72 protein-coding genes, 3 tRNA genes and 1 other RNA gene are annotated in these 83,285 nt (G+C 62.1%); 43 read left to right on the top strand and 33 right to left on the bottom strand.

What is annotated here, in order from left to right:
- Positions 1 to 200 precede the first annotated feature (200 nt).
- The 7 genes from QZ294_RS01390 (at position 201) to QZ294_RS01360 (ending at position 9,539) form a co-directional block, all read left to right on the top strand.
- A complete protein-coding gene (locus tag QZ294_RS01390) occupies positions 201 to 680 on the top strand; it encodes a TRAP transporter small permease (protein WP_297045626.1) in 480 nt (159 codons plus the stop codon).
- A gap of 66 nt (positions 681 to 746) precedes the next feature.
- On the top strand, positions 747 to 2,045 hold the full coding sequence (locus QZ294_RS01385; protein WP_297045623.1) for a TRAP transporter large permease: 1,299 nt from the start codon (positions 747 to 749) through the stop codon (positions 2,043 to 2,045).
- 384 nt (positions 2,046 to 2,429) lie between these two features.
- A complete protein-coding gene (locus QZ294_RS01380) occupies positions 2,430 to 3,278 on the top strand; it encodes a tripartite tricarboxylate transporter substrate-binding protein (RefSeq protein WP_297045619.1) in 849 nt (282 codons plus the stop codon).
- A gap of 91 nt (positions 3,279 to 3,369) precedes the next feature.
- The gene (locus QZ294_RS01375; RefSeq protein ID WP_297045616.1) at positions 3,370 to 3,879 is read left to right on the top strand and encodes a tripartite tricarboxylate transporter TctB family protein; all 510 of its coding nucleotides are present in this window, start codon (positions 3,370 to 3,372) and stop codon (positions 3,877 to 3,879) included.
- A 21-nt stretch (positions 3,880 to 3,900) separates the two neighbouring features.
- Positions 3,901 to 5,391 carry a tripartite tricarboxylate transporter permease gene (locus QZ294_RS01370; RefSeq protein WP_297045613.1) on the top strand — a complete coding sequence of 497 codons (1,491 nt, stop codon included), beginning with the start codon at positions 3,901 to 3,903 and terminating at the stop codon, positions 5,389 to 5,391.
- 10 nt (positions 5,392 to 5,401) lie between these two features.
- Positions 5,402 to 7,900, top strand: coding sequence for a pyruvate formate lyase family protein (locus tag QZ294_RS01365; protein ID WP_297045610.1), 2,499 nt, complete (start codon positions 5,402 to 5,404; stop codon positions 7,898 to 7,900).
- 55 nt (positions 7,901 to 7,955) lie between these two features.
- Positions 7,956 to 9,539, top strand: coding sequence for a CoA-acylating methylmalonate-semialdehyde dehydrogenase (locus QZ294_RS01360; protein WP_297045608.1), 1,584 nt, complete (start codon positions 7,956 to 7,958; stop codon positions 9,537 to 9,539).
- 59 nt (positions 9,540 to 9,598) lie between these two features.
- Here the strand turns inward: QZ294_RS01360 and QZ294_RS01355 are convergent, their stop codons facing one another.
- The 4 genes from QZ294_RS01355 to QZ294_RS01340 all read right to left on the bottom strand — a co-directional run bounded on the left by QZ294_RS01355 (position 9,599) and on the right by QZ294_RS01340 (position 15,194).
- Positions 9,599 to 10,363, bottom strand: a complete 765-nt coding sequence (locus QZ294_RS01355) for a FadR/GntR family transcriptional regulator (RefSeq protein WP_297045605.1) — start codon at positions 10,361 to 10,363, stop codon at positions 9,599 to 9,601.
- A 461-nt stretch (positions 10,364 to 10,824) separates the two neighbouring features.
- Positions 10,825 to 12,294 carry a histidine kinase gene (locus tag QZ294_RS01350; protein WP_297045601.1) on the bottom strand — a complete coding sequence of 490 codons (1,470 nt, stop codon included), beginning with the start codon at positions 12,292 to 12,294 and terminating at the stop codon, positions 10,825 to 10,827.
- A 309-nt stretch (positions 12,295 to 12,603) separates the two neighbouring features.
- Positions 12,604 to 13,080 carry a chemotaxis protein CheW gene (locus QZ294_RS01345; RefSeq protein ID WP_297045598.1) on the bottom strand — a complete coding sequence of 159 codons (477 nt, stop codon included), beginning with the start codon at positions 13,078 to 13,080 and terminating at the stop codon, positions 12,604 to 12,606.
- A gap of 155 nt (positions 13,081 to 13,235) precedes the next feature.
- Entirely contained in the window at positions 13,236 to 15,194 is a 1,959-nt protein-coding gene (locus tag QZ294_RS01340) for a cytochrome c biogenesis protein CcdA (RefSeq protein WP_297045596.1), read from the bottom strand.
- 74 nt (positions 15,195 to 15,268) lie between these two features.
- Between QZ294_RS01340 and QZ294_RS01335 the strand changes: the two genes are divergently transcribed.
- Both QZ294_RS01335 and QZ294_RS01330 read left to right on the top strand, forming a co-directional pair.
- Positions 15,269 to 15,344, top strand: a tRNA-Lys gene (locus tag QZ294_RS01335).
- A gap of 949 nt (positions 15,345 to 16,293) precedes the next feature.
- Complete coding sequence (locus tag QZ294_RS01330; RefSeq protein ID WP_297045593.1) at positions 16,294 to 16,449, top strand: hypothetical protein; 156 nt, start codon at positions 16,294 to 16,296, stop codon at positions 16,447 to 16,449.
- Positions 16,450 to 16,675: 226 nt separating this feature from the next.
- On the opposite strand, the gene QZ294_RS01325 is transcribed toward QZ294_RS01330, so the two are convergent.
- From QZ294_RS01325 to QZ294_RS01280, 10 genes are all read right to left on the bottom strand, one after another.
- Positions 16,676 to 16,752 (bottom strand) — tRNA-Arg (locus QZ294_RS01325).
- Between the two features lie 58 nt (positions 16,753 to 16,810).
- Entirely contained in the window at positions 16,811 to 17,080 is a 270-nt protein-coding gene (rpsT, locus tag QZ294_RS01320) for a 30S ribosomal protein S20 (protein WP_297045590.1), read from the bottom strand.
- A gap of 164 nt (positions 17,081 to 17,244) precedes the next feature.
- Positions 17,245 to 19,329, bottom strand: a complete 2,085-nt coding sequence (gene glyS, locus QZ294_RS01315; protein ID WP_297045587.1) for a glycine--tRNA ligase subunit beta — start codon at positions 19,327 to 19,329, stop codon at positions 17,245 to 17,247.
- A 3-nt stretch (positions 19,330 to 19,332) separates the two neighbouring features.
- Positions 19,333 to 20,214, bottom strand: a complete 882-nt coding sequence (glyQ, locus tag QZ294_RS01310; protein ID WP_297045586.1) for a glycine--tRNA ligase subunit alpha — start codon at positions 20,212 to 20,214, stop codon at positions 19,333 to 19,335.
- Positions 20,215 to 20,286: 72 nt separating this feature from the next.
- Positions 20,287 to 21,033 carry a DNA repair protein RecO gene (locus tag QZ294_RS01305; protein ID WP_297045583.1) on the bottom strand — a complete coding sequence of 249 codons (747 nt, stop codon included), beginning with the start codon at positions 21,031 to 21,033 and terminating at the stop codon, positions 20,287 to 20,289.
- An 8-nt stretch (positions 21,034 to 21,041) separates the two neighbouring features.
- Positions 21,042 to 22,064 carry a RodZ domain-containing protein gene (locus QZ294_RS01300; RefSeq protein WP_297045578.1) on the bottom strand — a complete coding sequence of 341 codons (1,023 nt, stop codon included), beginning with the start codon at positions 22,062 to 22,064 and terminating at the stop codon, positions 21,042 to 21,044.
- A 69-nt stretch (positions 22,065 to 22,133) separates the two neighbouring features.
- The gene (locus QZ294_RS01295) at positions 22,134 to 23,099 is read right to left on the bottom strand and encodes a SurA N-terminal domain-containing protein (RefSeq protein WP_297045575.1); all 966 of its coding nucleotides are present in this window, start codon (positions 23,097 to 23,099) and stop codon (positions 22,134 to 22,136) included.
- A 182-nt stretch (positions 23,100 to 23,281) separates the two neighbouring features.
- Positions 23,282 to 24,394 (bottom strand): peptidylprolyl isomerase, encoded by a 1,113-nt coding sequence (locus tag QZ294_RS01290; RefSeq protein ID WP_297045572.1) that lies wholly within the window; start codon positions 24,392 to 24,394, stop codon positions 23,282 to 23,284.
- On the bottom strand, positions 24,388 to 27,888 hold the full coding sequence (mfd, locus tag QZ294_RS01285) for a transcription-repair coupling factor (protein ID WP_297045570.1): 3,501 nt from the start codon (positions 27,886 to 27,888) through the stop codon (positions 24,388 to 24,390). Before mfd ends, QZ294_RS01290 begins: the two co-directional genes overlap by 7 nt.
- Before the next feature lie 137 nt (positions 27,889 to 28,025).
- Complete coding sequence (locus QZ294_RS01280) at positions 28,026 to 28,349, bottom strand: IscA/HesB family protein (protein WP_297045567.1); 324 nt, start codon at positions 28,347 to 28,349, stop codon at positions 28,026 to 28,028.
- 197 nt (positions 28,350 to 28,546) lie between these two features.
- On the opposite strand from QZ294_RS01280, the gene QZ294_RS01275 reads away from it, so the two are divergent.
- From QZ294_RS01275 to QZ294_RS01265, 3 genes are all read left to right on the top strand, one after another.
- Entirely contained in the window at positions 28,547 to 29,572 is a 1,026-nt protein-coding gene (locus QZ294_RS01275) for a GNAT family N-acetyltransferase (protein ID WP_297045564.1), read from the top strand.
- 14 nt (positions 29,573 to 29,586) lie between these two features.
- Positions 29,587 to 29,997 (top strand): secondary thiamine-phosphate synthase enzyme YjbQ, encoded by a 411-nt coding sequence (locus tag QZ294_RS01270; RefSeq protein ID WP_297045561.1) that lies wholly within the window; start codon positions 29,587 to 29,589, stop codon positions 29,995 to 29,997.
- 90 nt (positions 29,998 to 30,087) lie between these two features.
- Positions 30,088 to 30,627: a methylated-DNA--[protein]-cysteine S-methyltransferase gene (locus QZ294_RS01265; RefSeq protein WP_297045558.1), complete on the top strand. Its 540-nt coding sequence runs from the start codon at positions 30,088 to 30,090 to the stop codon at positions 30,625 to 30,627.
- A 151-nt stretch (positions 30,628 to 30,778) separates the two neighbouring features.
- Here the strand turns inward: QZ294_RS01265 and QZ294_RS01260 are convergent, their stop codons facing one another.
- Together QZ294_RS01260 and QZ294_RS01255 are read right to left on the bottom strand one after the other, a co-directional pair.
- Positions 30,779 to 32,686, bottom strand: coding sequence for a 3-phosphoshikimate 1-carboxyvinyltransferase (locus tag QZ294_RS01260; protein WP_297045556.1), 1,908 nt, complete (start codon positions 32,684 to 32,686; stop codon positions 30,779 to 30,781).
- Positions 32,687 to 32,879: 193 nt separating this feature from the next.
- Positions 32,880 to 33,083 carry a hypothetical protein gene (locus tag QZ294_RS01255; protein WP_297045553.1) on the bottom strand — a complete coding sequence of 68 codons (204 nt, stop codon included), beginning with the start codon at positions 33,081 to 33,083 and terminating at the stop codon, positions 32,880 to 32,882.
- Between the two features lie 337 nt (positions 33,084 to 33,420).
- Here QZ294_RS01255 and rpmB point away from each other — a divergent pair, with 337 nt between their 5' ends.
- Both rpmB and QZ294_RS01245 read left to right on the top strand, forming a co-directional pair.
- A complete protein-coding gene (gene rpmB, locus QZ294_RS01250; protein WP_297045548.1) occupies positions 33,421 to 33,630 on the top strand; it encodes a 50S ribosomal protein L28 in 210 nt (69 codons plus the stop codon).
- Between the two features lie 67 nt (positions 33,631 to 33,697).
- Complete coding sequence (locus QZ294_RS01245; RefSeq protein ID WP_297045545.1) at positions 33,698 to 34,666, top strand: rhomboid family intramembrane serine protease; 969 nt, start codon at positions 33,698 to 33,700, stop codon at positions 34,664 to 34,666.
- A 32-nt stretch (positions 34,667 to 34,698) separates the two neighbouring features.
- Here QZ294_RS01245 and QZ294_RS01240 read toward each other — a convergent pair whose 3' ends face one another.
- Entirely contained in the window at positions 34,699 to 36,036 is a 1,338-nt protein-coding gene (locus tag QZ294_RS01240) for a UDP-glucose/GDP-mannose dehydrogenase family protein (RefSeq protein WP_297045543.1), read from the bottom strand.
- Between the two features lie 215 nt (positions 36,037 to 36,251).
- Between QZ294_RS01240 and acpS the strand changes: the two genes are divergently transcribed.
- The 5 genes from acpS to QZ294_RS01215 all read left to right on the top strand — a co-directional run bounded on the left by acpS (position 36,252) and on the right by QZ294_RS01215 (position 40,231).
- Positions 36,252 to 36,626 (top strand): holo-ACP synthase, encoded by a 375-nt coding sequence (acpS, locus tag QZ294_RS01235; protein ID WP_297045540.1) that lies wholly within the window; start codon positions 36,252 to 36,254, stop codon positions 36,624 to 36,626.
- The gene (locus QZ294_RS01230; RefSeq protein WP_297045537.1) at positions 36,626 to 38,323 is read left to right on the top strand and encodes an NAD(P)H-hydrate dehydratase; all 1,698 of its coding nucleotides are present in this window, start codon (positions 36,626 to 36,628) and stop codon (positions 38,321 to 38,323) included. Before acpS ends, QZ294_RS01230 begins: the two co-directional genes overlap by 1 nt.
- Positions 38,311 to 38,799: a tRNA (adenosine(37)-N6)-threonylcarbamoyltransferase complex ATPase subunit type 1 TsaE gene (gene tsaE, locus QZ294_RS01225; RefSeq protein ID WP_297045534.1), complete on the top strand. Its 489-nt coding sequence runs from the start codon at positions 38,311 to 38,313 to the stop codon at positions 38,797 to 38,799. Before QZ294_RS01230 ends, tsaE begins: the two co-directional genes overlap by 13 nt.
- 70 nt (positions 38,800 to 38,869) lie before the next feature.
- Positions 38,870 to 40,093 carry an aspartate kinase gene (locus tag QZ294_RS01220; protein WP_297045529.1) on the top strand — a complete coding sequence of 408 codons (1,224 nt, stop codon included), beginning with the start codon at positions 38,870 to 38,872 and terminating at the stop codon, positions 40,091 to 40,093.
- Positions 40,094 to 40,102: 9 nt separating this feature from the next.
- A complete protein-coding gene (locus QZ294_RS01215) occupies positions 40,103 to 40,231 on the top strand; it encodes a hypothetical protein (protein WP_297045527.1) in 129 nt (42 codons plus the stop codon).
- Between the two features lie 58 nt (positions 40,232 to 40,289).
- Here the strand turns inward: QZ294_RS01215 and QZ294_RS01210 are convergent, their stop codons facing one another.
- The 6 genes from QZ294_RS01210 to QZ294_RS01185 form a co-directional block, all read right to left on the bottom strand.
- Positions 40,290 to 42,038, bottom strand: a complete 1,749-nt coding sequence (locus QZ294_RS01210) for a long-chain fatty acid--CoA ligase (protein ID WP_297045523.1) — start codon at positions 42,036 to 42,038, stop codon at positions 40,290 to 40,292.
- Between the two features lie 41 nt (positions 42,039 to 42,079).
- Entirely contained in the window at positions 42,080 to 43,324 is a 1,245-nt protein-coding gene (gene ispD / locus QZ294_RS01205) for a 2-C-methyl-D-erythritol 4-phosphate cytidylyltransferase (protein ID WP_297045521.1), read from the bottom strand.
- Positions 43,325 to 43,330: 6 nt separating this feature from the next.
- Positions 43,331 to 43,702: RNase P RNA component class A (rnpB, locus tag QZ294_RS01200), an RNA gene on the bottom strand.
- A gap of 50 nt (positions 43,703 to 43,752) precedes the next feature.
- A complete protein-coding gene (locus QZ294_RS01195; RefSeq protein WP_297045518.1) occupies positions 43,753 to 44,553 on the bottom strand; it encodes a C4-type zinc ribbon domain-containing protein in 801 nt (266 codons plus the stop codon).
- A gap of 15 nt (positions 44,554 to 44,568) precedes the next feature.
- Positions 44,569 to 45,387: a Nif3-like dinuclear metal center hexameric protein gene (locus QZ294_RS01190; protein WP_297045515.1), complete on the bottom strand. Its 819-nt coding sequence runs from the start codon at positions 45,385 to 45,387 to the stop codon at positions 44,569 to 44,571.
- Between the two features lie 30 nt (positions 45,388 to 45,417).
- Entirely contained in the window at positions 45,418 to 46,224 is an 807-nt protein-coding gene (locus QZ294_RS01185; RefSeq protein WP_297045512.1) for a phosphoribosylformylglycinamidine synthase subunit PurQ, read from the bottom strand.
- A gap of 302 nt (positions 46,225 to 46,526) precedes the next feature.
- Between QZ294_RS01185 and QZ294_RS01180 the strand changes: the two genes are divergently transcribed.
- The 13 genes from QZ294_RS01180 to QZ294_RS01120 all read left to right on the top strand — a co-directional run bounded on the left by QZ294_RS01180 (position 46,527) and on the right by QZ294_RS01120 (position 61,424).
- Positions 46,527 to 46,817, top strand: a complete 291-nt coding sequence (locus QZ294_RS01180) for a hypothetical protein (protein ID WP_297045510.1) — start codon at positions 46,527 to 46,529, stop codon at positions 46,815 to 46,817.
- A 162-nt stretch (positions 46,818 to 46,979) separates the two neighbouring features.
- Positions 46,980 to 47,852, top strand: a complete 873-nt coding sequence (locus QZ294_RS01175) for a site-specific integrase (RefSeq protein ID WP_297045506.1) — start codon at positions 46,980 to 46,982, stop codon at positions 47,850 to 47,852.
- A 164-nt stretch (positions 47,853 to 48,016) separates the two neighbouring features.
- Entirely contained in the window at positions 48,017 to 49,114 is a 1,098-nt protein-coding gene (locus QZ294_RS01170; protein WP_297045502.1) for a glycosyltransferase family 2 protein, read from the top strand.
- An 11-nt stretch (positions 49,115 to 49,125) separates the two neighbouring features.
- Positions 49,126 to 50,193, top strand: coding sequence for a DegT/DnrJ/EryC1/StrS aminotransferase family protein (locus tag QZ294_RS01165; protein ID WP_297045499.1), 1,068 nt, complete (start codon positions 49,126 to 49,128; stop codon positions 50,191 to 50,193).
- 66 nt (positions 50,194 to 50,259) lie between these two features.
- Positions 50,260 to 50,988: a bifunctional 2-polyprenyl-6-hydroxyphenol methylase/3-demethylubiquinol 3-O-methyltransferase UbiG gene (locus QZ294_RS01160; RefSeq protein ID WP_297045496.1), complete on the top strand. Its 729-nt coding sequence runs from the start codon at positions 50,260 to 50,262 to the stop codon at positions 50,986 to 50,988.
- Positions 50,946 to 52,046: a radical SAM/SPASM domain-containing protein gene (locus QZ294_RS01155; RefSeq protein ID WP_297045493.1), complete on the top strand. Its 1,101-nt coding sequence runs from the start codon at positions 50,946 to 50,948 to the stop codon at positions 52,044 to 52,046. Before QZ294_RS01160 ends, QZ294_RS01155 begins: the two co-directional genes overlap by 43 nt.
- Before the next feature lie 51 nt (positions 52,047 to 52,097).
- Complete coding sequence (locus tag QZ294_RS01150) at positions 52,098 to 54,146, top strand: glycosyltransferase (protein WP_297045490.1); 2,049 nt, start codon at positions 52,098 to 52,100, stop codon at positions 54,144 to 54,146.
- 26 nt (positions 54,147 to 54,172) lie between these two features.
- Positions 54,173 to 55,447: an ATP-grasp domain-containing protein gene (locus QZ294_RS01145; protein ID WP_297045487.1), complete on the top strand. Its 1,275-nt coding sequence runs from the start codon at positions 54,173 to 54,175 to the stop codon at positions 55,445 to 55,447.
- A 15-nt stretch (positions 55,448 to 55,462) separates the two neighbouring features.
- The gene (locus QZ294_RS01140; RefSeq protein WP_297045484.1) at positions 55,463 to 56,167 is read left to right on the top strand and encodes a WbqC family protein; all 705 of its coding nucleotides are present in this window, start codon (positions 55,463 to 55,465) and stop codon (positions 56,165 to 56,167) included.
- 405 nt (positions 56,168 to 56,572) lie between these two features.
- Positions 56,573 to 57,664, top strand: coding sequence for a hypothetical protein (locus QZ294_RS01135; protein WP_297045481.1), 1,092 nt, complete (start codon positions 56,573 to 56,575; stop codon positions 57,662 to 57,664).
- 152 nt (positions 57,665 to 57,816) lie between these two features.
- A complete protein-coding gene (locus QZ294_RS01130) occupies positions 57,817 to 59,007 on the top strand; it encodes a hypothetical protein (protein WP_297045478.1) in 1,191 nt (396 codons plus the stop codon).
- 49 nt (positions 59,008 to 59,056) lie between these two features.
- Positions 59,057 to 60,907, top strand: a complete 1,851-nt coding sequence (locus QZ294_RS01125; protein ID WP_297045475.1) for an ABC transporter ATP-binding protein — start codon at positions 59,057 to 59,059, stop codon at positions 60,905 to 60,907.
- 355 nt (positions 60,908 to 61,262) lie between these two features.
- Positions 61,263 to 61,424, top strand: coding sequence for a hypothetical protein (locus QZ294_RS01120; RefSeq protein ID WP_297045472.1), 162 nt, complete (start codon positions 61,263 to 61,265; stop codon positions 61,422 to 61,424).
- 577 nt (positions 61,425 to 62,001) lie between these two features.
- Here the strand turns inward: QZ294_RS01120 and QZ294_RS01115 are convergent.
- Positions 62,002 to 62,190: an Arm DNA-binding domain-containing protein gene (locus QZ294_RS01115; protein ID WP_297045470.1), complete on the bottom strand. Its 189-nt coding sequence runs from the start codon at positions 62,188 to 62,190 to the stop codon at positions 62,002 to 62,004.
- Between the two features lie 172 nt (positions 62,191 to 62,362).
- Positions 62,363 to 62,447, bottom strand: a tRNA-Leu gene (locus QZ294_RS01110).
- 142 nt (positions 62,448 to 62,589) lie between these two features.
- Here QZ294_RS01110 and QZ294_RS01105 point away from each other — a divergent pair.
- Genes QZ294_RS01105 through QZ294_RS01090 form a run of 4 tightly spaced genes read left to right on the top strand, consistent with a single transcriptional unit; the run spans position 62,590 to position 66,382 of the window.
- A complete protein-coding gene (locus QZ294_RS01105) occupies positions 62,590 to 63,645 on the top strand; it encodes a DUF1786 family protein (protein ID WP_297045467.1) in 1,056 nt (351 codons plus the stop codon).
- Between the two features lie 44 nt (positions 63,646 to 63,689).
- Positions 63,690 to 64,988 (top strand): phenylacetate--CoA ligase family protein, encoded by a 1,299-nt coding sequence (locus QZ294_RS01100; RefSeq protein WP_297045464.1) that lies wholly within the window; start codon positions 63,690 to 63,692, stop codon positions 64,986 to 64,988.
- 12 nt (positions 64,989 to 65,000) lie between these two features.
- A complete protein-coding gene (locus tag QZ294_RS01095) occupies positions 65,001 to 65,609 on the top strand; it encodes a DUF456 domain-containing protein (RefSeq protein ID WP_297045461.1) in 609 nt (202 codons plus the stop codon).
- Between the two features lie 8 nt (positions 65,610 to 65,617).
- Complete coding sequence (locus tag QZ294_RS01090) at positions 65,618 to 66,382, top strand: RNA methyltransferase (protein WP_297045458.1); 765 nt, start codon at positions 65,618 to 65,620, stop codon at positions 66,380 to 66,382.
- 36 nt (positions 66,383 to 66,418) lie between these two features.
- Here the strand turns inward: QZ294_RS01090 and ychF are convergent, their stop codons facing one another.
- Positions 66,419 to 67,522: a redox-regulated ATPase YchF gene (gene ychF, locus QZ294_RS01085; protein ID WP_297045456.1), complete on the bottom strand. Its 1,104-nt coding sequence runs from the start codon at positions 67,520 to 67,522 to the stop codon at positions 66,419 to 66,421.
- A 194-nt stretch (positions 67,523 to 67,716) separates the two neighbouring features.
- Here ychF and QZ294_RS01080 point away from each other — a divergent pair, with 194 nt between their 5' ends.
- From QZ294_RS01080 to tilS, 4 genes are read left to right on the top strand one after another with little or no spacing between them, the layout of a single operon-like run.
- The gene (locus QZ294_RS01080) at positions 67,717 to 68,487 is read left to right on the top strand and encodes a bifunctional precorrin-2 dehydrogenase/sirohydrochlorin ferrochelatase (RefSeq protein WP_297045453.1); all 771 of its coding nucleotides are present in this window, start codon (positions 67,717 to 67,719) and stop codon (positions 68,485 to 68,487) included.
- Positions 68,474 to 69,316, top strand: a complete 843-nt coding sequence (ccsA, locus tag QZ294_RS01075) for a cytochrome c biogenesis protein CcsA (RefSeq protein WP_297045451.1) — start codon at positions 68,474 to 68,476, stop codon at positions 69,314 to 69,316. The genes QZ294_RS01080 and ccsA overlap by 14 nt, the downstream gene beginning before the upstream one ends.
- Positions 69,317 to 69,325: 9 nt before the next feature.
- Complete coding sequence (gene hemA, locus QZ294_RS01070) at positions 69,326 to 70,624, top strand: glutamyl-tRNA reductase (protein WP_297045448.1); 1,299 nt, start codon at positions 69,326 to 69,328, stop codon at positions 70,622 to 70,624.
- Between the two features lie 3 nt (positions 70,625 to 70,627).
- Positions 70,628 to 71,731 carry a tRNA lysidine(34) synthetase TilS gene (gene tilS / locus QZ294_RS01065; protein WP_297045445.1) on the top strand — a complete coding sequence of 368 codons (1,104 nt, stop codon included), beginning with the start codon at positions 70,628 to 70,630 and terminating at the stop codon, positions 71,729 to 71,731.
- A 480-nt stretch (positions 71,732 to 72,211) separates the two neighbouring features.
- Here tilS and dxs read toward each other — a convergent pair whose 3' ends face one another.
- The 7 genes from dxs to ispG are packed head-to-tail and all read right to left on the bottom strand — an operon-like array spanning position 72,212 to position 80,743.
- Positions 72,212 to 74,128 (bottom strand): 1-deoxy-D-xylulose-5-phosphate synthase, encoded by a 1,917-nt coding sequence (gene dxs, locus QZ294_RS01060; protein WP_297045443.1) that lies wholly within the window; start codon positions 74,126 to 74,128, stop codon positions 72,212 to 72,214.
- Position 74,129: 1 nt separating this feature from the next.
- Positions 74,130 to 75,020 (bottom strand): polyprenyl synthetase family protein, encoded by an 891-nt coding sequence (locus QZ294_RS01055; protein WP_297045944.1) that lies wholly within the window; start codon positions 75,018 to 75,020, stop codon positions 74,130 to 74,132.
- A 44-nt stretch (positions 75,021 to 75,064) separates the two neighbouring features.
- On the bottom strand, positions 75,065 to 75,325 hold the full coding sequence (gene xseB, locus QZ294_RS01050) for an exodeoxyribonuclease VII small subunit (RefSeq protein ID WP_297045440.1): 261 nt from the start codon (positions 75,323 to 75,325) through the stop codon (positions 75,065 to 75,067).
- On the bottom strand, positions 75,322 to 76,278 hold the full coding sequence (locus QZ294_RS01045; RefSeq protein ID WP_297045437.1) for a M23 family metallopeptidase: 957 nt from the start codon (positions 76,276 to 76,278) through the stop codon (positions 75,322 to 75,324). Before QZ294_RS01045 ends, xseB begins: the two co-directional genes overlap by 4 nt.
- Entirely contained in the window at positions 76,275 to 77,870 is a 1,596-nt protein-coding gene (gene xseA / locus QZ294_RS01040; protein ID WP_297045433.1) for an exodeoxyribonuclease VII large subunit, read from the bottom strand. Before xseA ends, QZ294_RS01045 begins: the two co-directional genes overlap by 4 nt.
- A complete protein-coding gene (locus tag QZ294_RS01035) occupies positions 77,867 to 79,594 on the bottom strand; it encodes a proline--tRNA ligase (RefSeq protein WP_297045430.1) in 1,728 nt (575 codons plus the stop codon). The genes xseA and QZ294_RS01035 overlap by 4 nt, the downstream gene beginning before the upstream one ends.
- Positions 79,595 to 79,648: 54 nt before the next feature.
- Entirely contained in the window at positions 79,649 to 80,743 is a 1,095-nt protein-coding gene (ispG, locus tag QZ294_RS01030; protein WP_297045427.1) for a flavodoxin-dependent (E)-4-hydroxy-3-methylbut-2-enyl-diphosphate synthase, read from the bottom strand.
- Positions 80,744 to 81,178: 435 nt separating this feature from the next.
- On the opposite strand from ispG, the gene QZ294_RS01025 reads away from it, so the two are divergent.
- Genes QZ294_RS01025 through QZ294_RS01015 form a run of 3 tightly spaced genes read left to right on the top strand, consistent with a single transcriptional unit; the run spans position 81,179 to position 82,790 of the window.
- Positions 81,179 to 81,868 (top strand): FlgO family outer membrane protein, encoded by a 690-nt coding sequence (locus QZ294_RS01025; RefSeq protein ID WP_297045424.1) that lies wholly within the window; start codon positions 81,179 to 81,181, stop codon positions 81,866 to 81,868.
- Positions 81,869 to 81,903: 35 nt separating this feature from the next.
- Positions 81,904 to 82,173, top strand: a complete 270-nt coding sequence (locus tag QZ294_RS01020; RefSeq protein WP_297045421.1) for a hypothetical protein — start codon at positions 81,904 to 81,906, stop codon at positions 82,171 to 82,173.
- Positions 82,174 to 82,181: 8 nt separating this feature from the next.
- Complete coding sequence (locus QZ294_RS01015; RefSeq protein WP_297045418.1) at positions 82,182 to 82,790, top strand: FlgO family outer membrane protein; 609 nt, start codon at positions 82,182 to 82,184, stop codon at positions 82,788 to 82,790.
- Positions 82,791 to 83,285: the final 495 nt, after the last annotated feature.

Raw genomic sequence — 83,285 nt, 5'->3', positions numbered from 1 at the left:
CCCCCCCCCCCCCCCCCCCCCGCGACAGCCTGCGGGAAACAGCGGGCGCGCTCTCGAAACCGTTGGCCGGCAGTGCCGGTAAGCCTGTGCCGCGTCCGTTCCGTCATTGCCGGCCATGCGGAGACCAGCGCCATGCCGGCGGCGGGGAAGCGCCCACGATCCCCCCTGCGGCAACATCCGGCAAGGAGATGAAGCACGTCATGTTCCGATCTCTCCGATTCCTGAACGCGCATTTTGAGGAAGTGCTCGGTTCGGTCCTGCTTGCCGTCATGGCCGCCGTGGCCTTCGTCAACGTCATCGTGCGCTATTGCACCTCGTTTTCCTTTGCCTGGAGCGAGGAATTGACCGTGAATTTTTTTGTCTGGGTCGTCCTGCTCGGCACGGCGCGCGCGTTCCGGCAGGGCACGCACCTGGGCATGAACATCGTGTACGAGGCGTTGCCCCGGCCGGCGCGCCGGCTCTGCTACTGGCTCGGCTGTCTCCTCTGCGTGGTCTTTTTCGGCGCGCTCTGCTGGACAGGGACCCTTGAAGTGCTTGACGAATACGAGCTGGATTCCATTTCCGAGTCCCTCGGCGTGCCGGTCTGGTGGTACACCATGGCGACGCCGCTGTTTTCCCTGCTCATCATCGCGCGCATGTGCCAGCGTTCCGTGGCGGATCTGCGCGCGGGCAACTTCTAGCGACGGCGCGGCCCGCTCACCGCGCCCGCGTTCCGGCCACGACCGCGACGCGCCCACGAATCTGCCATGGACACTACGCTTTTTCAGGACCCCGCATTCTGGCTGCTGACGCTTTTTCTCGTGCCGCTCCTCCTGCGTGTTCCCATTGCGCTGGCCCTGGGCTTTGCGGCGCTTGCGGTGGTCTGGAAATGGGACATGGGCCTGACCATGCTCTCCTACAACTTTTTCGCGGGCATCGCCAAGTTTCCGCTGCTGGCAATCCCCTTTTTCATCCTGGCGGGATATATCATGGAACGCGCCGGCATTGCCGCGCGCATCGTCACGCTGATGGAAGCCCTGACCGGCAGCATGACCGGCGGCCTTGCCGTCGCCACCGTGGCTGTTGCCACCTTCTGGGGCGCCGTGAGCGGCTCTGGCCCGGCGACGGTGGCGGCGCTGGGGCTGATCCTCATCCCCGGCATGACGCGCGTGGGCTATGACCGGGATTTCGCGGCGGCCACGGTTTCCGTGACATCGGGCCTTGCCATCGTCATCCCGCCCAGCATCGCCTTCATCGTCTATGGCGGCATCGCCAATGTCTCGGTCCCCGCGCTCTTCGCAGCGGGCTTTGTCCCCGGCATCCTTGTTGCCCTGTGCATCATGGCGGCGGTGGTCATCATTTCGCGCAAAAAGGGCTACCGGGGCAAACGCGGCACCATGCCGGCGGGCCGCGCCTTCCGGGAGGCGTTCTGGGGCGTGCTCACCCCGGCCGTCATCCTCGGCGGCATCTACGGCGGCATCTTCACCCCCACCGAGGCGGCGGCTGTAGCCGTTTTTTACGGGCTGTTCGTGGGCATCTTCATTTACCGCACCATCAACAGCGTAAAGATGCTCTTCGAGATCTTTTCCGCCAGCATGCAGGCCACGGCCGTGGTCATGATCGTCGTCACCTGCGCGGGCCTGTATTCGTGGGTGGCCTCCACTGTGGGCCTTGTGGAACGCGGCTCGGCCCTGCTGCTTTCGGTGTCGGACGATCCCTGGATCGTCCTGCTGATGATCAACATCATCCTGCTGCTGGCGGGCATGCTGCTGGATGCCATTTCCATCTATTACGTTTTCCTGCCCTTCATGCTGCCCATCATGAGCCACTTCCAGTGGGACCCCATCTGGTTCGGCATCATGATGACCGTCAATCTGGCCGTGGGGCAGGTCACGCCGCCCGTGGCCGTCAATCTCTACGTGGGCGCCAATATCAGCGGACTGACCATGGAAGAGATCAGCAAGGCCGCCCTGCCGCTCATCGGCGCGGCGATCCTGGCGCTGGTTCTTATCGTGCTCTTCCCGGGCCTTTCCACATTCATGCCGCGTTTGCTCGGGCTTTCGTAGCGCAGACCGGGCGCCCCATCTTTCCACCGCCAGGACACGCAACTCCAGGTGCCCCCTTCCGGCGTCCCCGCGCCGCGAGGCTGCCTGTCAGTTAAAAATCCCGTATAAGCTAATTATTACAATCTATTGCACTATATAATCCAAATATTCTAATATTTGTTGACACCGCCCGGCGACTTGGCTAGCCTTGACCGAAAGCTTGTGCCCAAGAGGGACAAAAAGGAGGTCAAGGTGAGCCGCATGATCAGATGTTGTGTCATTTGTGTTGCCGTGGTGTGCATGTTTTGCGGAAGTATGGTCCTGGGGGCCGAAAAACCCAAAGATTACCCGCGGCGTCCGGTTACGGTCATCGTTCCCTTCGGTGCCGGCGGCGGGGCGGACTCCATGGCCCGCACGTTTCTCCAGCAGGTCAGCAAAAATCTCGGTGTGCCGGTCATCGTGGTCAACAAGCCCGGCGGCAACGCCACGCTCGGCTTCAATGATTTCTGGACAGCGCCCGCTGACGGCTACACGCTCCTGCAATACAACGATGATGGCGTGACGCACTATGTCAGCGGCATCCTGAAGCAAAACCCCACCAAGGACTACATCCCCCTCGCCATCGGCCAGGTCGTCTACAGCCAAATCTACATCCGCAAGAATGACCCGCGCTTCCATGACTGGGAAAGCTTTGTGAAATACGCCAAGGCGCACCCGGGCGAGGTCACGCTCGGCAACATTGCCCAGCGCGGCAATCTGGAAGAGGTCCAGGCTGTCCAGCTGGAAAAGGCGGGGAACATCAAATTCAGGCAGATCAGTTTTGACAAGCCCAGCGAACGCTACGCGGCCCTTGTGGGCGGCCATGTGGACGCACTGCTGGAACAGCCCGGGGACGTGGCGCCATATCTCAAATCCGGCGACATGAAGCCTATCATCTCCTTCACCGACACGCGCCCGCAGGAATTCCAGGACATCCCGTGCCTGAAGGACCTCGACCCGTCGGTCAAGAATGTTTACAAGGTGCGCGGATTCTACATGAACCCGAAAATGTCCAGGGACAAGCAGGAATATCTTCTTGACGTGTTCAAGAAGGCCTATGAATCCAAGGAATTTCAGAACTATATCAACGACAAGTATCCCGCGGAAAAAAAATACAGGAATTATGACGAGATCATTGCCCTGCTCAATGACATGATCGGCACCTATACCCAGACCTACAAGGACCTCGGCTACACAGAACCCCAGAAGAAATAGCCCCCTCTCCCGCGGCGGCGGCAGCAGCGCGGCCGCCGCCGTGAGGGACAGGGTTCCTTGACTTACCGCACCACAACGCAAGGAGAAGGGAATGTCAGACAAATTTCGCGCCTTGCTGATGGAATTTCTCTGCTGGTTCAGCGTAGGTTTGGCCGCCTTTCTTCTCACGTTCACCTTTGATGATGAAATTCCCCTGTATCGCTATGGCGCAAACGTCTGGCCGGCGATCATCTCCCTCTGTCTGATGCTTTGCATCACGATTCTGTTTGTCTATAGCAGTGTTTCAAAAAAATTTCTTCAGGATGCAGATAATTCTACAACTCCGCTTACAATATTTACCATTTTTGGAACATTTTCCATCCCCGTTTTTTATGTCCTCCTCATACCATATATAGGTTTTTATGTTGGCACAATAATATTTATCCCTGTATATTCATATATAATGAGCAAGGCGAGCATCATAAAAATAATACTTGTATCTGTTCCCGCATCTTTCATAATCATTGTCATTTTTACAAAGTTTCTCTTTGTCCCGTTTCCTGTTGGTACAATCAATGCCTTCTATGTCATCAATTCAGAAATTGTTAATCTGCTTTATTAGCAACAGCAGAGGTAACGAATCATGGAATTTTTTATCAATGGATTGATTGGCCTCTTTTCCGACCCTGTAAATATCTTGTGGTTTTTTGCCGCCCTTTTCGGCGGCCTCATGTTCGGCGCAATACCCGGCATCAGCATCGTGACGCTCGGCGCCATTATCCTCCCTTTCACCGTCTGGCTCGATACGACACAAGCCCTGCTCATCTACGGTGTCATGTATTGCAGCGGCACCTTTGGCGGGGCCGTCATGGCTATCCTTTTCAATATCCCGGGTGCCCCGGAAAATGCCCCCACCGCATTTGACGGATACCCGCTCACTTTGCAGGGCCGCCCGGGCCTTGCCATCGGGGCGGCCGTGACCTGTTCCGCCCTGGGGGGCATCCTGTCCTGCCTTGGCATGATGTGGGGGACCGAGGTCATCGCCCGCTGGGCCGTCACGTCATTCGGCCCCCCGGAAGTCTTTGCGGTGATTTTCTGCGGTTGCGCCATCGCTTCCACAGTGGGCGCGTCCAGTATCCTCAAGGGCTGGATCTCCCTCTGTTTCGGGCTTCTGCTGGCTACCGTCGGGCAGGACCCCGTGGGCGGGATCTCACGCTACACCTTCGGCAGCGTCGGGCTATCTTCCGGCATCAGTTTTATTCCCCTCCTGCTGGGCTTTTTCTCCATCACCGAGGTCTTTGCCAATGCGGGCAATGCCATCGGATTGCCGGAGGCGGACACGCGCCATATCAAGATCGAATTTCCCAATATCGCCACGTTCTGGCGCCAGCGGTTCAATGTCCTGCGTTCGTCGCTGCTGGGTTTCTTCTGCGGGCTGCTCCCCGGCCTTGGCGCCGCCCTTGCGGCCTTTTTCAGCTATGGCGAAGCGAAACGCTGGTCAAACGAACCGGAAAAATTCGGCAAAGGCGCGCTCGGCGGCGTCATCGCTTCGGAAACCGCCAACAACGCGGCCACCGGCGGCGCCATGGTCCCCATGCTGGCCCTTGGCATTCCCGGCGGCTCAACGACCGCCCTCATGCTCAGCGTCTTCATGCTGCACGGTCTTGAGCCGGGTCCGCTGATCATGGTGGAGCAGAAGGAGATGGTCTGGCAGGTTTTTGTCGCCATGTTCCTTGCCAATTGCAGCATCCTCTGCCTGGGCTATATCACCATGCGCATCGTCCTCAATCTGCTCCGGGTGCCCACCGGATTCCTGATGCCCATTGTCTTTGTTCTGGCATCCATCGGCGCCTACGCCCTGCGCAACAACATTTTCGATGTCTGGGTGATGCTGGGCGCCGGCATCCTGGGCTTTTTCCTCCGGCGCAGGGGCTATTCTCCGGCCGGCATCGTACTGGGCTGCATTCTTGGCTCCCTTGGCGAATCCTCCCTGGCAAAGACCATGCAGCTTTCCAACTACAGCTGGAGCATTTTCTTCACCCGCCCCTTCGCGGCAGTTTTTATCTGCATCGGTCTCGGCACGCTCCTGCTCATGGCACGAAGCGTATTTCTGAATATCCGCAAAGCGCATTGAGGAGTGTTCCATGTATAACGCCTGCGACTCCTGCGTCTCCGGCATCCTCAGTCCCCATGAGGCGTACGTCACCGATCCCCTGGCGGCGGAGGCATTCCGGGGATCCCGTCCCCGCATTGCCGCCATCATAGAAACATTCGACGGCGTCGAGCCGATGCTGGACAGTCAGCGAGGGCTGTACTTCACCCGCTCCATGCGCGCCACTGAGGGACGCCCCCTGGTCTGGCGCTGGGCAAAGGCGCTTCTGCATGTGGCCGAAAACATCAGCGTCCATATCGACCCGCACCAGCTGCTGGCGGGAAGGATCGGCAAATCGCCCCGCTACGGGATCATGTATCCTGAAGTCGAAGGGGATTTTTACGCGACAGCCCTGGATCATCTTGGCGCGCGCGAGACCTCGAAGGGCGGTATCAGCCAGGAAGACCGCGAGATCGCCCTGCGGGAGATCGCCCCCTACTGGCAGGGCAAAACCTACCATGAGCGATTCAACAAGGCGCTCCTGCCCGAGGTCCGTGCCCTTCTGTTTCAGGACAGCGCCGGCATCCAGCCCCGCTACATCGTCAACGAATCCTCCTCGTTCCGCTCATCGCTGCAATGGGTGCATGACTACCAGTGCGCCATTGAACGCGGTTTTCTGGACATCCAGCGCGAAGCCCGGGAAAAACTGGAGCGGCTCGACCCGGACGACCCGGCCCAGATGAATGCCATCCGGCCTTTTTATGAAGCGATCATCATGGTCAGCGACGCCATCATGCTCTGGGCCGGACGCCACGCCGACCTGGCGGAGAGCATGGCGGAGAAGGAGCCGGACGCCACGCGCAGGCAGGAACTTCTTGAACTGGCGCGCATCTGCCGCCGGGTACCGGCATTACCGGCGCGCACATTCCACGAAGCCCTCCAGTGCCAATGGTTCGTCCAGCTCTTTTCGCGCCTGGAGCAGCGAACCGGAACCACCATCTCCAACGGCAGAATGGACCAGTACCTCTACCCGTATTATGCCGCGGATCTGGCCGCGGGCCGCATCACCCAGGACAGGGCCGTCGAGCTGCTGGAATGCCTGTGGACAGGCATGGCCCAGTTTGTGGAAATGTACATCATGCCGCAAGGGAACGCCTTCACCCAGGGCTATGCCCACTGGGAGGCCGTGACCATCGGCGGCCAGACGAGAGACGGGCGCGATGCCACCAATCGCCTGAGCCACCTGATTTTGCAATCCAAACGGGAATTGCCGCTGCACTACCCCGACCTGGCCGCCCGCGTCCATGGCCGCAGCCCCGAAGCCTTTCTCTGGGATGTGGCGGAAACGGTAAAATTCGGCACCGGTCATCCCAAGCTTCTCAACGATGAGGAGATCATCCCGCTCCTGACAGCCAAGGGGGCGCGCATGGAGGAGGCACTGGATTACGCGGCTTCCGGTTGTACAGAAGTACGCATGCCCAATACAGATACGCTCACCTCCAGTTGTGCGCGGATAAATCTGGCTGCCGCTCTGGAGATGGTCTTTTATCGTGGGCGCATGCTCAAATATGGCGAGGAACTTCTGGGCGTGGATACCGGTGATCCCGCAGCTCTGAAGGATTGGAACGCATTTTTCAATGCCTATATTTCCCAGATTCACCATTGTCTTCGAATTGCATTTGCATCGCAGTATGTCATCAACAAGCTTCGGGAACATTGTTTCGCACAACCCATGGGATCTTCCCTCCATAAGCTTTGCATGAAGCATGGCCTTGACCTCCATTCTGAACACATTCCTGAAGGTCTTGAACTTGGTTTTGTGGACTTCATAGGCTTTGGCACGGTCATCGACAGTCTTTCGGCAATAAAAATGCACATCTATGAAGAAAAAAGCATTACGATGACCGAGCTTGTCACGGCTTTGAGAGAGAATTTTTCAGGCCATGAGGCGTTGCGCGCGCTGCTGCAAAATTCGCCTCGCTACGGCAATAACCAGGAATACGCCGACAGCCTGGGAAAGGCATTGGAAAAGGCCGCCATGGAGTATTGTGACAAGCATTCCGCGGCGTTGGAAATGCCTGTGGATATCCGCTATGTGCCGGTCACCGCGCATGTGCCGTTCGGGCGCGTCGTTGCGGCGTCTCCCAATGGGCGCCTGGCATGGACGCCGCTTTCCGACGGCACCTCTCCCTCCCCTGGCGCGGACGTCAACGGGCCGACAGGGGTTTTGCTTTCCAATGCCGCAAGCAAGAACTACGGCTCCATACGCCGCGCAGCGCGTATGCTGAACATGAAGTTTTCTCCCCAGGCAGTGGCCGGCGACCGCGGAACGGAAAATCTGGTGCAACTTTTCCGTACCTTTGTGGATTTGAAGCTCTGGCATGTGCAATTCAATATTATCAACAGGGAGACATTGCTGCACGCCAAAGCAGAACCTGAAAAATTCAAAAACCTCATTGTACGGGTTGCCGGATACAGCGCCTATTTTGTTGACCTTTCACCAGACATGCAAGACGACATAATAGCGCGCACTGAGCACGAAACCGTGTAATCTGCGTACTTCAAGCCAAAGAACAAATACTATAGAATCTGAAAGGAGGAGAGTAATGCAAGAGGCGGTAAAAACCTTCTATCATGTCTTGCGGCCAGGTGACCAGGCAGGATTGGGAGAAGTACGCAAGCTGCATAATTTTATTGATGGCGCATGGCGGCCTTCGTCAGCAACTGTCTGGCGTGATGCGTTTGATCCATCAACCGGCGAAGTGATCGCCATGGTTCCCGCATCGCCCAGGGAAGAACTTGATGCCGCAGTTGAAGCGGCCGCGCGCGCCTACCCCGCATGGTCGCAAACTCCGGTCCATAAACGGGTCCAGGTGCTTTTCCGCATGAAAGCCCTCATCGACGCCCACCTGGACGAACTGGTGCGGCTGCTCTGCATTGAACAGGGCAAGACATGGAACGAATCGCAAGGCGATATCCTCAAGGCCCGGGAAGTCATCGAATTCGCCTGCGGGATGCCCCAGCTGATGAAGGGCGAGAGCCTCATGAACGTTTCGGTAGGGTACGATACGGTCCTCTACCGCGAACCCATGGGGGTTTTTCTGGGCCTGGTGCCCTGGAACTTCCCCACCATGATCCCGCACGGCTGGATGATCCCCCTGTGCGTGGCGGCAGGAAACACGTTTGTGCTCAAGGCGGCAAGTTCGGCACCGCAGTCGGCGCTTCGCATGACAGAACTCTGGCAGGAAGCCGGGCTGCCGGACGGCGTCCTCAATGTCGTCACCTGCGATGCGAAGGATGTCAATTTCCTGATCCGGCATCCGCGCATAGTCGGCGTCAGCTTTGTGGGGTCAAGCTCCGTGGGCCAACAGGTTTACGCGGAAGCCGCGGCGGCGGGCAAACGTGTCCAGGCACTCGGCGAAGCCAAAAACCACGCGCTTGTCCTGGCCGATTGCCGTCCGGAACGGACAGCATCGGGAATCATCAATGCGTTCTGCGGGTGCGCCGGTGAACGTTGCATGGCGTTGCCCGTCATCGTGGTGGAGGAACGCATCGCCGATGCGCTCGTGGCGTTGCTGAAAGAAAAGGCTGCCGCGCTCAGGCTTGGCCCGGCATGGGAGAAGGAAACCAGGCTTGGCCCGCTGGTGACGGCCAGACACCGCGAAAGCGTCCTCCGGTGGATCGAGAAGGGGCTTGACGAGGGGGCCACCCTGGCGCTTGACGGCCGTGACGCGCGTGTGCCCGGCCATGAAGGCGGTTTTTTCGTCGGCCCCACCATTCTGGACCATGTTTCCAGCGACATGAGCGTCGGCGATCGGGAAATCTTCGGGCCTGTCCTCTGCGTCAAGCGCGTCCACAGCTTTGAGGAAGGCTTGCGCGCCATGAACGCCAACGCCTTCGCCAATGGTTCCGTCATTTATACGGAAAGCGGCTACTACGCCCGGGAATTCGCCCGGCGCACCCACGGCGGCATGGTGGGCATCAATGTCGGCATCCCGGTGCCGGTCTGCTGCTTCGGCTTTACGGGGCACAAGCAGAGCTTCTTCGGCGACCTCCACGTCATGGGTTCGGACGGCGTCCGTTTTTATACGGAAAGCAAGAACGTGACCAGCACCTGGTTCCGGGAAGACGACACCGGGGCTGTCGATACCTGGGACGGCATGCTGCCCGGTCTGCCCTCCCGTTCATGAGTCATGTTTCGGTGGGCCGTCGGCGATCATGCGGACGGCCCACCCGCTCCGCCCCCCCACTATCCGGCTATCAGCTTCCAGTTCAGAAGCCCCTGATCCTCGGCAAGTGCCGTCAGGGTGCCCATGACCATCTCAATATCCTGGACCATGGCTTCGGCAGCCGCATTCTCGTCACGCTGTTTCAGGGCGAGCAGAATATTGTCATGCGCTTTGGCGACCGAGAGCGAAAAAGCCTCGCTCGGCTTAAGACGTTGCTTCATGCCTACCAGCAGATGGCTGATGAACGCGTTGATAAAGGAAAGCACCGGATTTCCGGCAATGGTCGCAATCTGCCCGTGAAAGCTGATCTCCACGGCCCGCACCCGATTAAAATCATTTTCGCGGATTTCCTGGAATGCTTTCTCCTGCAATGCTTCCAGAGCCGCGATATCGGCGTCGCTGATCTTTCTGGCGGCCTGTCTGACGAGATAAGGTTCCACAACTTTACGGACTTCAGTCAGATGCGCCACCGTCAATTGCTTATTGTGCAAAAAATTCACCAGACCGATACATGCCGTTTCTTCCTGCGCTTCAGCCACAAACGCGCCGCCGTTCTGCCCTGACTTGATGAGCAGCAGTCCCTGCGCCTCAAGGATACGCAGACCTTCGCGCAGGGTTTGGCGACTGACGCAGAGCGTGGAGGTCAGGATCTGCTCGGACGGCAGTTTGCTGCCGCGGGGGAGGCTGCCGCTTAAAATCTGTTTCCTGATGTGGTAGGCTATCTCTTGCGGAACCTTGCGCCGTTTCGCGGGTTCACGCCAGGTGTGCAGGTTGAGGGCATCCATAGGCTGCATGATCCGGGTAAAAGGTTGTTGTTCCTCATCCACCGATACCGTGCGGATTCCAGCACACGACGCACATCCGCTCCTGAAACGGATGGCCGCGTTGCGGTATGACGGAGACAGGCATACAAGAAGACGAAATGGAATCTTTCAGTCTTTGGTCCAGACTTTCTGACAGAAATACCACTATTTTGCAAACAGGCGCAAAAATCGTTACCGGGCGCCGGAATCCCGGACCCGATCAGGTCCCCCGCCGGGCGGAGGGAGCTTCTTTTGCCATTGTGCCAGCACTGCCCGCAAAGCACAACCGTGAGCAAGGAAGGGACGCGTCCGCGAGGAACACGCTGTCATGTTCCATCAGGCCAAAGGTTCTTTTTGCGGACATCGCCAGGCGCCACTCCGCCGCCGGCTGGGGAGCGGCAGGCCCGGCGCCAGGGCACCCGCACCCCCTGCCACGCAGGAGACTACCGCGTGCGCCGCATGAGCTTCCAGGTGAGCTTGATGACGGAAAACAGTTCATTGATTTTCGGGCGTCGCGCAAAAAGCCCGCTCGTGGCTTCGGCCTCGGTCAACGGTTGAAGGGCCGGCTGTGCAGGCGCGGGCGGGGGGGCGGCTTCGCTTTCGCCAGTCCCGGGCAGTGAGGCGCCCCCGCCTGGCAGGCCCCGCTCGGCAGCAACGGGCGCGGGCGGGACGACGGCGCCATCTTCCGCCGGAGAACGCTCTTGTGGCATGGAGCCGCGCATGTTCGACGCGCCCACATCGGCATCGGTGGGCAGCGGCACGCCGGCGGCGTCCTCCGCAGTTTCGTCAGGCGCGCTTGCCTCGGACGCCGTGCGCTGCGCCGCCATTGTCCTGCTCAACTGCCATTGCCGCTCCGCTGCAACCTGGCGCTGGCGCTCTTCCCGCTCGCGGGCAAAGGCATTAAGGCTTTCCCGGATATCCCTGCTCAGGGCGTCCCCGGCCGCATCGCCCATGGTCTTTCCAAGGCCGGCCTCCAGCGCCGCCAGCATGGCTTCCGGACTCTGGGCCGTGAGGCATATCCGCGCAAACTTGTCCTGCGCCCGGGGGGTCACTTCCAGGCTCTGGGCCAGGGCCTCGGCCGCCTCCTCATAGGCTTTTTCGCGGATGAGGCGATGCGCCTCGGCAATGAAGGGACTTTTGGCGGAAGGGTCATCCTGCAATAACCGCACATAGGCGGTACGCGCGCGATGCCAGCGGCGTGCCCGCACGAAGGTCTCCGCCGCGCGCGCAAGCCACGCGCGGAAGCGGGGCATGTCGCCCTTGCCTTTCCAGGCGGCGGCCATGCCAAGCTCGGCTTCTCCCTTGATCTGCGCGCTCCGCAGGGCGCGCTGAAACGCGCTGATGGCGTGGTTCCAGCGATTTTCCTCCAGGCAGCGCATGCCCACACGAAAATAATCCTCCGGCTGGCGCTCGGGCCGGAGCAAAATGCCGTATGTGGCGAGAGCGGCGTCAAAAGCGCTCGTATCCGCATGCTGCGCGGCAAGGCGAAGCTGCTCAAGACGCGGGCGTTCCGCGGCGAGCGCGGCGAGTTTTTCCTGAAGCACGGGGACGGAGTAGGGGCGCCCCAGCAACGCGCTCGCGCCGCTGCCAAGGGTCTTGAGCTGTTCCGCCTCACTGTCGTTGGGAAGGACAAGCAGGATGGGCATTGCCAGCAGGCGCGGATGCAGGCGCAGGATGGCGCAAAACTGTTCGCCGTCCATGTCCGCCAGTTTCTGCGTGCAGACGATGATTTCAGGAGAAAAACCGGGCTTCGCCGGAGCAAGGCCCGCCAGCATGCGCGCCGCGGCCACTCCGGAGGTCATCACCCGCACCTCGGCCGCGCCCGCCTCCCGGATGGCGCGCTTGTCCAGCGCGCCAAGCGGTTCACTTTCGCACAGCAGGAGCACACCGGGCAGATTGAGAGGGGGGGGCATGCGTGCTTTGAACCTCCGCACGGAACAGGATGGCCGAAAGCACGGCGTTCGCCGCCCTTATGGCATGAGGAACATAGCCCGCCCGGGCCGCCTCCGCAAGCGCGCCACGAGCCGCGCGGACGGGGATACCGCCGCCACGCCTGCATGCCGGAAAGCCGCACGCCCCCTGCCGGAGAGGACAGATCCCGGCCCCTGGCTCCAAAACCGGCGCGGCTTCTCCAGTGGCGCTTCCGCTTCGGTGCCCGGAGCCACCCGCCGGCGGGTGGCTCCGGACACCGGAAGACGCGATGCGTCCCGTGCGGCAAATGCCTACATGGCGCTCAGCATTTCCATGTCTTCGCTGGAGAGCAGCTTGTCGAGGTCCAGCATGATCAGCAGCCGGTCCTGAAGCTGGCCCACGCCGCTGATATAGTCGGATTCGACGCCGGCCACGACTGGCGGCGGCGGTTCCACCGTGCTGGCGGGAATGCGGAGCACCTCCGAAACGGCATCCACCACAAAGCCCACAATGACGTTATTGATCTCGATCACGATGATGCGCGTGTTCTTGTCATGTGCCTTGGGCGCAAGACCGAACCGGCGGCGCAGGTCGATGATCGGGATCACCTTGCCCCGCAAGTTGATGACGCCTTCCACAAACTCCGGCGCACGGGGAACCTTGGTGATCTCCATGGTGCGGATGATCTCCTGCACCTTGAGGATATTCACCCCGAATTCCTCTTCGCCGATGCTGAACGTCACCAGTTGCAGGAGTTCATCATCCTGCTTTTTCAGACTTGGATCCATATCCGCTCCCTCGTCTCACTGGCGTTCCACAAACACCCGCAAAAGGCGGTCGGCACGGGCGACAAACTTCGCCCCATTGTGCCGCATACGCGTGGTCACACTATGCCTTATCGTCCAGAGCGTAAAGTTCACTAGGGCATGGAGAAAAAACAGTCTTACGGTGCCCCCTCCGCGGGAAGAGCACGTCCGGAGAATGCCCGCTCAAGCGCCCGCTCCAGGTCTTCCACTCCATAGATGTCTCGCAGCACCAGGGGTTGACCCGCGAGATCTCCGGCGGGGAAAAGCGCCGTGAGCGGAATGCTCTTGCTGCCCAGCATTTCCAGCAGGCGCACCGCATAGGCGTTGGGACGGGTCAGATCCACGCGGATAAGCTCCATTCCATACCGCGCCTTCCAGTCGCGCAAATGCTCGCCCGTAAGGACCGTGGCCTCAAGAAACTTGCAGTTTGGGCACCAGTCAGCGGTAAATTCAAGCAGAAGCGGCTTTTTCCCAAGGCTGGCGGTGAAATGCTCCGGCGCGAAGTCACGCCATTGCGGCAACGGCGTCACGGGGCGCAGCACCCAGACGACGGCAAAGCACAAAAGGACGAACCCTGCCGCGCCCAGGACACGGCGGCGCAAGGGCGGCGCCGAAAGCGAACAGAAACGGCCCCACAGCCATGCACACAAGGCGACCACAAGCAGAACGCTCAGGACCTGCATGTGCTTTTCCACGGGAAGGATGGAGAGCAGGTAAAGCGCGGTGCCAAGCAGCAGAAAACCCAGCAGGTGCTCGAAAACATGCATCCAGGGACCGGGGCGCGGCAGGACGCGCGCCATGGCGGGCCAGATGCTGAAGAGAAGATACGGCAGCGCCATGCCCAGCCCCACGGACCAGAACACCACAACAAGGACATAGAGCGGCTGGGTGAAGGCCCAGCCCAGCACGCCGCCCAGCAGCGGCCCGCTGCATGGTGTGGCGAGAAACGTGGAGACAAGGCCGGTCAGGTAGGATTGCAGGCGTGGATTACGGACAGTGGCGCCGGGTTTGAGATCGAAGCTCGGCAGCGAAAAGACGCCGAGCATGGAAAGGCCCATCAGAAAAACCAGCAGGAGCATGACGAGCAGGATTGCCTGATTCTGATAGAGCTGCCCCCACATAAGATCCGCCAGGCCAAGCAGAAAGGCCAGAACAGTGAAAAATGTCAGTATCCCGGCGGCGAAACAGAGATTGTGCTCCCGGAAAAGCCGCAATTGCGCGGCCCCCCCTCCCATGAGAAGCAGCCCGCTGATCTTGAAGGTCAATACCGGAAGCACGCACGGCATGGCATTGAGGATAAGCCCCGCCAGAAGGCCAAGAAAGAGCGCCTTGCCAAGTCCGAAGATCTCCAGCTCCGCGTCGGTATAGCGCGGTTCCAGTTGAAGATCGAAATCCTCGGGGGGCGGCAGCGTCGCACCATCCGGCGGGAGCTGGGCGGGGGCGGCGCCGGCCTGAACGGCAGCGGGGGGCGCTTCGGCAGGAAGCGGCGGCGGCGCGCTCCCCTCTTCCAGCGAAATCGCCTCCGCCGCCCCGCCCGGGACGCGGGAGGTCTCCGTCATGCCGGCATCCTGCAAAAGCGCCAGCGCCGGTTCGCGCCAGTCGCGCCCGGACAGCGGGGGAAGCAGCGGCGGCACGGTGCCGGAGAGCCTCCGGTTCACCGGCAGGCAGTGCCTGGCCGAACAGAGGAGCATGCTCAACTCCGCCGCATAGATGCGCCCTCCGGCATCTTCCGGAAGCAGGGCCACCAGCGTGACATCCCCCGCATATGTCGAGACGGTGCTCTCCGGGTCATACTGATCGCGCTGGATCGCGCCTGCCGGATAGAGCACCGGCATGGCGCCCCTCCCCTCCAGCGTGAAATCAAGGCTGGTCGGGCGTCCGGTCGCCGCGGCGTCGTGCGCGTAGGCGTGGTAGCCTTCCGGCACCCGATAGCGCACGGCGGCGACCACCGTGTCGCCGTCCCGGGCAAAATCAAGCGTGGCGGCCACGTCCGCCCCCCACGCGGGAGGCGTCCAGACCTGAACAATCCAGCCCAGGAGGCTCAGGACAAGAATAAGGGCGCACGGCATGGCCGAAAGCGTATTTTTCGCCGGCATTCGGCGTTTTTTTTCAGAATGGCGAAAAAACATTTGACAAATATGCGACGGTTGAATACAACCCATCTTGTTGCGGGTCATTAGCTCAATTGGTAGAGCAGCTGACTCTTAATCAGTTGGTTCGGGGTTCGAGTCCCTGATGGCCCACCAAATATTTCAAGGGGTTATGGAAACATGACCCCTTTTTTCGTGTTTTTCTCGCATCGCTCATGGATCACCACCATCGTCTTGTCCCAGTGGGGCATGAGAGCGGTCGCTCGCGCGTGGCTCCCCGCTGTGCCATACCCGCATGCGTTGCCGGCAGTTGCCACACCGTGCGCCCCGGCCGGGCGGCAACGACAGCAGCTCCGCGCCATTCGCCAGCATTGCGGATGCTGCCGGATGACGGATACCGCAACATCGCATTTGCACGTCAGGCCGCCGGCAGGTTTATCCGCGATGCCCTGAAGGACAAGCCTTCCACACGTGATGCTCCATACAGGGGAGGATGCCGGCAGCCATGTCCTCCTCATGTCGCACCCGCGCCTCAGCCAGGGAATGCCGTGGAGGAACGAGCGTCCTGGCCTTGCCGTTTCCCCCGTCGGCTCTGGCGTACCCCAGCGCCGGTCCAAATATCCCACGTTAAGCCGAAAAGCTCAACTTCTCCCGATCGTGAGGCAGAAAAAAGGCGGTCTCCACCGCCATTTTAGTTCAGAAGAGCATTTTGCTGATGAAAATATCGAAAAATATTTTCGCGCGGTTTGGCAATGAAAGCAGCCACACTCCTTCAATGTGGGACCAACACCTGGCGGGAAAACTTTCTTCATACAAAGAGGCACCCGCGGGATAGCCGCAGGTGCCAAAAAATGGCGCGCCCGAAGAGATTCGAACTCCTGACCTACAGGTTCGTAGGCTTTGGAACAGGTGTGTAACCTGGTGAATTAACAGATAATCACATTTCCAAAAATGTGCCAAATGTGCCCAAACGCCCTCCAAATATGTGCCCATGACAAAGAGAGCGACCTTCCCGCATCCGTGAATTTTGTTTCTGACATTCCGCGATTCCTCGTGGGCTGGACTGAAACGAAATTAATGGATACCTTGGCATTGGAGACATGGAATGAAATACTGGATCACGACATTTCAGGCCACGGGTATCGCCCTTTTTGCTGGTTCAGTTGTTGCGTCACCCACTGTGGGAATCGGCGTTTTCTGGGGCGCGTGGCTGATTTTTCTGGGCTTTTTGTTCTCCCGCCTGCATGGAGGTGAAAGATGAGTACAGCTACCGCTATCGGCCTTATCATGACCATAGCCGCCATCTTTGTATATATCGGCTACAAGCGCGGCTGGCTTAAATAGCCACATCGACACAGCTTGATAGAAAGGCCGGGGCCACAATGGCCCCGGCCTTTTGTTGTATGAAAGAAAACCTCCCGCTAGGCGGGAGGTTTTCTTCATACAAAAAGGCACTTGCGGCGGCTACCGCAAGTGCCTGAAATTATTGGCGCGCCCGAAGAGATTCGAACTCCTGACCTACAGGTTCGTAGCCTGGTGCTCTATCCAGCTGAGCTACGGGCGCGTAAGAAAACTGTTTAATCCTGACGGCTCCGGCTGTCAAGAAAAAAAATCAGACTCCGCTATTCCGCGCCAAGAGCATTGACGGCCTTGGCAAGGCGGGAAATTTTGCGGGCAGCCTTTTTCCAGTGCAGGGCGCCCTTTCCGGCAGCCTTGGCAAGCACGGAAGAAGCCTCGCCCAGTGCCGTCTGGGCCAGATTCTTGTCATTGCCCTGGATGGCGGCGCGGACGTTCTTGACGGCGTTCTTGACGCGGGTGCGCGCCGCGCGGTTGCGGGCCGCCCGCTTGAGGCTCTGCTTGTGCCGCTTGATGGCGGATTTATGATTTGCCACGTTCTTCCTCCACTCTTTGCGCTGCCGCCGCCGGGGACAAGCCCGCGCAATCTGCAGTTCCGCACGCGGCGTATGCCGCGAAGTCGTTGTCAGAAATACGAAACAGAGTTTTTATCCGCATCTCTGCGGCTTGTCAAGCGCTTTTCCGCACGCGCTCCCCAGGCTCAGATCTGCAGGGCCGCAATGTCGGCCACGCGCGCCACACGCGCGCCGAGCGCCCGTAACAGGGCGAGCCGGTTGCCGCGCAGGGCGGCATCCTCGCACATGACCATGACGCCGTCAAAAAAAGCATCCACCGCGGGGCGCAGCTCCGCAAGGCGGCGCAATGCCCCCGCCATGTCGCCGGCGGCCAGCAGGGCATCCACCTCGGGAAGGGCGCGCGCCAGGGCGGCGCCGAGCGCCTGTTCCGCAGGTTCGCGCAAGAGGGTGTCGTCCCACTGGTCGGGAACGGTTTCCTTGCCGGCCTGCTTGCGGATGATATTGTCCACCCGCTTGAAGGCCAGAAGCGCCCCCTGGTTCTCCCCCTCCCGGACAAATGCCGTCAGGGCCGCAAGCCGCGCGGCGCACGCGGGCACATCGTCCACGCCCGCGCCCAGGGCCGCGTCAACCAGGATCGTATCCTGCCCCTGGCTGAGAAAATACTGGCGCAGTCTGCCCCGGAAAAATTCCATGAGCTTTTCCAGCGCCGCGTCAGGCGCAAGCTTCCAGCGCTTCTCGCCATAAAGTTCGCGGGCCTTGGCAAAAAGACGGCGCACATTCAGCCTGAGGTCAAACGCCAGCAGGATGCGGATGATACCGAGCGCGCAGCGCCTGAGTCCGTTGGGGTCGGCTGCGCCTGTGGGAACCTTGTTCAACCCGAAGCAGCCCGCCAGGGTATCCGCCTTGTCCGCCAGGGAAAGCAGGGCGCCGGTCAGGCTTTGCGGCGTGGGCGAATCCGGCCCGGCCGGCAGATACTGCTCCCGGAGCGCCGCCGCCACTTCCGGCGCCTCGCCCTTGTTGGCCGCATAGATGCCGCCCATGATCCCCTGAAGCGTATCGAATTCGCCCACCATGCCGCTCACGAGGTCGGCCTTGGAAAGCCGCCCCGCCCTGGCGGCCAGGGACGGGTCCGCCCCGGGGACGAACTCCGCGAGCCAGCGGCACAGGGCTTCGAGACGGCGCGTCTTGTCGCCCATGCTACCCAGCGGCCCGATAAAAATGACGTGGTCCAGCTTTTCCAGCCAGGTGTCGAAGTTTTCGCGCGAATCCGCGCGCCAGAAGAAGCGGGCGTCCTCAAGGCGCGCCCGCAGCACCCGCTCCCAGCCGCGCTTGACCGTGGACATATCGCGGGGCGTGAGATTGAGCACAGTGAGGAAATGCGGCAACAGGCCGCCGTCTTCCCCCTGGATGCCGAAGCTCTTCTGATGGCTCTCCATGCTGGTCAGGAGCACCTCGGCCGGAACCTCCAGATAGGCGGGGTCAAAATCCGCCAGCAAGGGCACGGGATGTTCCACAAGCCCCTGCACCTCGTCGAGCAGGCTCTCCTTCCAGACGACGGTGCCGCCGACGCCGGCGGCCTGGGCATTGCCGCCATCAATAATGATCTTCCGGCGCCTGGCCGGGTCCGCCACGATGCCTCCGGCCGTTTCCACAACGCGGAAATACTCGCTTGCGCGGGGCACGCTGTGCGGTCCGGCGCCATGGACCCGGTGCCCCCAGGTCTCCCTGCCGGAGCGGAGATGCCCCACGCTGAACGGCACCACCTCATCATCGAGCAGGGCCAGTATCCAGCGCAGGGGCCGCGCATACGCCAGGGAATGCGCGCCCCAGCGCATACGCTTGGCAAACGGCAATGCCTGGATGACCTCCGGGCAGATCTCCGCCAGCAGTTCGCCGGCGGAGGCGCCGCCCGTGCGTTTGCGTACGGCCACATACTCGCCCTTTTCGGTCCCTGTGCGATAGACTTCCGCCAGCTCAACGCCATTGGCGCGCGCAAAGCTTTCCAGCGCCCTGGTGGGAGCGCCGTCAGGGCCGTAGGCCACGCGGGCGGGCGGTCCCACGACCACTTCTTCGCGTTCGGACTGGACGGGATCGAGATCGTCGATCACGACCACGGCGCGCCGGGGCGTGCTCAGGACGCGCAAGGCCCCGTGCGCGAGGGCGGCCTTGTCAAGGGCTGCGGTCATGCGGGCGGCCAGTTCGGCCTCTTCGCCGGGCAGAAAACGGGCCGGCAGTTCCTCGCTGCCGATCTCCAGCACAAAGGTCGCCATGCTTTACCTCCCCGCCGTTTCAGTGAGCAGCGGATAGCCCTGCCGCTCGCGCTGCGCGACGTAGCGGGCGGCCACCCCGGCGGCGAGCGCGCGCACTCTGCCGATATAGCCGGTGCGTTCGGTGATGGAAATGGCCCCGCGGGCATCAAGAAGATTGAAGGTGTGGGAACACTTCAGGCAGTAGTCATAGGCGGGCCAGGGCAGATCAAGCTCCAGCATGGCCTTGCATTCGCCCTCGAAATCATTGAACTGCCGCAGGAGCATGTCCGCATTGCTGGCCTCGAAATTGTGGCAGGACTGCTCCACTTCGTTCTGATGGTAGATGTGGCCGTAGGTGACGTCCCTGTTCCAGCGCAGGTCATAGACGGATTCCACGCCCTGAAGATACATGGCGAGGCGTTCGAGACCGTAGGTGAGTTCCACGCTGACGGGGGCAAGGTCGATGCCGCCCACCTGCTGGAAATAGGTGAACTGGCTCACTTCCATGCCGTTGAGCCAGACCTCCCAGCCCAGGCCCCAGGCGCCCAGGGTGGGCGATTCCCAGTCGTCCTCCACAAAGCGGATATCATGGGTGGCCGGGTCAATGCCCAATGCCGCGAGACTTTGCAGATACAGCTCCTGCACATCGTCCGGTGACGGCTTGAGGATCACCTGGAACTGGAAATACCGCTGGAGCCGGTTGGGATTTTCGCCGTAACGGCCGTCCGTGGGCCGGCGGGAGGGTTCCACATAGGCCACTTTCCACGGTTCCGGCCCGAGCACGCGCAAAAAGGTACTCGGATTGAACGTGCCCGCGCCGCATTCGACGCCGGAAGGCTGCTCGATGACGCAGCCCTGGTTGGCCCAGTACTGCTGGAGGGTAAGGATGACGTCCTGAAAATACATAGCTCTTCCTCTTGCGCTCTGCTCCCCGATAGTGCCCGCGGACAGGTTCCGCACACCACGACGATGGACGCGTCATACGCGGCGGAAATAGCCGTTCTCCCAGGCAAGCCCCAGATGGTACTGGACAAAGCCGTCGATCAGCCGCGCGCAGGCGCGCCGCTCGGACGCGGCAAGCGCCTCCACCGGCCATGCGGACGGAAAAGTTTGCTGCACGGCGCGCAAAACGTCAAGTCCGCGCCGGGAGATCTCCACGCAATAGCGCGTCTCCGCCAAGGGACGGAGTGCCCGGCAACGCGGGCAAAGAAGCCGCCCTTCGTCCACCACAAAGACGGACTCCGCGCCGGACTCTGCGCCGCAAACGCCGCAATGCCCGAGATTGGGGGCAAATCCCAGCGCCCCGGCCAGCCGCAGGCGGAAAAAAAGCGGCAGCAGTTGCGGAAGCGCGCGCCCACGCTCCAGAACGTCGCGCAGATCCTCTAGGAGGACGAAACACTCGCCCGCGCCTTCCTCGTCAACGCCCAGCGCCTCAAGGAACCGCAGGCAATTGACCGCCAGCCCCATGCGCCGCCAGTCATTCCGCAGATCCCGAGGACCCCGGAGGAGCGCCGCCTCCTCCAGGTTGAGAAAATCCCCCCGGCCCGACACCTTTACCCGGCAATGCAGGGTATTGAAGACATCCAGACACCCGCAAAAACGCCGACGGCTGCGGCTGCCCCCGAAGGCGAACAGGGTGAGCGCGCCCCGGCCGCGGCACAAGAGCCGCAACCAGAGATCAGACTCGCGGAAGTGCCCGATACGCAGCACCACCGCTTCATCCATCCACTCCCTCACTGTCCGGATTGCGGCGGAAACGTCAGGGTCTTCACCTGGCCCGACTGCCCGGGCGGCGGCAGGCTCTGCCCATCATAGCGAAGGCGCACGCCCCCGGCATTGCCCAGTTTCAGCTCCAGGCTCCGGGCAAAGGTCAGGGCAAAGGTGTCCCCCTTGCGTAAGGAGAACTGCCGCGTGTCGGTCTTGTCCGCGTTGGAATGGATCCAGCATTCTTCCGTGGCCGTGATGATGACCTTGTGCTGACCGGGAACTGCCGCCCCGTCACCCGTCGCCGCCGCGGGAGCCGCTTCCGCGGCGCCCCTGTCGGCGGCGTCCCCCGCGCCGACGGCATCCGGCTGCGCGGCAGAGGGCGAAGGCGCATCCGCGCGCTCCTGCCGTGACGCGGAAGCCGGCGCGCCGGCAGGCTGCCCGGCCTGCGCGCGCAAGGGGTCCGCCTGGGCCGCGCTCTGCCCGGCGGCCTCTGCCGGGGCGTCACGCCGCTCTGGAGAGGCCCCGGGACCGGCTGCCGGAGCGCCCTGAATCTCCTGGCGCGCCGCGCTTTTTGCTGCGATCTCCGCCCCGGATGGGGGCGCCGGCCGCGCGGACGTAAGCGGCGGCGAAGGCTGCGCCAGACGGCGCTCCTCCAGGCCGGAAAACGCGGGCACGCCCCAGTGCCACACGGCATAGCCGGTTCCGGCCAGCAGGGCCAGGACCAGCACGAACAGGACACCGCCCCTGCCGCTCCGCCGTTCACTTGGCGCCGTTTCCGGAGCAAAGGCAGGCGGCTGCGGGACAGCATCGCCGGGCGTCATGGCCGTGAGCGCGTCATGGATCTCTTCGGACGAGATGCCAAGATACGCCGCATAGGAACGGATAAAGCCCCGCGCATAGGCGGGATGCGGCAGGGAGTCGCCATCCCCCTCTTCCAGGGCGCGAAGATGCCGCGCGCTGATCTTGAGGTGGTCGGCGGCGTCCTCGATGCGCAGGCCGCGCCGCTCGCGTTCGGCGCGCAGCGCCGCGCCCAGTTCGTCAAATGTCATTGCTTCCCCTCGCCGCTGCGACAGAGGTTTCGCGCGTGTCGGCCGTGCGACGGCAGATCGCGCGCGGGCCTATTTGAGCCTGATGTCGATGACGGCCTTTTCCCGCAACTGGCCGGAATAGTCTTCAAAGCGGTCTCTGGCCTTGGGCTGGCGCAGGATGGCGTCGATCTGCGGGGTTGCCTGCTCCAGGGTGAGCGGCTTTTCGGCGCCGCCACCCGGGCGGAACAGATGCACCTGGGCCTTGCGGCCCTGAAGGTCAAAAAGCTCGGTCACGTCCCCGGGCTTCATCCTGGTGAGGCGCCCCTCCCATTCAGGATTGAGCCTGTCCCATTCCACGGGTCCCATATCACCGCCCTTTTCCTTGTTGGGCGCGATGGAATACCTGGCCGCCGCTTCCTCGAAGGTCAGCTTGCCGGACTTTATCTGGGCCGCGATGGAGGCGGCATTGACATTGGGCGCATAGACAAGGACCCCCATGTGCAGTCCGTTGCGGTCGAACATGGTGTCCTTGTGGGCCTCGTAATACGCCTTGATCTCGTCCGGCGTCACCACCACGCGCCGGCCGACCTCCATGCCCATGACCTTCTGCCGGAGCAGACTTTTCTCGATATTGGCCCGGATGGTCGCCAGCGGGATCTTCTGTTGCGCCAGCTGCGCTTCAAACTGTTCCCTGGTCAGCCTGCGCGCCTGCATCATGCGCTTGAGTTCGTTGTCCACCTCGCCGGGGCTGACGGCGATCTTGAGGCGCTTCGCCTCCTGGGCAATGAGGATGTCCATGATCATCAGGTCAAGCACCTTGCGGAAGACCGCATCCACGGCCTTGGCCTGCGCGGGGTCATTGGGGTTGAGCCTGGCGCGGGCCAGTTCCGGCAGGGATTCTTTCTGAAGATCGAACATGGTGATGACCTGACCGTTGACCACCGCCGCCACCTTGTTCAGCTGGGCCGCGCGGACGGTCGCGGAAGCGCCGCAGCCGACGACGCACACACAGGCGACCCAGAACGCCAGGAACAGAAAACGCAGTTTTTTCACCATGGTTCTCCTTGTTCCGCACGGCACCGCATGCGGATCGGGCGGATATGCCGGAATGTCGGTCTTCTTGCCTACTGCAAAAGGCGCCCGCTGGCAATGACCACAAAAATACCCGCCGAAGCGTCCTGACCGGCGGAACGCTCCGCCTGCCCCGCACAACGGGCGCGCCGCTTCCCCTGCCGCGGTCACCGGCCGGATGCGGCAGCGCCCCCGGCGGCGTCCGGCGCCACAGACGGGGCGCCCCCGGCCTGCTGCTCCCCGGAGCGTTCAAGCTCCTCGCTTTCGTCGGGTTCCATCGCCGCATATCCGGGAGGACCCGGGTTCAACAGCGGTTCCCTAAGTTCCGGAGCGACCAGGATCGTCGAGCGGGCAAGACTGTCCTCGAGCCATTTGCCGAATGCGGCGGATTTCTTTTCCTCAAGAAGGAGAGCCTCGATGAGCGGATACGCCTCAGCCAGATCGAGGGCATGCCCCCGGTGACGCCCCGCCAGGGCCACGACGCGCCATTCGCCCTCCTGCTGGCGCGGCTGTCCGCAACTGCCCGGCGTGAGCGTTTCCAGCTCCTTGCGCCAGGCCGGGGGCACTTCGTCGGGACGCACCTCCATGCATTGCGCCAATGCGTCGGAGTCCGTGGTCGCCTCGGCGGCAAGGGAGGGGAACCCGGCTTGGGCCGCATCGCCGGGCCGGGGGCGGAACCGGGCCGCGAACGATCCGCAATACGCGGTCAGCGCTTCCCTGTCCGGGGCGGTGGCAAGGCAGACGTCCAGAGAGCCGGGCAGCAGAAACTCCGCCTTGTGCTCCTGATAGTAGGCGCGCGCTTCTTCCAGGGAAACCTGGATGGCCGGCAGGAGCACCCGTTTTCTGAACACGTCCATGGCGAGATAGTCGCGCATGAGGGCTTTCCAGTCCGCCTCGCGCAGGGAGGAATCCGTAAGGAATTTTTCCAGACCGCCCGGTCCGAAATCCGCCCGCACCTGCTCCACGGCATGCTCCAGCGCCGCATCCGTCACGGACAGGCCCCGGCGCGCCAGATCCTGGCGCACCAGGGTATGGACGATGAGCGTCCCCAGCGCGCCGCCGTAGCGGTTCTTCATATCCTCAAGCGAGGGACGCAGGGGGATGCCCAGAGATGTGGAACGGCTGTCCATGAGCGCCTGGACGGCGGCAAGGTGGATGGGTTCGCCGTTGACGCTTGCCATCACGCCTTCCGGAAGACGGCGTTCCAGGCAGCCGGAAAGCGCCAGACAGACGAAAAACAGACAAAGCGGCAGCCCGCGGCGGAAGAGGCGCATCAGCATGCCGTCCCTCCCGCGGGGCACGACGCGGCGCCCTGCGCTGCAGATGGCGCCGGGCCATCCTGTCGGGCGCGCAGCCCTTCCAGCAGGGCGCGCACGGCGCCAAGCGCCTCGCAGAACGGCATCTCCCCGGAAACCGGGAGCGAAAGCCCCGCCGGCGGATGCAGTTTTGCCCCCGCGCCGCCGGCCGCAAGGGCCACGATGCGCTCGGGAAGCACTGCGGTCTGCCCTTCGGCCCAGACAAGGCGCACACTGTTGCGATGGATGTCGGCCTTCTGCACCTGAAGCTCCGTCAGAAATTCCTTGAAATCCAGCACGGCGAGGAAGTTGCGGAACTCCTCGGGGAACGCGCCGAACCGGTCACGGATGCCGAGGGCCACTTCCTCGCGCGCGGCCCCACCCGCCGCTGAGGTCAGGGCCTTGTAGCAGCGCAGGCGTTCGCGCCCGTCATCAATATATGTCGCCGGGATATGGGCGGGCAAGCCCAGAGTGAGTTCGGTCTCGGCGTTCAGGGCGGCCGGGGTGCCCTTGAGACGCGCCACGGCCTCTTCCAGCATCTCCAGATACAGATCGAGTCCGACCCGGCTCATGTGGCCGGACTGCACTTCGCCGAGGATATTGCCCGCGCCGCGCAGGCGCAGATCCTCCATGGCTACCTGAAAACCGGCGCCGAGATACTCCATGTCAAGGATGACGCGCAGGCGTTCCTCCGCCGTTTCCGTGAGCCGCGAGGCATCGGGCACCACAAAGAAGGCATAGGCCTGCCTGTCGCTGCGCCCCACCCTGCCCCGCAACTGGTAGAGCTGCCCCAGGCCGAACATCTGCGCCTGATCCACCACCAGCGTATTGGCGCGGGGAAAATCCAGGCCGGACTCCACAATGGAGGTGCAGACAAGAACATCCAGCTCCCCATGCCAGAACTTGCGCATGGTGGTCTCAAGCTCGGTCTCGGCCATCTGCCCGTGGGCCATGCCCACCCGCGCCTGGGGCGCAAGCCCGCGCACATATTCGGCGACCCGTTCCAGCCCCTGGACGCGGTTATAGACCCAGAAGACCTGGCCCTCGCGCTCCAGCTCCCGCGCGAGCACCTTGCGCAGGGTGGCGTCGTCGCGTCCCAGGACCGCCGAGGCCACAGGCTTTCTGTCCTGCGGGGCGGTCTCGATGATGGAGAGTTCGCGGATGCCGGACATGGAGAGTTGCAGCGTGCGCGGGATGGGCGTTGCCGTGAGCGTGAGCACGTCCACATTCTTTTTCAGGGCTTTGAGCTTTTCCTTGTGGCGCACGCCGAAGCGCTGTTCCTCGTCAAGGATGAGCAGCGCCAGATTGGGAAGCTTGACATCATTGGACAAAAGCCGGTGCGTGCCGATGAGGATATCCACCTGGCCGGCCTCGGCGGCCTTGAGTGTCTCCTTCTGCCTAGGGCGGGGCACAAAGCGGCTCAGCAGACCCACATTGACGGGAAAACCCGCCAGCCTCGCGCGAAAGGTCTGGTAGTGCTGTTCGGCCAGCACCGTGGTGGGACACAGGAGCGCCACCTGCCGGCCTTCAGAGGCCGCCCGGAAGGCCGCGCGCAGGGCGACCTCGGTCTTGCCGAAGCCCACATCGCCACAGACCAGGCGATCCATGGGCCGCGAGCCGTCCATGTCGTCCAGCACGTCCTGGATGGCGCGCGCCTGATCCGGCGTCTCCTCATAGCCGAACGTGGCCTCGAACTCGCGGAAAAGCTCGCCCGGCGGATCATAGCGGAAGCCCTTGGCGACCTTGCGGTAGGCATACATCTCCACCAGGTCCGCCGCGATCTTCTCGATGGCCTTGCGGGCCTTTTCCTTGCCTGCCGCCCAGGCAGGGCCGCCCAGCTTGTCCAGCGGCGGCTCCGCGCCTTCGGCGCCCTTGAAGCGCTGGATCAGCCCCAGCCGGTCGGCGGGCACATAGAGCTTGTCGCGTCCCGCGTATTCCAGGAGGAGAAAATCATTGGCGGCCGCGGTGAGGTCCAGATGATGCAGCCCGGCAAAACGCCCGATGCCGTACTCCCGGTGGACGAGCAGGTCCCCTTCCTTCAGGCTCTCGAAACTGTCCAGCCCCTTGAAGGCGCGCGTGGCGGAACGCGACGTTTTTTCCGCGCGGGGATAGAGGATATCCTCGCCAAGGACGAGGCTGTTGTCCCAGACAAGTTCCGCGCCGCCCCGAAACGGCGAAACCAGCGCGAAAAGGCCGCCCTGCCCCGGCGCATAGCGCAGGGCCGGGGTGATGCCGTCCTGCTCGGCCAGTTTGAGGAACTTGCCGCGCCCGCGTTCCGAGGAAAAACTGAGGATGACCTGGCGCCGTTCGCGCTGCCATGTCTTGAGTCCGGCGGCCAGATGCTGCCAGGGGCGGTCCTGCGCGCCGGGAGAGGGAAAAAGTTCCGTGAACTGGTGTAACGGCCGCTCCTGAAGCGAAACGCCGCGCGACTCCACGCCGATGACCAGCGGTTCGTCGAACACGCACTGAAAGCCGTTCCACGGGGCCGGCTGGGCAGCGCGCCGCAGCACCAGGCGCGCGGGCTGCGGCAGCGGCGCCTCCTCGCGCTCCAGTTCCTCCTTGAGGCTCTGACGGGTGGCGCGCAGGGCCTCGGCGCTGTCCGCCTCGCCGGGCAGTATCCAGAGGCTTTCGGGGGGCAGCCAGTTCTCGAACAGGCTGGAGTCCTCCCACAGAAGACCCGGGAGCAGGCCCGCGCCCCCGCTGTCCAGCGCCTTACGGAAGGTATAGGAATCATTCTCGCTGATGCGCCCTTCGCGGAACAGGGCCTCGCAACGGGCGCGGGCGGCCTCAAGGCCCGCGGGGTCCAGAGGCAGCGGGCTTGCCGGCAGGAGCGTCAGCTCCTCCACGGTACGCAGCGAACGCTGGCTTTCGGCATCGAAGAGCCGCATCTCCTCAATGGCGTCGCCAAAAAATTCCAGCCGCACGGGCCGGGAATAGCCGGGGGCGAAAATATCCAGGATGTCGCCACGGCGGGCCAGCTCACCCGGGCGCGTCACCATGTTCACGCGCTCAAAGCCCCACTCGATGGCCTGCTCCACGATAAGCTCGGGGGAAAAGTCCATCCCCAGAGCAAGATCGAGGCTGCGTCCGGCAAAAAACTCCGTTGGCATGCAGCGCGGAACAAGGCTGTCCATGGCGGCCACGACGCAACGCGGGCGCCCCTGGGCAAGCGCGTACAGCGCCGCAACGCGCCCGCTCCAGCCATCCCGGTCGCTCCAGTCCCGCAGACGCGGAAAAACCACGAGCGGCCGTTCCCACAGGGGGCTTGCCATATCCGCGTCACCCACCGAAAGCGCGGGGAGAAACAGGCGCGCCAGCGCCGATGCCGCGTGCAGCTCTTCGCGACCGCGCGCGACGAGCACCGCGGTACGTCCGTTCGCCAATGCGTGGCAGGCCAGACGACAGCGCGTCGCCATTCCGCTGCGCTCAAGAAATATCCTGCTCTCACCGCTGGCAAGGAGCGCGTCAAAGTCCTGCATGGGATCCTGTAACATCAGGCCGGGCGGCGCGGATACCGCCGGGAAAACACAACGGGGACGGCCACAAGGCCGTCCCCGAATCCTGTGGTTGTCATGCCCGGCATGCGTCCTTCAGCCGGGCAGGCGCCGGAAAGCCGCTAGTGCGAGCCGCAGCCGCCGCAGCAGCCGCCGCAGCCGCCTCCCGCGCTTTCCGGCAGGGGAACGGCAGGCTCGACCATGAAGCCCATGGGCGTAAGATCGATCTTGACGCCCTTGACCTGATCGAGCAGCTCCTTGTTGATGCAGAAGGTGAAGCCTCCGCACTCCTCGCTGGCATCGCCATCGCCGGCGGGGTCCAGCCCCAGGGCGAGCCGGGGTCCGGAGCAGCCCCCCGGAGCAAGATAGATGCGGATGGTTTCCTTGTCCTTATCCTTGAAATACGCCTCAAGCTCGCTGCGGGCGCTTTCGGTGAGTTCGAGCATCGTGTCCTCCATGCTGAGATCCGCGGGATGCGGTCATTGCACTTCTTAAGTCCTGCGGCGCCCTCTGTCAATGCGGCGAAACGTTCCGCCATCATCCCCCCTTGACCGAGCGGGCGATGCATGGAATTTCTCCCCCATGCGCCCCGGGGCACCGCCTGCGGGCGCATGCCCGTGCGTCGCCAGTTCAAGGAGTCCCCATGCCGTTTCTCGCGCCGATGCAGAAAAACGCCGCAGACGACCGGCAATTGCCGGAATCCTGCCTGCCGTTCTGGGAACACCTTGCCGCCACCACGGCGCAGGCGGACCCCTTCTGCTGTTCCCCGGCCTGGCAACTGACCTTCCGGGAGACCTTCACTGCGGACAAGCGGCTCTTCTTTCTGGCGGCGCCCGCGGGCATTGCGCTGTTCACCGAATTCAGGGCAGGTCCGGACCGGATATTCCTGGCGCCGCCGGAAAACGGCTGGCTGTTCGGCACCCCGGTGCTCGGGCCGGATGGCGAAGAGGTGCTCGCCGCGTGCCTGGCGGCGTTCGATGCGGCCTATGCGCCCGCCTTCCCCCATGTCATCCTCAGCGGCATCCGGCCCGGCGGCGCCTTTGCGGCCATGCTCCTGCGACGTTTCGGCGATGCGTTCGCCTTCTTCCGCCATGGCGTTTCCGTCCAGTGCGCCGCCTCTCTGGCCGGCGGGCTGGACGGCTATCTGTCACGGCGCTCCGCCAACCATCGCGCAAAACTCCGGAAGGCCGCCAGAAAGGCGGCCGGATGCGGCGTCACCTTCACGCGTTGCCTGCCCGGCTCCGCTGAGGAGGCCGATGCGCTCTATGCGCGCATGCTTGCGGTGGAGGCCAGAAGCTGGAAGGGCATCGGCCATTGCGGCATGGCGGAATCCCCGGCCCGGGAATTTTATGCGGCCCTTGTGCGACGGCTGGCCCGCGCGGGCACGTTGCGCATCATCATGGCCCGCCAGCATGACGAGGACATCGGCTTCATTTTCGGGGGGCTTTGCGGCATGATTTACAGAGGCCAGCAGTTCAGCTATGCCGCCACCGCGCGGCGGCTCTCGCTGGGCAATCTGCTCCAGCTGGAGACGCTGAAGTGGCTCTGTGAAGAGGGCATCCAGCGCTACGACATGGGACCGGTCACCGGCCCGCGCATGGAATACAAACAGCACTGGACCGAGGAAAACCACGAGATCCAGACCTGGATCATGGTCAAAAGACCTTGAAGGAAGGAATGAGCATGCAGCGACTGGAACTTCACACCACCCGCCGCGAAGAGATGCTCGACATCACGACCGCCGTACGCGAACTTGCCCGGCGGCATTTCCGGGCGGACGGCGCTCTCCATCTGTTCTGCACGCACACCACCTGCGGCCTGACCATCAACGAGGGCGCGGACCCGGACGTCAGGCGCGACTTCATCCGGTTCTTCACCGAGATCGCGCCGCGTACCCACGGCTGGAGCCATGCCGAAGGCAATACGGACGCCCACATCCGCAGCAGCCTGCTCGGGGCGTCCCTCCTGGTGCCCCTGGAACAGGGAGAACTGTGCCTCGGCACATGGCAAAGCATCTATCTCTATGAAGGCGACGGTCCCAGGACGCGGACCGTTCTTGTGCACCTGCTGCGGGATGGAGAATGTCGCGCCTGACGGGAGCTGGAGTATCCATCAGCCGCATCGTGCCATGGAAGGACGCAAAACAGGACCGGTCCCGAAATCCCCGGAACGCGGGAGGCAGCCATGCTCTTTTCCTGTCGCTATCCGTCCCCTGTGGGCGCCCTGACCCTGGCCTGCGATGCGCGGCATCTTGCGGGCCTTTGGCTGGAAGGACAGAAGTACTACGCGGATATGGTGGACGGCGAACTTGAGGAGCAGCCGGACGCGCCCGTCCTGAAGCTGACGCGGTCATGGCTGGACGCCTATTTTGCCGGAAAGCGGCCCTGTATCTCCGCACTTCCCCTTGCGCCCTCGGGCAGCGCGTTCCGGCAGGCGGTATGGAAGCTTCTGTGCGCCATCCCCTACGGCCAGTGCCGCACCTATGGCGAAATCGCCCGCCAGGTGGCGGCGGCGATGCACAGGCCGCGCATGTCCAGCCAGGCGGTGGGCGGCGCCGTGGGCCACAATCCCATTGCCATCATCATCCCCTGCCACCGGGTCGTCGGTGCGGGCGGAAATCTCACCGGCTATGCCGGTGGCATCGCCAAAAAGCTCCTCCTGCTGGAACACGAGGGAGTGGACACGAGCCGCTTCTTTGCGCCGCGCAGGGGAACGGCCCTGTAGCGCGTTTTCGCAAGGGAATCGCGTACACGCTCTGGCGGATGCGGGAGCGGACGTCCGCGCCGTACTACGGCGGAAAACCAGGCTTTTCCGCCGCTTGTTCCGCCCTGCGGGGAAACGACGGCAGCGAAAACTGACTCAGCCCCGCCAGCCGTCATTCTTCCGCCTCGTGTTCGGGGGGCAGCACGGCCACCATTGCTGTGCGGATGCGCCTGTGCTCCCGCGCGGACGGCGCTTCTTCCGCGCCGTCCCGCCGCCTGGGGACAGGCCGGGGCAACGCGTTGTACAGCGCCCAGAATCCGGGATACAGGGCCGTGAGAACGCCGGGATTGCCCAAACGCAGTCCATGGCAACGCCCCGGCCGGGCACATGCGGCCAGCGCCAGCGCCAGCGCCCAGGCGGGCGAAGGCGCGTTCCATGCAGGACCGACGAAGGGCTTTCCCCCGTCTTGCAGTTCCGGACCCGGACGCAGCGCATCCCCCGCCAAAACAAGCCCCGCGGCGGAGAAGAAATCCGCGGCAAGTTCAGGCGGACAGCGCAGGGCTTCCAATACGGTCGCGGGCGCATCCGCTTCGGCGCCGCCCAGGGCCGCGCATGCGGCCAGGGCGAGCGGCAACGGCGCAAGCCGGCCGGAAAGGCGCGCAAGCGTGGCCGGCGGCACTGTCGAGAGCCGGGCGGCGCGCCGCGGCGCTTCCAGTTTCACGCCAACGGTCCCCCCCCGGGCAGGGGAAGCTTCCACAGGAACCCCCAGGGCGCGCAGCAGCTCCCAGGCGGCATCCGCGTCAGGACCCGAGGGCCACGCGCCTTCAAGGCGCACGTCGCCCCCCAGCGGCATGGGCAGCGAGAGAAGGAACGCCGCCAGCCCGGCATCCATGGGAAGGGCCGGTTCAAGGGGCAGCACGGGCACACCGGGCCGCACGCTGACGGCGCCGTCCCGCTCGGCCACGGAGACGGCCGCAGCCTGGAGCAGCGGCAGGGCGAAGGCAATCACCCGCTCCCGTTGCGGATGCCCGGCAAGACCGAGCGTAAACTCGCGTTCCCAAAATGGCGCCGCCAGAAGAAGCGCGGCACCAAGCTCGCCAGGAACATCCGGCGGCAGGTCCACCCTGCCCGGCACGATGCCGGAACACTCAAGCCGCGCGGGGAGTCCGGAACTGCGGGGAATGACATTGATGAACCGCGCGCCCAGTTGCGGCAAAAAGCGGCGCGTGGATGAAAGATCCGCCAGCTTCAACTCGGTCTCGCCGAGAAACTTTGCCCGGGACGGCCTGCCCACATAGAACGCGAGCAGGAGAAAAAGATTCCAGATGCTGTCCCCAAGGTAGAGGACCTTGTCGGGGCAGCCCAGCGGCTCCGCAGCACGGGCAATGACGGCATCCTGCTCGCGCGTGACCGCCGCGCCCATCTGGTTGAGCGCCTTGAGCAGATCCACCAGCGGATCGTTCATCAGACACGGCGCGAGGCGCAGGGGCTGGCCGGACGCGGCCGCCAGGAAAAGCCATGCGCGCGCCTCCCGACAGGCAAGCGGCGAACGCAGGGAAAGTTCCAGCGGCTTGCGCGGGGGCGCAAGATTGAACGCTTCGCGGCGTTCCACAGCCGGGGCGGCATCCGCCCCCCGGGCATCGGCCTCCTGATCTTCGGCAGCGGGACGCGGCAAAAAGGCCGCATCCTGCATGAGGGCAAAAAAACGGCCGGAAAGATCCGCATCGCGGCTGACGCGGGAAACGGCCTTCTGCCACGCCTCACGCAGGAATTTTTCTTCCGCGGCGTCCAGCCGGGGTTTGCCGCCGCGCATGCGTTCGAGCAGATTGTGACGGCGCAGCAACAGCCGCAGGATGTCACGGTCGATTTCCGCAACGACTTCTTTCAGCGATGTTCCCCCGGGGGTCCCTTCCCGCTTGCCGGAACGCCGCTCGCGGCCCTGAGCGGAAGTTCCGCGCCGCTCCCCCGGCGCGCCGGCGTTTCCGGGCGCCCGCTTTCCGGCGGGTGCCGTCTCGCGCGTCCTGTCAGCCGTTGCGCCCGCTCCGCGGGGCCGGCCCCGCTCCCTCGAAAACTCGCTCATATTGTCCCCACACTGGCGAAATATCCTGAAAATGGGAGGAAAAACTAGCCGGAAATGCCGTGGCTTGCAAGTCACCGCGCCATGCCGCCGCGCGCGCGCACGCAAAAGCCCGGCCTTCATGAGAAAGCCGGGCTTTGTTCTGCGTTGCCCCAACGAAGGGCGCAACCGGGGAGGGATGGACCCTCCCGCAAAGCTATTCCCTGTTCTCGTTTTCCTCCGCCCGCTCCAGCAGAAGGGCCATGAAGGCCACCGCGGCAAAGGCGCAGTACATCAGGGCCACCACCAGGTCGAGAGACGAGGAACGGCTGGTGGCGAAAATCATGGCAACAACGGGCAGGAGAACGATGGCAGCGGAAGCAAGACGGATGCCGCACTCGTTTCTTGCAAAACTCAACATTTCAGCATGACTCCGGTTTATGGCGGCATGGCCGCCGATTATCGCCCGGGAGGATTCCCGGTGATGCCCCGGCGCCCCATGCGCCGTGGAGGTGGGGTATTTAAGGCAGCCGGCCGGCATTGTCAACCCTTTGGCGGAGAACCCCGTTCCGAACGTTGCCGGCACGGCATGGCGCATGCGCGACGCGCCTTCTGGAAAAAAACTTGTATTTTCTTCAGGGACAGAGTATGTTCGCCGTTCGCATGGGCAACGCCTGCCGGCATGCCATTTCACCGGCATGACCAGGGGCGCTCCAACGACGGATGGAACAGTTTTCAGCGCATATACGGAGGAAAGCATGAGCAAGGAATGTGATTTCTGCGGCAAAAAGCCCCAGGTGGGCAACCTGGTGAGCCATTCCAACATCAAGACCAAGCGCCGTTTCAATCCCAATCTGCAGCGCGTGCGGCATCAGTTCCCTGACGGCAGCGTGCGGACGCTCACCGTGTGCACCCGCTGCCTCCGCTCCGGGTTCGTCACCAAGCCCGCAGCCCGCAAGCAGGACTAGGCGCTCCCTCCGCCATTTCTCTGAAGCCCCGTCAGCATCCTGCCGGGGCTTTTTTCCTCTTTTCTCCATGCCGCAACCGCTCCCCCACGCACCGGCCATCAACGTCCATGCCCGTTTGCGCTGGCGTGTCAGACCGGCTTCGGTCCCCGCCTTCTGGCGCAATATCAGCGGCGCTTCCGGCTTTGTCAGCTATCGCCAGCGGCGGGACTGGCGCCTTGTTCTCAGCGCCTGCGACATCCCGCACAGGCTTTCACAGTTCAACAGCCGGGAATGTCTCTATGTGCCGCCCCTGCTCGAACGCGTGGCCTTGCGGGAGCTGACGGCCTTTGACGAGGAGCGGCACCGCCCCGCGCCGCCTCCGCCGGTGATCCACGCCCACTGGAAGCTGGCGGGGTGTTTCCTTCTGCCGCTCCTCGTCTGGCATGGCATGCGTATGGGCTGGTGGCCCGTGCCGGACTGGCTGCCGGCTCCCCGGCTATGGCTGCCCGCGGGCGCTCTGGATACCCTCCAGGTGCGTCTGCATGGGCAATGGTACCGCGTGATCACGGCACTGACCCTGCATGCGGATGCCGCGCATCTTTTCGGAAATCTTGCGTTCGGCGCGCTTTTTCTGGCGCTGCTCGCGCGAAGCGCCGGCATCGGGCGCGCCCTGTGGCTGACACTGGCCGGAGGCATCCTCGGCAATTGCCTGGCGGTGGCGCTTCGTCGGCAGCCGGTGGAAAGCATCGGCTTCTCCACCGCGCTCTTCGCGTGTATCGGCGCGCTGTCGGGCCTGATGGCGCTCCGGCATGCGGGACGGCGCGAAATGCTCCTGCCCGTGGCCGCCGGGGCGGCGCTGCTCGCCATGCTGGGCACTGAGGGCGAACGCACCGACTATCTGGCGCATGTGGCCGGTCTGTGTTGCGGACTCACATTGGGAATGGCGGAAGGACTTCGCCTGCGGCACAGGTGGCGAGCGCTGCCGCAGTGGGGCGCGGCGGCGCTCGCCATGCTGGTTCCTGTCCTGGCATGGTGGCGGGCGTTCGCCCGACTCTGAACTTCGGCGGGAACGCCCGGGCCGCCGCCCGATCAGGCCTCGGGCACGCGGCCGATGCAGAAGTAGGCAAAGCCCCGTTCCGCCATGGCAGACGGCGAATACAGGTTGCGGCCGTCAAAAAGGATGGGCGCGCTCAACAGGGACTTGATGCGGGCAAAATCCGGATTGCGGAACTGGTTCCACTCCGTCACCACCAGCAGCGCCTGGGCGCCCTCGCACACCGCATACTGCTCATCCAGGATCTCCACCAGCGGATTATCCGCAAAGATGCGGCGCGCATTGTCACCGGCGACCGGATCGAAGGCGCGTATCTTCATGCCCGCCTCTGTGAGGGAAGTGATGATGCTGATGGCCGCGGCCTCGCGCATGTCATCGGTATTGGCCTTGAAGGCCAGGCCCCAGAGGGCCAGCGTCTTGCCGCGCACACCGCCCTGGGGAGCGAAATAGGCAGCGATGCGGCGGGCCATGTGCGCCTTCTGGCGGGCATTGACCGCTTCCACGGCATTGAGGAGCATTGGCTCGACACCGGAATTTTCCGCGGTCTGGATCAGCGCCTTGACATCCTTGGGAAAGCAGGAGCCGCCATACCCCACGCCCGGATAGATGAACTGGTAGCCGATGCGCGAATCGGAACCGATACCCACGCGCACATCGCGCACATCCGCGCCCACCTGCTCGCAAATGGTGGCGATCTCGTTGATGAAGGAGATCTTCGTCGCCAGCATGCAGTTGGCGGCGTACTTGGTCATCTCGGCGCTGCGGACTGCCATGACGATGATCTTGTCCCGGGTGCGGGCAAAGGGCGCATAAAGCTCGCGCATGAGCGAGGCCGCCCCGGGAGAATCCGTGCCGATGATCACGCGGTCGGGTTTCATGAAATCCGCGATGGCGTCGCCTTCCTTGAGAAATTCGGGGTTGGAGACCACCTCCGCGCTCAGGGAGAGGCCACGCGCGGCCAGCTCGCCGGAGATGATGCCGCGCACGGTGTCGGCGGTCCCCACGGGAACAGTGGACTTGTCGACCACCACGAGATCCTTTTGCATGTGCCGGCCGATCTCGTGCGCCACCTGATGCACATAGCTCAGGTCGCAGGAGCCGTCGGGGCGGGGCGGCGTGCCCACGCAGATGAAGGCGCAGTCGGCATCGGCAATGCCCTGTTCCAGGCTCGTGGTAAAGCGCAGGCGTCCGTCGGCGCGGCTGCGGCGCACCATCGGCTCCAGCCCGGGTTCATAGATGTGGACGGCGCCGGAATTGAGCTTTTCGACAACCGCGGCGTTCACATCCACACAGATGACGGTATTGCCCATTTCCGCGAAACAGGCTGCGCTGACAAGCCCCACATAGCCCGTACCGACAATGCACAACTTCATTCCTTTCCGCTCTCCCTGCGCTGCGCGCGCTTCATTGCGACTGGTTTCCCGCATGCGACGCCGTGCCTTCCCCCGCCTGACTTGACGCGGCGGCAGGGATGACGCCACAATGCATCGGCATAGCGCATATATATGCAATTTTCCGCCTGTGGGCAAGCCGGGGCAGAGCGTCGTTCCGGCGTGCCCGGGGCACGGCGGACCATGGGGGCACGGCGATGATCGTGGGACTTGGCATCGACATGACGGAGCTTGCGCGCATCAGGGCGGCCCATGCCCGGTTCGGTCGCCGGTTCCTCGAAAAATTTCTTGCGCCCGGCGAACTTGCCGCCCTGGCGCCGCACCCGCCGATCGCCTTTCTGGCGGGCCGCTTCGCGGCCAAGGAAGCGGCTTCCAAGGCGCTGGGGACAGGATTCCGCCAGGGGGTCGGACCGTGCCAGATAGAAGTCCTTCCGCTGCCGGCCGGCGGCACCGACCTGATCTTTCACGGGGGGGCCAGCGAACGGGCGCGGCTGCTCGGCACGCGCGCCGCCCATCTTTCCATCAGCCATGAACGTTCCCATGCCGTGGCCGTGGTGGTGCTGGAGGGTTGATGGACGCGCCCGAGGAATTTTGCCGTCTGCTCTCTCCCCTTCCCCTGCCGGACGAAATGCGGCAGTGGGACGAGGAGGCGGAACGTTTCGGCCTCTCCACGGCCATGCTCATGGAAAATGCCGGCCGCGTGGCCTGTGACGTCCTGCTGCGCCACTGTCCCGATGTGGAGGGCGCGGCGGTCTGGCTCCTCATGGGGTCCGGCAACAACGGCGGAGATGCCGCCTGCGTCGCCCGCCTCCTGGCGGACCGTGGCGCGCGTCCCCTCCTGTTCCACGCGCGTCCTCCGGACGCCGTGAGCGGGGCGAGCGCCCTGCACCTCTCCATGGCCCGCGCCAACGGCGTACGCCTGGCCCCGCTGGAGGAACTCCCCGTGGCGATGACCGCCTGCCTCGGCGGCATGACCGCGAAAGAACGCAATGCCACGGCAACGGCAGCGGCGGAAAGCGGCCCGCCGCGCATCATCGTGGACGGACTCCTCGGCACGGGCTTTTCCGGGAAGCTCCGTCCCGAGGCCCAGGCCGCCATCGAACGCGTCAATGCCCTTTCCCGGCGCATTGCCGGCTGTTTCGTCCTCGCCATCGACATTCCCTCTGGCCTGGATGCGGTCAGCGGACTCCCCTCGCCCGTGGCCGTGCGCGCGCACGCCACCGTGACGCTGGCAGCCGCCAAACCCGGGCTTGTGCTGCCATGCGCGCGCCCCTGGGCCGGCGCGCTCCATGTGGGCGATATCGGCATCCCCGCCGCCGTCCGAACACGGCGCCCGCCGCGCCACTATCTGCTGGACGGCCGCGCCCTGCGCGGTCTGCCCGGACCTGCCCCGGACGCCTACAAAAACAGTTTCGGCCATGTGCTCGTTCTGGGCGGCGCGCCCGGGCTTTCCGGCGCCGGGCATCTGGCGGCGGCGGCGGCCCTGCGCGCGGGCGCCGGGCTGGTGAGCGCGGCGGCGCCGGGAAGTTCCCTTCCGGCCATCAAAAACGACTGGCCGGAGATCATGACGCTCGCCCTTGGCGATGCCGGCGCCGTCCGCTGGCCCGCCTCCCTGCCGGACCCTCTGCGGGAACTGCTGTGCCGCTGCACGGCGCTCGCCGTGGGACCGGGCATGGGCCGCGGCGATGACGCCGCCGCATTCCTCGCCGCCCTGCTGGAGCTGCCGGGCCGTCCCCCCGCCGTCATCGACGCGGACGCGCTCATCCTGCTTTCCCGGAACAGGGCGCTGCTCTCGCGGCTGACATCCGCCGACATCCTCACGCCACATCCCGGCGAGGCGGCGGCCCTGCTTGCCGCCGATACCCGGCAGATCCAGGCGCAACGTCCCGCGGCCCTGGCCCGGTTGTGCGGGCTGAGTCCGGCGGCCGTTGTCCTCAAGGGCGCGGGGACCCTGGCGGGGCAGTCCGGACGGCCGGTCCTCATCTCGCCCTACGCCATTCCGGCACTCGCCATGGGCGGTTCCGGCGACGTTCTCGCGGGCTGTATCGCCGCCCTGCTCGCCCAGACCGGCGCAGGATGCAGGGATGCCCTCCGCGTGGCGGCCACGGGGGTTGCGCTGCATGCCCTGGCGGGGCGCATCTGTGCCCGGGACTTCCCCCTGCGAGGGGTCCGCGCCTCGGAACTGGCCGACGCCCTGCCGCATGCCCGCGCCACGCCCGGCGATCCGCCGGCAACAGGAGGGGAGCGCTGCATACCATGGCCGAACTGAGGCTTGCCACCCTTGAGGATACCCTGAAATTCGGGGAACTGCTCGCGCGTCTGCTGCCGTCGGGCGAGACGCGCGCGCTCCTCCTGCGCGGAGGCCTCGGCAGCGGCAAGACGACGCTCACCGCCGCGCTGGTGCGTTCCCTCCCGGGAGGAGAGGATGCCGAGGTCTCCAGTCCGTCCTTTACGCTGTGCAACATCTACCCCACCCGGCCCCAGCTCGTGCATTGCGATCTCTACCGCTGCCCCGGCCACGCGCCGGAGGAACTCGTCGATGCCCTGGAAGATTCGGAAAAACTCGTGGTGGTGGAATGGGCCGACTACCTCCCCGCAGACCTGCTGCCGGAGGATTTTCTGGACATCTCCATCAAGATGGAGGATGATGGACGGCTGCTGCTCCTGCGGGGTGCGGGTCCACACGCCGGGACCCTGCCCGCGACGCTGGTCTCGGCCATGGCGGATTCCGGGCACGGAGACTGAGCGCCTGGAGCGCGACCGCAGGCTCCCGCACGCGGCAAAAACGCCGCGCAATGGCTAACCGGGGTTGGGCATGAAGATACTCGTGCAAAAATTCGGCGGCACTTCAGTGGCAACGCTGGAGAGCATGAAGATGGTGCGCGGCAAGGTCGTGGACGGCCTGCAACGCGGCAACAAGGTCATCGCCGTGCTCTCTGCCCGCGCCGGAGACACCAACCGCCTTCTGGCCCTGGCTGACGAATGGTCGCCCGCGCCGGACAAGGCGGAATGTGATGCGCTCGTTTCCACCGGCGAGCAGGTTTCCATCAGTCTCTTCACCATGCTGCTCAAGGATGCGGGCATCAGCGCCCGCTCGCTGCTGGGCTGGCAGATCCCCGTCACCACGGATGATGATTTCGGCCGCGCCCGCATCCGCGCCATCGACAGCGGCAGGCTCCGTGAGCTGTTCCACCGTTATGACGTTCTCGTGGTGGCCGGTTTTCAGGGCAGTACCGCTGACGGACGCATCACCACCCTGGGCCGGGGCGGCTCCGACACCTCGGCCGTGGCCCTTGCGGCGGCGCTGGATTCCGCCGAATGCGAGATCTATACGGACGTGGACGGCGTTTACACCACCGACCCCAATATCTGTTCGACCGCGCGCAAGATGGACCGCGTGGCCTATGACGAAATGCTGGAAATGGCGAGCATGGGCGCCAAGGTGCTCCACATCCGTTCCGTGGAGTTCGCCAAGAAATACAAGGTCCCCGTGCATGTGCGCTCCACGTTCAGCGACGACCCCGGCACCCTCGTCACCCAGGAGGATCCCAGCATGGAAGCGGTTCTTGTTTCCGGCATCGCGTACGACAAAGACCAGGCCCGCGTGACCCTGCGCGATGTGCCGGATGTGCCCGGCATGGCCGCCGCCGTTTTCGGGCCGCTTTCCGAGCGGGGGGTCTTGGTGGACATGATCGTCCAGAATACGAGCCAGGACGGTCATACGGACATGACCTTCACCATCACCCGCAAGGACCTGCCCCAGACGCTGGAGATCATGAATGAGGTGGCGCAGAAGATCGGCGCCTCGGAAGTGCTGCACGACGTGAGCGTAGCCAAGGTATCGGCCATCGGCGTCGGCATGCGCAATCATTCGGGCGTGGCCGCGCGCGCCTTTGCCGCGCTGACCGAGGAAGGCATCAACATCCTCATGATCAGCACCTCGGAAATCAAGATCACCATCCTCATCCAGGAAAAGTATGTGGAGCTTGCCGTGCGTATCCTCCACGATACCTTCGGTCTGGATTGGGATATCGGCTAGGCGCCGCCCATGGATGTTCCCGCGCGGTCGCGCGCATCCCTCAAACGTCTGCTTGCGGCGTGGCTCGCCCTTGCCGCGCCGTTTGCGCTGGGCGCCTGCTCCCGCCTGCTTTCCATCGTGGACCCGTCCGCCTTCTGAGGTCCCCCAGGAGCCTTTTGAAAAACCGGCGCTTCGCCCCGACAGTATGCGGGTCCGTTCACGCCCTGTGGTCGTCCGAAGACGCCGTCTCGGCCTGCGGAGCATCGGCGGCGACAGCCCGGCCCCCCTTGCGCTTGGCCTCTTCCTCTTCGCGCAGCGCCCGGCGCAGCACCTTGCCGACAATGGTCTTGGGCAGCTCTTCCCGAAATTCCACAAGACGCGGCACCTTGTAGGAAGCAAGGCGGGCGCGGCACCATCCGACGACATCGGCCTTGCCCATGGTCTCGCCCGGCTGGGGCACCACATATGCCTTGAGCGTCTCGCCGCGTATGCCGTCGCTGATGCCCACCGTCACCGCATCGGCGACCTTGGGATGCGCCAGCAAAACCTCGTCCACCTCGCGGGGATAGACATTGTAGCCGCCGACAATGACCATATCCTTCTTGCGGTCCACGATGTAGAAATAGCCGTCCTCATCCATGGTAGCCAGGTCGCCGGTATAGAGCCAGCCATTGCGAAGCGCGTTGGCGGTTTCGTCGGGCCTGCGCCAGTAGCCCTTCATGACCTGCGGACCCCGGACCACCAGTTCGCCCAGCTTGCCGGGCGGCAGGGAAAGCGCGCCGCCCTCCATGTCCACAATGCGGGCATCCGTGCCGGGAATGGGCATGCCGATGGAATTGGCCCGCTGCCCCTCCTGGCCCAGAGGATTGCAATGGGTGATGGGGGAGGCTTCGGTGAGTCCGTACCCTTCCAGAATGGACGCCCCCGTGACCTCCTGAAAACGGAGAAAGACATCGCGCGGCAGCGGCGCGGAACCGGAAACGCAGATCCTGATGCAGTGCAGGTCGTAACGGGCAAGTTCCTTCTGCTGGAGCAGGGACATATAGACAGAGGGCGCGCCAGGAAAAACCGTAGGCTTGTATTTCGCAATAAGCTTGAGCACATCCTGCGGCACATACCGGGGGAGCGGCAGGATCGTGGACGCAAGATAGACCGGGATTATCATGCAGATTGTCAGGCCATAGACATGGAAGAACGGCATCAGGGAAATGAAGGTATGGTGCTCGCTGGCCGTGACGTTGATGATGTCCAGCACCTGGCGGCAATTGGTGCCGATATTGGCGTGGGTAAGCTCCACGCCCTTGGAAATGCCCGTGGTTCCCCCCGTGTACTGAAGAAGGACAAGATCGTCCTTCGGTGAGGCCACCGGCTCGGAATGCCGTTGCGCCCCCCTGCAAAAGGTCTTCCAGAAATGCACCGCGCTGTCATTCCGGGGCACGGCCGGCTGATTGCGCCGCTGCCTCAGGCGGTAGAACAGATTGAGCGGAAAGGAAAGCGCGTCGGCAATGCCCGTGACAATAAAATTGCGGATGGGCAGCCGCTCGCGCAGGGCGGCCACGCGCGGCCAGAGCAGATCCAGCAGCACCATGTGGCTCGCGCCCGCGTCGCTCAGGTTCTGGACAAGCTCCTTCTCCATATAGAGCGGGTTGGTCATCACAGCCACTGCCCCGGCCTTGAGCACGCCCCAGAAGGCAATGACCGTCTGCGGCAGGTTGGGCAGCATGACGGCGACGCGCTCCCCGGGCCTGACCCCGGCGCGGCGCAGGGCGCCGGCGAACACTTCGGCCTTTTCGCGCAACGCCTTGTAGGTGATGCGCGTATTCTGAAAAACCACGGCCAGCCGCTGCGGATACTTTTCCGCCGCATCATCGAGCATGGCATAAAGGGGCCTGTCCCAGGGCCTGACCTCGCGGGGCACAAAATCCTCATAATGCTCAAGCCAGGGGCGCATAACGTCTGTATTCATGCTTCCATCCTTCGCGGGCCGCATCCGGCCCCGCGGGACATTCAGGCCCCGGCGTTCCGGAGCGCACTCACCACGGCACAGGCCTTGATCCCTTCCCCCCGGCCGGTAAAGCCGAGTCCTTCCTCAGTGGTGGCCTTGAGGTTGACATGCTCCCTGGCAAGCCCCAGGAGCGTAGCCACATTGGCGCGGATCTCCGCGCGCCAGGGCGCAAGGCGCGGCTGTTGCGCCACGATGGTCAGATCCGCATGGCAGATGCGGACCCCCGCCCCGGTCGCCAGCTCCAGAACGCGATCCAGCAGGAGCGCCGAAGAAATGCCTTCCAGTGCCGGGTCACTGTCCGGGAAATGCTGCCCGATATCCCCCAGGGCCGCGCAGCCGAGGATGGCGTCCATGAGCGCATGCAACAGGACGTCCCCATCCGAATGGGCCAGCACGCCGGGCGCGCCGGGAATCTCCACGCCGCCCAGCCGGAGCGGCCGCCCGTTCCCGTACCGGTGCACATCATAGCCCAGCCCCGTGCAGGGAAGCGGAGCGGACGCCGGCGCGCGGAGCAGGGCAAGGTCTTCCGGTGTGGTGATCTTCACGTTGTCCGCCTCTCCGGGGATGATACGCACCGGATGCCCCATGGCTTCCATGAGGGCGGCATCGTCGGTCGCCCGCATGCCGTCCGCGCACGCCCGGGCATGTGCAGCGCGCAAAAGGGCGGCGTCAAAGCCCTGCGGCGTCTGCACCGCCCGCAGACACTCGCGCGCCGGTGTCCGAACGACCAGTTCCGGCGCGGCCGCATCGACCAGCTTGATGGTATCCTTCACCGGCAGCCCGGGGATCACCGCGGGGTAGCCATCCCCAAGCCCGGCACACACGCGGCGCACCAGCGCGGCCGTCAGAAAGGGCCGGGCCGCGTCATGGACAAGCACATGCCGGACCGCCGCGGGCACGGCGGCCAATCCCAGACGCACGGAATCCTGCCGCAACGGTCCGCCCGAAACCACGCACCAGGGAATGCCGGGATCATCGCGGGCCACAAGCCCGGCGAGGCGTTCCGCCTCCGCATGGCGGCAATCTTCGGGGAAGACAAAGACAATGCCGCCAACAACGGCGCTTTGGCTCAGCACCTGAGCCGAACGCCAGTAGAGGGGCGCCCCCTCCCAGAGCAGAAACTGCTTGGCGCCACCCTGAAGCGCTGCCGCGAGGCGGCTGCCGCTGCCGGCGGCCAGAAGGATGGCCCAGGGGAGTTCCTCCCCCGGGGTCCGGGACGGGCAACACTGGGCGGCGGTGAAAACCATAGAACGCACGGGAGCCGGACGATAAGCCGGGTTCTGTCCTGCGCGCAGGCGCAGTGACCGTCATTCCTCTAGGAGCGTGATCGCTCACGCCCTCAAGCAACCTACCCGGAAGGCATGGGCCGGGCCGGCCTCCTTCCCTATTTGGTCTTGCTCCGGACGGGGTATGCCGAGCATGCCGCGTCACCACGGCATCTGGTGGGCTCTTGCCCCACCGTTTCACCCTTACCACGCAAGGCGTGGCGGTTTGCTTTCTGTGGCGCTGTCCGAGGGTCGCCCCCCCTGGGTATTGCCCAGCGTCCTGCCCTGTGGAGCCCGGACTTTCCTCCCCGGGCGAAGCGCATGACGCTCTTCGCCCGCAGCGACGGTCTGTCCGCCTCCCGTGCGCGGCCCGATCTGTCCTGAAGGGCGTGGCCGCTGCGCCCTTCCCGCTACAAGGCCGGGACTTCGCCCGGAGTTTCGGTGGGGGACTCCTTCGCAGGCGCCGCGGCTGCGGGCTGCTCCCCTGCAAAGTGCTCGCACCAGAAAATCAGACGCTGACAGTTGGGACAGCTCAGGATCTGCTGACCACGCTGAAGATCGATGAACGCCTGCGGAGGCACCGCAATGTTGCAGCCGGAGCACACGCCCTCGCGCACGGCCACGATGACGGGATGCTCCAGACGCTTGCGGATGAACTCATAGCGCATGAACACGGGGCGCGGGATGGCCTTGCCCACGGTCACGCGTTTTTTGTTCAGGCTGTCGAGTTCCTCGCGGGCCTGCGCCAGCCTGGCGTCCAGACCGGCCCGGGCGGCATCAAGCTCGGCCTTCAGCGCGCCATGTTCCTGTTCGCACTCCGCAAGCGTGGTCTCCTGAAGCTGCAATTCCTCCAGAAGAGTAAGCTTTTCTTCCTCGCGGGTGCGGTTGATCTTTTCCATGCTGTCCATTTCGCGCATCATGGCATGATATTCGCGCGTATTTTCCACCTGCATGAGCTTGTTCTTGCTCTTCTTGATCCTGGCGGAATCGTCGTCGATCTCCAGCGAGAGACGTTTCTTCTGCTCCTGCAGATGGGAAAGCTTGTCCAGCACACGCGTCCGCCGCGCTTCCACAGCGGCAAAACGCCGCTCCAGGTCTTCCAACTGCCGGGGGGCGGCTTCCAGCTCCTGCCGCACGGCAAAAATTTCGTCGTCCACTTTCTGGAGTTCGACAAGTTGCTGAATCTGGTCCAGATACACGGCATCGCTCATGGCGTTCCTCCTCTCTCACAAAACCGGCGTTTGGGCGTCACCGAACGCGCAACGCGGGCGCAGGGGCGACGACGAAGCCACAAAAATGACCTCCACCCCGGCAAACATGGCCGCGAGCACCTGGCTCATGCGGCGCATCATTTCTTCTTCCAGGCTGTGGTGACCCACATCGAGCATGGCGATCCGGGTCTCCAGCGCGGTATGATACTTGACGTCTCCGGTAATGAAAAGCTGCGCCCCGGCGGCCAGCGCCTCGCGCCAGAGGGATGAGCCTGACCCGGTGCAGTAGGCAACGCGCGCCACCATCTCCGGTACGGGACCGCAGACGGTGCCCCCCGGAAACGCAAGCAGGCGCGAGAGCCGGGCATCCAGTTCCGCAAAGCCCACAGGCTCCGGGAGATCTCCCGCCAGGCCATAGCCGGAAGGAAGGGCATCGGGCCTGGCGGCGGGGGCCACGGTCTCGAGCACGGCGCGATTCCGGAGACGCAGCTCGTCCGCGAGCCACGCGGCCGGCCCGGAGGCATTGACATCCAGCGTGGTATGCGCCGCATAGAGGGGCACGTCCGCCCCGAGCAGAAGGCGCAATACCTCGTGGTAGGCATCCAGACGGCGCGGCAGGTCCGGCGCAAGCGAAAGCGGATGATGGCTCAGGATGCAGTCCGCGCCCGCACCAAGCGCCCGGCGCACGGAATCCGGCGTCGGGTCGAGACAGACGGCCAGGCGTGTGACCTCATCCCTGAAAGAGGCCACCTGAAGGCCCGACCTGTCCCAGGACGCGGCGGTCCCGGGCCTGGCGATGCCCTCTATGCCTGCAAAAAGTTCGGCGAGTTGCATGCGGCTCCTGAAACAGACGGCCGGACGCGTCTATTGCGCCCGAAGATGGCGCACGGCATTGACGAAAAGCAGGGTGCCCGGAGGGTCCAGCTCGCCACGCGTCCAGCCGGGGTGGTTGGTGACGTGATGAAATGCCTCGGGGTGCGGCATAAGCCCCAGAACATGCCCCGTGGGATCGGTAAGCCCGGCCACGGCCAGCGGGGAACCGTTGGGATTATACGGATACTCCTGAGTGGGCCTGTCGTCCTGGTCGGCATACTGCAACGCGATCAGGTTTTCTTCCGCAATGCGCTCCAGGCAGGCAGCATCACGGCAGACGAGCTTGCCTTCGCCATGACGCACCGGCATGGCAAGGGTGGAAAGGCCGCGCGTGAACACGCACGGGCTTTTCTGGTTGGGCACAAGCCGCACCCAACGGTCTTCAAACCGCGCGGAATCATTGTGCCCGAGCGAGGCCTGGCGTTCAAAGCGGGCGCCGCCCAGCGCGGGAAGCACGCCGAGCTTGACGAGGAGCTGGAACCCGTTGCAGATGCCGAGCACAAGGCCACCGGCGTCAAGAAATCCTCCAAGGCTCGTGAGCAACGGCGTCCCCGCCGCGTCCGCAAGACAGCGCCAGCGCATGGCGGCCGTCTGTGCCGCGCCCAGATCGTCCCCGTCAAGGAAGCCGCCGGGGAAAATAAGGAAATTATAGTCCGCAAGGCGGCATTCACCGGAAAGAAGCGCGGAGAAATGCACCACATCCGCCCTGTCCGAACCCGCCAGCCGCGCGGTGTGCGCGGTTTCAAGATGCGAATTGGTGCCGTAGCCGGTAATGACCAGGGTATTGACGGACGCCATGAGCTTCTCCTTGCCGCAGCATGCGCTGAAAAGAGGTGCAGTTTATCCGCCTCGTCCTGTCAAGTCAACGCGGGAACGAACACGGCGCCCGGAAACTGCGGCCATGCTGCGGAGACCAGCGGAAGCGGCATCGCCCTTTCCGTCTGCCGGCAAGCGGGATTCCCGATGCGCCGGAATGGGCACAGGCCAGGATCGATCTGTGCGGCAAGGCGCCACCGCCAACTGGCGAGGACCGTACAGGCACAGCCCGGCCTGTGCCAAAGGCCGAACGATGGCAAGCGGATGGAGTCCAGACGCAGGGCGTGTGGCACATCAGCGGCATGGCGCGGAAGAGTGGAACAGCAAATATCAGCCCCACATCGAAACCGATCCAAACGTTCACCAGGAATGCCGGACAGAACGCGCAGTTGAAAACACTGCCTCTGGGCGCCCGGCATTCCCTCGTCGGTACCGCTGCAACACCGCACCCCAAGGCGTGCTCGCTCCATGGCAAGTGGAACGGAGAAACAGGATATCCTGATGATAACCTGCTGGGAATAAAGGAGAAAACCTTCTATTCATTATCAGATGTACTGACAATTCCAATTGAATAGCTTGAATAAAATAATAATTAATTCAGAACATTAAAAACATGATCACTATGGGCATCCGCTCTGGAAAGGGAATGAGGAAAAAACTTGACATACGGATGGGGATGGACTAAGAAATCCACGTATTCATTATCAGTACATCTGACAGTTCAACTGGGAATATCCATGACGCCTTCGCAAAACGACGCCAGCCTCCTCACAGCCGCATGCCGGCACAGGCAAGGGCCGCCCTCGCTGGCGGAGTTCGTCAGCGCCGCATGGCTGCCGCACATCAGGACGCGCAAGGCGAGCTGGAAGCTGGACGAGAGCATTGCCAAAAATCACATCCTGCCTGTGTTCGGCCACAAATCCCTTGACGACATACTCGAGGCGGATGTGCAGCGCTGGCTCACAAAACTGGAACGGCAGAACTGCGCCCCCGCGACGCGGAACCGACGTTTCCATGTGCTCAAGGGCATTTTCGATCTGGCCGTGGAAAGGAGCCTGCTGACGGCAGCGCCCACCCGACAGATACGCTGTGCGCGAGTGGCAAAGACGCGCTGGCCTTCGCTGGACAGAGAGCATCTCGCTTTCCTGCTGGATGTTCTGAGCAGAAGCGGGAGGCGGGAAGCCAAGGCACTCGCCCTGCTCCTGCTCACGGGCGCGCGCAAGAGCGAGATTCTCACCGCCCGGTGGGAAAATCTTTTTCTGGAGGAAAATCTGCTGCTCGCGCCCCGAACGGGAGCGGCAACCTGGCGCAGGATATGGCTGTCGCCCGAGGCGGTGGAAATCTTCCGGGCCATTCCCCGGCAGGAGGGCTCCCCGTGGATCTTCCCGGGCAGGGACATGGCGAAGCCTGTCTCGGATATTTTTCTGTTCTGGAAAGAACTGCGCGCGGAACTGGGTCTGGAAGACCTGAGCATCCGCGACCTGCGCTATGTGTTCGCGGACTGGCAGTTGCGGTCCGGCATGAGCATGCCCACGCTCCAGCGCTGCATGGGCATCGCCGATGCGCGAAATCTGAATCCGCTGCTGGATGTGTCCGGGGGCAGCATATGAGCCGGTCCCTGCCCGGCTCTGTCGGCGTTATCCCGCGTTGTTCACTGTTTGCCCGCACGAGGGATGAGGCAGTGCGGGAGACGATCGCAGAGCATCCTGAAAGCCCTGATGCCCCTTCCCATTGTATAGCGGAAGATTTTCAACGGAACCTTTGCGCGGACTCGATGCCGCAACAGGAGGCCTGCGCCACACGCGCATCCGCTGTGCGGCCTGATTCCCCTTCGCCACAGGAAGGTGGGGAGCATGTCCGCGTCATCGCCACGATCCTCCAGTATGGAAACTGGCGCGACACAGCCCTGTGTGTGGAGTCCGTACTCGGGGGAGACCTCGTGCCGGACTGGATCGTCATTGTGGACAACGCCTCGCCCGATGACTCCGCCGAGAGCTTTCTGGCATGGGCGCGCGGCGAGCTGGAGCTTGCCCCTCCTGACTTCCTCCCTCTACGGTCATCGCCCAAGCCCCTGGCGTTGACGGTATTGCCGGAGCAGGCGGTGAACGACGCCGGCATGCCCGAAACGCGCTGCGTGTTCGTCCGCATGGCTCGCAACGGCGGCTACGCTGCCGGCAACAATGCCGGGCTTTCCCTCGGCCTGCGCTGGGGGGCTGACGCATTTCTTCTCCTCAACAACGACACCATGGTCACCGCCCCGGCCGTACGCGCCTTGAGAGACCGGCTGTTCGCCTGCACTCGTCCCGGCCTGTGCGGCGGTCTGCTGCGCTACTGCCATGAGGGGCGGCTGGTGCAGTGCCTGGCCGGCGGATGTACCGACCCGCGCACGGCCCTCTCCCGCATCACGGGTCAGGGCCTCACGCTGGAAGAGGCCCTGCGTGTGCCCCGCGACGAAGTGGAGGCGCGCATCAACTATGTCTGCGGCGCCTGCGTCATGGCAAGCAGACGATTCGTGGAAACGGTGGGGCTGCTGGACGAGGGCTATTTCCTCTACTGCGAGGAGCAGGACTGGGCCTACCGCGCTGGCGGCAGATTCGACCTGGCCTATGCGCCAGACGCCCTGGTCTGGCATCGCGAGGGTGCGAGTACAGGCTGGAACGGACGCGGAGCGATGCCGTTGCGTTCCCTGCTGCGACTGACTGTCAGCCGCCTGCGCTGCACATGGCGTCATCAACCCAAGTGGTTGCCCACCGTGTTGCTGGGCATTGTATTCGCCACCCTGCGGCTGACAATGAAAAGAGCGCTTGCGTGGATCGGCGGTTTTGGTGTCCATAAAAAGCAAATTATACATATAATAAATAATATCAGGTAGCAAAATAAGTAATGAAGAAAATATTTGTGACAAAGCCATATCTTCCACCTAAGGAAGAACTTAGCTACTATTATGATAAAATATATAATAGCGGCGTGCTTACGAATGATGGTCCATTAGCAAAAGAGCTTTCTGCAAAATTACAAAAAATCTGTGAAGTACAACATTTTAATTATGTCACAAATGGAACGATAGCGTTGCAGTTGGCATTGCGCGTGCTTGGTATAACAAGTGGCGAAGTCATAACAACACCTTTCACATATGTTGCCACAATTTCAAGCATTCTTTGGGAGCATTGCGTACCTGTTTTTGTCGATATCGAACCCGACAATTTTACAATAGATGCAAAAAAAATAGAAGAAGCAATTACAGAAGAAACAAAAGCTATCATGCCTGTCCATGTCTTTGGCTATGCCTGTGATGTTGATTCCATCTCATCAATAGCAAAGGAAAATAATCTTTATGTAATTTATGATGCCGCACACACATTTGGAGCGAGATACAAAGGGAAAGCATTATGTTCTTACGGTGATATTTCCACATTATCATTTCATGCAACGAAATTATTTCATACTATTGAGGGTGGCGCATGCCTGACAAACGATGACGCGCTTTCCTTCAAACTCGAATGGATGCGTAGATTTGGACACTGTGGCGATAATCATATGATGCTTGGGCTGAATGCGAAGCAAGATGAATTTAATGCAGCCATGGGATTAGCGAATTTGGCGCATATTGATTTTATTATACAATCCAGAAAACAAGCCTTCAATCGCTATATTGACAACCTCGGAAATAAATATAAACGCCCAAAAGTGCAAGACGATCTTGAGTATAATTATGCCTATTTTCCAATACTTTTTGATTCGGAGTCAGAGTTGGAACAGGCAATGAATAATTTTATCACACATGATATATATCCACGTCGTTATTTTTACCCTAGCTGCAATGAATTGCAATATTTAAAAAAGAAAAGCAAATGTAAAATCTCTGAAGATATTTCAAGACGTATTTTATGCCTTCCATTATGGTCAGGAATGTCAAATAGCATTATCGATATGGTATGCGAATTGTTATAAAATATAAAAATAATAATTCAAGATGCTGCATATACTACTCTCTCGTTCAACATGGCAGGGGTAATTATGAACACCATATTACAAAAAGCACATTATCAGAAGTATGAATATCAAAAAGTTGCTTACCTTGCCAAACACCGTCTCGCAGGGAAAAAAATTCTGGATGTCGGCTGTGGTACGGGAAAATATCTGAAGCTCTTCGCGCAGTACGCCTGCGCCGTCACTGGTGTCGACATGAATCCGCTGCAGGTGGAAAAACTGCGCTCTGACGGCTATGCGGCCTATCTTCCGCAGGAACTGCCGGATAATGAAACTTTTGATGTCGTCTTCATGTCGCACGTCATTGAACATTTGGATCCCTCCTCTCTGATACCGTTTTTGGAAAAATATCTTGGCATGCTGGCAGCAGACGGCAGACTGATCATCCTCTCGCCGGTGCTGGGCAAACGATTTTATTATGATTTCAGTCATATTCGTCCGTATTATCCTCAGAGTATCTGGATGCTGCTCGGGGATTGCATTTGTGCGGCTTCCTACAAATCTTCCATGCGGATAGCACTGGATGATATATATTTCTTCCATGATTCCATCAGGCTACGGAGTGGAGTTTGGGGAAGATACTACTATCCGTGCGTGGCGCAGCATGAACCATACTGGAAATATGCGCTCCTCTCCAGCGTGGTGAGCGCGTTCAATATGGCATTCTCGGCATTGCATTTGTTGAGCGGTGGACGATTGGGCGTGCAGGCGTCATGGATGGGTATATATCGAAAGACCAAGGATGTGCTGCGATGAAATTTTGCTCACGGCCCTTTGAATATCTCTATATCGATAATTACAAGGGAGATGTTTCCCTTTGTCCCTGGCTGAAATGGGATATACTTTGCGTAGGCAATGTATTTCAACAAGCATTTAATGAAATATGGAACGGAGAAAAGGCGCAAAAAATACGTGAGCATATCAGATCTGGCGATTACAGCATTTGCAGGCTGGATGGATGTCCATTTCTCCAGAACAATGATTTGCCTGAAAAATCAAGAGAATACGTCAATACATACCCCGTGGCTGATACGCCGAAAGTCATAAATCTGGCGTATGACTTCATGTGCAACCAATACTGTGAAACCTGTCGGGAGAAAAAATGGCAGCCCATCCTCCCCCGGTACAAAAATTACATGGAGAAAATCCATGAATCGATTTCACCTGTCCTGAACCGGGCGAAAAAAATCACCACTTCGGGGCATGGGGATCCCTTCGCTTCCCCGTATATGATGCGCGTCCTGCGCGATTTGAGACCCGCATCCGACGATATGCAACTGCTCATTGAAACAAATGGCGTGTACTGCGATAAAAAACACTGGGAGCAGATCCTTCACCTTAAAAATTGCAACATCGAACTTATTGTGACGATCAACAGTTTTGATAAATTTACCTACGACCATATTTCCCGTGGAGGAAATTTTTATAAACTAATGGAAAATTTAGCATATATAAAAACATTGCGTCGGTCGGACGTCGTGAACAGCTATGTTGCGTGCCTTGTCATTCAGGACAGAAATTTTCGGGAGATACCCGCTTTTATTACCCGTTGTTTCGATCAGTTCCATGTTGATAGAGTGATCCTAAAACCCGTTTATCAGTGGGGCACCATGCCGGATGATGTGTTCTGGTTCAAGGATGTGCTCAATCCCCTGCATCCGTACCACAAGGAATATCTGGAAATCCTGGATCACCCCGTCTTGCGCGATCCGCGCGTGTACAACTTTGGCGGCAGGACATTGCATCCGGCACGACAATTCCCCGGCGTGGAGTCCCAAAAGCCTGTTCGCGAAATCGCAGCATGCCGCGCGTGACCCAGCGCATACATGACATCAGGGGCAAGAGATATGAATGCCGGGGGGCATATGCGAGAACCGCTCTTGAGCGTTTTCATGCCGACGTACAATCACGGCAGGTTTATTTCCGAAGCGCTGGAAGGATGTCTGCAACAAAAAACGACCTTTCCGTTCCAGATTGTCGTTTGCGACGACTGCTCAACGGATACTACGCGTGAAATCATCGACAGCTATGCGGCGAAGCATACACAGATAGTGCGCTCCTACCAACCGCGCAACAGCAAGGGAGCAAACAATTTTCTCGATGGTCTGGCGAAGATATCAACCAAATACATCGCCTTCTGCGAAGGAGACGACTGTTGGACTGACCCGACAAAGCTGCAACAGCAGGTGGATTTTCTTGAAGCGAATCCTCTGTTTACGGTTTGCACCCACAAGGTCAAAATTCTCTACGACGAAGGCGTGCCGCACAATGCCGGAGAATATGTCTATAAAGATCTCGATTCCCCCAACGAGAGGATACGCAATGGCGTGTTCTTTCCCGATGAGGCAATCAACAACTACTATTTTCAGACATCCTCCTTCGTTTTCCGCTGGAAATTTCCCAATGGCCTGCCGGGGTGGTTTACAAAAGGAATGTGCTTTGACCACTTCCTGTTCCTTTTGCATGCAGCTGATGGCCTTATAAAATACTTTGATATGCCAATGAGCTGCTGGCGACACCACGAAAATGGCTATACATATTTGCAGAATATTGACAAGAATTTGTTTTTTGCAATCAAAAGCTTTGACTGGATATCGATTTATTCCAAAATCAACGCATTTTTTGATAACAGATTTGCCGCACAGATACGGGAACGCGTCCTGCTTTCCCATATCAATTCAATTGAATACTGTTTGAAATATGAAGATTATGACCAGTTACGCGACATCCTCACAAGAGAGGCCAGCTTTTTTAAACGCCGGCTGCAGCGCAACCATATCCTCCAGACCGCGTGGGACACGATATATCCCGAGGAAGGCCGGGAATTGCATCTTCCTTGGGAAACGCCGGCCACTTCCCGGGAAGAGGCGCCCAAGCCTATCGGCAGCTTCAAGGAATTTGCTCTGGATGCCGTGCCTGCGGTTCGTGACAGCGTGTTTTCCAAATGGGTGGGAACTGCGGAATACGCCTGTTTTGCCACGGTCAATCAGGCCATCATGGCATGGCTGTATGAACACGCCATCAATGATCTTTACCTTCCCAATTATTACGAGCCACTTGTAGATATCTTACGCTACAAATTACAAATTCGTCCGTATTATTATGAATGCAACTACAATTTAGAGCCAGATACTGCGCTAGCCAGCCGTATTCCGTCTGGCGCCGCTATCATTACCTGCGCCTATTTCGGCAAGCCCACATCAGTGCCCCTCCAGCGTGCACTTGCTCGCCGCAAGGATATTTTTTGGCTGGAGGACAGGCGGCATGTTTTGTGGACAGGGCAACCTCGGCGCGCCCCCTGGGCCGTTTACGACCCTACGGAAACGCTGGGCGTGCCTGATGGCGGCATCCTCGTGGGTCCGGGAGCGGCAGCATGTACCCGACACCTTTCCCCAGGCACGGATGACGTCTTTGGCACGGCCCTGTTGCAACGCGTCGAGAAATATGAAGGATACCCCTTCGGCATTCCGCAACGCACAGCCTTCCAGCAAAACCGGGCGCAGGCGCCGCTGCCCAACAGGCCGTGCAGCAGGACCACCCTCGCCATGCTCAGGCGCATCCCCCTGAGGACCCTGAAAGCCCGCATCAGGCAGAACTATGCCATCCTCCGCGAACGCCTCCCGGAACTGGCGTATTGGGCAACTGTGGGGGATTTCATCCCGTTCGCCTTTCCGGCGCTCTTTCCCAATACGAAATTTCCACGCGTGGATTGCAAAATCGCTCTGGCTGTCCTGGCGCAAAAGGGCATCCATTGCTCCCGCAAATGGAATCCAATTTTAGAAAGCATCTTTTCAGATTCTGGCGCGCTCGAACTGTCGCAAAATCTTCTTCTGCTTCCGTGCGACTACCGATATGGCGATGAAGACATGCATCGCATTGCCGATACTATCGAATCGGAACTTGAGAAGTTCTGACGCTCCATAACGAATGGGTCTCCACCGTGCAAAAAAAGATACACGTCCTCATATTCCCCGCTGGCGAAACAAACGCCGTTGAACTGCATGATGCTCTTGCGACATGCGTCAATGTTGAGGTTTTCGGTGCATCCTCAGTGGAACGGCATGGTTCCTACATCTTCAGGAACTACCTGTCGGGCCTGCCGTATATCACGGATGCCGATTTTCTCACCGCCTTCAATGCTCTGTGCGTTGCCCATGACATAGACCTTGTCCTGCCGACGCACGATACCGTGGCGCTTTACCTTGCGGAAAACAGCGACAGGCTGCACGCGCGAGTCCTCCCGAACGATGCGCGTACGGCCCGCATCTGCAGAGATAAAAAGCTCACCTATGAAACGTTTGCGGACACGGATTTTGTGCCGGAAATGCGCGACTCTGCAGCCAGCGCATTCCCCGTTTTCGTCAAGCCGCGCATGGGCCAGGGAGCGGTTGGCGCCTACAAGGCGGAACACCCTGGGCAGTTGCCCGAAAACGCCCGGGACTATGTGATTTCTGAATATCTGCCGGGGGAGGAATATACCGTCGATTGCCTGACCGACAGACACGGGCGGCTGTGCGTCATTTCGCCCCGATCCCGGGGACGCGTGATGGCGGGCATCTCCGTGGCAGGAAAAACGGAATGCCTTACGCCCGAGATCGAGCACATCGCCCACGCGATCAACAGCCGACTTTCCTTTCTGGGGCTATGGTGGTTCCAAATCAAGAGGGATGCCCGGGGCTGCTGGAAATTGCTGGAAATTTCCGCACGGTGCGCGGGAACGATGGGACTCACACGCGCCACAGGCGTCAATTTGCCCTTGTTGAGCGTCTATGCAGCCACAGGTCGTGACATTTCCGTCAGCCCGAATCCGTACCGGGTCACCATGGATAGTACGCTGATCCGCAGATACAGGATAGATTACAAGTATACGACAGTTTATTTCGACTTTGACGACACTCTTGTCATCAATGAATCCGTCAATATAAAAATGCTATGCTTTCTTTACCAGTGTAAAAATAATGGAAAAGAATGTATTCTTCTGAGCAAGCATGAGAATGATATTTTATCAAGTCTTTCAAAATATTGTATAGATAAGAATATTTTTTCAAAAATTATTTCTATAGACCATAATGAGGAAAAATATACATATATTCTGCGCGATAATTCTATCTTTATAGATAATTCGTGGCATGAACGGCAAAGCGTTGCAACGCATACCGGAATTCCTGTTTTTGATGTAGATGGTGTAGATGCTCTTTTGGATTGGCGAAGCTAGCTGAGGTCTATAACAATGAAAAAAATAGCTGTAATGCAACCATATTTATTTCCATATATAGGATATTGGCAACTCATTGCATCCGTTGATTGTTTTGTGTTTTATGATGACGCTAATTATATTAACAAAGGTTGGATAAACAGAAATAGAATTTTATTACATGGAGAACCATATAAATTCATACTTCCCCTCAGTCATGCTTCGCAAAATAAAAAAATTAATGAAATTTTTGTCTGTCCTAATTTTTTAACTCGAAAAAAACTTTTGAAAACGATAACGATTGCATATAAAAATACAGAAAACTATAAAAGAATATTTCATATTATTGAAAAAACAATAATGTCAGACGGAAAAATATCAGATATTATATATAATTCGACACAAGAATTATGCGAATATTTGGGAATCAAAACAAAATTTTATTTGTCCTCGAACTTACAGTATAAAAAATCTGATTCAGACTCAGCACAAGAGAAAATTATTAAAATTGTCCATACTCTTGGAGGAGATGTATACATCAACCCAATTGGAGGACAACACCTCTATTCAAAGAAGTTTTTCCTTGAAAATAACATTTCTTTATTTTTTATAAACTCTAATATAAATCAATACAAGCAAAAAGCAGATGTGTTTTATTCTAATTTATCTATTATAGATATTCTAATGTTTAATAGCGAGGAAAACATACATAAAATGCTTAACCAATATGAGCTTCAATAAATTAGTCATATTAATATACAAAAACAGAAATTAAATACTGGAGAATATTTTATGAAAATCCTTCTATATTCAGTTCATGATTATGCCACTATTGGCATCCGCATGCTAGGCTCCTACTTACGTAAGCATGGACAAGAGGTACGATTGTGCTTTCTGGGCAGCGAACTATACATGTCGATGGGCTTCCCGCGATGCCGCTGGACGAAATCCTTGAGAGGCAGGAGGGGCCGCCCATTTTCATCTGCGTACGCAACCCGCGCAACCTCTGGCATATAAATTAAAGTATCTCTGCCCAGTCTGTCCGCGGGACAGAATCATTGGCTTCGGCGTATGAGCAATCTTTACGATCGTCATGGCTTGCCATGGCCTGAGAAGCAGGACACAAACGGTGAAAGGGGCACCATCATGTTCACGGATACCGACGGATATCTGGTCTCGCACGATACGTTGGCCGGTATCTGCCTGTGGAAGATGCAGCATGTTCCGGAAAAGACGCTGTTCGTCCATGACGGAAGCAAACATCTCCTCGGGTTCCTGTCTGCGGATGCGTTCCCCCCTTTTTCGAGTACGTTGGCGTCCGCGACCGCAGGGGATCTTTGCCGCAGAGATGTCCATTCAGCGCTCGCAGGGGAGAACGCATATATGGCGGCGCGGGACATCATGGCGCGCTGGCCTTCGGTAAAAATCGTACCGGTACTTGACGCGGAAGGCTGCGTGATCGGCGTGCTTCGGCGATGGCAGTGCTATTTTAAGGATTCCTATTTTACGGCAATCCGCACGACACAGGAAACGGATTTGCCGTATCCGCCCTATGCCGTGACCATATGGCGGGCTGCGGAAGTTGCCCGCAGCATCGGCGTGTCATCGTTTTCTGTTTGCGAATTCGGTGTCGCCGCCGGTGACGGACTTTGTGCGTGCGAACTGCTGGCGAGGGAAATCGGCCATATCTTCGACCTGGAGATCAAAGTATTCGGCTCTGATGGTGGTCAGGGCCTCCCCGCGCCGCAGGATTGGCGCGACTGTCCCCAATGCTGGGATAAAGGTCTTTTCCCCATGGATGTGTCAGCGCTGCGTCAGCGCCTTGCCTCCGCCACAGTGGTGCTTGGCCCGCTGGAGGAGACTCTGCCGGTATTTTTTGCGACGTACGCCCCACCTCCCGTGGGAGTCATGCTGGTGGATGTGGATTACTATTCCTCAACAGTCCCGGTATTGTCTCTGCTTGAGGAAAACGCGGAATCCTTCCTTCCGCTTGTCAACATGTACTTCGATGATGTGGGGGGAGATATTGGCTTCCAAGGAGAGGCGCTCGCCATTCATGAATTCAATACGCGTCACGAGTTACGCAAAATATCTCCCGAACTGGAATCGTTCGGAGAGTATAATTTTCACGGGCGCAGGTATGGATTTTCAAAATTGAAAACCTGCCTTCTCTTTGACCACAGCTCGTTTACTGCTGCTGCATTCGCTCAAAAAATTCTCCATTTCGCATGGAGATAGCGCAATTCTGCATGCCCTCATGCATGTCAGAACTGCACAAATTTTTATGGAGGTTTTTGAAATGGCTAAGACTCACACGCTATCTCCCTTTCCCTATTAGGAAAAACAGAGTATTCATAATAAATTTCATTCTATTCATTTAGAATTAATAAATGGAGATACCTATTTTGAATCTCCTATATCATTTTTATACAAAATTTAAAAAACTTCCTATATATGGAAGATCAATTTTATTTTTAATTCGTCATTGGCGTGAAATTGCAGTTTCCTTTGCGAATCGGCGCATGCTGATTTCGCGTGTACCTATGCCTGGGGAAAAAATTGTTGTCGTTCTGTTCCCTGCACATCCCTTGCGAATCACAGGTGGTCTGTTTGTACTTCTGAATCTTGCCATGATATCTCGTGAAATTTTATCCAGAGAGGGTTTTAAGGTCGTTGTAGCCTATCCTCCCCACTGGTGGGGATTGCCCTGCTACCCCTACTATCCCAACAAGGAAGGGATTTACGCATTCAGTCAGATAATGCGGCTTTTCCCCTCACCCGACACTCTGTATATCCATGTTCCAGAATGCGTCGCGACTCGTATATTCAAAAAACAAAAAAGTCGTGAAGTCCGCTGGATATACAGCGCACGACAGGTACACATCAATATCTGCAATCAAAATCCTCAACTGATGCCGACACCTCATCAACTTGATCATCTTTACAGACTCCCCTGTACACATACTCAGACAGTCGCGCACGAAGCCAGCGCCACACAGGAGTATGCGGATCGCTGGCAGATACCGCTGTTGCATCTGGGAGCTTATTACGGTTCGACATACACCTATCGCACCCATGCCGAAAAACAGAATATCATCGCCTATTCACCGGATACAAATCCACATGCGCCTGCAATCCTGGCAATGCTGCACCGTCGGTTCAAGGGATTCAGATTGTACAGTTTGGCGGGAATTCCGTACACCACATACCTGGAGGCCATCAGCCGCAGCAAGTATGTAATTTCTTTCGGCGAAGGCTGGGACGGCTATTTTTGGGAACCTTTTTTTTGTGGAACTGTCACTTGTTGCGTCAGGAGTCCACAGTTTTTTCCCGAAGAATATAATAACTTTTCAGAGAGGATATATACATCTTATGACTCTATGTTAAATAATTTAGCATCGTTGATAGAAAAATTTGAGAGCAACCCATTTGAATATGATGCACATGCTCTTGAATGCTACAATATCCTTTATGAAAGGATAGAATCCATTAAATCTCATTTTCATAATAGCGCATATCGACTTTATCGCAATGAATTTGATTTTTATCCTGTAGTCAATAAAAATACAAATCAACAGTAATGAATGTCGTATATACATATCAATTTCGTTGTAATGCTACTAATAGCGTATGCTGTGGGCTACGAGGAGACAGACCATGATGGTTGTTTCCCATTTTTTTGCCGTCTCCGGCCTTCGCCGCATCCTGCGGCTGTTGGATCGCCGCCTGCGGCTGCGGTCCGCACTGATTTTTGGCTTGATGACCGTTCAAAGTCTTCTGGAGCTGGGCTTCATCCTCACGCTCACCGGCATGGGGCTGGCTGTGGGCGATCCGGACGTCCTGCGCGAAAACATCTTTTACCGCACGCTGTTCTTTCTGCTGCCGGGACTCGGCGCATGGGCGGCGCATCCCCATAATCTGCTGCTGCTCTCGGGAATCGTGGTGGTCGCGGTCAGCGCAACCAAAAACTATATGAGCTATATCTGCGCCCGCTCCATCGCCTTGCTGGGGCAGGACATCTCCCTGGCCGTCGGCGAAGAGATCATGCGGCGCTATCTGCATATGGACTATGCCTGGCATCTTTCTCCCGCAGGGGGCAACACCTTCCAGATCATGTCATGGCGCGGCGTACTGGGCGCCATGCTGACGCATCTGCTTTCCATCTACTCGTACGCATTGACCATTCTCGTGCTGTTTCTCAGCCTTGTCGGTCACGACCCTGTGCTGACATGCCTGGTCCTCGGCATCACGGGAACCATCGGGGGCATCCTGTATGCGGTGTTGCGTAAAAATGTCGATGCAAACGCCATCGCCATTGCCGACAGCGACAGGGAAGAAAATCGCGCCCTCATGCAGGCTACCGGCGGCATCCGCGAGGTGCTCATCCATCACCAGCAGGACTACTTTCTCGAACGGATCAGAATAGGCGCATCGGCAGGGCGCCGACCCCGTTCCTTCATCAGCATTGCCGTCACGTTGCCTTCCTGGATCTTGGAGGTCACAGGCTTTGTCGTAGTCGTTCTGTCCGTTCTGTTCATGGTGCATGTGCAGCATGCGGCCCCGGCCCGTATCGCTGAGGCCCTGGCAATGCTGATCCTCACGGCCTGGCGTGTTCTGCCCTTTTTCAACCGCATTGTCAGCCTGCATATTGAGGTCCGCGCACTGTTGCCCCAGGCCAGTGCAGTACTCGAGTTGCTGGAACAACTGCGGGACACGCAATCCCGCACACCGCCGGAGCCGGACGCGGAGTTTCGTTTCCCGCAAACCATCATGCTCGAGGACATTTGCTTCCGCTACCCTGGGGCGGAAAGTAATGCCGTGGACCATATCTGCCTGACATTGCACTGCGGACAAAAAATCGGTCTCATCGGCTCCTCGGGCGGAGGCAAAAGTACCCTTGCGGGGATACTGAGCGGGCTGCTGCCACCGCAGGAAGGACGCATCCTGCTGGACGGCCGCCCCATGACGCCGTCCCAGGGGGCGGCACTTTCCCTGCACACCGGCTTTGTGCCACAAAATCCCTTTCTCTTCGCCGGAACGCTGGCCGAAAACATTGCCTTCGCCGCGGGAGGACACACTGCGGATACAGGGCGTTTGCACACGGCATGCCGTTTGGCAGCGCTTGATTTTGCAGACGCACATCCTCTGGGACTGGAACGCCCCATCGGCGCAAACGGGGAAGGTCTCTCCGGCGGACAGGCGCAACGTGTTTCCATCGCTCGTGCCTTGTACACGGAACCAAAACTGCTCATCTTTGACGAAGCCACCAGTGCCCTGGATCAGGCCAACGAAAATCTTATCCAGCAGACGCTGGATTCGTTGCCCGGGCATGTGACCTGCCTCCTTATCGCGCACAGGCTCACGACTGTCGAAAAGTGCGACAAGATCATCTGGCTTGAGCATGGCCGGATCATCATGGACGGAACGCCGGACGAGGTACTTCCCCAATATAGGGAGCGTTGCTCCTTGCCCCGTTCATGATACCTGCGTTTGACCTTGCTCACCAGATTGCGGCCATGATTGGAGATATTTATGCTTGTCATCAGCTCTCAAACTTTTGCGAATTTTCCGCGGTGGAATGCCTGGCTGAATGCCGTCTTTCTTGAGTGATACAATCAGGGCATCACTATCATATTCCCTGTCATCAAGAAAATACCCAGCAGTCATTCCTGCAACAAGTCTGCAAGCTTGCTGGCAATCCGCAACGGTATTCCGCCCCTGAAAAATCGTGCTACTCGTGTCACGTCCATTTCCGTGAAACATTTCTCCGGCAGGCGGAAGGCTCCGGCATGGACAGCGGGCCGCTTAGTGGGTATCTGTGAGGTGTGAGGCGGATATGAAAAAAGCCATCTTGAAACTCACAGCGGACACCATGCAAAAACTTGCGATTGTCGGTATCGCCCTGGGTGTCTTTCAGGAAAAAACGGACGGCATTTGGCTGGCAGGAGCTTTCCTGCTTGGCAGTTATATCCTGACAGCATGGGAGGCCAAACAATGAGCGCGTGGACGGCTTTTGCCCTTGTCGGAGTCCTGGTTTTTTGCGTAGGCGTCTGGGCCAAGTTCTTTCTCAAGTCCTGATGCCGTACTTTCCCAACGCAACCAATGGCCGCTCTCTCCGGGCGGCCTTTCTTTTGCCCTCGCGCGTGCGTACTGTTCCCCCACAATTTGCCCCGAAAATGCCCTTCAGAGCCACGAAAATAAAAAAGTCGGAATGCGCCCGGCAAGGTGAAATATGCCCGGCAGGAAGGAAATCCTGTCCCCTCCTGCCGGGGGGCTTCTCATGCTCAAAAGAACATATTGGGGTCAGTGCCCACAGTCTCAATACCCTGCGCGTTGCCTCCGGCCAGCTCCTCCGCCGCTTTCCGCGCGATTCCGCGGCAAGCTGGAGCGCGGCGGTGAACCATTCCCCGGCCGTGGGGATTTCTTCCCGCAGCGGCGGCGTCAGCGCGGCCCGGTGCATCTCGCCAAGGTCTTTGAATCCCACGGCGGGGCTGCACACGGCAGGAGGAAAGGCCCGGCTCCACCTCTGCCATGCGGCATGCCCGGCATCGTCATTGCCCGGTTCCGCGCCTCTTTTAATCCCACGGCAGGATAGACGCCGAGGGAAAGACGTTTTCCTTGCCCCCGAAACGATACTTGATACGCCACCACTTGCCCCCGCTGGGGGCAACTTCAACGTACAGACCTTCACCAGCCGCCAGCTTGTAGCGTTTTTCCCTGGGCTTGGCCGCGCGGATGGCGGTATCCGTCAATTTGAAGGGCATGGGGGCAACTCCGGCAGGGGGCAACTGTCAGCGCTTGACTTGCCCCCATTGTTGCCCCCTTTTCTCGCGGCTATCAACGGACTTTAGCGAACACAGACGAACGCTAAAAACAGAGAAAGCCCGCTTGACTCAAGGCTTTGCGGGCTTTCTCGAATGTGCGTGAAATCTTTGTTGGTGCCGAGGGCGGGACTCGAACCCGCACAGCAATTGCCACTACCCCCTCAAGATAGCGTGTCTACCAGTTCCACCACCTCGGCGTGAGGAAGATACTTAGCTTTCTTTACCAAACTTGGCAAGCATTTTTTGCGCCTTCAGCAAACTTCCCGGGCTTGCGTTGATGCAGGATTTGCGGGTATCACAGTCAGGCGGCGATTTTCCGCGCGGGAGCCGACAACGGAAATGGATGAACAAGTACACCTTTTCTTGCGGGAAACCGGACCAGTGCTCTGTCTGGACATCGGCAGCGGCACCCAAAAGGCCCTGCTGGCGCGTCCGGGACAGGAATGCGGCAACTGGCCCCGATGGATCCTGCCCTCACCGGCCCGGCTCGTGGGGCAGCGCATCCGCGAGCTGACGCTGCTCAAGAACGGCCTCTGGCTCTACGGCGGCATCATGGGCAACGGCTTTCTGGACGCGTTGCGCGGACATATTGCCGCCGGCCTGACAGCCACCGCCACTGAAGCCGCCGCCCGCGCCATTGGTGGGGTGGAGACCGTGCGCGCTCTTGGCGTCACCATCACGGAGAGCTGCCCGGCGACCTGTGTGCCCGTTCATCTGGAAGATTTCTCGCCCGGATTCTGGGACAGCCTGTTCCGGCTTTCCGCCCTGCCCCAGCCCCACATGATCCTGGCCGCCGCGCAGGATACCGGCGCGCACGCCGGGGACGAACGTCAAGAGCGCATGAAAGGCTGGGATGCCCTGCTCGCCGCGGATCCCGACCCCAGCCGCTGGATCTACCCGCAGGCTCCCGGGTCCATGGACCGTCTGCGGGCGCTCCAGTCGAAAACCGGCGGCCCCGTGGCGGACACCGCCACCTGCGCCATCCTTGGGGCGCTCTGTGACGCTGACGTGGTGGAACGCAGCTTTCGCGAAGGCATCACCATCATCAACGCGGGCAACGAGCACACCCTGGCGGCGCTGGTGTACCGGGGGCGTGTCTGCGGCCTGTATGAGCACCATACCGACCGGCGCGAGTTGCCGCTTCTGCTGGAGGACTTGCGGCAGTTGCGTCTGCGCTGGCTCCCCGCCGAGGATGTCCATGCCAGCGGCGGCCACGGGACGGCATTCGGCGAACATTGCGAGGCGGCAGGCAGCTTTGCGCCCACCTATCTGCTCGGGCCTCGCCGAAACCTTCTGTCAGGCCATGGCCGCAACATCGCACCGTACGGTGACATGCCACATGCGGGCTGTTTCGGCATCCTCCACGGCTGGGCGCAGGCGCGCCCCCACTCCTGACGTGGCGTGCCGCCACTTCTTCTCTTCTATACCAAGGATGACTGATGGACGTTTTTGATCCTGCCGAACTCTGGAGCCGTGACCACATCGCCGACACGCAGCTGACGCGCCTGAAGGGAACTGTCGCCCAGGCGCGGCGCTGCGCCTTTTACCGCCAACGGCTGGATGAAGCGGGCATTGACGCGGACGCGATCCGGAGCCTTGACGACCTTGCGCGCATCCCCTTCACCACCAAGGACGATCTGCGCTCCCAGTATCCCACGGGGCTTTTGTGCGTGCCCCAGGGCGAGATCGTTCGCATGCACTGTTCCAGCGGCACCACCGGTTCGCCAGTGGCAATCTGCCATACGCAGAACGACATCAATTCCTGGTCGGATCTCATGGCCCGCTGCATGTACATGGTTGGCGTGCGCCGCGACGATGTCTTTCAGAACATGTCGGGCTACGGCCTGTTCACGGGAGGACTGGGCATCCATTTCGGCGCGGAGCGGCTCGGCTGCATGACCATTCCCGCGGGCGCGGGCAATTCGCGGCGCCAGATCAAGCTCGCCAGGGATTTCCGCACCACGGTGGCGCACATCCTGCCTTCCTACGCGCTCATTCTCGGCGAGCATTTGCGTACCATGGGCGAGGACCCGCGCGACTTTCCCCTGCGTATCGCCCTGGTGGGCGCCGAGCCATATACGGAAGAATTCCGCCGCCGTATCGAGGAACTCTTCGCCATGAAGGCCTACAACTCCTACGGCCTTTCCGAAATGAACGGTCCCGGCGTGGGCTTTGAATGCCTGGCGCAGGACGGCCTCCACATCTGGGAGGACGCCTACATCCCCGAAATCGTGGACCCGGCCACAGGCGCCCCCATGCCTGAGGGCGAAGTGGGCGAACTCGTCATGACGAGCCTCTGCCGCCAGGGCATGCCCATCCTGCGCTACCGCACGCGCGATCTCACCCGCTTCCTCCCCGGCACCTGTTCCTGCGGGCGACAGCACCGACGCATGGACCGCATCCTCGGCCGCGCGGACGACATGTTCATCGTCAAGGGCGTCAATATCTACCCCATGCAGATTGAGGAAGTGATCATGACCTTTCCCGAAGTGGGGCAAAGCTACCTCATCCTGCTGGAGAACGACGGCTTTGGCGACGTCATGCGCGTCCAGGTGGAGATCCGCGACGAGTATTTCGTGGAAGACATGCGCGTCCTCCACAATCTGCAAAAGGTCATCGCCCAGCGCCTGCGCGACGAGATCCTCGTCACGCCGAGCGTCGAGCTGGTGGAAAGCAACAGCCTGCCCCGTACGGAGGGCAAGGCCGTACGCGTGCGCGACCTGCGCGTGAAGAAGTAGAAGAAACACGGCATGGATCTCTTTCCTCTTGCGTCTCTTCTGGCGGGAGCCTTCATCACGCTCCTCTGTTTTGTGCTGTTCCTCAATATCTTCGGGCTGCCCGCCAACTGGATCATCCTTGGCCTTGTGGCCCTCTGGAAGCTGGCGGCTCCGGCGTCCGGTTCCCTTGACGTCTGGTTCTGGGTGGTCATGGTGGGCTTCGGCCTGCTTGGCGAGGCGCTGGAACTGGGTGTCCAGGTGGTCAAGGCGCGCCATTACGGCTCCAGCTCTTCGGGAACCTTCGCCGGCATGGTGGGCGCCTTTGTGGGCGCCATCCTGCTGGCGCCGCTCTTCTGGGGCCTCGGCGCCCTGCTGGGCGCCCTCGTTGGCGCGTGGCTCGGCTGCTACGCCATGGAGCTGTATAAGGGGCGCCCCGCCAGTGAAGCCATGAATGCGGCCATGGGCGCCATGATGGGGCGCTTCCTCGGCACTGTCTGCAAATGCGGCACAGGGGCCGCCATGATCGCCCTCACCGCCCACCGCATCTGGCCTGAAGCGCCCGCGGCCGTGCCCGCCACTATGCCCGAGGCCCCGGCGGAAGTCGTCCGCCTGTTCCTGCAGGGCGCGCAGCTGTGCTGCTGAGGTGTTCCGTGCCGCTGCATGCCGTTGAAGTGGTGCTCGTCAGGACGCGCTTTCCCGAAAATATCGGCATGGCCGCCCGCGCCTGCGCCAATATGGGCTGTTCCCGCCTCTGTCTTGTGGCGCCCGAGCGCTGGGAGATCGAAAAGGCGCGTCCCCTGGCGACCCCCAAGGGCCTGCCCGTGCTCGAAGCCACGCGCGTGGTCCCCACGCTGGCGGAGGCAGTGGCAGGCAGCAGCCTTGTCATGGGCACGACCGCGCGCCTCGGCGGCTGGCGCCAAAGCGTGCTCACGGCCGACCAGGCCGGAAGCGTGGCGGCACAGGCCGTGCGCGCGGGCGATGGCATTTCGCTCGTGTTCGGTTCAGAAGACCGGGGCCTGAGCAATGAAGAGCTGCTTCTGTGCCACCGCCTCGTCACCATTCCCACAGCGGGAGAGGCAAGTTCGCTCAACCTGGCCCAGGCGGTCCTTCTCCTGCTGTACGAGTGTTCCCGCGCGCAGCGGGGCGGCACCACGGGTCCGGAAACGCCCGCGCCCGGACCCGACGGCGGGGCGCCGACCGGCGCGCGCGGCATCACCGCGGCGGAGCAGGAGCGCCTCATGGAGAATTTCAAGGCCATGCTCCTGACGCTGGACGTCCTGCACGGCGACAATCCCGAGTATTTTCTCCTGCCCTGGCGCCGGCTTTTCGGCCGCGCGCATCTGCGGCGGCACGAATACGACGCGCTCATGGGCCTGTGCCGTCAGGTACGCAACAAGCTCGGAAATGACTGCTGACGGAGCGCGCTCCGGGAGTTCCGGGAGCCGCTCCCCTCACACATTGAAGAGAAAGTGCATGACGTCCCCGTCCTGCACCACATAGTCCTTGCCCTCCACGCGCAGGACACCGTCGGCCCGGCAGGCCGCCTCGCTGGCGTGGCTCATGTAGTCGGCATACGAAATGACCTCGGCGCGGATAAAGCCGCGCTCAAAATCCGTGTGAATGACGCCCGCGGCCTGCGGCGCCTTCCAGCCCGTGCGGATGGTCCAGGCGCGCACTTCGTCCGGCCCGGCGGTGAAATAGCTGCACAGGCCCAGGGTGGCATAGCCGGTACGGATGATGCGGCCAAGACCGTTTTCCTCCACACCGTAGGAAGCCAGCAATTCCGCCTGCTCCTCGTCGGGCAGGCCCTGCAGCTCCTCTTCGAGGCGCGCGCAGATGCGGGCAAAGCCCGCGCCGCGCTCTTCCGCCAGGGCGCGGAGCCTTTCGGAGTGGGCATTGCCTTCGGCCATGGCGTCCTCATCCACATTGGCGCAATAGATGACGGGCTTGGCCGTGAGCAGGCCAAGCTCCCGCCAGGAGGTGAGAAAGGCGTCGTTGGATTCCGGCAGGGAAAAGGCAGAGGCGGGTTTGCCGGCATCGAGATGCGCGAGCAGTTCCTCCATGACCTCAGCCGCCGCTTTGGCCTCCTTGCTGCCCTTGGCGGCCTTGCGCAGACGCTCCAGACGCTTCTCCACGCTTTCCATGTCCGCCAGGAGCAGCTCCGTCTCAATGGTCTCCACATCACGGAGCGGGTCCACGCTGCCGTCCACATGGACGATATTTTCGTCCTCAAAGCAGCGCGCCACCTGCACGATGGCCGCGCATTCGCGGATATTGCCAAGGAACTGGTTGCCCAGGCCCTCTCCCTTGCTGGCGCCGCGCACCAGGCCCGCAATGTCGATGAAGTCCACCTGGGCATGGATGGTGCGCTGCGGCGTGACCTTGCGCGAGAGAGCGTCCACGCGGGCATCCGGAACGGCCACCGTGGCCTTGTTAGGCTCGATGGTGCAGAAGGGATAGTTGGCCGCCTGTGCATTCTGCGCCCGGGTCAGAGCGTTGAAAAGCGTGGATTTGCCCACATTGGGCAGCCCGACGATGCCGATGCTCAGTGCCATGACAACTCCTCTGGTTCCGGGACGATAAGGCCGCAGCAAGGCGCGTCCGCGCGCCGCCCGCAACTTCCCAGCATAGACAGGATGCCGCAAAGAGGCAAGAGAGCGTGCCCGGCCTTGCAATCGGCGCGCCCTTCTGTATGCTTGGGCGCGGCCGCGGGATGCGGCTCCGTCATAGTCATCGAGGATGAGACGCCATGCCCTTTGCCTATCCGCTCTTTCTTTCTCTCGAGGGCGAGCACTGCCTTGTGGTCGGTCTGGGTGAAGTCGGCAGGCGCAAGCTCGCCGGGTTGCTGGCCTGCGGGGTCGGTTCCGTGCTGGCGCTGGATACCTGCCAGCCGCGGACAGCGCCGGAGTCCGCTTCCGGAGCTGACGACGCGCGCCTCATCATGGCGGACGCCCGCGTGCGTCTGGAGCGCCGCGCCTGCACTCCTGATGACGTACGTGCAAGCCGCCTGGTTTTTGCCGCCACTGGCGATCCGCGCGAAAATGCGCGCATTGCCGGACTGTGCCGCGAGGCGCGGGTGCTCTGCAATTGCGCGAGCGCCCCGGAACTCGGCGACTTCGCCGTGCCCGCCGTCGCGCGCAACGGGGACCTGTGCGCCGCGCTTTCCACCGGAGGAGCAAGCCCGGCCCTGGCGCGGCAGATGCGTCACGAGCTGGAAGACTGGCTGGCTCCGCATGCGGCCCTGGCGTGGTTTCTCGGGCGGCTCAGGCCTCTGGTCCTTGCCATGGGGAACGATACGCGGCACAATAGGCAGCTGTTCCGCAAAGTGGCGGCCTCGCCGCTGGGTTCATGGCTGGCCGCGGGCGAATACGCCCGGTGCCGCGACTGGCTTGCGGCGGAGCTGCCGCCCCCCCTGGCCGCGCATGCCGCCCCGCTTGCGGAGGCGTGCGCCGAAGCGTTCCTGACGCAGGAAACTGCCCCCCGCACCGTCATTGACGGAGAATCACATGAGTTTCGCTGACCTTCTCGCGCCTGATGCCTCCACGGCCATTGCCCTGACGGTCTATGCGCTCGCGGGTGCCATCGGTCTCATGGGCATGCTGGCCCGCCGTGTCGCCTGGCGCCGGGCCGCGTGCGCGCTCGCGGGCGTGGCCTTTGTCTGCCAGACGCTCATCCTCGCGCTCGGCGCGCATGCCGCGCATCCCGGCGGCCTGACGCTCGGCGCCTATCTCCAGATGCTCGCCTGGTTCATCCTCCTGTGCGGGCTGGTGCTGTGGCTCCGCTTCCGGCAGGAGGCGCCGCTCATTTTCGCGGCGCTGCTCGGCCTTATCCTCTTTCTCATGTCCACCCCCTGGCTGGAACTGGCCGTGCCCCTGCCCGCGTCGCTCCGGGCGTCCTTTTTCGCCCTGCATATCGGCGCCCTTTTTCTCAGCCTTGGCCTGCTGACGCTGGCCTTTGCCGCCGGAGCGCTCTTCCTGTTTCTGGAACGACGCATCAAGAGCAAGCAACGCATGCGCGGCATCTGGCAGGACATGCCGGCCCTCGCCATCCTCGACAGGATCAATGCCTTCTGCGCCCTGACGGCCTTTCCCCTCTATACCGCGGGCATCGTGACGGGCCTTTTCTGGGCGCGGCCTGTCTTCGGAAGCGCCTTCACCGGCGACCCCAAGGAAGTGGTGAGCCTCCTCGTCTGGCTTCTGCTTGCCGTCCTCTTCCACAACCGGCTCGCCAATGGCTGGAAGGGCCGCAAACCGGCGCGGCTTGCCGTTTTCATCTTTCTGCTCTCGCTGTTTTCTCTCGTTGTGGTCAATGCCTTTATGGAAACGCATCACGCCTTTGTGCGCGGGTAGGCGGGGCGTATGCGGCACGACATCGTTCTTGTGGGGCTGAACCATCGCACGGCGGGCGTGGATGTGCGCGAGCGCTTCGCGCTGGCCGAGCATTGCGCCCCTGAGACCTGGGCCATTCCCTGTGGCGGCCCGGTGGCCGAGGCGCTCATCCTGTCCACCTGCAACCGCGTGGAACTGGTGGGCGTGGGCGCGGGAGGCGGAGAGATCCGCGAATGCCTGTTGCGGTCCTGGGCCAGGGCGCGGCATGCCGACCCGGAGGAACTCACGCCCTATCTGTACGAACACAGGGATATCAAGGCCGTGCGCCATCTCTTCGCCGTGGCCTCCAGCCTGGATTCCATGGTGCTGGGCGAACCGCAGATCCTGGGCCAGCTCAAGCAGGCCTACAGAAAGTCGGTGGAGAGCCATTCCACGGGCGTCATCCTCAATCGCCTCCTGCACAAGGCCTTTTCCGTGGCGAAACGCGTCCGCACGGAAACCGCCGTGGCCGCCAACGCGGTCTCCATCAGTTATGCCGCCGTGGAACTGGCCCGACGCATTTTCGGCGACATGCCCACCCACCGGGCGCTTCTGGTGGGCGCCGGCGAAATGGCGGAACTGGCGGCCATGCATCTGCTTCAGGCGGGCATCGACGAGATCGTCGTCGTCAACCGCACCCGCGAACGCGCCGTGGAGCTGGCAAAACGCTTCCATGGCCGGGCAGCCGGTTTTGACGAACTGGGCGCCCGCATCGCCGAAGCCGATATCGTCATCACATCCACCGGCTCGCCGGAACCCGTCATCCGCGCCCGCGACCTCCGTGCCGTGCTCAGGACGCGCAAGAACCGGCCCATGTTCTTCATCGACATCGCCGTTCCGCGTGACATCGACCCGGACGTCAACGGGCTGGACAACGTCTATCTGTACGACATCGACGACCTGCGCGAGGTGGTGGAAGAGAACCTCGCCGGGCGCCGTGAGGAAGCCGCCAAGGCCGAGGCCATTCTGGACGAGGAGGTGGCGCAGTTTTCCCGCTGGCTGCAAAGCCTTGAAAGCCAGCCCACCATCGTTGACCTTGTCCACAGGGGCGAACGCGCCGCCGATGAGGAACTGGCGCGGACCCTCAAACGCCTCGGTCCGCTGAACGACACGCAGCGCGCGGCCATCACGGCCATGGCCCACGCCATCGCGCACAAGCTCAATCACGCTCCCATCATGTTTCTCAAGGAAGACGGCATGGCGCGCGAGGGCGCGCCCGCCCGCGTCAGCCTGGTGCGCCGCATCTTTGCCCTCGACGCGCCGCACGGACGGCGCGGCCACGGGGAATGAGGCGTGCCCGCAGCACCCGGCCCGGCACAGCCCCGCCCTTTTCCGCCGCCCGCGCTCCAGGACCTGCCGCCGGGGGACGCCCGCCTCTGCCTCCATATCGAACGCTTCTGCCGGCGGGAGCTTGGCCTTGCTCCCGGCTCGCATCTGCTGCTCGCCCTTTCCGGCGGGGCGGATTCCACCGCGCTTGCGGTCCTGCTGCGCCTGCTTGCCCCGCGCATGGACCTGCGCCTGTCCGCCCTGAGCGTGGATCACGGCCTGCGGCCGGAAAGCCGCGGGGAGACGCGCCGGATATGCGCGCTGTGCCGGGATCTGGGCATCCCCTGCGCGATGCGCCGCGCCGATGTGGCGGCCGCGGCCACGGCATGGGGCTGCGGCCTGGAAGAGGCGGGACGCAGGGTGCGTTACGCCCTGCTGGAAGAGGAACGCGCGGCCCTGGGCGCCGACTGGATACTTCTGGGGCATCATGCGGGCGACCTGAGCGAGGATGTGCTCCTCCGGCTCACGCGGGGCGCGGGCTGGCCGGGCCTCGCGGGCATGGCGCCCCGCGATGACGCGCGCCACCTGCTCCGTCCCCTGCTCTTTACCGCCCCCGCAGCCCTGCGCGCCTTGCTGCGGCATCTCGGCATCCGCTGGAGCGAGGATGCGAGCAATGCGTCCCTCGACTATCGCCGCAACCGCCTGCGTCATGAAGTCCTGCCGCTGCTGCGGCGGGAAAATCCCGCGCTGGACAGGGGCCTTGCCACCCTGCACCGGCTGGGGAGCCTGGACGGGAACTTCTGGGAGGAAACGCTGGACCGCGCGCTGACCGCGCACCCCTGGCAGAAAGGGATGGAAAACGGCGCGCCGGCGATCACCCTGCCGCGCGCTCTGCTGGCCGCGCTCCATCCGGCGGCGCGGCTGCGCCTCTATGTCCGGGCCTGCCGCGCGCTCGGGGAGGAAAGCAGGAGGAGCGAAGGAGACAGTCACGGCCAGCCCAGGGCCGCCACCCTGTTGGCGCTGGACGCTGCCCTGCGGGAAGGACGCGGCAATACGCACTTTCAGCTTCCCGGAGCTGTGGAAGCCCTGGTGCGCGGCGGCTGCGTCCGCTTTAGGGTCTGGACCTATTAATTTTGTGACTGATGGCTTGGGATGTGGCAGCTTGTGCAATGCCACAATCATCCGTCAAAAACAGCCTTTTTTGCGCTGGCCTGACGCGTTGCGGACGATGCCCGTACCTCGCTTCGCTCGAACGGGCACGGCGCTTCGCGCCGCCTTCGGTCGCGTCACTGGACGATTTTTGTCGGTCATGTACGTGAGTACACTCCCTCCAAAAATCGTCCACTTCCTTGCCAGCGCAAAAAAAATCTTATTTTTTCGGATCCTTGCGGCGACAGCCCCCGCCCTTCGCTCCGCTTCGGGCGGCCAACGGAAAAACCTCTTTTCCTCGCTGAAAAAACCATAACGGAGTTTGAAAATATCTGCAAAACAGATATCTTTATCAGATTTCTCTGCCGTCATTTCGGCGAAAAAGCGTTGCTTTCCGCCGTATTCCGGCGCGGGCGCCAGAGCGGTTTGGATACTTTCCTTACCAAACCGCTCTAAGGCGGTTCAGCCCTCGCGGAGCAAGGCCAGCGCCGCTTCCGTCACCCCGCGCACATCCAGTCCCTGAAGGCTGCGCAACTCGGCCTGGGAGCCGTGTTCCACAAAAACATCCCCAAGGCCGAGGCGGCGGATGCGCTGCCCGCGCAACAGACCGGCATCGCTCAGATACTCAAGAACGGCTGAGGAAAAACCGCCGGCAAGCGTTCCTTCCTCCACAAAAAGCAGGCGGTCGAAACGGCGCGCCAGATCGGCAAGCTGGGCTTCGGGCAACGGCTTGAGCCAGACGGGGTCAAAAACCAGCGGGGCGCCGCCCAGCCCGGACTCGATGCGGCTCGCGGCCTTCAAGGCCGTATGCGCGCAGGGTCCCACCGCGATGATGGCAAGGCCGCTCCCCTCGCGCAGCACTTCACCGCGTCCCTCGGGGAGCGCGCGCGGCGCGCCCGTGCGCTCCACGCCCACCCCCGCGCCACGCGGATAGCGCACGCCGCAGGGACCATCCAGTTCCAGCGCGGTCTTCAGGCAATGACGGAGCATGTCCTCATTGCGCGGGGCCAGCAGGCGCATGTTCGGGACATGCCGCAGATAGGCGATGTCAAAGGCGCCGTGATGGGTGGACCCGTCCGCCCCCACCAGCCCGGCCCGGTCGATGCAGAAGGTCACGGGCAGGTTCTGCAGGCAGACGTCATGCACCACCTGGTCATAGCCGCGCTGGAGGAAGGTGGAATAGATCGCCAGCACCGGCCTGAAGCCCTGACTGGCAAGCCCCGCGGCAAAGGTCACGGCATGCTGCTCGCAGATGCCGGTATCCACAAAACGTTCCGGAAACCGGGCGCGGAATTTGTCCGTTCCCGTACCTTCGGGCATGGCCGCCGTGATGGCGATGATGCGCCTGTCCTTTTCCGCCAGTTGCACCAGTGTTTCGCCAAAAACGCTGGTAAAGCCGGGTGGCGGCGTCTGGCCCGCCGGGGCGACGGGTTCGCCCGTTTCGGGGTTGAACAGCCCCACGCCGTGAAATCTCGTGGGATCGTTTTCGGCCGGGGCGTAGCCCTTGCCCTTGCGCGTGCGGACATGCAGCAGGACAGGGCCATCCTCCACGGCTGCCGCCATTTGCAGATGACGCCGCAGGGCGGCGATGTCGTGCCCGTCCACCGGGCCGATATAGGTAAAGCGCAGCGCCTCGAAGAGCATGCCGGGCGTGAAGAAGGACTTGAAACTCCATTCGCCGCGCATGGCATAGAGCGCGAGTTTCTGGCCGATGCGCGGAATGCTCCTGAGAAAGCGCAGCACCTCGCGCCGCGTCTGCCGCACCCAGCGCCGGGAAAGGGTGCGGCTCAGGAACAGCGAAAGCGCGCCCACATTGGGCGAAATGGACATCTCGTTGTCATTGAGCACCACGATGAGCCTGCGGCCCATATGCCCCGCGAGATTGAGTCCCTCAAAGGCCTCTCCGCCTGTGAGCGATCCGTCGCCGATAACGGCGATGACATGGTGCCTGAGTCCGGCAAGGTCCCTTGCCTCGGCCATGCCCAGGGCGGCGGAGATGGATGTGGAGGAATGCCCCACCCCGAAATGGTCATAGGGGCTTTCCGCCCGGCGCGGAAAGCCGGAAAGGCCGCCAAAACGCCGCAGGCCGGAAAATTCCGCGGCCCGGCCCGTGAGCAGTTTGTGGGCATAGGCCTGATGCCCCACATCCCAGATGAGCTTGTCCCGATTCAGGTCAAATTCCGCCAGCAGGGCAAGGGTCAGTTCCACAACGCCCAGCGAGGGGGCAAGATGACCGCCGTTGGCGGCCACCGTGGTGATGATCCGTTCACGCACCTCAGCGGCAAGCCGGGCAAGTTCCGCGTCAGGCAGACCGAGCAGCTGCGCGGGATCGGTGATGTCCGCAAGACGGACGCTCCCCCGGGGAGCGCTCGCCGCCATGTCAGCAGGCCCGGCTCACGGTATAGTCCGCCAGGGCGCGCAAAAACGCCGCTTCCGGACCCGCAAGGTCCGCAAGCGCGGAGCTGGCGCGGGCGGCCTGCGCCTGGGCGAGTTCCCGGCTGGCAGCAAGGCCCACCATGGAAGGATAGGTGTTCTTGCCCTGGGCGGCGTCGCTGCCGGCGGGCTTGCCGAGAACGGCCGTATCCGCCGTGACGTCCAGAATGTCATCCGCAATCTGGAAGGCCATGCCGAGCGCCGAGCCGTACTCGCCGATGGCGTCCACCACGGCGCCGTCCGCCCCGGCAAGGAGCGCCCCGCACACGCAGGAGGCGCGGAGCAGCGCCCCGGTCTTCATGGCGTGCATGGTCTGAAGCTCCCCAAGGCTCACGGAGGGACGGCCGGTATGGATCATGTCCCATTCCTGGCCGCCGACCATGCCCGAGGAACCCGCCGCGCCCGCCAGTTCCGCAATGGCGGCGAGCAGCTCCCGGGCGGAGATGCGCGCCCGGCACATGCAGGCAAAGGCATCGGTCAGGAGTCCATCCCCGGCGAGGATGGCCGTTGCCTCGTCAAAGGCCTTGTGGTTCGACGGTTTGCCCCGGCGCAGATCGTCATCATCCATGGCGGGCAGGTCGTCATGGATGAGCGAATAGGTATGGATCATCTCAATGGCGCCGGCAAAGGGCATCACCTGTTCTTCCTCAAGCCCGCAGAGCGACGCGCAGGTGAGGCAGAGCACGGGCCGGAGCCGCTTGCCGCCCGCCTGGAGGCTGTAGAGCATGGACTCGCGGAGCCTGGGCGGCATCTCGCGGCCGTCCAGGCAGGTGGCGAGCCAGCGTTCCACGGCGGCGGCGCGCCGCGTGAGCAGTTCCTTCATGGCCGCCGGTTCCATGATTTCCGGCATGCGCGTCGCGCGTTCGGTTTCCCTGGGGGCATTCATGCGTCTTCCTCCCCGGCGTGCGTCCCGCTTCCGGCGCACGGCCTGTCCGTGAAGGGCACAGCTTCGCCCTCCTGCCAGACGGAGATCTCGTGCCGCGCCTTTTCAAGCTGTTCACGACAGAAGCGCGCGCAGGCCGCGCCTTCCTTGTACAGGGCTATTCCCTTGTCCAGGGGCTGCTGACCGTCCTCAAGCGCGGTGACGATCTCCTGAAGGCGCGCCATGGCGTCCTCGAACCGGGCGGGTTTTCTGGTCTTCATTCGTTCACGCCTCCTCGCGGCTCCTCGCGCGCAACAGGGGCAAGCAGCGGCTGCGGGTCCACGGATTCCCCCTGCACCATGAGTCCGAGATGCAGATGCGGGCCGGTAACGCGCCCGGTAGCCCCCACAAGGCCCACCACCTGACCGCGTCGCACCCGTTCCCCCGGCGTGACCAGAGGTTTGGACATGTGCAGATAGGAGCTGAACACGCCGTCCCCGTGATTGATATAGACCGCATTGCCGGAAAAATACAGGTCGTCCACCAGGGCCACCACGCCGTCGGCGCAGGCGCGGATGGGCGTGCCCTGCGCGCCGCGCAGATCAAGCCCCCGGTGCATGCCGCGCGGCTGGCCGTTAAAAACGCGCTTCATGCCGAACAGGCTGGAAACCGTCCCCGGCACCGGGCGTTCCAGCGGCAGGCTCCAGAGGCGTTCCGGCAGATGCCCCGCCAGCGCGGCGCGGACCTTCTCGCGGTCACGCCTGATGCGCGCGGCCTCTTCCGGCGGCGGAGCGACATACTTTCTGTCAACGGTGAGCCGTTGCACCGGGCGCTTGCGATCATGCAGGCGGACGGGCCGCGTGGCTTCCGGCGCGGAACAGCCCGTGCCGATGCAGGCCCCCAGGGTCAGACGGTCGGCCTTTTCCTCCAGCGGCGCCGGCAAGAGGATCTCCGCGCGCCAGACCGGCGCGCCCCCCGAGGCGTCGGGCACCTCCCGCGCGGCCACCGCATGGCGCCTGCCGCGCCAGAAAAAGTTCACCTGTTCCGCGGGCTGCGCCAACGACAGCCCGGCCACGAACGCATCGCCGCGCGCCACGCTCTCCGGCGCGGCAAGATGCGCGCGCCCGGGGGCGCACAGGACAGGCGCGCTCCATGCCAGGACGGCGGCCACCACGACCACGCCCCAGAGGGGCAGCGCCCGCTGCGGGAACGACCGTTTCCTCACTGTGCTCATTCGCGATTTCCTCTTCCGGCGCGAGATGCCCGCGCCGCTTCCACGCGCGCGGTAAGGACGCCATCGCCCAGACGCGCGCGCAGCCGGTCGCCCGGCGCAAAATCCGCAACGGAACGCGCCAGCGCCCCGTCCTCGCGGGACAGCAGGGCATAGCCGCGTTCCAGCGGCTCCAGGGGATCGCGGGCCGCCAGTGTGAGTTCCAGCCGCTCAAGCGCGACGGCGCGGGCGCCGAGCATATCGGCGGCGGCGCGCCCAAGCCGCCCTTCCAGAGCGGAAAGCGCGGCAGCGGCGGTGGTGATGCGCCGGCTGACGAGCGGGGACAAGGCCCGCGCCAGCATATCCAGCCGAAGCTCCCCCCCGCGCAGGGTCTCCCGCGTGAACGCGGAACGCCGCCGCCGTTCCAGCTCCTCCAGAAGGCGCGCCTTTTCTTCCCACCATCGGCGCGTGCCTCCCGCCAGCGCGGCATCCAGCACAGAAAGGCGCTCGCCGAGGCGCTCCAGCCGCCGGACAGGCGAAGCCCAGGCAAGGCCACGCGCAAGCGTGTCCAGCGCATGCGCCGCCCGCTCAAGACGCAGCGCCATGGCCCGGCCGAGCGCCATTTCCAGATCGTCCAGGCCCTGACGCAATTCCGCCCGCAGCGGCCAGAGCAACTGCGCCGCGTGGGACGGCGTGGCCGCGCGCTGATCCGCCGTGAGATCCGCCAGGCTCACGTCCACCTCGTGCCCGATGCCCGCCAGCACCGGAAGCCGGGAACGGAAAACCGCCTCCGCCACGGGAAGCTCGTTGAACGCCCAGAGGTCTTCCAGCGAGCCGCCGCCCCGGATGAGGACGATGACCTCCGCCCAGCCCTGCGCGTTGGACTCTTCCAGTGCGGCCACGATCTCGGGCACCGCCCGTTCCCCCTGGACGGAAACGGGAAACAGCCGGATCTCGGCGGCACAGCCGCGCGCCTGCGCCAGCTCGAGAAAATCATGGATGGCCGCGCCGCCCGGCGAGGTGAGCAGGGCCACACGCCGCGGGTTCCAGGGCAGCTTGCGCTTGCGCCCCGGCGCAAAATAGCCCGCCTGCGCCAGTTGCCGCTTGCGTTCTTCAAAGGCTTGGGCCAGCAGCCCGGCGCCTGCCGGCTGGACGAACTCCACCACCAGCTGATACTGGCCGCGCGGGGCATAGACGCTGACGCGCCCCGCGCACAGGAGTTCCCGTCCGTTGGCGAGCGCCGCCAGCGGCGACGGGCGGGGAGCGTCGAAGACCTCGCCCGTGAGCGGGTCGAAGTTGCGCGTTTCCCGCTGGCGGCTGCGGAACCAGACGCACTGGAGCTGCGCCTCCGCGTCCTTGAGGCTGAAATACACATGGCCCGAGGCCGGACGCGAGAGATTGCTCACCTCGCCGCGCACCCAGACAAAGGGATAGCGCGTTTCCAGCGTGCGGCGCAGGCGCTCGGTCAAAGCCCTGACGGAGAGGATGCCCTCCGGCTCCATGCCGGGGGATGCGTCGCCGCCGGGAGACTGCGTCTTTTTCTCCTCCGCGGTGCCGCCCCCGCCGTCCATTTCCCGCATCTCGCGCGCCGCCATGCCGCCGCACTGCCGCGTCACGCGCGGGCGGCCCACCCCTGGCGCACGGTTTCCGCCCAGGCGGCAAAGGCCTCCGCAAAGCCGTCGAGCGGCAGCTCGGTCTTTTCACCGCTCCTGCGGTCCTTGCATTCCACCACGCCGCGCGCCAGCCCCTTGCCGCCGAGCACGAGCTGGAGCGGGATGCCGAGCAGGTCGGCATCCTTGAACTTGACGCCGGGCCGTTCCTCGCGGTCGTCCAGGAGGGTGTCCACTCCCATCTTTTCCAGGGCGGCGTACACGTCCCCGGCCCTGGCCGAAACATCGGCGTCGCGCGGGTCAAGGTTGAGCAGGATGCAGTCGAACGGCGCCACCGGCGGCGGGAAGACGATGCCCGCCTCGTCGTGGTTCTGCTCGATGGCCGCCGCGGCCACGCGCGAAACGCCGATGCCGTAGCAGCCCATGATCATGAGCTTTTCCTTGCCGTTCTCATCCAGGAACGCCGCGTGCATGCTGGAGCTGTACTTGAGGCCGAGCATGAAGATGTGCCCCACCTCGATGCCCCGCGTGAGCGAGAGACGGCCGCCGCAACGCGGGCAGACATCGCCCTCGATGACCTCGCGCAGGTCGGCCCAGGCGGTGATGTTCGCGTCACGGTTCAGGTCCACATTACGCAGGTGGGCATCACCCTTGTTGGCCCCGGTGACGTAGCCGGTGGCGCCCTGAAGCTCCAGGTCGGCATAGACGGGCAGCCGCAGGCCCACAGGCCCGGCAAAGCCCAGGGGCGCCTGGGTCAGCGCCTCCACCGCCGCCGAGGCGGCAAGCTCCACGTTCTGGGCCTTGAGCAGGTTCTTGAGCTTGACCGGGTTGACCTCCCTGTCGCCGCGCACGAGCACGGCCACGGTTTCGCCGTCAACGCTGAAGAGCATGGTCTTGACCAGTTGCCGGGCCGGAATGCCGAGCATGGCCGTCACTTCTTCCACCGTATGCGCGCCGGGGGTCGCCACGGTCTCCATGTCCGGGCAGGCATCGGTGCAAGGCTCGCCCTTCCAGACGGACTCCGCGCGCTCCACATTGGCCGCGTATTCGCAGGAATCGCAGACGGCGATGGTGTCCTCGCCGGTATCGGCGAGGACCATGAACTCGTGCGAGAAGTTGCCGCCGATGGAGCCGGTGTCCGCCTCCACGGCGCGGAAGCGCAGGCCCAGCCGCGTGAAGATGCGGACATAGGCGTCATACATGAGCTGATAGCTTTTCTGGGCGCCTTCCATGTCCGCATCGAAGGAATAGGCGTCCTTCATGAGAAACTCGCGCCCGCGCATGAGGCCGAAGCGGGGCCGTATCTCGTCACGGAACTTGGTCTGTATCTGGTACAGGCGCACCGGAAGCTGACGATAGGAGCGCACCTCGCCGCGCACCAGGTCGGTAATGACTTCCTCATGCGTGGGGCCGAGGCAGTATTCGCGCTCGTTGCGGTCACGGAAGCGGAGCAGCTCCTTGCCGTAATGCTCCCAGCGGCCGGTCTCCTTCCAGAGGTCCGCCGGCTGGACCATGGGCAGGAGCAGCTCCTGAAAGCCCGCGGCGTCCATCTCCTCACGGATGACGTTGGCGATCTTGCCGATGACCTTAAGCCCGAGCGGCAGATAGATATAAAGCCCGGAGGTCAGGCGGCGCACCATGCCGGCGCGCAGCAAAAGCTTGTGGCTGACGACCTCGGCATCCGCCGGGCTTTCCTTGAGCGTGGGGATATAACAGGAGCTGAAACGCATGTTGGTCCTTTCCGGAGCTGGATGTTAGGGGCCGGAGGGAGGGAGACCGCCGGCTCATGCCGGTCCCGCGCCACGAACGGCGCGATTTTCGTCGCCATCGAGAAGCTGCTGAAGCTCTTCCATGAACGCCGCCAGAAGGGCTTCCTGCCCGCGCGCCACGCGCACGACCTCGCCCTTGCGGAAAATGATGCCCTTGTCACGCCCCCCGGCAAGGCCGATATCGGCCTCCCGCGCTTCGCCGGGTCCGTTGACCACGCAGCCCATGACCGCCACCCTGATGGGGGCGGCGGTTCCGGCAAGGCGCTCTTCCACGGCGCGGAGCAGGGCAAAAAGATCTATCTCCGTCCGGCCGCAGGTAGGGCAGGAAATAAGTTCCGGCCCGCGCGCGCGCAGGCCCAGCGCGCGCAGGATCTCCCACGCCACGGCGACCTCCTCGACGGGGTCGGCGGTGAGCGAAACGCGGAGGGTGTCGCCGATGCCTTCATGCAAAAGGATGCCCAGCCCCACGGCGGACTTGACCGTGCCGCGCATGGAGCCGCCCGCCTCGGTGACGCCGATGTGCAGCGGGCAATCGCAGACCGCGCGCATGCGCCGGTAGGCCGCAATGGTGTCCAGCACGGAGGACGACTTGAGCGAGACCTTGACGTTGAAAAAACCACGCCGCTCCAGCAGGCGCAAATGCCCCAGCGCGCTTTCCACCAGGGCCTCGGGGCAGGGGCCGCCGAAGCGCGCGAGCAGCGGCTTTTCCAGCGAGCCGCCGTTGACGCCGATGCGTATCGCCGCCCCGTGGGCCTTGGCCGCGTCCACCACGCGGTCCACATGGGCCGCTGGCCCGATATTGCCGGGGTTGATCCGCAACCCTTCAAGACCGGACTCAAGCGCGGCGACGGCAAGCCGGTGGTCAAAATGGATATCCGCGATGAGCGGCACGGGCGAACCCTCGCGGATGGCGGGCAGCGCCCGCACGGCGGATTCGTCGGGCACAGCCACGCGCACCGCCTCGCACCCGGCCGCCGCAAGGCGGCGGATCTGGGCCACAGTGGCCGCGGCATCGCGGGTGTCGGTATTGGTCATGCTCTGCACCATGACAGGCGCGCCGCCGCCGATACGCAACGTGCCGAGCCGCACCTCGCGGCTGTTCCCGCCCATACAGGACCCCGCCTCCCTGCTGCTGGTGTGCGCCTGCAAAGGCAGGCATTACATTTGCGGCGGCGCGGCCGCCGTGAGTGAGCGAAAAACCACGTTCTTCCGCGAACGTTCCCGCAAAGATTCCGCGCAGGATCTTTGCGCTCAGGCACCGGGGGCGCGCTGACGCGCGGAAAATCCTGCCGCCGCGGCGGGCCATGCCCCTGCTGCGCGCAGCCGCCCGACAGGAGCGGCACGCCGTCTTTCCGGCGGCGGCCATTGACAAAGCTGGAACCTACGCTATTTCCGTGGGCAAGCCAAGCCCGTTTTTGGAATATATCTTGCAGAGTTTTTTGCGACAGCGTGCGCCCCGGCACGAACGGCCCGGCGGAACGCCTCAAGTTTCCGCCCACGGTGCCGATATAACGTACGAGCCTGTCCCCGCACGGTGAGGTCGTCATGGAGAATCGGTTTCGTCTCGCGCTTTTCGGCATTTTTCTGCTCGCCCTTCTGGCCGGGTGCAGCTCCAGGGGCACGCCCAATGACGCCGGATATGTGAATGCGGTGGAGCTTAAGCTCAAATGCCGCGAGCTGGCGGACCAGATGCTTGCCACCGTGCCCAACGACGCCCTCCAGGGCTTTGTGGCGATGCCCACCTCGTTTGTGGACGAAAACAATACGTCGCGTTCCTCGCCGCTGGGGCGCCTCATGGCGGAATCCATGTTCTATGAATTCAACCAGCGGGGCTTTCCCACGCGCGAATACCGGCTGACCGGGAATATCTCCGTGGTGGGCGGCCGCGACGACCTCGCCCTCGTCGCCAACCAGATCGTGCCGACGCAGGGGCAGAAATGGGCGGCGCTGGTGGTGGGCACCTACTATGTGGACAAGGACGCCACCTTCGTCAATGTGCGCCTTGTCCGGGCGTCTGACGGACTCGTGCTGCGGACGGGCCAGCTCGTTCTGGTCAACACGCCCGTGGTCGCCCGCATGGGCAAGAGCGACCCCCCGGCAGCGCCCCCCCCGGCAACGTCCGCCGCCGCGGCAAAGCCGGCGGCGCCGCGCATCAGCGGCGGACTCTACGGGCCGCTTTCGTCCCCGGCGGATTCGTTGCGCAGCTGCTCCATCAGGATCGTTCAGGGCAAATGATTGGGAAACGACAGTCAGGATCACCGGAAATCGCCATGCGAATGCTTCTGCCTTTCCTCCTCGTGGCGCTGTTTGCGCTTCCCCTTTCCGGCTGCGGCGCGCGGGAGAACACGCGCGTCGAGCGCGGACCCAACGCCACCTGGGAATATGTGGAACAGGCCCGGGAATATCGTGAAGAAGGCCGCCTTGAACTGGCGCGGCAAAGCTATGTGCTCGCCCTTTCCCTCTGCCGGAACGATGCGGACCTCGCCATCATCAAACGCGAACTTGCCGGTGTGGAGCTGATGATCCGCACCATGCGCTGAGGTACGCCATGTGCCGCATTCTTGTCATCATCCTCGTGCTCGCCGCCCTGCTCTTTCCCCTTGCCGCCGCTGCGGGCAATGTGCCCCGCGCCGGCGAGGACATCGCCGACCAGCTCGATGAGCAGCTCATGATGCGCTATGCGGGAACCAGCGAGGACGTGAGCAAAAAAGAGCTGCGCGCGCTCGCGCGCTCGCGCATCCTCATCATGGGCACCACCCCGGCCAGCATCAACGATCTGGAACAGGCAAACCCGCTGGCCCGCCAGATGCTGGAGGAAGTCTCCAGCGCCCTTGTGGACAAGGGCTACCGCTATGAGGAGCTGCGGAAAGGCAAGGATATCCGTTTCGACAGGCGCACCGGCGAGTTCATCCTCACCCGGTCCGTGCCCAGGCTCGCCGGCAGAAAAGGCATCGGCCAGGCCATTCTTGCCGGGACCTACGTCATCAGCGGCGAACAGGTGCGCTTCACCATGAGCCTCATCACCACCACGGGCAACGAGGTGATCGCCAAGGCCACGGGAACGGTGCCCATCACGCCGGACCTGATGCCCCTGCTGCAGGAAAACATGCCCGCGGGCAGCGGCCTGAAGCCCAGCGTCTATACCCGCCTCCAGTGACTGCGGGGGGCGCCGACGCCTGCCATGGCAGGGAGAAAGAGTTTCCTGGCGCGAACCTTGCATACAAACACGCGGGGGCATAACGCCGCCGGGATACTGACCGATGAGAAGAAGGAAGCCCCCCGCCCGGACGGGCATGTCGGCGGATCCACGACGCGGACAGGCATGAGGTATCATGATGCACGATCCACACCGTCATAGTGCTTCCGGCGTCCACGACACGCGGAATGCTTCGCTGTTGTGTACGATTCTTGCTATATACACACATTAACACCGCGTTTTAACAGCCTTCCCGCGCCGCTTCCGCCAGTGGGCGCGGGTTTCTCCTCCGGGCTGCGCCCTGCCGTCTCCGTAGCATCCTGTCTTCCCGGAATCATTGCTGAAATCCTGCACTGTCGCGCGTCCTTCGCCGCTGCTGAAGGGGGCGCGTGATGGTCTCCCTCAACACCAATATGCTGGCTGCCAACACGGCCGGAAACCTGAAAAACAGCTACT

Origin of the sequence: uncultured Desulfovibrio sp. (assembly GCF_910584445.1) — a bacterium.
Taxonomy (GTDB): domain Bacteria; phylum Desulfobacterota; class Desulfovibrionia; order Desulfovibrionales; family Desulfovibrionaceae; genus Desulfovibrio.
This window is presented reverse-complemented; position numbering and strand designations above follow the sequence as displayed.

What these genes read in the sequence shown, in the direction of transcription:
- QZ294_RS01390 (WP_297045626.1), top strand. Translation starts at nt 201, where the DNA reads ATGTTCCGATCTCTCCGATTCCTGAACGCGCATTTTGAGGAAGTGCTC.
- QZ294_RS01385 (WP_297045623.1), top strand. Translation starts at nt 747, where the DNA reads ATGGACACTACGCTTTTTCAGGACCCCGCATTCTGGCTGCTGACGCTT.
- QZ294_RS01380 (WP_297045619.1), top strand. Translation starts at nt 2,430, where the DNA reads ATGGCCCGCACGTTTCTCCAGCAGGTCAGCAAAAATCTCGGTGTGCCG.
- QZ294_RS01375 (WP_297045616.1), top strand. Translation starts at nt 3,370, where the DNA reads ATGTCAGACAAATTTCGCGCCTTGCTGATGGAATTTCTCTGCTGGTTC.
- QZ294_RS01370 (WP_297045613.1), top strand. Translation starts at nt 3,901, where the DNA reads ATGGAATTTTTTATCAATGGATTGATTGGCCTCTTTTCCGACCCTGTA.
- QZ294_RS01365 (WP_297045610.1), top strand. Translation starts at nt 5,402, where the DNA reads ATGTATAACGCCTGCGACTCCTGCGTCTCCGGCATCCTCAGTCCCCAT.
- QZ294_RS01360 (WP_297045608.1), top strand. Translation starts at nt 7,956, where the DNA reads ATGCAAGAGGCGGTAAAAACCTTCTATCATGTCTTGCGGCCAGGTGAC.
- QZ294_RS01355 (WP_297045605.1), bottom strand. Translation starts at nt 10,363, where the DNA reads ATGGATGCCCTCAACCTGCACACCTGGCGTGAACCCGCGAAACGGCGC.
- QZ294_RS01350 (WP_297045601.1), bottom strand. Translation starts at nt 12,294, where the DNA reads ATGCCCCCCCCTCTCAATCTGCCCGGTGTGCTCCTGCTGTGCGAAAGT.
- QZ294_RS01345 (WP_297045598.1), bottom strand. Translation starts at nt 13,080, where the DNA reads ATGGATCCAAGTCTGAAAAAGCAGGATGATGAACTCCTGCAACTGGTG.
- QZ294_RS01340 (WP_297045596.1), bottom strand. Translation starts at nt 15,194, where the DNA reads ATGCCGGCGAAAAATACGCTTTCGGCCATGCCGTGCGCCCTTATTCTT.
- QZ294_RS01330 (WP_297045593.1), top strand. Translation starts at nt 16,294, where the DNA reads ATGAAATACTGGATCACGACATTTCAGGCCACGGGTATCGCCCTTTTT.
- glyS (WP_297045587.1), bottom strand. Translation starts at nt 19,329, where the DNA reads ATGGCGACCTTTGTGCTGGAGATCGGCAGCGAGGAACTGCCGGCCCGT.
- glyQ (WP_297045586.1), bottom strand. Translation starts at nt 20,214, where the DNA reads ATGTATTTTCAGGACGTCATCCTTACCCTCCAGCAGTACTGGGCCAAC.
- QZ294_RS01305 (WP_297045583.1), bottom strand. Translation starts at nt 21,033, where the DNA reads ATGGATGAAGCGGTGGTGCTGCGTATCGGGCACTTCCGCGAGTCTGAT.
- QZ294_RS01300 (WP_297045578.1), bottom strand. Translation starts at nt 22,064, where the DNA reads ATGACATTTGACGAACTGGGCGCGGCGCTGCGCGCCGAACGCGAGCGG.
- QZ294_RS01295 (WP_297045575.1), bottom strand. Translation starts at nt 23,099, where the DNA reads ATGGTGAAAAAACTGCGTTTTCTGTTCCTGGCGTTCTGGGTCGCCTGT.
- QZ294_RS01290 (WP_297045572.1), bottom strand. Translation starts at nt 24,394, where the DNA reads ATGCTGATGCGCCTCTTCCGCCGCGGGCTGCCGCTTTGTCTGTTTTTC.
- mfd (WP_297045570.1), bottom strand. Translation starts at nt 27,888, where the DNA reads ATGCAGGACTTTGACGCGCTCCTTGCCAGCGGTGAGAGCAGGATATTT.
- QZ294_RS01280 (WP_297045567.1), bottom strand. Translation starts at nt 28,349, where the DNA reads ATGCTCGAACTCACCGAAAGCGCCCGCAGCGAGCTTGAGGCGTATTTC.
- QZ294_RS01275 (WP_297045564.1), top strand. Translation starts at nt 28,547, where the DNA reads ATGCCGTTTCTCGCGCCGATGCAGAAAAACGCCGCAGACGACCGGCAA.
- QZ294_RS01270 (WP_297045561.1), top strand. Translation starts at nt 29,587, where the DNA reads ATGCAGCGACTGGAACTTCACACCACCCGCCGCGAAGAGATGCTCGAC.
- QZ294_RS01265 (WP_297045558.1), top strand. Translation starts at nt 30,088, where the DNA reads ATGCTCTTTTCCTGTCGCTATCCGTCCCCTGTGGGCGCCCTGACCCTG.
- QZ294_RS01260 (WP_297045556.1), bottom strand. Translation starts at nt 32,686, where the DNA reads ATGAGCGAGTTTTCGAGGGAGCGGGGCCGGCCCCGCGGAGCGGGCGCA.
- QZ294_RS01255 (WP_297045553.1), bottom strand. Translation starts at nt 33,083, where the DNA reads ATGTTGAGTTTTGCAAGAAACGAGTGCGGCATCCGTCTTGCTTCCGCT.
- rpmB (WP_297045548.1), top strand. Translation starts at nt 33,421, where the DNA reads ATGAGCAAGGAATGTGATTTCTGCGGCAAAAAGCCCCAGGTGGGCAAC.
- QZ294_RS01245 (WP_297045545.1), top strand. Translation starts at nt 33,698, where the DNA reads ATGCCGCAACCGCTCCCCCACGCACCGGCCATCAACGTCCATGCCCGT.
- QZ294_RS01240 (WP_297045543.1), bottom strand. Translation starts at nt 36,036, where the DNA reads ATGAAGTTGTGCATTGTCGGTACGGGCTATGTGGGGCTTGTCAGCGCA.
- acpS (WP_297045540.1), top strand. Translation starts at nt 36,252, where the DNA reads ATGATCGTGGGACTTGGCATCGACATGACGGAGCTTGCGCGCATCAGG.
- QZ294_RS01230 (WP_297045537.1), top strand. Translation starts at nt 36,626, where the DNA reads ATGGACGCGCCCGAGGAATTTTGCCGTCTGCTCTCTCCCCTTCCCCTG.
- tsaE (WP_297045534.1), top strand. Translation starts at nt 38,311, where the DNA reads ATGGCCGAACTGAGGCTTGCCACCCTTGAGGATACCCTGAAATTCGGG.
- QZ294_RS01220 (WP_297045529.1), top strand. Translation starts at nt 38,870, where the DNA reads ATGAAGATACTCGTGCAAAAATTCGGCGGCACTTCAGTGGCAACGCTG.
- QZ294_RS01215 (WP_297045527.1), top strand. Translation starts at nt 40,103, where the DNA reads ATGGATGTTCCCGCGCGGTCGCGCGCATCCCTCAAACGTCTGCTTGCG.
- QZ294_RS01210 (WP_297045523.1), bottom strand. Translation starts at nt 42,038, where the DNA reads ATGAATACAGACGTTATGCGCCCCTGGCTTGAGCATTATGAGGATTTT.
- ispD (WP_297045521.1), bottom strand. Translation starts at nt 43,324, where the DNA reads ATGGTTTTCACCGCCGCCCAGTGTTGCCCGTCCCGGACCCCGGGGGAG.
- QZ294_RS01195 (WP_297045518.1), bottom strand. Translation starts at nt 44,553, where the DNA reads ATGAGCGATGCCGTGTATCTGGACCAGATTCAGCAACTTGTCGAACTC.
- QZ294_RS01190 (WP_297045515.1), bottom strand. Translation starts at nt 45,387, where the DNA reads ATGCAACTCGCCGAACTTTTTGCAGGCATAGAGGGCATCGCCAGGCCC.
- QZ294_RS01185 (WP_297045512.1), bottom strand. Translation starts at nt 46,224, where the DNA reads ATGGCGTCCGTCAATACCCTGGTCATTACCGGCTACGGCACCAATTCG.
- QZ294_RS01175 (WP_297045506.1), top strand. Translation starts at nt 46,980, where the DNA reads ATGACGCCTTCGCAAAACGACGCCAGCCTCCTCACAGCCGCATGCCGG.
- QZ294_RS01170 (WP_297045502.1), top strand. Translation starts at nt 48,017, where the DNA reads ATGCCGCAACAGGAGGCCTGCGCCACACGCGCATCCGCTGTGCGGCCT.
- QZ294_RS01165 (WP_297045499.1), top strand. Translation starts at nt 49,126, where the DNA reads ATGAAGAAAATATTTGTGACAAAGCCATATCTTCCACCTAAGGAAGAA.
- QZ294_RS01160 (WP_297045496.1), top strand. Translation starts at nt 50,260, where the DNA reads ATGAACACCATATTACAAAAAGCACATTATCAGAAGTATGAATATCAA.
- QZ294_RS01155 (WP_297045493.1), top strand. Translation starts at nt 50,946, where the DNA reads ATGGATGGGTATATATCGAAAGACCAAGGATGTGCTGCGATGAAATTT.
- QZ294_RS01150 (WP_297045490.1), top strand. Translation starts at nt 52,098, where the DNA reads ATGCGAGAACCGCTCTTGAGCGTTTTCATGCCGACGTACAATCACGGC.
- QZ294_RS01140 (WP_297045484.1), top strand. Translation starts at nt 55,463, where the DNA reads ATGAAAAAAATAGCTGTAATGCAACCATATTTATTTCCATATATAGGA.
- QZ294_RS01135 (WP_297045481.1), top strand. Translation starts at nt 56,573, where the DNA reads ATGTTCACGGATACCGACGGATATCTGGTCTCGCACGATACGTTGGCC.
- QZ294_RS01130 (WP_297045478.1), top strand. Translation starts at nt 57,817, where the DNA reads ATGGAGATACCTATTTTGAATCTCCTATATCATTTTTATACAAAATTT.
- QZ294_RS01125 (WP_297045475.1), top strand. Translation starts at nt 59,057, where the DNA reads ATGCTGTGGGCTACGAGGAGACAGACCATGATGGTTGTTTCCCATTTT.
- QZ294_RS01120 (WP_297045472.1), top strand. Translation starts at nt 61,263, where the DNA reads ATGAAAAAAGCCATCTTGAAACTCACAGCGGACACCATGCAAAAACTT.
- QZ294_RS01115 (WP_297045470.1), bottom strand. Translation starts at nt 62,190, where the DNA reads ATGCCCTTCAAATTGACGGATACCGCCATCCGCGCGGCCAAGCCCAGG.
- QZ294_RS01105 (WP_297045467.1), top strand. Translation starts at nt 62,590, where the DNA reads ATGGATGAACAAGTACACCTTTTCTTGCGGGAAACCGGACCAGTGCTC.
- QZ294_RS01100 (WP_297045464.1), top strand. Translation starts at nt 63,690, where the DNA reads ATGGACGTTTTTGATCCTGCCGAACTCTGGAGCCGTGACCACATCGCC.
- QZ294_RS01095 (WP_297045461.1), top strand. Translation starts at nt 65,001, where the DNA reads ATGGATCTCTTTCCTCTTGCGTCTCTTCTGGCGGGAGCCTTCATCACG.
- ychF (WP_297045456.1), bottom strand. Translation starts at nt 67,522, where the DNA reads ATGGCACTGAGCATCGGCATCGTCGGGCTGCCCAATGTGGGCAAATCC.
- QZ294_RS01080 (WP_297045453.1), top strand. Translation starts at nt 67,717, where the DNA reads ATGCCCTTTGCCTATCCGCTCTTTCTTTCTCTCGAGGGCGAGCACTGC.
- ccsA (WP_297045451.1), top strand. Translation starts at nt 68,474, where the DNA reads ATGAGTTTCGCTGACCTTCTCGCGCCTGATGCCTCCACGGCCATTGCC.
- hemA (WP_297045448.1), top strand. Translation starts at nt 69,326, where the DNA reads ATGCGGCACGACATCGTTCTTGTGGGGCTGAACCATCGCACGGCGGGC.
- dxs (WP_297045443.1), bottom strand. Translation starts at nt 74,128, where the DNA reads ATGGCGGCGAGCGCTCCCCGGGGGAGCGTCCGTCTTGCGGACATCACC.
- QZ294_RS01055 (WP_297045944.1), bottom strand. Translation starts at nt 75,020, where the DNA reads ATGGAACCGGCGGCCATGAAGGAACTGCTCACGCGGCGCGCCGCCGCC.
- xseB (WP_297045440.1), bottom strand. Translation starts at nt 75,325, where the DNA reads ATGAAGACCAGAAAACCCGCCCGGTTCGAGGACGCCATGGCGCGCCTT.
- QZ294_RS01045 (WP_297045437.1), bottom strand. Translation starts at nt 76,278, where the DNA reads ATGAGCACAGTGAGGAAACGGTCGTTCCCGCAGCGGGCGCTGCCCCTC.
- QZ294_RS01035 (WP_297045430.1), bottom strand. Translation starts at nt 79,594, where the DNA reads ATGCGTTTCAGCTCCTGTTATATCCCCACGCTCAAGGAAAGCCCGGCG.
- ispG (WP_297045427.1), bottom strand. Translation starts at nt 80,743, where the DNA reads ATGGGCGGGAACAGCCGCGAGGTGCGGCTCGGCACGTTGCGTATCGGC.
- QZ294_RS01025 (WP_297045424.1), top strand. Translation starts at nt 81,179, where the DNA reads ATGGAGAATCGGTTTCGTCTCGCGCTTTTCGGCATTTTTCTGCTCGCC.
- QZ294_RS01020 (WP_297045421.1), top strand. Translation starts at nt 81,904, where the DNA reads ATGCGAATGCTTCTGCCTTTCCTCCTCGTGGCGCTGTTTGCGCTTCCC.
- QZ294_RS01015 (WP_297045418.1), top strand. Translation starts at nt 82,182, where the DNA reads ATGTGCCGCATTCTTGTCATCATCCTCGTGCTCGCCGCCCTGCTCTTT.